The sequence below is a fragment of the Stenotrophomonas sp. Ste96 genome, from assembly GCF_024519495.1.
Taxonomy (GTDB): Bacteria; Pseudomonadota; Gammaproteobacteria; order Xanthomonadales; family Xanthomonadaceae; genus Stenotrophomonas; species Stenotrophomonas bentonitica_A.
This window is the reverse complement of the sequence record NZ_JALJRX010000008.1, coordinates 55649-138833: the sequence shown is the minus strand read 5'-3', so window position 1 is coordinate 138833 and position 83185 is coordinate 55649. Positions and strand designations below refer to the sequence as shown.

76 protein-coding genes, 1 tRNA gene, 1 pseudogene and 2 riboswitches (1 of these 80 only partly in view) are annotated in these 83185 nt (G+C 67.1%); of the genes and pseudogenes, 47 read left to right on the top strand and 31 right to left on the bottom strand.

Annotated features, from left to right (window positions below; all coding sequences use genetic code 11):
- The coding region (locus tag OC373_RS17100) for a TCP-1/cpn60 chaperonin family protein (RefSeq protein ID WP_315985474.1) at positions 1–676 on the top strand (676 nt) is incomplete at its 5' end.
- 96 nt (positions 677–772) lie between these two features.
- On the opposite strand, the gene OC373_RS17095 is transcribed toward OC373_RS17100, so the two are convergent.
- The gene (locus tag OC373_RS17095; RefSeq protein ID WP_261998161.1) at positions 773–1279 is read right to left on the bottom strand and encodes a LysR substrate-binding domain-containing protein; all 507 of its coding nucleotides are present in this window, start codon (positions 1277–1279) and stop codon (positions 773–775) included.
- Here OC373_RS17095 and OC373_RS17090 point away from each other — a divergent pair.
- Complete coding sequence (locus OC373_RS17090) at positions 1248–1727, top strand: hypothetical protein (protein WP_261998160.1); 480 nt, start codon at positions 1248–1250, stop codon at positions 1725–1727. The genes OC373_RS17095 and OC373_RS17090 overlap by 32 nt on opposite strands.
- A gap of 24 nt (positions 1728–1751) precedes the next feature.
- Here OC373_RS17090 and OC373_RS17085 read toward each other — a convergent pair whose 3' ends face one another.
- Positions 1752–2054: a hypothetical protein gene (locus OC373_RS17085; protein WP_261998159.1), complete on the bottom strand. Its 303-nt coding sequence runs from the start codon at positions 2052–2054 to the stop codon at positions 1752–1754.
- 114 nt (positions 2055–2168) lie between these two features.
- Here OC373_RS17085 and OC373_RS17080 point away from each other — a divergent pair.
- The 5 genes and pseudogenes from OC373_RS17080 to aroG form a co-directional block, all read left to right on the top strand.
- Positions 2169–2539: pseudogene (locus tag OC373_RS17080) on the top strand (hypothetical protein); the annotation flags it as partial.
- Positions 2509–3003: a MarR family transcriptional regulator gene (locus OC373_RS17075; RefSeq protein WP_261998158.1), complete on the top strand. Its 495-nt coding sequence runs from the start codon at positions 2509–2511 to the stop codon at positions 3001–3003. The pseudogene OC373_RS17080 and the gene OC373_RS17075, both read left to right, overlap by 31 nt.
- Positions 3000–3740, top strand: a complete 741-nt coding sequence (locus OC373_RS17070) for a DNA alkylation repair protein (RefSeq protein ID WP_261998157.1) — start codon at positions 3000–3002, stop codon at positions 3738–3740. The genes OC373_RS17075 and OC373_RS17070 overlap by 4 nt, the downstream gene beginning before the upstream one ends.
- Before the next feature lie 14 nt (positions 3741–3754).
- Entirely contained in the window at positions 3755–4102 is a 348-nt protein-coding gene (locus OC373_RS17065) for a DUF6616 family protein (RefSeq protein WP_019183559.1), read from the top strand.
- 270 nt (positions 4103–4372) lie between these two features.
- Positions 4373–5446: a 3-deoxy-7-phosphoheptulonate synthase AroG gene (aroG, locus tag OC373_RS17060; RefSeq protein ID WP_261998156.1), complete on the top strand. Its 1074-nt coding sequence runs from the start codon at positions 4373–4375 to the stop codon at positions 5444–5446.
- Positions 5447–5575: 129 nt separating this feature from the next.
- Here aroG and OC373_RS17055 read toward each other — a convergent pair whose 3' ends face one another.
- The 4 genes from OC373_RS17055 to OC373_RS17040 form a co-directional block, all read right to left on the bottom strand.
- Positions 5576–8641, bottom strand: coding sequence for an efflux RND transporter permease subunit (locus tag OC373_RS17055; RefSeq protein WP_261998155.1), 3066 nt, complete (start codon positions 8639–8641; stop codon positions 5576–5578).
- A complete protein-coding gene (locus OC373_RS17050; RefSeq protein ID WP_261998154.1) occupies positions 8638–11745 on the bottom strand; it encodes an MdtB/MuxB family multidrug efflux RND transporter permease subunit in 3108 nt (1035 codons plus the stop codon). The genes OC373_RS17055 and OC373_RS17050 overlap by 4 nt, the downstream gene beginning before the upstream one ends.
- On the bottom strand, positions 11742–12908 hold the full coding sequence (locus OC373_RS17045) for an MdtA/MuxA family multidrug efflux RND transporter periplasmic adaptor subunit (protein ID WP_261998153.1): 1167 nt from the start codon (positions 12906–12908) through the stop codon (positions 11742–11744). Before OC373_RS17045 ends, OC373_RS17050 begins: the two co-directional genes overlap by 4 nt.
- 203 nt (positions 12909–13111) lie before the next feature.
- Positions 13112–13729 carry a trimeric intracellular cation channel family protein gene (locus OC373_RS17040; RefSeq protein ID WP_019183564.1) on the bottom strand — a complete coding sequence of 206 codons (618 nt, stop codon included), beginning with the start codon at positions 13727–13729 and terminating at the stop codon, positions 13112–13114.
- A 93-nt stretch (positions 13730–13822) separates the two neighbouring features.
- Positions 13823–13914, bottom strand: a riboswitch (glycine riboswitch).
- 20 nt (positions 13915–13934) lie between these two features.
- Positions 13935–14017: riboswitch (glycine riboswitch) on the bottom strand.
- Positions 14018–14061: 44 nt separating this feature from the next.
- Here OC373_RS17040 and OC373_RS17035 point away from each other — a divergent pair.
- Complete coding sequence (locus OC373_RS17035; RefSeq protein WP_070426048.1) at positions 14062–14331, top strand: GIY-YIG nuclease family protein; 270 nt, start codon at positions 14062–14064, stop codon at positions 14329–14331.
- An 86-nt stretch (positions 14332–14417) separates the two neighbouring features.
- Entirely contained in the window at positions 14418–14762 is a 345-nt protein-coding gene (locus OC373_RS17030) for a ribonuclease E inhibitor RraB (protein WP_088433651.1), read from the top strand.
- 58 nt (positions 14763–14820) lie between these two features.
- On the opposite strand, the gene OC373_RS17025 is transcribed toward OC373_RS17030, so the two are convergent.
- Positions 14821–16113 carry an NAD(P)/FAD-dependent oxidoreductase gene (locus OC373_RS17025; protein WP_261998152.1) on the bottom strand — a complete coding sequence of 431 codons (1293 nt, stop codon included), beginning with the start codon at positions 16111–16113 and terminating at the stop codon, positions 14821–14823.
- Positions 16114–16275: 162 nt separating this feature from the next.
- Here OC373_RS17025 and OC373_RS17020 point away from each other — a divergent pair, with 162 nt between their 5' ends.
- A complete protein-coding gene (locus tag OC373_RS17020; protein ID WP_019183568.1) occupies positions 16276–17037 on the top strand; it encodes an NYN domain-containing protein in 762 nt (253 codons plus the stop codon).
- Between the two features lie 74 nt (positions 17038–17111).
- Entirely contained in the window at positions 17112–17732 is a 621-nt protein-coding gene (locus OC373_RS17015) for a glutathione S-transferase (protein WP_019183569.1), read from the top strand.
- 14 nt (positions 17733–17746) lie between these two features.
- Here OC373_RS17015 and OC373_RS17010 read toward each other — a convergent pair whose 3' ends face one another.
- Positions 17747–19927, bottom strand: a complete 2181-nt coding sequence (locus OC373_RS17010) for a primosomal protein N' (RefSeq protein WP_261998163.1) — start codon at positions 19925–19927, stop codon at positions 17747–17749.
- Positions 19928–20364: 437 nt separating this feature from the next.
- Between OC373_RS17010 and OC373_RS17005 the strand changes: the two genes are divergently transcribed.
- The 4 genes from OC373_RS17005 (at position 20365) to sppA (ending at position 25393) form a co-directional block, all read left to right on the top strand.
- A complete protein-coding gene (locus tag OC373_RS17005; RefSeq protein ID WP_261998151.1) occupies positions 20365–21369 on the top strand; it encodes a hypothetical protein in 1005 nt (334 codons plus the stop codon).
- A complete protein-coding gene (locus tag OC373_RS17000) occupies positions 21362–21925 on the top strand; it encodes a DUF3106 domain-containing protein (RefSeq protein WP_070426045.1) in 564 nt (187 codons plus the stop codon). The genes OC373_RS17005 and OC373_RS17000 overlap by 8 nt, the downstream gene beginning before the upstream one ends.
- A 120-nt stretch (positions 21926–22045) precedes the next feature.
- The gene (locus OC373_RS16995) at positions 22046–23410 is read left to right on the top strand and encodes an MATE family efflux transporter (protein ID WP_019183573.1); all 1365 of its coding nucleotides are present in this window, start codon (positions 22046–22048) and stop codon (positions 23408–23410) included.
- Positions 23411–23485: 75 nt separating this feature from the next.
- Positions 23486–25393, top strand: a complete 1908-nt coding sequence (sppA, locus tag OC373_RS16990) for a signal peptide peptidase SppA (RefSeq protein WP_261998150.1) — start codon at positions 23486–23488, stop codon at positions 25391–25393.
- A gap of 73 nt (positions 25394–25466) precedes the next feature.
- On the opposite strand, the gene OC373_RS16985 is transcribed toward sppA, so the two are convergent.
- Positions 25467–25703: a hypothetical protein gene (locus OC373_RS16985; protein WP_019183575.1), complete on the bottom strand. Its 237-nt coding sequence runs from the start codon at positions 25701–25703 to the stop codon at positions 25467–25469.
- Positions 25704–25857: 154 nt separating this feature from the next.
- On the opposite strand from OC373_RS16985, the gene OC373_RS16980 reads away from it, so the two are divergent.
- Complete coding sequence (locus tag OC373_RS16980) at positions 25858–26634, top strand: SDR family oxidoreductase (protein ID WP_019183576.1); 777 nt, start codon at positions 25858–25860, stop codon at positions 26632–26634.
- A 111-nt stretch (positions 26635–26745) separates the two neighbouring features.
- Here OC373_RS16980 and OC373_RS16975 read toward each other — a convergent pair whose 3' ends face one another.
- The 9 genes from OC373_RS16975 to OC373_RS16935 form a co-directional block, all read right to left on the bottom strand.
- Entirely contained in the window at positions 26746–27399 is a 654-nt protein-coding gene (locus tag OC373_RS16975) for a DUF4124 domain-containing protein (RefSeq protein WP_261998149.1), read from the bottom strand.
- A 25-nt stretch (positions 27400–27424) separates the two neighbouring features.
- A complete protein-coding gene (locus OC373_RS16970; protein WP_261998148.1) occupies positions 27425–28228 on the bottom strand; it encodes a DUF4124 domain-containing protein in 804 nt (267 codons plus the stop codon).
- Between the two features lie 43 nt (positions 28229–28271).
- Entirely contained in the window at positions 28272–28832 is a 561-nt protein-coding gene (locus tag OC373_RS16965; protein ID WP_261998147.1) for a Sua5/YciO/YrdC/YwlC family protein, read from the bottom strand.
- Positions 28833–28934: 102 nt separating this feature from the next.
- Positions 28935–31433, bottom strand: coding sequence for a DNA topoisomerase I (locus OC373_RS16960; protein WP_046272835.1), 2499 nt, complete (start codon positions 31431–31433; stop codon positions 28935–28937).
- 194 nt (positions 31434–31627) lie between these two features.
- Positions 31628–32536, bottom strand: coding sequence for an RDD family protein (locus OC373_RS16955; protein WP_261998146.1), 909 nt, complete (start codon positions 32534–32536; stop codon positions 31628–31630).
- A 45-nt stretch (positions 32537–32581) separates the two neighbouring features.
- The gene (locus tag OC373_RS16950; protein ID WP_261998145.1) at positions 32582–33343 is read right to left on the bottom strand and encodes a pilin; all 762 of its coding nucleotides are present in this window, start codon (positions 33341–33343) and stop codon (positions 32582–32584) included.
- A gap of 38 nt (positions 33344–33381) precedes the next feature.
- Positions 33382–33855 carry a DUF494 family protein gene (locus OC373_RS16945; RefSeq protein WP_019183583.1) on the bottom strand — a complete coding sequence of 158 codons (474 nt, stop codon included), beginning with the start codon at positions 33853–33855 and terminating at the stop codon, positions 33382–33384.
- Positions 33856–33897: 42 nt separating this feature from the next.
- Positions 33898–35037: a DNA-processing protein DprA gene (dprA, locus tag OC373_RS16940; protein WP_261998144.1), complete on the bottom strand. Its 1140-nt coding sequence runs from the start codon at positions 35035–35037 to the stop codon at positions 33898–33900.
- A 74-nt stretch (positions 35038–35111) separates the two neighbouring features.
- Positions 35112–36242 (bottom strand): LysM peptidoglycan-binding domain-containing protein, encoded by a 1131-nt coding sequence (locus OC373_RS16935; RefSeq protein WP_261998143.1) that lies wholly within the window; start codon positions 36240–36242, stop codon positions 35112–35114.
- 126 nt (positions 36243–36368) lie between these two features.
- On the opposite strand from OC373_RS16935, the gene def reads away from it, so the two are divergent.
- From def to OC373_RS16910, 5 genes are all read left to right on the top strand, one after another.
- A complete protein-coding gene (gene def, locus OC373_RS16930) occupies positions 36369–36881 on the top strand; it encodes a peptide deformylase (protein ID WP_019183586.1) in 513 nt (170 codons plus the stop codon).
- A 99-nt stretch (positions 36882–36980) separates the two neighbouring features.
- The gene (gene fmt, locus OC373_RS16925; RefSeq protein WP_019183587.1) at positions 36981–37904 is read left to right on the top strand and encodes a methionyl-tRNA formyltransferase; all 924 of its coding nucleotides are present in this window, start codon (positions 36981–36983) and stop codon (positions 37902–37904) included.
- A gap of 1 nt (position 37905) precedes the next feature.
- A complete protein-coding gene (rsmB, locus tag OC373_RS16920) occupies positions 37906–39249 on the top strand; it encodes a 16S rRNA (cytosine(967)-C(5))-methyltransferase RsmB (protein WP_070426037.1) in 1344 nt (447 codons plus the stop codon).
- A gap of 26 nt (positions 39250–39275) precedes the next feature.
- Positions 39276–40997 (top strand): glycosyltransferase family 39 protein, encoded by a 1722-nt coding sequence (locus tag OC373_RS16915; protein WP_261998142.1) that lies wholly within the window; start codon positions 39276–39278, stop codon positions 40995–40997.
- Between the two features lie 111 nt (positions 40998–41108).
- Positions 41109–42434, top strand: coding sequence for an O-antigen ligase (locus OC373_RS16910; RefSeq protein ID WP_261998141.1), 1326 nt, complete (start codon positions 41109–41111; stop codon positions 42432–42434).
- On the opposite strand, the gene OC373_RS16905 is transcribed toward OC373_RS16910, so the two are convergent.
- On the bottom strand, positions 42419–43237 hold the full coding sequence (locus tag OC373_RS16905; RefSeq protein ID WP_261998140.1) for a glycosyltransferase family 2 protein: 819 nt from the start codon (positions 43235–43237) through the stop codon (positions 42419–42421). The genes OC373_RS16910 and OC373_RS16905 overlap by 16 nt on opposite strands.
- Here OC373_RS16905 and OC373_RS16900 point away from each other — a divergent pair.
- Positions 43236–44294, top strand: a complete 1059-nt coding sequence (locus OC373_RS16900; protein WP_019183592.1) for a CDP-glycerol glycerophosphotransferase family protein — start codon at positions 43236–43238, stop codon at positions 44292–44294. The two genes, OC373_RS16905 and OC373_RS16900, sit on opposite strands and share 2 nt — an antisense overlap.
- 120 nt (positions 44295–44414) lie before the next feature.
- On the opposite strand, the gene OC373_RS16895 is transcribed toward OC373_RS16900, so the two are convergent.
- The 4 genes from OC373_RS16895 to OC373_RS16880 all read right to left on the bottom strand — a co-directional run bounded on the left by OC373_RS16895 (position 44415) and on the right by OC373_RS16880 (position 48658).
- Positions 44415–45932 carry a PH domain-containing protein gene (locus OC373_RS16895; protein WP_261998139.1) on the bottom strand — a complete coding sequence of 506 codons (1518 nt, stop codon included), beginning with the start codon at positions 45930–45932 and terminating at the stop codon, positions 44415–44417.
- Positions 45929–46453 carry a PH domain-containing protein gene (locus OC373_RS16890; RefSeq protein ID WP_070426032.1) on the bottom strand — a complete coding sequence of 175 codons (525 nt, stop codon included), beginning with the start codon at positions 46451–46453 and terminating at the stop codon, positions 45929–45931. Before OC373_RS16890 ends, OC373_RS16895 begins: the two co-directional genes overlap by 4 nt.
- Before the next feature lie 85 nt (positions 46454–46538).
- A complete protein-coding gene (gene ribA / locus OC373_RS16885; RefSeq protein ID WP_261998138.1) occupies positions 46539–47672 on the bottom strand; it encodes a GTP cyclohydrolase II RibA in 1134 nt (377 codons plus the stop codon).
- A gap of 68 nt (positions 47673–47740) precedes the next feature.
- Positions 47741–48658, bottom strand: coding sequence for a lauroyl acyltransferase (locus OC373_RS16880; protein WP_261998137.1), 918 nt, complete (start codon positions 48656–48658; stop codon positions 47741–47743).
- 85 nt (positions 48659–48743) lie between these two features.
- Here OC373_RS16880 and dtd point away from each other — a divergent pair, with 85 nt between their 5' ends.
- The 3 genes from dtd to OC373_RS16865 all read left to right on the top strand — a co-directional run bounded on the left by dtd (position 48744) and on the right by OC373_RS16865 (position 51697).
- On the top strand, positions 48744–49184 hold the full coding sequence (gene dtd / locus OC373_RS16875; RefSeq protein WP_070426029.1) for a D-aminoacyl-tRNA deacylase: 441 nt from the start codon (positions 48744–48746) through the stop codon (positions 49182–49184).
- 90 nt (positions 49185–49274) lie between these two features.
- A complete protein-coding gene (gene rpoD / locus OC373_RS16870; RefSeq protein WP_019183598.1) occupies positions 49275–51122 on the top strand; it encodes an RNA polymerase sigma factor RpoD in 1848 nt (615 codons plus the stop codon).
- Between the two features lie 499 nt (positions 51123–51621).
- Positions 51622–51697: transfer RNA gene (locus OC373_RS16865), tRNA-Ile, on the top strand.
- Positions 51698–52064: 367 nt separating this feature from the next.
- On the opposite strand, the gene OC373_RS16860 is transcribed toward OC373_RS16865, so the two are convergent.
- Complete coding sequence (locus tag OC373_RS16860) at positions 52065–52808, bottom strand: SDR family oxidoreductase (RefSeq protein WP_261998136.1); 744 nt, start codon at positions 52806–52808, stop codon at positions 52065–52067.
- A 98-nt stretch (positions 52809–52906) separates the two neighbouring features.
- Here OC373_RS16860 and OC373_RS16855 point away from each other — a divergent pair, with 98 nt between their 5' ends.
- Positions 52907–53827 carry an AraC family transcriptional regulator gene (locus OC373_RS16855; protein ID WP_070426026.1) on the top strand — a complete coding sequence of 307 codons (921 nt, stop codon included), beginning with the start codon at positions 52907–52909 and terminating at the stop codon, positions 53825–53827.
- Positions 53828–53946: 119 nt separating this feature from the next.
- On the opposite strand, the gene OC373_RS16850 is transcribed toward OC373_RS16855, so the two are convergent.
- Entirely contained in the window at positions 53947–54750 is an 804-nt protein-coding gene (locus OC373_RS16850) for an SDR family NAD(P)-dependent oxidoreductase (protein ID WP_261998135.1), read from the bottom strand.
- A 43-nt stretch (positions 54751–54793) separates the two neighbouring features.
- Positions 54794–55855, bottom strand: a complete 1062-nt coding sequence (locus OC373_RS16845; RefSeq protein ID WP_070426024.1) for an alkene reductase — start codon at positions 55853–55855, stop codon at positions 54794–54796.
- 116 nt (positions 55856–55971) lie between these two features.
- Here OC373_RS16845 and OC373_RS16840 point away from each other — a divergent pair, with 116 nt between their 5' ends.
- Positions 55972–56871 carry a LysR family transcriptional regulator gene (locus OC373_RS16840; RefSeq protein WP_070426023.1) on the top strand — a complete coding sequence of 300 codons (900 nt, stop codon included), beginning with the start codon at positions 55972–55974 and terminating at the stop codon, positions 56869–56871.
- A 12-nt stretch (positions 56872–56883) separates the two neighbouring features.
- Here the strand turns inward: OC373_RS16840 and OC373_RS16835 are convergent, their stop codons facing one another.
- The gene (locus tag OC373_RS16835) at positions 56884–57810 is read right to left on the bottom strand and encodes a LysR substrate-binding domain-containing protein (protein WP_261998134.1); all 927 of its coding nucleotides are present in this window, start codon (positions 57808–57810) and stop codon (positions 56884–56886) included.
- Between the two features lie 122 nt (positions 57811–57932).
- On the opposite strand from OC373_RS16835, the gene OC373_RS16830 reads away from it, so the two are divergent.
- From OC373_RS16830 to OC373_RS16800, 7 genes are all read left to right on the top strand, one after another.
- Positions 57933–58790 carry a pirin family protein gene (locus tag OC373_RS16830; protein ID WP_261998133.1) on the top strand — a complete coding sequence of 286 codons (858 nt, stop codon included), beginning with the start codon at positions 57933–57935 and terminating at the stop codon, positions 58788–58790.
- Positions 58787–59860 carry an HlyD family secretion protein gene (locus OC373_RS16825; RefSeq protein ID WP_261998132.1) on the top strand — a complete coding sequence of 358 codons (1074 nt, stop codon included), beginning with the start codon at positions 58787–58789 and terminating at the stop codon, positions 59858–59860. The genes OC373_RS16830 and OC373_RS16825 overlap by 4 nt, the downstream gene beginning before the upstream one ends.
- On the top strand, positions 59850–60908 hold the full coding sequence (locus tag OC373_RS16820; RefSeq protein ID WP_261998131.1) for a DUF2955 domain-containing protein: 1059 nt from the start codon (positions 59850–59852) through the stop codon (positions 60906–60908). The genes OC373_RS16825 and OC373_RS16820 overlap by 11 nt, the downstream gene beginning before the upstream one ends.
- A 141-nt stretch (positions 60909–61049) precedes the next feature.
- Positions 61050–61802 (top strand): pirin family protein, encoded by a 753-nt coding sequence (locus OC373_RS16815; protein ID WP_261998130.1) that lies wholly within the window; start codon positions 61050–61052, stop codon positions 61800–61802.
- A gap of 20 nt (positions 61803–61822) precedes the next feature.
- On the top strand, positions 61823–62428 hold the full coding sequence (locus OC373_RS16810) for an isochorismatase family protein (RefSeq protein ID WP_261998129.1): 606 nt from the start codon (positions 61823–61825) through the stop codon (positions 62426–62428).
- A gap of 87 nt (positions 62429–62515) precedes the next feature.
- Positions 62516–63634, top strand: a complete 1119-nt coding sequence (locus OC373_RS16805; RefSeq protein WP_261998128.1) for an FAD-dependent monooxygenase — start codon at positions 62516–62518, stop codon at positions 63632–63634.
- Positions 63635–63757: 123 nt separating this feature from the next.
- A complete protein-coding gene (locus tag OC373_RS16800; RefSeq protein ID WP_261998127.1) occupies positions 63758–63997 on the top strand; it encodes a hypothetical protein in 240 nt (79 codons plus the stop codon).
- Between the two features lie 492 nt (positions 63998–64489).
- Here the strand turns inward: OC373_RS16800 and OC373_RS16795 are convergent, their stop codons facing one another.
- On the bottom strand, positions 64490–65269 hold the full coding sequence (locus OC373_RS16795) for a hypothetical protein (RefSeq protein WP_261998126.1): 780 nt from the start codon (positions 65267–65269) through the stop codon (positions 64490–64492).
- 390 nt (positions 65270–65659) lie between these two features.
- Between OC373_RS16795 and OC373_RS16790 the strand changes: the two genes are divergently transcribed.
- Positions 65660–65842, top strand: a complete 183-nt coding sequence (locus OC373_RS16790; RefSeq protein ID WP_026069841.1) for a hypothetical protein — start codon at positions 65660–65662, stop codon at positions 65840–65842.
- Between the two features lie 11 nt (positions 65843–65853).
- Positions 65854–66204, top strand: a complete 351-nt coding sequence (locus OC373_RS16785; protein WP_261998125.1) for an outer membrane protein assembly factor BamE — start codon at positions 65854–65856, stop codon at positions 66202–66204.
- A gap of 28 nt (positions 66205–66232) precedes the next feature.
- On the opposite strand, the gene OC373_RS16780 is transcribed toward OC373_RS16785, so the two are convergent.
- Positions 66233–66757 (bottom strand): hypothetical protein, encoded by a 525-nt coding sequence (locus tag OC373_RS16780; protein ID WP_156785703.1) that lies wholly within the window; start codon positions 66755–66757, stop codon positions 66233–66235.
- A 226-nt stretch (positions 66758–66983) separates the two neighbouring features.
- On the opposite strand from OC373_RS16780, the gene OC373_RS16775 reads away from it, so the two are divergent.
- Both OC373_RS16775 and OC373_RS16770 read left to right on the top strand, forming a co-directional pair.
- Positions 66984–68039: a DUF5694 domain-containing protein gene (locus OC373_RS16775; protein WP_261998124.1), complete on the top strand. Its 1056-nt coding sequence runs from the start codon at positions 66984–66986 to the stop codon at positions 68037–68039.
- A 120-nt stretch (positions 68040–68159) separates the two neighbouring features.
- The gene (locus OC373_RS16770; protein WP_261998123.1) at positions 68160–69254 is read left to right on the top strand and encodes a DUF5694 domain-containing protein; all 1095 of its coding nucleotides are present in this window, start codon (positions 68160–68162) and stop codon (positions 69252–69254) included.
- Here the strand turns inward: OC373_RS16770 and OC373_RS16765 are convergent.
- Complete coding sequence (locus OC373_RS16765) at positions 69251–70651, bottom strand: PLP-dependent aminotransferase family protein (protein WP_070426012.1); 1401 nt, start codon at positions 70649–70651, stop codon at positions 69251–69253. The two genes, OC373_RS16770 and OC373_RS16765, sit on opposite strands and share 4 nt — an antisense overlap.
- A gap of 114 nt (positions 70652–70765) precedes the next feature.
- Here OC373_RS16765 and OC373_RS16760 point away from each other — a divergent pair, with 114 nt between their 5' ends.
- The 4 genes from OC373_RS16760 (at position 70766) to arcD (ending at position 77718) form a co-directional block, all read left to right on the top strand.
- Positions 70766–71629: a DMT family transporter gene (locus tag OC373_RS16760; RefSeq protein ID WP_261998122.1), complete on the top strand. Its 864-nt coding sequence runs from the start codon at positions 70766–70768 to the stop codon at positions 71627–71629.
- A 243-nt stretch (positions 71630–71872) separates the two neighbouring features.
- The gene (locus OC373_RS16755) at positions 71873–73339 is read left to right on the top strand and encodes a SulP family inorganic anion transporter (RefSeq protein ID WP_070426010.1); all 1467 of its coding nucleotides are present in this window, start codon (positions 71873–71875) and stop codon (positions 73337–73339) included.
- A gap of 245 nt (positions 73340–73584) precedes the next feature.
- On the top strand, positions 73585–76185 hold the full coding sequence (locus OC373_RS18885; protein ID WP_315985472.1) for a methyl-accepting chemotaxis protein: 2601 nt from the start codon (positions 73585–73587) through the stop codon (positions 76183–76185).
- 108 nt (positions 76186–76293) lie between these two features.
- Positions 76294–77718, top strand: coding sequence for an arginine-ornithine antiporter (gene arcD / locus OC373_RS16740; protein WP_261998121.1), 1425 nt, complete (start codon positions 76294–76296; stop codon positions 77716–77718).
- A 60-nt stretch (positions 77719–77778) separates the two neighbouring features.
- Here the strand turns inward: arcD and OC373_RS16735 are convergent, their stop codons facing one another.
- Positions 77779–78168 carry a DUF2628 domain-containing protein gene (locus OC373_RS16735; RefSeq protein WP_019183610.1) on the bottom strand — a complete coding sequence of 130 codons (390 nt, stop codon included), beginning with the start codon at positions 78166–78168 and terminating at the stop codon, positions 77779–77781.
- Between the two features lie 194 nt (positions 78169–78362).
- On the opposite strand from OC373_RS16735, the gene OC373_RS16730 reads away from it, so the two are divergent.
- From OC373_RS16730 to OC373_RS16710, 5 genes are all read left to right on the top strand, one after another.
- Positions 78363–78542 carry a hypothetical protein gene (locus OC373_RS16730; RefSeq protein ID WP_019183611.1) on the top strand — a complete coding sequence of 60 codons (180 nt, stop codon included), beginning with the start codon at positions 78363–78365 and terminating at the stop codon, positions 78540–78542.
- A 496-nt stretch (positions 78543–79038) separates the two neighbouring features.
- Positions 79039–80946, top strand: coding sequence for a glucans biosynthesis glucosyltransferase MdoH (mdoH, locus tag OC373_RS16725; RefSeq protein WP_019183612.1), 1908 nt, complete (start codon positions 79039–79041; stop codon positions 80944–80946).
- Positions 80947–81021: 75 nt separating this feature from the next.
- The gene (locus tag OC373_RS16720) at positions 81022–81687 is read left to right on the top strand and encodes a carboxylesterase (protein ID WP_172838074.1); all 666 of its coding nucleotides are present in this window, start codon (positions 81022–81024) and stop codon (positions 81685–81687) included.
- Between the two features lie 4 nt (positions 81688–81691).
- Complete coding sequence (locus OC373_RS16715; RefSeq protein WP_070426004.1) at positions 81692–82738, top strand: histidine kinase; 1047 nt, start codon at positions 81692–81694, stop codon at positions 82736–82738.
- 10 nt (positions 82739–82748) lie between these two features.
- Positions 82749–83185, top strand: partial view of a LytTR family DNA-binding domain-containing protein gene (locus OC373_RS16710; protein WP_019183615.1) — the 5' portion only. It continues 292 nt past the right edge of the window; the window shows 437 of its 729 coding nt (coding positions 1–437); its start codon is at positions 82749–82751; the stop codon falls past the right edge of the window.

Sequence of the window (83185 nt, the reverse complement as noted above, 5' to 3'; positions counted from 1 at the left end):
CTCCAAGGAAAACACCACGATCATCGATGGCGCCGGCGAGAAGGCCAACATCGAAGCGCGTGTCACCCAGATCAAGACCCAGATCGAAGACACCTCGTCGGATTACGATCGCGAGAAGCTGCAGGAACGCGTAGCCAAGCTGGCCGGCGGCGTTGCCGTGATCAAGGTCGGTGCCTCGACCGAAATCGAAATGAAGGAAAAGAAGGATCGCGTCGACGACGCCCTGCACGCGACCCGTGCAGCCGTTGAAGAAGGCGTGGTCCCGGGCGGCGGCGTTGCCCTGGTCCGTGCGGTCACCGCGCTGAGCGGCCTGAAGGGTGCCAACGAAGACCAGAACCACGGCATCCAGATCGCCCTGCGCGCGATGGAAGCCCCGCTGCGCGAAATCGTGGCCAACGCTGGCGAAGAGCCGTCCGTGATCGTCAACAAGGTCAAGGAAGGCACCGGCAGCTTCGGCTACAACGCCGCCACCGGCGAGTTCGGCGACATGCTGGAATTCGGCATCCTGGACCCGACCAAGGTGACCCGTTCGGCGCTGCAGAACGCGGCCTCGATCGCTGGCCTGATGATCACCACCGAAGCCATGGTTGCCGAAGCCCCGAAGAAGGATGACGGCGCTGGCGCAGCCGGCGGCGGCATGGGCGGTATGGGTGGCATGGGCGGCATGGACTTCTGATGTAGAGGCCGGCCATCGGTCGGCACCTGCCATCCGCCACCGCAGTACGAAAAACCCCGCCGGAAGGCGGGGTTTTTTTGTGCGCGTAGTACCGACTCACAGCGCGCTGGTGGGGGCCTCGACCTCGTCCTGCAACCAACCCAGGAAGGCTGCGATGGCCGGTGTCTCCTCGGCGCCGGGCGGGGTGACGGCGTAGTACGCAAACCGCTTCGGCCAGGGCTGATCCAGCACCACCGCCAGCCGACCGCTGGCCACTTCGGCGTCCACATACAGATCGCGCACCAGCGCGATGCCCTGGCCCGCTTCCGCCGCGCGGATCAGCAGCACGTCATCATCGAAGGCCGGGCCACGCTCGATGCGCGGATCGGCGGGCAGGCCAAGCGCGCGGAACCATAGCGACCAGTCACTGCGATCGGAATCCTGCAGCAGCGGGTACTGCAGGCAGTCCGCGGGGGAGTGGATCGGCGGCCCCTCGGCGAGCAGCGTCGGGCAGGCCACCGGCAACAGCACCGGTGCCGCCAGCGGGCGCGAGACCAGCCCGGGATACTCGCCGAGACCGTGGCGGATCGCGATGTCGATGCGATCGCGGCGCAGATCCGCCAAGGCCGCCGGGGCGATTCCGCTGCTGGTGACCGGCACCTCGCAGCAGACACTGGACTGGGTCGGGCAGCATGCCGATGGCTGGCTGACCTATCCCGAGGCAACCCATCACGCCGCCGGGCCGCAGCGCCTGGCCGGCAAGATCCAGGCCTGGCGCCGCCTCATTCCCGACGGGGGCTTCCGCCCGCATGTCACCAACGAATGGCTGGATCTGGTCGAGGACCCGAACCATCCACGCACCCCGCTCAATGGCGGCTACACGTTGAGGACCGGTCGCCACGGATTGATCGATCTGCTCGGCGAGTGGCAGCGCGCCGGCGTGAACCATGCTGCGCTGGGCATCCAGTTCTCGCAGCGCCCCGCAGCCGAGGTGCTGCAGGAGCTGGCCGAGTACGTGCTGCCGTTGTTTCCCTCGCATGACGGGCCATTGCCGGCACAGGTGCGCTGGTAAAAGGGGGCGAACGGAATCCCTTCGCTATGACTGGGCGTGTCCTTCGACGCGGATGGCGGCCTCGGCGCCGCGTGCACGCCGGTCAAGCCACAGCTGGGTGGGGAAATACGTCAGCAACGCGCCGATCAGCATGCCCTGCGAAAAGGCCATCGGAAACTGGCTGGCCACCGCGGCGCCCACGGCCATGCCGACCAGGCTTGCTCCTGCGGCCTTACGCTGACGCTTCAGTTGTGCGGCGCTGGCAAGACGCCGTGCCCGCACGGCCTCGCGCTTGGGATCGGGTTGCAGCATGGCATCCGCCATGGCTTCAGCTTGAGAACGGTCCATCGGCGTGTCCTTGCGTCGGTGGTGATGGCTTCATGCTGCCGCGGGACGGCTCCCGCGTAAACCCCCACTCGCGCGCGGCTCAGTGCGTTGCAGGACGCTGCAGGCAATGCGCAGCAGGCGCAGGATATGACGCGCATGCTGGCAGCGGTCGCGCACGATCTGCGCACGCCAGTGCCCCGGCTGGGCCTGGCGCCGAGTTCGCACCGCTCACGCACGCGGTGCGGATGGTGGCCGACATTGAACCCTTGAACGCGATGATCGAACAGATTGGGCTGGCGGTGGCGCAGGGCGCGGTTCGGCAGCAAGGAGGTCAGCTCTGGCTGCTGCACAGGCCGGGCGGCGGGCTGATCGTACGGATGCAGGTGCCCGCAGTAGCGGCAACGCAGGCGGGAGCCTTTCTCTCAGAGCGCAACGACGATATAGTTAGCCGCCGTATTATGTCGAAGCCGCCTGCATGCTGGAAACCAAACACCAGGCCTTCCTGACCGAACTGGAGCGCCGTGGCCAGCCCGATTCGGGCGAACTGGCGTTGTGCTTCCAGGTGCTGTCGCTGGCCAGCGCGATCGACCAGGACTGTGCCAGCCGGCTGGCGCCGCTGGGCCTGAGTGAAGGGCGCTTCGTGCTGCTGTTCCTGCTGCGCGGTGCGGAAACGGCACTCTCGCCTCACCAGTTGGCCGAGCGCGCCGGGGTGACCCGCGCCACCATCACCGGCCTGCTCGATGGGCTGGAGCGCGAGCACCTGGTCAGCCGCCACAGTGATCCGGATGACAAGCGCCGCATCCACGTGCGCTTGACCAGGGCGGGTCAGGCGCTGGCCGCGCGCTTGTTCGACCAGCAGACCGCGTGGATCGCCTCGCTGTTCGCCGATATCAGCCCGCGGGAACGGCGCACGCTCGGCACGCTGCTGCAGCGCGTGTGGTCGCGCACTGATGCGGGCCGCGCGGCATGAAACAGCCCATCACCCGCGAACGCCGCGGGCAGCTCGATCGCGGTGAAACCGAAGCCACGCATCTGGCCGAAGTGCTGGCCGTCGACTTCGCCAAGCTGATGGCCCATGTCGCCCCCGGCTTGCCCGCCGCTGCGATCACCCCGATGCGCAATGCCGCCAAGCGCGGCATCACGCTGCGCATGCAGGGCGCCGCGACGCTGTTGCGCGTGCATGGCCACGGCGATCATGCACGGTGGTCGCGGCACGCCAGCGACACCGTGCGTGGCTGGGCCTGCTATCTGATCGGCAGCGACCCGGCCTTGTCGCTCGAGCACAGGCTCGATGCGCTGCGCACGCTGGCCGACGATGCGCATTTCGGCGTCCGCGAGTGGGCATGGCTGGCTGTGCGTCCGCATGTTGTCGCCGAACCCCTGCGTGTACTCGCGCACCTGCACGGCTGGACCACCGACGTCTCACCCAACGTGCGTCGCTTCGCCTGCGAAGCGCTGCGCCCGCGGGGCGTGTGGGCTGCGCACATCACCTTGTTCAAGCAGGCGCCGCAACACGCGCTGCCGCTGCTGCAGGCGCTGTGCTGCGATGCCTCGCGCTATGTGCAGGATTCAGTCGGCAACTGGCTGAACGATGCGGGCAAAAGCCAGCCTGACTGGGTCCGCGCGCTGTGCAGCGAATGGCAGCAGCACCACGCCGATGATCCGGCCAACACCTATATCCGCAAGCGCGCACTGCGCTCGCTCTGACCTCAAGGAATGCCATGTCGCACATGTTGATCGAGCTCTACACCGCCACCCCCGCCTGGACCGCGCTGGACCCGGTGTCGCGCGGGGCGTTCTTCGCCCGCATCGGCGCCGGCATGCAGCACGTGGATCCGGCCCGCATCACGCCGGTGGCGATGGGCCGCATCGAACAGGACGTTCCGCACACCACGGCCGAGCAGTTCTATGCGGTGTGGCAGTGCGCCGAACGGCTCGATGCCGATGCCTTGCTGGCCGCGATCGGCGCTACCGGGTGGCACGAGTACTTCACCACGACGCACGCGGTGGGGGCAGCAGGCACGCTGCAGCAGCACCTGGCCGAGCTGGCGGCGTTGCCGCGGGGGTGAGCGCACCGCTCGCGGGGAGGGGCCTGAACCGATGCCGCAGTTGCGAATGAAACAGTTGGCACCTCCAAATCCCTGTGTTATCAATACTCCCCAATGAACGCACGCCCCGCCAATTCCTACTTTTGGTATTACTTTCCGAAGCCACCGGCGGAGGAAGGCATGCGCTCACCCTGAAGAAACCTTCAGACGCATTCCCGAAAGCCGCCAGCGCACCTGGCGGCTTTTTTGTTGCCGCCGCGCTGGGGACCCCCACTTCCAAGGAGTTACCCCATGCCCCCCCATACCGACGACCTGCGCATCCGCAAGATCGAACCGTTGACCCCGCCGGCACAGCTGCTGGCGATGCTGCCCTGCGACGACGAAGCCTCCGATACGGTCAGCGCCTCGCGCGCGGCCCTGCACGAGATCCTGCATGGCCGCGACGATCGCCTCGCGGTAGTGATCGGCCCGTGTTCGATCCATGACCCGGTGGCCGCCATCGAGTACGCCCAGCGCCTCAAGCCGCTGCGCGATGCCTACGCCGATGAGCTGGAAATCGTCATGCGCGTGTACTTCGAGAAGCCGCGCACCACGGTGGGCTGGAAGGGCCTGATCAACGATCCGGACCTGGATGGCAGCTTCAACATCAACAAGGGGCTGCGCGTGGCGCGCGGCCTGCTGCGCGACATCAACAAGCTGGGCCTGCCGGCCGGCGTTGAATTCCTCGATGTGATCTCGCCGCAGTACATCGCCGACCTGGTCGCCTGGGGTGCGATCGGCGCACGCACCACCGAAAGCCAGGTGCACCGCGAACTGGCCTCGGGGCTGTCCTGCCCGGTCGGGTTCAAGAACGGTACCGACGGCAACATCAAGATCGCCGCCGATGCGATCGGCGCGGCCTCCAACCCGCATCACTTCCTGTCGGTGACCAAGGAAGGCGGCACCGCCATCGTGGCCACCGCCGGCAATCCGGACTGTCACGTGATCCTGCGCGGCGGCAAGACGCCGAACTACGATGCCGACCACGTTGAAGCGACCAGCCAGACGCTGGCCAAGTCGCACCTGGCCGCACGCATCATGATCGATGCCAGCCACGCCAACAGCAGCAAGAATCCGGAGAACCAGCCCAAGGTCATCGCCGACATCAACGCGCAGCTGGCAAACGGCGAAGAGCGCATCGTCGGCGTCATGGTCGAGAGTCATCTGGTGGCCGGCCGGCAGGACCTGGTGGACGACCAGCCGCTGACCTACGGCCAGAGCATCACCGATGGCTGCATCGGCTGGGACAGCTCGCTGGCGGTGCTGGAGAGCCTCGCCGAGGCAGTGCGGGCACGGCGGGCGGCGCGCATCAGCGAGGCGGCATAAGCGTGCGTTGATCCGGGGTAGAGCCACCCCACGGGTGGCTGCGTACAGCGCCGCGGCGCTTCATGCAGTTCATGCAGAAGCAGCCACGCATGGCGTGGCTCTACCCCTGGGGTGTCGCGCGTTCGATGATCACGCGGCGCGCCTCAGCTTCGCCAACGCCAGATAGATCGCCGGCGTGGTGTACAGCGTCAGCCACTGGCTGACCAGCAACCCGCCCACGATCGCGATGCCCAGCGGCTGGCGCATCTCCCAGCCTTCGCCGGTGGCCAGCATCAGCGGCAACGTGCCCAACAGCGCGGCCACGCTGGTCATCAGGATCGGCCGGAACCGCAGCCGTGCGGCTTCGCAGATGGCCTCATACGACGACAGCCCGCGCTCGCGTTCGGCCGACAGCGCAAAGTCGATGATCAGGATGGTGTTCTTCATCACCACGCCCACCAGCAGGAACAGCCCGAGCAGCGAGATCAGGTTCAGCTCGTTGCCGAAGGCCATCAGCGCCAGCAACGCGCCCACGCCGGCCGAGGGCAGGGTGGAGAGGATCGCCAGCGGCTGCACGAAACTTTCGTACAGCACGCCCAGCACCAGATACACCGCCAGCATCGCGCCGAGGATCAGCCACAGCTGGCGCTCGCGCAGTTTCTCGAAGCCGCCGGCCTCGCCGCTGAGCCGCGCCTGCACATGGGTGGGCAGCATGATCCTGGCCATGGCCTGGTCCACCGCTTTTACCGCCTGGTCCAGGGTGACGCCGGGCGCCAGCGCGAATTCGATCCAGACCGAGGCGAACTGCTGGCTGTGATAGATCCGGTCCGGCGCCATGCCGTACTCCCACCGCGCGATGGACGACAACGGCAGGCGCTGGCCGTCCTTGCCGATCACATGGATCTGCTCCAGCGTGGAAGGATCCTGGGTGTAGCGTGGGTCCAGCTCCATCACCACGCGGTATTGGTTGAGGGTGTCGTACAGCGTGGCGACCTGGCGTTGGCTGAAGGCGTTGTTGAGCACCGAAGCGATCATGCGCATGTCCACGCCCAGGCGGGCGGCGGCATCGCGGTCGATGTCGAGCACCACCTGGCGCATGCCTTCATCGCCCTTGGACTCCACATCGACCAGCTCGGGCAGGGCGCGCAGCGCATCGGCCACCTTGGGCGTCCACTGCCGCAGCGGTTCCAGCTCGCCGGAGAGCAGCTGGAACTCGTACTGGCCGCTGTCGCCGCTGCCTTCCAGCTTGATGTCCTGGTCCACCCACAGGAACATGCCGCCGCCCGGAATCTTCGGCATGTTGGCGCGCAGGCGGTCGATCACCTGCTGGCTGGAGACCTTGCGCTCGGCCAGCGGCTTCATCTTGATCATGATGAAGGCGTTGTTGACCCCGCTGCGGCCGCCGATGTACCCGATGATGTCGCTGATCGCCGGGTCGGCCAGCAGCAGCTGGCGGTAGGCCTCGATCTTGGGCTGCATCACCTGGAACGAGAGGCCATCGTCGCCGCGCGCGAAGCCACGCAGCTGCGCGGTGTCCTGCTTGGGCACGATGCCCTTGGGCACCTGCTGGAACAGCCACACGTTCAGTGCGATCACACCGGCGAACAGCAGCAGCGGCAGCGCGAGCCAGCGCAGCATTGTCTGCAGGCTGCCCATATAGGCGCCGCGCAGACGCTCGAACAACGCGGTGCCGGCGCGCTGCAGTCCATTGCCGGGGCCGGGCCGTGCCTGCCCGAGCAGGCGCGCGCACAGCATCGGGGTCAGGCTCAGCGAGACCAGCAGCGAGACGCCCATCGCCGCCACCAGGGTCAGCGAGAACTCGCGGAACAGTTTCTCGACGAAGTCATCCAGGAACAGGATCGAGATGAACACCACCGCCAGCGCGATGTTCATCGACAGCAGCGTGGCGCCGACTTCCCCCGCGCCCCGCAGCGCGGCGGTCATCGGTGAGGCGCCTTCTTCCCGGTGGCGCGCGATGTTCTCCAGCACCACGATGGCATCGTCGACCACCAGCACCGCGGCCACGATCAGCGCCATCAGCGAGAGCGTGTTGAGCGAGAACCCGAGCAGGGCGATGATCGCCAGCGCGCCCAGCAGCGAGACCGGGATGGCGACGGTCGGCACCAGCGCCGCGCGCCAGTGGCCGAGGAAGGCCAGCACCACCAGCACCACCAGGGCGATCGCCAGCAGCAACGTCAGCTCGGCCTCGCGCAGGGTGGCGCGGATCACCGGCGAACGGTCCATCACCACCTGCATGTCGATGTTGGCCGGCAGCAGCGCCTGCAGCGTGTCCATCTGTGCCTGGATGGCGTCGACGGTCTCGATGATGTTGGCATCCGGCTGGCGGCTGACGATCAGCAGCACCGCCGGGCGCTCGTTGTGGAAGCCGCTGGCGTAGCGGTCTTCAACCCCTTCGCTGATCCCGGCCACGTCCTCCAGGTACACCGGGCGGCCGTCGCGCATCGCCACGATCAGGCGGCGGTACTCGGCGGCGGTGCGCAGCTGCAGCGTCGCTTCCAGCTGCCATTGCTGGGCCTGGCTGGCGACGGTGCCCAGTGGCTTGAGCGCGTTGGCGTTGCGGATCGCCGCGGCGATGTCGTCCAGCGCGATGCGATGATGGTTGAGTGCATTGGGATCCAGCGAGACGCGCACCGCCGGCAGCGAACTGCCGCCCACCTGCACCTCGCCGACGCCGGGAATCTGCGCCAGCTTCTGCGCGATCACCGTGGAGGCCACGTCGTAGATCTGCCCCGGCGAGAGGCTGTCCGAACTCAGCGCGAGCGCCATGATCGGTGCCTGCGAGGGATTCACCTTGCGGTACTGCGGCATGCCCGGCATGCCACTGGGCAGCTGCGCGCGCGCGGCATTGATCGCGGCCTGCACGTCGCGCGCGGCATCGTCCACGTCGCGGCCGAGCGCGAACTTCAGCTCGACCTGGGTCGAGCCCTGGGTGCTGGCCGAGTCGATCCCGGTCAGCCCGGGGAGGGTGCCCAGGGCACGCTCCAGCGGCGTGGCGACGTTGGCGGCCATCGATTCCGGGCTCGCGCCGGGCAGGCTGGCGCTGACGTTGATGGCCGGGTAGTCGACCTGCGGCAACGGCGCGACCGGCAGCAGGCGCAGCCCGAGCAGGCCGGCCAGCACCACCGCCACCGCGAGCAGCACGGTGGCGACCGGATGCTGCACGAACCAACCGATCGCCCGCGACAGCGGACTCACGCCAGCGCCCCGTCAGCCTCGTCGGTCACCGGCGCGGGGCGCTGCCGGAAGCGGTCGAAGAACAGGTAGATCACCGGCGTGGTGAACAGGGTCAGCACCTGGCTGACGATCAGCCCGCCCACCATCACCAGGCCCAGCGGCTGGCGCAGCTCGGCGCCCGAGCCACTGGCGAACATCAGCGGAATCGCGCCGAACAGCGCGGCCAGCGTGGTCATCAGGATCGGGCGGAAGCGCAGGAGCGCGGCCTGGTGGATCGCCTGGCGTGGCGCCATGCCATGCTCGCGCTCGGCCTCCAGCGCGAAGTCGATCATCATGATCGCGTTCTTCTTGACCAGCCCGATCAGCAGCACGATGCCGATCACCGCGATCAGGTCCAGGCTGCGCCCGCTGACCAGCAACGCCAGCAGTGCACCCACCGTGGCCGAGGGCAGGGTGGAAAGGATGGTGATCGGGTGGATGAAACTCTCATAGAGCACGCCCAGCACCAGGTACATCACCACCACCGCGGCCAGCACCAGCCACAAGGTGCTCGACAGCGACGCGCGGAACGCATCGGCCGCGCCCTGCAGGCGCAGTTCGACGCTGGCCGGCAGCCCGATCGCGGCGCGTGCACCTTCGATCGCCTCCACCGCTTCGCCCAGCGACGCATCCGGGGCGAGATTGAAGGAGAACGTCACCGCCGGGAACTGGCCGACATGGTTGATCAGCAGCTGCGCCGGGCGCTGTTCGATCCGCGCGATGCCGCCCAGCGGCACCTGCCGCCCGTCCGGCCCGGTGACGTGCAGGCGCGTGATCGCATCCGGGCCGAAGGCCACGTCCGGGCGCGCTTCCAGCACCACGCGGTACTGGTTGGCCTGGGTGAAGATGGTCGAGATCTGCCGCTGCCCGAAGGCGTCGTAGAGCGCGTCGGCGATGGCCTCCACGCTGATCCCCAGCCGCGCGGCGGCGACCCGGTCGATCACCACATGCGCCTGCAGGCCCTGGTTCTGCAGATCACTGGCGACGTCGGCCAGTGCCGGCGACTGCTGCAGGTGCGCGAGCAGGCGCGGTGTCCATGTTTCCAGCTGCGCGAGGTCCGGGCTGGTCAGGGTGAACTGGTACTGGGTCCGGCTGATCCGGTCTTCGATGCCCAGTTCCTGCACCGGCTGCAGGTACAGCTTGATGCCCGGCACGTGCGCCACGCGCTGCTGCAGCCGCGCGATGATCGCCTGTGCATCGGCAGCGCGCTGTGCATGCGGCTTCAGCTCGATCAGCAGGCGGCCGCTGTTGAGCGTGGCGTTGTTGCCGTCCACGCCGATGAACGAAGACAGGCTGGCCACGTCCTCATCCTCCAGCAACGCCGCGGACAACGCCTGCTGGCGCTGCGCCATCGCCTGGAAGGAAATCGACTGCGGCGCCTCGCTGATGCCCTGGATCAGCCCGGCATCCTGCACCGGGAAGAAGCCCTTGGGCACCCACACGTACAGCACGGCCGTCAGCACCAGCGTGGCGACGGTGGCGGCCAGCATCAGCGGCTGGCGCTGCAGCACCCAGTGCAGCTGACGATCGTAGAGCGCCACGACGCGGTCGAACGGGTCGCCCTGCTGCGACGATTCCTGCCCATCGGCATCGCGACGGGTCGCGTGGCCGGCCTTGAGCAGGCGCGCGCACATCATCGGCGTCAGCGTCAGCGAGACCAGCAGCGAAATGCCGATCGCCACCGCGAGCGTGATCGCGAACTCATGGAACAACTTGCCGACCACGTCGGCCATGAACAGCAGCGGGATCAGTACCGCGATCAGCGACAGCGTCAGCGAGATCAGGGTGAAACCGATCTGCCTGGCGCCTTTCAGCGCCGCCTGCATCGGCGTCGCGCCGCGCTCCAGGTGACGGGCGATGTTCTCCAGCATGACGATCGCATCGTCCACCACGAAGCCGGTGGCGATGGTCAGCGCCATCAGGGTGAGGTTGTTGAGCGAGAAGCCGGCCAGCAGCATTACCCCGAAGGTGCCCACCAGCGACAGCGGTACCGCGATGCTGGGAATGATCGTGGCCGGGATGTTGCGCAGGAACACGAAGGTGACCATCACCACCAGCGCGATCGCGATCAGCAGCTCGTGCTGCACGCCACGGATCGAGGCGCGGATCGATTCGGTGCGGTCGCTCAGCACCGCCACGTCCACGCCCTTGGGCAGCGACGCCTGCAGCTGCGGCAGCAGCGCCCGCACCTGCTCGACCACGGCGATCACGTTCGCACCCGGCTGGCGCTGGATGTTGATCAGCACGGCCGGGGTGGTGACCGACCACGCGGCCAGCTGGCGGTTCTCGGCGCCATCCTCGATGGTGGCCACGTCGCCCAGGCGCAGCGGCGCGCCGTCTTTCCAGGCCAGGATCAGCGCGCGGTACTCGGCCACCGAGCGCATCTGGTCGTTGGCATCGAGCATGATCGCGCGGGTCGGGCCGTCGAAGCTGCCCTTGGGCATGTTGACGTTGGCCGTGCCGATCGCGGTGCGGATGCTGGCCATGCTCAGGCCGTTGGCGGCCAGCGCCGAAGGATTGACCTGGATGCGCACCGCCGGGCGCTGCCCACCGGCCAGGCTGACCAGGCCGACGCCGGGCAGCTGCGACAGGCGCTGGGCCATGCGCGTATCGACCAGATCGTGCACCTGCGGCAGCGACAGCCCCTGCGAGGTCACCGCCAGGGTCAGGATCGGGGTATCGGCCGGGTTGACCTTGCGGTACACCGGCGGCACCGGCAGGTCAGCGGGCAGGAAGCTGTCGGCGGCGTTGATCGCGGCCTGCACTTCCTGCTCGGCCACCCCGAGCGCGACCTCCAGCGAGAACTGCAGCGTGATGACCGAAGCGCCGCCCGAACTGGTCGAGGACATCTGCTTCAGGCCGGGGATCTGCCCCAGCTGCCGTTCCAGCGGTGCAGTGACCGCGCTGGTGGTGACATCCGGGCTGGCACCGGGATACAGCGTGGTGATCTGGATGATCGGGTAATCGACCTGCGGCAGTGCCGCGACCGGCAGCAGGCGGTAGGCCATCACGCCGGACAGCAGCAGCGCCACCATCAGCAGCGTGGTCGCGACCGGGCGCTCGATGAAGGGGCGCGAGAGGTTCATGCGCCGGTCCGCGTCGGGTCCTGCTCCACCACCTCGACCTTGGCGCCTTCGCGCAGGCCGTCGATGCCTTCCACCACCACGCGCTCGCCGGCCTTGAGCCCTTCGCGCACCGAAACCCGTTCGCCATCGGCCGGGCCGAGCACCACGTTGCGCAGGTGCGAGGTGGCATCGGCCGCGATCACGTAGACGTAGCTGCCTTTGCTGCCGAACTGCACGGCGGCATTGGGGATCACCACCGAATCGCTGCTGCTGACCTGCAGGCGCACATTGACGAACTGGTTGGGGAACAACGACTCATCGGCGTTGGCGAACTGCGCGCGCAGCTTGAGCGTGCCGGTGGCGGTATCGATGCGGTTGTCCAGGCTGGAGAGCACGCCGTCGCCCAGCGCGGTGCGCTCCTCGCGGTCCCAGGCTTCCACGGTGAGCTGCGGATTGGCACGGGCGGCGGCGACCACCGCCGGCAGGTCCGGCTCGGGCACGGTGAACAGCACGCTGATCGGCGTGGTCTGGGTGATCGTGGCCAGCGGTTCGGTATCGCCACTGCGCACCAGGTTGCCGACATCCACATTGCGCAGGCCCATGCGTCCGGCCACCGGCGCGGTAATGCGGGTGTACTGCAGCTGCAGGCGCGCTTCATCCACGGCCGCCTGGTCGGTCTGGCGACGGCCCTGCAGCTGGCGCACCTTGCTCTGCTGATCACTCAGGTCCTGCGCGGAGACGAAGTGCTTGGTCTGCAGTTCGGTGAAGCGCCTGAGCTGGCTCTCGGCGTTGTCCAGCTCGGCCAGGTTCTGCTGCTGGGTGCCCAGCGCACGCGACAGCTGTACCTGGAACGGGCGCGGGTCGATCTCGGCCAGCAGCTCGCCGGCCTTGACGTGCTGGCCTTCGGAGAACGCCAGCCGCAGCAGTTCGCCATCCACGCGGCTGCGCAGGCTCACCGTATGCAGCGGGGTCACCGTGCCGAGCGCCTTCAGGCGCACCACCAGGTCTTCCTGCGTCGCAGTGGCCACGCGCACCGGGGTCGGCTGCGGGCCACCGGCGGGGCTGGCGGCAGGCGCGGGCGAAAGCAGCTTCCATGCGGCGATCGCGACCAGCCCGACGGCGGCAGCGATCAACAGCGGTTTGGCGAAACGACGGCGAGACGAGGCGGGCGTTGAAGCGGACATACGCATCCTGCGCACCCTCCACCGGAGCAGTGCGTCCATGGGGACCGGCCGAGTGCGGCAGGTCAACGGGGGAGAGGGTGTCTGGCGGGGCAGCGGGTGGAACACCGCCGCGTGGCTGGATGCCGTTCGATTGGAACGGGAGCGCCATGATACAGGGCCAGGCCGCTCAAGCTCCCGTGACCTTGGTCATGCCTGCGCGTGCGTCAATGCACCTCGTCGCGGTACACGAACTTCGGCATTTCCCATTTGAAGTGGATCGCCAGCAGGCGGAACAGGAAGCCGCCGCCCAGGCACCACAGCGTGGCCGCGTTGAGCGACACGCCGAGTTCCAGCAGGGTCAGGTAGGCCGCGCCGGTGAGCAGGGTGATCACGGCATACAGTTCTTTCTGGAAGATCAGCGGCACCTCGTTGCACAGCACGTCGCGCAGCACGCCGCCGAACGCACCGGTCAGCATGCCGGCGATCAGGATGATCGGCACGGTATGCCCGCCCTCGCGTGCGACCGCGCAGCCGATCAGGGTGAACGCGATCAGGCCCAGGCCATCGAGCACCAGGAAGGTACGCCGGAAGTGGTGCATCCAGCGCGCCACCCAGGTCGCGATCAGCGCCGCGCAGATGGTGAAGCCCAGGTATTCCGGGTGCTTCACCCAGCCCAGCGGGTAATGCCCGAGCACGATGTCGCGCAGTGAGCCGCCGCCGAGCGCGGTGACGCAGGCGATGATGACCACGCCGAACAGGTCCATGCGGCGGCGGCCGGCCGACAGCGCGCCGGTCATGGCTTCGGCCGAGATGGCGATGAGGTAGATCAGGGAGAGCAGCATGGGGGTGGCTCCGGAAAACACGTCAGGCGGGGACGGAAACGCACACGCATCACGCCAGCGCCGCTGCACTGTCATGAGGTGGGATTCCGTTGCCGCTCCCGCTGTCCTTTTGCCTGAGAGTTCGGTGGCCAAGGCCACGTGCCCCTTCGGCGGGTCATTGAAGACCTCTCTCCAGATCGGCGTGTCGGATGCATGGTTGGTGGCGTATCGAGCCACCGGCCTGAGCGATTATGGGAGCCTGCGCCTTCGGCGGGCGCCAGCGCGGCGCCTCTCTCCTGCATCCGGGGCGGATTCTAGCAGCCGCCGGGCCCGCGCCGGGGGATAATCCCGGTATGCCCGCTGAACCCGCCCTGTGGTACCTGTACCTGCTTGAATGCCGCAATGGCAGCTATTACGCCGGCATCAGCAACGACGTGGAGGCGCGCTTCCAGGCCCACCTCGCCGGCAAAGGGGCCAAATACACCCGGGCCCACCCACCGGTGAGGGTGCTGGCGATGCGCGCCTACCCGGACCGGGCCGCGGCGTCGAAGGCCGAGTGGCAGCTCAAGCGGCAACCGCGCGAGCGAAAGCTGGCGTGGTTGGCGCTGCCCGATCCCATGTAGCCCCGCGTGCTGGTTGTTCGGGTCTTCGTTGGCGGCATACCATCGACCCTCGTTCGTTGATCCGCTTGCCCAAGCCCTGGAGTGCCATGTCCCGCGATCTGTCGTTGTACCCGGAAGATGAGAATGGCGATGTGCTCTGGAACATGTTGCAGGATGGCGATGACCTGTCGATTCCGCGCGAGGTGGATTTCGCGCTGATCTTCCCAACCCAGGACGTGGCCATCGCCTTCGCCGTGCACCTGCTCAAGAACGAGCAGAAGGTGTCCTTGGCTGCCTACGAGGGCAACGACGAATACCCGTGGCAGGTGGTGGTGCATCCGCTGATGCTGCCGACCCACCAGAACATCTCGGGCTTCGAAGGCCTGCTGGCCAGCGAGGCGGTGTCCTACAGCGGCCAGGTTGATGGCTGGGGATGTCTGTCGCAGGGCTGAGTGGCCCATCCGTGTGGCAGCCCGGCATGGCTGGCTGCCACCGTGGCCGCTCGACCGCTCAGGGCGTCGGCGGTCGCTTCGGCCGGCGATCATCCTGCGCATCGCCGAAGATGATCCGCGCGCTGCGCTGGTAGCTCCAGTACGCCACTGCCCAGTTCAGTAGCACCACCACGCGGTTGCGGAAGCCGATCAGGAAGAACACGTGCGCGGCCAGCCAGAACCACCACGCCAGCACGCCGGAGAGCTGCAGGCGGCCGAGGTGGACGATCGCGGCCATGCGGCCGATGGTGGCCAGATTGCCGAAGTCCTGGTACTTGAACGGGCCTGGCGCAGGCTTGCCAGCCAGGCGCGCCTGGATCGTGGTCGCCACGTGCTTGCCCATCTGCTTGGCTGCCGGGGCAACGCCGGGTACCGGCTTGCCATCGGCCTGGGTCAATGCGGCCAGATCCCCGGCCACGAAGATCTCCGGGTGGCCGTCCAGGGTGAGATCGGGCTGCACCGGCACGCGGCCGGCGCGATCCAGGGGCACCTCCAGCGTGCGCGCCAGCGGTGAGGCGGCGACACCGGCGGCCCAGACCACGGTGCGCGCTTCGACGAAGCGCTCGCCGAGCTGGAAGCCCTCGGCGTTGATGTCGCTCACCGGCGTACCGGTGAGCACTTCCACGCCCAGTTTCTCCAGCTGGCGGCGCGCCTTGAGCGAGAGCACCTCGGGGAAGGTGGACAACACGCGCGGGCCGGCCTCGACCAAGCGCACCCTGGCCGAGGCGGGATCGATATGGCGGAACTCATTGCGCAGCGTATGCCGGGCGATCTCGGCCAGCGTGCCGGCCAGTTCCACCCCGGTGGGGCCGCCGCCGACGACGGCGAAACTGAGCCAGGCGGCCTTGCGCGCGGGATCGGGTTCGGCCTCGGCGCGCTCGAAGGCGAGCAGCAGCTTGCGGCGCAGGGCGATGGCATCGTCCAGCGTTTTCAGGCCCGGCGCATCGGCGGCCCATTCGTCGTGACCGAAGTAGGCGTGGGTGGCGCCGGTGCACAGCATCAGCGTGTCGTAGGCGATCTGCGTGCCATCGGCCAGCGTCGCAGTGCGTGCGGCCTTGTCGATGCCAGTGACTTCACCCAGGCGCACTTCAACGTTGCGCTGATGGCCCAGGATGTGGCGCAGCGGGGCGGCGATATCGGGTGCCGAGAGGCCGGCGGTGGCCACCTGGTAAAGCAGCGGCTGGAACAGATGGTGGTTGCGACGGTCCACCAGGGTGATGCGCACGTGCGCCGAGGCAAGGGCACGGGTGGCCCAGAGGCCGGCAAAACCACCACCGATGATGAGCAGGTGGGGCGTGGGATCGCGGGTCATGCTTCACTCCTTGGCGGGCGCCGGAGGGGGGCGGCGCAGGTCGTCTCGTGATGCGGCCCATGGTCGCACGTGAAGCGCGATGTTCACGTCGATGGCCGATACTGGGTTCAGGGGCCATCGCGCTTGCCCGATGGCCGATCCGATCCCGCCCTGGAGACCGAGATGTCCGAACCGGAAAAGCGCATCGCCCTGCTGATCGATGCCGACAACGCACCCGCCTCCAAGATCGATGCGGTGCTGGCCGAAGTCGCCCGCTACGGCGTGGCCAATGTCCGCCGTGCCTACGGCAACTGGAAGAGCCCGCGCTTGAAAGGGTGGGAATCGGTGCTGCACGAATACGCGATCCGCCCGATCCAGCAGTTCGCCTACAGCCGTGGCAAAAATGCCTCGGACATGGCGATGGTGATCGATGCGATGGACATGCTGTACGCGCGCAATCTGGACGGCTTTGCGATCGTCTCCAGCGATGCCGACTTCACGCCGCTGGTGATGCGCCTGCTGACCGATGGGGTCAAGGTGTACGGCTTCGGTGAGAAGAAAACGCCCGAGCCGTTCGTCAACGCGTGCTCGAAGTTCACCTACATCGAAGCGCTGGGCCAGCCGCATGCGGCCGATCAGGAGGTGGAACAGGACAACGAAGAAACGCGCCCGCGAAAGAGCGGGCCCGAACTGCGCAACGACACCCGCTTGGTGCAGATGCTGCGCCGCGCAGTTACGTCGGCCGAAGCGGAGGATGGCTGGTCGCACCTGGGGCCGGTCGGTAGCCAGATCGGCAACCAGGCCTCGTTCGATTCGCGCAATTACGGGTACAGCAAACTCAGCGATCTGCTGGCCGCGACCGGCTTGTTCGAGATGAAGAAGGACGGCAAATCGACCTATGTGCGCGCGCTGCCCAAGAAGAGCGCGGCGAAGGCGGCGAAGTAAGCCCCCGCCGATCGGCGTATCGTATCCGCACCGCGCGACCCGTGCCGCGCATCGCCCGATATGAGAATCCGATCATGCTGAAAATCTGGGGCCGTCGCAATTCCAGCAACGTGCGCAAAGTGCTGTGGTGTGCCGAGGAGATCGGCGCGCCGTACGAGTCGATCGAGGTCGGCGGTGCCTTCGGTGGCACGCAGTCGCCGGAATACCGTGCGATGAACCCGAACGGGCTGGTGCCGGTGATCGAGGACCAGGGCCTGCCGCTGTGGGAATCCAACACGATCGTGCGCTATCTCTCGGCGCGCTACGCGCTGGGCACGCTGTACCCGGAAGACGTGGTGGCGCGCGCGCAGTCGGAGAAGTGGATGGACTGGACCACCTCGACCTTCGCCGGCGTGTTCCGCGATCTGTTCTGGGGCACGCTGCGGACCGCGCCGGCGGATCGGGACGAGGCGCGCATTGCTGCCGCACTGGTGCGTTCCGGCGAGCTGCTGGCGATGGCCGATGAAGCCCTGTCGCGGCAGCCGTATCTGTCCGGTGAGCAGTTCGCGATGGGGGATATTCCGCTGGGCGCCTTCATCTATGCCTGGTTCGAGATGCCGATCCAGCGCCCGGACCTGCCGCATCTGGCGGCCTGGTACGAACGGCTGAAACAGCGGCCGGCATATCAGCGTGGGGTCATGACCGCGCTCACCTGAGCGACCGTGCCGCGCTAATACAGATCCATCGGATCCACATCCAGCGACCAGCGTACCCGGCGTGCCTGCGGCAAGCCGGCAATCTGCGGCGTCACCTGGTCCAGCACACCATGCAACGGGCGCCGCGCCGGTGAGGACAGCAGCAACTGGGTGCGCTGGTAGCCCGCGCGGCGCGGCATCGGCGCGGGCATCGGGCCATAGCGTTCCACCGCCGCATCGTCGGGAATCAACGCGCGCACGGCACTGAGCATCGCGTTGGCATGCTCCACCTGCTGCGCTTCGGCACGCAGCAGTGCCAGATGCGCGAAGGGCGGAAAACCGGCCGCCTCGCGCTGCTGCAGTTCCGCATGGGCAAAGGCGTGATACCCGCCGTTGACCAGTGTCTCCAGCAGCGGATGCCCCGGGTGGTGGGTCTGCAGCCAGACTTCCCCCGCATCCACCGCGCGCCCGGCGCGGCCGGCGACCTGGATCAGCTGCTGTGCGAGTTTTTCACTGGCGCGGAAATCCGCCGAGAACAGGCCTTCGTCGATGCCGACCACGACCACCAGGGTCAGCTTCGGCAGGTCGTGCCCCTTGGCCAGGATCTGCGTGCCGACCAGGATGCCCGCGCGATCGCCGAGCGAGGCCAACTGGGTCTCCAGCGCGTCGCGCTTGCCGGTGGTGCCGCGGTCGATGCGGATCACCGGAAAATCCGGGAAGGCCTCGACCAGATGTTCTTCCAGCCGCTCCGTCCCGATGCCCTGCGGCTGCAGCGCCAGGCTGCCGCAGTCCGGGCAGGCCAGCGGCGCGGACTGGCGTGCGCCACAGTGATGGCACTGCAGGCGGCGGCCGCCGGCGTGCACGGTCATCGGCGCATCGCAGCGCTGGCACGGGGCGGTCCAACCGCAGTCATGGCAGAGCAGCACGGGTGCATAGCCGCGGCGGTTCTTGAACACCAGCACCTGGTGCCCGGCCTGCAGATGCTGGGTGATGCCGGCCAGTACCTCCGGCGATAGCCCATCGCGCAGCGGCCGTTTGCGCACGTCGAGCACGCGCACCACGGGGGGCCGCGCCGCGCCCGCGCGCTGCTTCAGGCGCAGGTGGGTGTAGCGGCCGGCCTGCGCGTTGTGCAGCGATTCCAGCGACGGCGTGGCACTGCCGAGCACCACCGCCACGTCCAGTGCCTTGGCGCGCACCAGCGCGAAATCCCGCGCGTGGTAGCGGATGCCGTCCTGTTGCTTGTAGCTGCCGTCGTGCTCTTCGTCGATCACGATCAGACCCGCATTCGGCAGCGGGGTGAATACCGCCGAGCGCGTGCCGACGATGACCTGCGCTTCACCCCGCGCGGCAGCCGCCCACACGCGGGCACGCTCGTTGTCGTTCAGGCCCGAGTGCAGCACATGCACCGGAATGCCCAGGCGGTTGCGGAAGCGCGACAGCGTCTGTGGGGTCAGCCCGATCTCCGGCACCAGCACCAGCGCCTGCTTGCCACGCGCAAGGCACGCCACGATCGCCTGCAGGTAGACCTCGGTCTTGCCACTGCCGGTCACGCCATCGAGGAGGTAGGCGGCAAAGCCGTCGGCGGCGGTGATCGCGGCGATCGCGTCGGCCTGTTCGGCGTTGGGCGCGGGGCCGCCTGCGGGCGAGGCCACGGCCGGCGAATGGGCCAGCGCGATCCGTTCAACCAGCCCGCGCTTGGCCAGCGAGCGGGCGGCGCTGCGCCAGTCGTCCATCAACGTATCCAGGCGGTCTTCGTTCACCACCCCCTCGGCCAGGCACTCGGCCAGTCGCTGCGGGCGGGTGCCGTTGCGCAACTTCGGCTGCGGGTCGTGCCCGGCGTTGGTGAGCTGCCAGCCCCACTGATGGGTGTCCGGCACTGCTTCACCGCGCCGCAGCGGGCCGGGCAGGCCCGTACTGATCACCTCGCCCAGCGGCGCATGGGTGTAGCGCGCCAGCCACTGCAGCGAGCGCCACAGCTCGCCGGTCAGCAGCGGCGTGGTGTCGATCCACTCGATCGCCGCGCGCAGGCTGCCGGGATCCTCCACCTGACCGATCCCGGCCACCACCCCCACCAGCTCGCGGGAGCCGAACGGCACCCGTACCCGTTGCCCGGTCATTCCGGGGTCCGGGACCGGCCCAGGCGGCGGGGCGTAGTCGAACAGTTGCGGCAGCGGCACCGGCAGGGCGACGCGCAGGGTCGAAGACGAGGAGGTCATCGGGCCAGTGTAGCGGGGCAGGTGGACGCGGATCACGCCCATTCACCGTCTCAACCAGGTGCGCGCCGAATCATAAATCCCACCTAAATATCCGAGTTGATTGGAGATTCAGGCTTATCCACATCTTCTGTGGATAAGTCTGTGTGCCATTGCGTATGTGACCGCCTTGCGTCAGGAACTTCCGATGTTCTGCTCAGGTTGGTCAAAAAATAGCCAAGAAACAATAATCAATAAAAACAACAAGATAGCTGTGAAACAAAGTTGAAACAGACTTGACGTGGGCCTCACCTGCGGTTCTACCCCGGTTTTTCGTGGTGCTGTGCACAACCTTTTCCACCGGAACGCTTTGCAGACCGTGGCCGCTCACAGGAAATGAACATCCGCGCGCCGCAGCAGTGACGCAATCGCTATCATTTCCCCACAATGATGGAGTTGCTATGACGGCTGCGCCCGCCCCTGTTTCCTCTACCGCAGCCGGCGCGCTGTCGGCATTTCTTCGTGGCGTTGAACGCCGGGCCCTGGTCGTGGCCGAGCTGCAGTGCGGCGACCCGACCGTGGCCGAGCAGGCCCTGGTCGCGGTCATGCGCGCCTTTGCCGGGATCGCCAGCGACCTGCCCATGGCCCAGTGGCCGGAGCGGTTCTGGTCGCTGCTGGTGCACCGCGCACCGTTGCGGGACCCGGCCGCAGGCCAGTGGCCGGCGCCGCTGGCGCATCTGGCCGGGCTGGCCCCGCCGGCACGGCTGGCGTTCGTGCTGCGGATCGGCGGCGGGCTGGATGAAGCCGCTGCCGCACAGGTCCTGGATCTGCCGATGGCCGACTACCAGCACGCCCTGGCCGATGCCTGCCCGCGCGATGCCCATGGCAATCCCGATGCCGCTGGCTGGCGCGCCCTGGCCGAGCAGGTCCAGTTGCGCATCCGGGATCTGCCCGCCAGCCGTCTGCAGCGGCTGCAGCAACCGGTGGCCGCCCCGGCCAGCCAGCCATCGGACGCAGCGTCCTGGCGCACCCCGGCCAAGTCCGATGCCCCCGCCCAGCGCCGCCCGGTCAGGCGCCAACGCGGCCGCCGTTTCCCATGGAAGGGCGTGCTGATCGTGGCCGTGACCGTCGGCGTGCTGCTGGGCGGTGCCGCCTGGTGGAAACACGCCCGCCAGGCCGGCGACCCCGTGATGGATACCCCCGAAGGCGCGGTCGCCGATGCGGGCCCGGTGAAGGTCGAAGCGCTCCCGGCTGACGATCTGCCGAGCATGGCCCCGGCTGCCTCGCCGTACGCCGCCAGTGATGCGGCGATGCTGGCCGACCCGGACCTGCCGACCGCCCGTGATGCCGATCTGTACGCCTGGTTCGCCGCCGGTGGCCCGGTCCCGGTCGACGAATCGCAGGCCCAGCCGAGCCGCCCCGAACCCGCCACCGCCGGCCTGGAGACGGCTGCCGCCGATGAGTAAGCCTGCCTTCCTGCTGATCGCCCTCGGGCTCTCCAGTGCGGCCATCGCCGCCCCCAACCGGGTTGAAGTGCCGCTGGCGGTGCCCGCGCCTGCCAGTGCCACCGCCCCGGCGATCCCGGCCACGCCTGCGGCGCTGGACCCGGCCCAGCTGCGTGAACTGCGCAGCCGCTATGCCGCCTGGCAGGCCATGAGCGAGGGCGAGCGTGCCCGCGTGCGTGCCGCCGCGGCGCGCGTGGCGGCGCTGCCTCCGGCCCAGCAGCAGGCGCTGCGCCAGCGCTTCGCCGAGCAGGACCAGCGCTTCCGCGACGGCTGGCTGCTTGGCCCGCAGCTCGGCCACGAGTTCACCAAACTGCAGGGCCTGTTCGGCTATCTGCCGGCCGAGCAGCGTCCCACCGCGTTGGCCGTGCTGCGCCAGCTCACGCCTTCCCAGCTGACCCAGCTCACGCTGGTGGCCCAGCGCACCCCGCCGCAGGACCGCGACCGCGTGCGCGCCGAGTTCCTGGGGGTTGCCCCCACCGCACGCGACACCTGGCTGCGCGAGCACGTGGGGCACTGACGGGTTCGTCTCCGTTTACCTGAAAGCGCGGCTTTTCCCCCGCCGCGCGCGTAAGATGGCGGGCCGCAACCCGGTGCCTGTGCCCTCCGCGCGCGACCGTAGTTGCCGTCTGTGACTCCCATGTCTACCGCTTCCTCCACGCCGCGCCTCTCCCGGGAAGTGCGCGCCACCGGTCTGCTCGCGCTGCCGCTGGTTCTGGGCCACGTCTCCACCGGCCTGATTTCCTTCGTCGACAACGTGATCGCCGGTCACCACGGCACCCACACGCTCGCCGCCGTCACCATCGGTACGGCGCTGCTGTGGCTGCCGATGCTGATCCCGATCGGCACGCTGATTTCGCTGACCGCCTCGGTGTCGCAGCTGCATGGCGCCGGCCGCGAGCGCGAGATCGGCCCGCTGTTCCGCCAGGCCCTGTGGCTGGCGCTCGGCCTGGGCCTGATCATGTTCACCTTCCTCACGGTGGTGCCGCCGCTGCTCCCCGCGTTCGGCATCGCGCCGGACATCGTGCCGGGCGCGACCGCGTTCCTGCACGCGGTGCGCTGGGGCGGGCCGGCGCTGACCCTGTACTTCTGCATGCGCTACCTCAGCGAAGGCATGCACTGGACGCTGCCGACGATGCTGCTCGGCTTCGGCGGCCTGCTGGTGCTCGCGCCGCTGGGCTATGTGCTGTGTTACGGCAAGCTCGGCTTCCCCGAGCTGGGCGCCGAAGGCCTGGGCATGGCCTCGGCGATCATGATGTGGCTGCAGGCGCTGTGCTTTGCCGGTTATCTGTGGAAGACCAAGCGTTTCGCCCACCTGCAGCTGTTTTCGCATCTCGAAGCGCCGCGCTGGTCGGCGATCTGGGACCTGCTGCGGACCGGCCTGCCGATCGGCATCACCGTGCTGATGGAAGGTGGGTTGTTCATCGTCACCGCGCTGCTGATCGGTCGCCTCGGCGCCACCGAAGCCGCCTCGCACCAGATCGCCATCAACGTCGCGCAGCTGTGCTTCATGATCCCGATGGGCGTGGCCGAGGCCACCACGGTACGGGTCGGCCATGCGGTCGGCAGCGGCAACGGGCTGGGCGTGCGCCGCGCGGCGATCGCCGGGCTGGTGATCATCCTCGGCACGCAGACGCTCTCGGCGCTGGTGCTGCTGTTTGGCCATGACGCCATCGTCGGCGTCTACACGGCCGACATGGGCGTAGCCGCACTGGCCTCGACGCTGTTGCTGTACGCGGCGGCGTTCCAGTTCCCGGATGGCATCCAGGTGCTCTCGGCCGGCGCATTGCGCGGGCTGAAGGACACCCGCGTGCCGATGTTCATCGCCATGTTCTCGTACTGGGGCCTGGGCATGCCGCTTGGCGCCGGGCTGGGTCTCGGCCTGGGCATGGGCCCGCAGGGCATGTGGCTGGGCCTCATCCTGGGCCTGACCGCGGCCGCGATCCTGATGGGCTGGCGCCTGCGCGTGAGCAGCGCCCGCGCCGGTCTCCCTTCGACACCCTGACTTGTGTCCGATGCCGGCGCGCCCGGCACCGGCTATTCTGGCACCACGGCAAGAAGCCACTCTGGAGTTACCCCCATGAACCAACCCGCGCGTCGCAATCCCGTCGCCAGCTTCTTCATCGGGCTGTGGGATGTGATGAACTTTACCCGCCGGCTGATCCTCAACCTGGTGTTCTTCGGCCTGCTGTTCCTGATCCTGATCCTGTTCATCGTCGCGATGGGCAAGAGCGCGACCTCCAAGGCCTCGCTGCAGGACCGCACGACCCTGGTGATCGCACCGGAAGGCCGGCTGGTCGAGCAGTTCAGCGCCGATCCGGTCAGCCGCGCGCTGGGCAAGGCAGTGGGTGACAAGGGCGCCGATGAGATCCAGCTGCGCGATCTGATCCGCGCGCTGGAGGCGGCAAAGACCGACAAGAAGATCGAGCGCGTGGTGCTGGAGCTGGACAAGCTGCAGCCGAGCGGCTTCGCTTCCATGCGCGAAGTGACCGTCGCGCTGCAGGAGCTGCGCGCCGCCGGCAAGCAGGTGGTGGCCTTCAGCGAGAACATGAGCCAGTCGCAGTACCTGCTCGCTTCGCAGGCCGATGAGGTCTACCTGGACCCGATGGGCGGCGTGGTGCTCGAGGGCCTGGGCCGCTACCGCCAGTACTTCCGCACCGGCCTGCAGGACAAGCTGGGCGTGGACGTGCACCTGTTCAAGGTGGGCGAGTACAAGTCGGCCGCCGAGCCGTATGTGCTCGATGCCGCCTCGCCGCAGGCCAAGGAAGCCGATCTGTTCTGGATGAACGATGTGTGGCAGCGCTACCTGGCCGACATCGCCAAGGCACGCAAGCTCGATCCGGCACAGCTGGCCGCCGGCATCGACACCATGCCCGAAGGGATCGCTGCCGCCGGTGGCGACCTGGCCAAGTTCGCCCTGCAGCAGAAGCTGGTGGACGGCCTGAAGACGCGCGAGGAAGTGGACACCCTGCTGACCGAGCGTGGCATCGCCGACGATGACGCCGACGGTGGCTACCGCAACGTCAATCTCGACGCCTACCTGAGCGTGCTGGATGGCCGTCGCTCGCCGGTGGATTCGCGTCCGCAGGTGGCGGTGATCGTGGCGTCCGGTGAAATCTCCGGTGGCGATCTGCCGGCCGGCCGCATCGGTGGCGAGTCGACCTCGGCGCTGCTGCGCGAAGCGCGCGACGACAAGGACGTGAAGGCCGTGGTGCTGCGCGTGAGCTCGCCGGGTGGTGAAGTGTTCGCCTCCGAACAGATCCGCCGCGAAGTGGTCGCGCTGAAGGAAGCCGGCAAGCCGGTGGTGGTCTCGATGGGCGACCTGGCTGCCTCGGGCGGCTACTGGATCAGCATGAACGCTGATCGCATCTACGCCGATCCCTCCACGATCACCGGTTCCATCGGCATCTTCGGCATGATCCCGAACGTGGCGCGCTCGCTGGACAAGATCGGCGTGCATACCGACGGCGTGGGCACCACCCGTTTCGCCGGTGCGTTCGACATCACCCGCCCGATGGATCCGGCCGTGGGCCAGGTGATCCAGTCGGTGATCAACAAGGGCTACGCCGATTTCACCGGCAAGGTCGCCGCCGCGCGCAACAAGCCGGTGGAAGCGGTCGATGAAGTCGCCCGCGGCCGGGTGTGGAGCGGTGCGCAGGCCAAGGAACGCGGCCTGGTGGATGACTTCGGTGGCTTGAAGGCCGCGGTGGCCGATGCCGCCAGCCGTGCCAAGCTCGGCGACGCCGGCAAGTTCCGCGTGCGTTACATCGAGAAGGCGGCCACGCCGTTCGCGCAGTTCCTCAGCGGCTTCGCCAGCAGCCATGCCGGTGCCTGGATGCTGGGCGAATCGGGCATGGCCCGGCTGATGCTGGCCCGTTCGATGCCGGAGCTGGACACCCAGCTGCGCTTTGTCGAAGAGGCCGCGCGTGACCCGCGCAACAACGCCGCGCCGGTCAAGACGCTGGTGTACTGCTTCTGCGGGCTGTAAGCGGCTTCAGCGGTGCTGTGTGACACCCGAACGCCCGGCCTGTGCCGGGCGTTCTGCCATCCGGCCGATGGGGTCAGGGGCTGGGCGGTGGCGCATCGCCGGTAGCGCGGTCCACCTCGGCGGCTTGAGCGTCGGCGGTCTTCTGCAACGTATCACCCACGCCCTTGGCGCGGTCGATCGGATCGTGGATCGCATCGCGCAGTGCGGTCGCCTGCGGTTCCGGCGGCGTGTCCGGTGCCGGGGGCACCGGCCGGTTGCAGGCGCTCAGCGCGAGCATCGCGAGCAGCGGCAGGGCAGTACGGATCGTCATGGCAACCTCCCTCGGTGAGCCGGTGGCAGAGGACCAGTGTCCCACCGCCTCGCGCCCCGCGCGTGATGGCGCCCGGCGTGCCGGCCATCGCGCGTTATCCTATCCGCGCAGCACGACCGGTGCCGCATTCCATGGATTACCGCAGGAGAAGCACGTGAGCGCGCAACGTTGGCGACTGGATGGACAGACCGCATTGATCACCGGCGCCAGCGCCGGCATCGGCTTGGCGATCGCGCGCGAACTGCTGGGCTTCGGTGCGGACCTGCTGATCGTGGGCCGTGATGCCGATGCGCTGGAGATGGCGCGCGACGAGCTCGCCGATGCCTTCCCGGACCGTGAGATCCACGGCCTGGCCGCCGACGTCTCCGATGATGAAGATCGCCGCGAGATCCTGGACTGGGTGGAAGACCACAGCGATGGGCTGCACATCCTGGTCAACAATGCCGGCGGCAACATCAGCAAGCCGGCCACCGAATACACCGAGGACGAATGGCGCGGGATCTTCGAGACCAACCTGTTCTCGGCCTTCGAGCTGTCGCGCTACGCGCACCCGCTGCTGGCGCGGCATGCGGCTTCGGCCATCGTCAACGTCGGCAGCGTCTCCGGCCTGACCCACGTACGCAGCGGCGCGGTGTATGGAATGACCAAGGCCGCCATGCACCAGATGACCCGCAACCTGGCCGTGGAGTGGGCCGAGGATGGCATCCGCGTCAACGCGGTGGCGCCGTGGTACATCCGCACCCGGCGGACCTCAGGGCCGTTGTCGGATCCGGATTACTACGAGCAGGTGATCGACCGCACCCCGATGCGGCGCATCGGCGAGCCGGAAGAAGTCGCTGCCGCCGTCGGCTTCCTGTGCCTGCCGGCCTCCAGCTACGTCACTGGTGAGTGCATCGCGGTGGATGGCGGGTTCCTGCGCTACGGGTTCTGAGCCGCCAGCGGCCGGCACTACCGATCACACAGTGCGTGGCAGCTCACGGGGTGCGCGGCAGCACGCGGTCATGGCGCACGGTCAATCCCGTCACGACGCGGGCAAGCCGGGTCACGGGACCGGGCAATCGCTGTCGGCCAGCACCGCTTCCAGGCGCGCGCGTTCGGCGGTTGCAGCGGCCTGATTCTCCGGCGCAGCAAAGCGCTCGCGGCCGCGCGCGTCGCGGAAGCGCTGCTGCCAGCTGCTGCAGCGCTGCGCCTCGGCCACCGGCTCGCAGGCATCGCGGACCACTTCGCAGCTGGCCGCATTGCCTGGTGCCTGGCTGCCACCCAGCCCGGTCAGGGCCAGCGATTCGCACCGTGACGGGGCCGGTTCGCGCTCATGCAGGTAACGAACACCTTCTGCGGAGACGCATTGGTAAATGTCCGGCAGCGGCGGCTTGGGCGGCCCTGCAGCGTCGTGCTCGGCCACCGGCGGTTCCGGGCGCGGGGCTGCACTGTCGAGCAGGCCGCTTTCCTCATCGCCCGCCTGCGGCAGCGGTGGCATGGTGTGCGCGGTGGTGGGCACGGACGGCGCTGCCTCGGCCACGGCGGCGCCACGCACCGGCGCGCTGATCCGCTGGATGCGCTGTTCGCTGCCGGCGGGACAGGCCACGCTCTGGATGGTGAGGTTGCCGCCTGCATCGGTGCAGCGGAAGAACACCGCCTCGTCTGCCGCAGCGGGCAAGGACACGAACAGCAGGGGCAGCAGGAACCGTCGTTTCATCGCATCAGTGTAGAGCGCAGCGCGCTCAGTGGCCGCCGCAGTCCTGGTCCAGGCGTGCATCGATCCCGCGCTGCTCGCGGGTCAGCGCGTCGCGCTCGCTCTGCAGCGCACTGTTGTAGCGGCGGATCAGGTCCCAGCGCCGGTCTTTCAACCGCGAGCAGACCTCCTGCGCGGGCAGGGCATGACATTCATCGCGCACCAGCACGTTGCCGGCCGGTACCACCACGCTGTTCCCCACGCCCGGGTACGGATAGCCACCGCCTTCCCACTGCGAGCTGCCACCGCCGATGTTGATGCTGCCGCCGACCCGTGAGCCGCCGCCACTGACGGAGAGCGAGCCTGCACTGCTGCGCACCGGGCCGCTGCCCATCGGCATGATCGGTGGCAACGGCCGTGAGGGTGGATGGCTGCCCGAGGGCGGCCGCGGGCCAGGCGGATACGGCAGATAGGCCTCGGTCCAGATCGGCACCCAGCGCGGATTGCCTTCATTGCTGTCGCTGACGTAGCTGTCGCCCTCGCTGGTGGTGCATTCGTACATCGGCTGCGGCGGCTGCACGTGCACGTAACGCACCTCGCGGTCCGGCGCGCGCGGTGCAGGCGTCGGCTCGGGCGCGCGGTTGCTGCGAACGACCTGCGGGGCCGGGTCGCGTGGGCGCTGCAGGTCGCGGACCTGCTGTCGGCCCTCGCGGCACGGCGCGTCCTGCAGCGAGACGGCGCCGTTGCTGCCGACGCAGCGATAGATGCGTACGTTGTCGTTCTGCGCCGCAGCGGGCAGCACAGGGCCCACCAGTGCGAGCAGGGCCAACCACAGGGCAGGGCGCAGGGTCATGCAGCCAGTGTGCGGGTTTGCCTGCCTGCGCGCAAAAGGCGGCTCAGCTGCGCAACACCTGGCCGCTGAGCGCATCGCGGATCGGCGTGGGCTGTGCCAGGCCACCGGTCTGGCCATCGATCAGGCCATCGAGCAGGGCCAGCAGGCGCGGGTCCAGCTCGGCACGCGTGCGTGCCGGCGGCTCGCCGGCAAGGTTGGCACTGGTGGAGACCAGTGGCCCGCCCCAGGCACGGCAGAGCGCGGCGACCAGCGGGTGGGCGCTGATCCGTACGGCGATGCCGCTGTGTTCGCCGGTGATCCAGCGCGGCGCGCGAACGCCGGCGGGCAGGATCCAGGTATTGGCACCGGGCCAGCTGGCCAGCACTGCGCTTTGGCGGTCCAAGGGCAGGACCTCCATCCGCACCCACCCTTCCAGCTGGGCCGGATCGGCGGCGACGAGGATCATGCCTTTTTCGACCGGCCGCTGCTTGAGCTGCAGCAGCTTCATCACGGCCGCCTCGTGCGCGGGGTCGCAGCCCAGGCCCCAGACCGCTTCGGTGGGATAGGCGATCACCCCGCCAGCGCGCAGCACGGGCAGGGCAGTGTCCACAGTGAGTTCGTTCATGGCAGGCGGGCCGGATGCATGGCCCGCATTATCCTCCCGCCGTGGCGGGAGGGGTCAACCCGGCCGCAGGCAGGTTCACGTGACGTGACCTGCCCAAGGGGGTCAGGAGGCCTTTTTGACGGCCTTCTTCACCGCTTTCTTGGCCACCTTCTTGGTCGCCTTCTTCGCCGTGGCTTTCTTGGCGACCTTCTTCACCGCCTTCTTGGTGGCGGTCTTCTTGGTCGCTTCACCGGCAGCGGCTTTCTTGGCCGGTGCCTTCTTGGCCACGACCTTCTTGGCGGCCTTCTTGCCGAAGCCCTTGCGCACCGGCTTGCCGGTTTCTTCCATCAGCTTCTGCACCTCGGCCAGGGTCAGCGACGCCGGCTCCCGATCCTTCGGGATCTTGCCGTTCATCTTGCCGTCGCTGATGTACGGGCCGAAGCGACCGTTCAGCACCTGGATCTCGCTGCCCTCGAATTCCTTGATGATCCGGTTGCGCGCGATCTCTTCCTTCTCTTCGATCAGGAACACGGCGCGGGCCAGGTCGATCGTGTACGGGTCGTCTTCCTTCTTCAGCGAGGCATAGGTGCTGCCGCGCTTGGCAAACGGACCGAAGCGACCGATGCCGACGCTGACGTCCTCATCCTTGTCCTGGCCGAGCGCACGCGGCATCAGGAACAGCTCCAGCGCGTCTTCCAGGGAGATGGTGTGCATCGACTGGCCGGGGCGCAGCGAGGCGAACTTGGGCTTGTCCTCGGCATCTTCGGCGGTGCTGCCGATCGCCGCGTAGGGCCCGAAGCGGCCCAGGCGCACGCTGACCGGCTTGCCGGTCTTGGGGTCGGTGCCGAGCTCGCGCGCGCCACTGGCCTCGGCGCGGTCGACCGATTCGTTCTTCTCGCCGACCAGCTTGTGGAACGGTTCCCAGAAGCGCGCCATCAGCGGGATCCAGTCTTCCTCGCCACGCGACACCGCATCGAGCTCATCTTCGAGCTTGGCGGTGAAGTCGTAATCCACGTACTGGGTGAAATGGCTGGACAGGAACTTGGAGACCGCGCGGCCCACGTCGGACGGGCGGAAGCTGCGGCCTTCCATCTCCACGTACTTGCGGAACAGCAGGGTCTGGATGATCGAGGCGTAGGTCGACGGACGGCCGATGCCATATTCTTCGAGCGCCTTGACCAGCGCCGCTTCGGTGAAGCGCGGCGGCGGCTGGGTGAAGTGCTGTTCGGCCAGGATGCGCTCGAGTGGCACGCGGTCGCCGGGCTTCATCGCCGGCAGCTTGCGGCCTTCATCGTCGTCCTCGGCACTCTTGTTGTCCTTGCCTTCTTCGTACACGGCCAGGAAGCCGGGCACGACCACGGTGGTGCCGCTGGCGCGGAACACGTGCTCGCTGCCGGCCGACAGGTCCACGCTGACGGTATTGAGCGTGGCCGGAATCATCTGGCAGGCGACGGCGCGTTTCCAGATCAGCTCGTACAGCTTGCGCTCGTCGTCGGTGAGGAAGCGTGCCACCTGGGCAGGGGTACGCAGCGCCGAGGTCGGACGCACGGCTTCGTGCGCTTCCTGGGCGTTCTTGGATTTGGTCTGGTAGGTGTTGGGCTGGTCCGGCAGCGAGGCGATGCCGAAGTCGCGCGCGATCACGTCGCGGATCTCGGCCAGCGCGTCCTGGGAGAGGTTCACCGAGTCGGTACGCATGTACGAGATCAGGCCGACCGTGCCTTCTTCCTCACCGATCGCCACGCCTTCATACAGCTTCTGCGCGACCTGCATGGTCTTGCGCGTGGTGAAGCCGAGCTTGCGCGACGCTTCCTGCTGCAGGGTGGAGGTGGTGAACGGCGGGGCCGGGCGGCGCTTGCGCTCCTTGCTGACCACGTCGGTGACGTGCAGGGCGCCCTGGGCGGCCTGCTGGATGCGCATGCGCGCGGCCTCGGCGGTGTCGCCGTCGGTCACGGTGAACTGTTCGAACTTCTGGCCGTCCAGCTTGATCAGGCGCGCATTGAAGTGCTGGGAGGGATGCGCGCACAGCGCGTCGATGCTCCAGTACTCGCGGGCGATGAAGGCTTCGATCTCTTCTTCGCGCTCGACGATCATGCGCAGTGCCGGGCTCTGCACACGGCCGGCGGACAGGCCGCGCTGCACCTTGCGCCACAGCACCGGGGACAGGTTGAAACCGACCAGATAGTCCAGCGCGCGGCGTGCCTGCTGCGCATCGACCAGGTCGCCGGCGATCTCGCGCGGGTGGCCCATCGCTTCCTTGATGGCGCGCGGGGTGATCTCGGTGAAGACCACGCGCTGCATCGGCTTGTCCTTGACCAGGCCGCGCTCGCGCAGGATTTCAGCGATGTGCCAGCTGATCGCTTCCCCCTCGCGATCCGGATCGGTCGCCAGGAAGATGTCATCGGCGCCCTTGGCGGCCTTGACGATGGCATCGACGTGCTTTTCGTTCTTCTCGATGAGGTCGTAGCGCATCGCGAAGTTGTTGTCGGGGTCGACCGCACCTTCCTTGGGCACCAGGTCGCGCACATGCCCATACGAGGCCAGGACGGTGAAGTCCTTGCCGAGGTATTTGTTGATCGTCTTGGCCTTGGCGGGCGATTCGACGATGAGCAGGTGCTTGGGCATGGCGTCAGGATTCTATGGGCAGGGCCCCGGGGAGGGCCGCTAGGGTGGAGCAAATGGCCGCATTAGTGAAGCGGCGCGGGCGATATACATAAACCGAACGCCCGGGGGTGGGCCGGGCGTTCAGCTTTCTGCCTATTAGTGGAATCACGCCGGGCCGGCTCATGTCAAGCGGCCCGGTGTGAGGATTGCCCGGATCAGGACATCGATGCGATCACGCCGATCATGGCGATCATCACGCCGAACAGGGCCACCATGGCCAGCGCGGCGAGCACCAGGATCACGATGGTGACCGTGCCCAGGCCGCGCTGCTGCAGCTCGGGATGCTCGGTGAAGGCCCACTTGTCGACCACCAGGGTGTCGCACATCATGTCGTGCAGGGCCTGCTTGCGCTCGGTGAAGGCCGCCATGATGAAACCGATCATCAGGATCAGGCTGCTGACGATGGTCGCCAGGTAGCGGCAGAACGCGCGCAGGAAGCTGATCCGCTCGCCGTTGCCGCGCACGACCTTGATGCCGACGGCCATCTTGCCCAGCGTGGCGCCGCCGCGCGAGGCGTGGAAGCCGGCGTAGTAGCCGATGCTGATGACCATGCTGAGCAGCATCACCACCAGGGTCAGCGCGACCTGCACGCTTTCGTTGCCCGAGCCGGCACCCGTCAGGTTGATGATCATGCTCAGCGGCAGGGTGACCACGGTGAGCAGGATGTAATCAATGAAGTAGGCGGCGTAGCGTTTCCAGAACCCGGCATAGACCACGTCCTGGCCGTTGACCACCGCGGCGTTGGCGTAGCCGGTGGCCGCGGCCGGCGCGGTGTACGGCGAGTACGTGCCGCCGCCGGTGCCGGGCAGCGGGGCGGTGCCGTTGTCGATGGCGGTGTAATCCCCGCGCAGGTCGATGCCGCTGCCGAGGTTGCTGGCCGCAGAGGCCAGGTTCTGCAGCTGCAGCTCTTCGACGGCCTCGGCCAGGGGCGCCCACTGCGCGAACCCTCCCCGCCACACCAGCGTGGCCAGGGTGATGTCACCGCGCTGGAAGCGCTGGCGCATGTCGTCTGCGCTCAACGGACCCTGTCGGTCCTGGCCATCGGCGAAATACCACTCAGTCATTGCTTCAATCCCCTGTTGGGTGCATCCATGGACGTGTGTCCGTTATCAGCCGCGGCATTCCTGCGGCAGGTACTTGTCATCGGGCTCGCCGCTGCATTCCCAATGATCGGCGCCGTTGTAGTCCAACCACAGCAGCTTCCCATCCAGCGCGGCGTTGCCGGGCACGGTGAGCTGGGCTTCCACGCCGCAGTGGCCGTTGTTGAAACGGCCGATCCGCACGGTGCTGATCGCACCGTCGGCATAGCCTTCGGCCGGCTGGAAACCTTCGTCGTCGTTCACCGGGCAGCGGCCGTGCTCGCTGTGGAACCCGGCGACCGCGACCTTGATCGGGGCCAGCGTCGCCAGTGCGTCGCTGGCCTTGGATCGCGCGACGTACTCCTGGTAGACAGGCAGGGCGATCGCGGCAAGCACTGCACCGACGATCAGCACCAGCACCACGATCACGGCCGCGACAATGCCCACGATCGCGCATCCGCTCAGTCCCTTGCGGGGCGGCGGAACTGTGATGGGGGTCGGGGTGGCGGGGTGCACGGGTGCGCCGGGCGCGCTGGGGGCGACCGCCGCGGCCGGCAGTGACGGCGGCACTGCCGGGCCGGGTGCGGGCGCTGCCAGCGTTTCGGCCGCCGGCGCGAGGTCCAGCCCGATCTCGGCGGCCACGGTTTCCAGCGGCTGCCACTGGGCCATGCCGTCGCGCCAGACCAGCGTATCGCGCCCGATGCGGCTGGAACGGTAGAGCGCGATCAGCTCGTCAGCAGGCAGCGGACCGCGCTGCTGACTGTTTCCTTCTGCAAAGAACCACTGGTCCACCGGCCCGCTCCTGAATGCGCAAGGCGCTCAGTGTAAGGTCAGTGAAGCGGTTCCGGCTCGTCCACGAACATCTGGGTTTCCATCCAGGCGTAGGCAGCCTCTGCCCCGGGCTGGTTGAACAGCACCATCAGCACGACCCACTTGAGGTCGTCCAGGTCCAGTTCGTCCTGGTCCAGCGCCATCGCACGGTCCAATACCAGCTCGCGCTGGCTGGCGTCGAGAATCCCGTGCTGCTCCAGGAACATCAGGAAACCGCGGCTTTCCACGTCCAGCTTGTCCAGCTCGGGGCCATGGAAGATCCGCACCGGGCCGTTGACACGGCCCAGCACGACGGCCGGGCGCTGCTCGGCGAGCGCGTCCAGCCAATCGAAGGCTTTGTTGATCTCGGTGGGGCTGAAGCCGGCCTGGATCAGGCCGTTCTGGAGGGAGTCGCGGTCGCGGATGAGGTCCGCGTCTTCGCTGAAATAGTGTTCGAACAGGTACAGCAGGACATCCAGAATGCTCTCTTTCATTGCCCCTCGGCCTGCGTCAACGACGCTGTGGAGGTGAAGAAACTAGGGTTTTCGACAGTAGCGACCATGGGCGGCCATTACCTTTCCATCCAGTTCCATGACCAGCAGCATGGCCGACAGCTGGGCCGCCGTCAATCCGCTGCGCTGGATCAGTGAATCCATACCCGTTGGGTCGTGATCCAGGGCTTTCCACAAGCACTGGTAGTCCGGGTCGGTGTAGGAAGGGGCGCGCTCGGGCGCCGGTCGTGCCTGTTCAGTGGGGGCGTCCAATCGGGTTCGCAAGGCCCCGGCCAGGGTCTGGGCCAGGGCGGTCAGGCCGGCGGTCACCTCCGCCGGCTCCTCGACCAGCGCCGCACCCTGCCGGATCAGCCGGTGGCAGCCGCGGGCCCGTGGGTTGCGGATCGAGCCGGGCAGGGCGAACACCTCGCGGCCCGCCTCGGCGGCGCAGCGGGCCGTGATCAGGGCCCCCGAGCGCTGGGCGGCCTCGATGACCAGGGTGCCCAGGCTGAGGCCGGCGATGATGCGGTTGCGTGCGGGGAAATGCGCCTGGCTCGCCGGCATCCCGGGCGCGTATTCGCTGACCACCGCGCCGGTGGCGGCAATCCGTTCATGCAGGGCGGCATGCCGGGGCGGGTAGGTCTGGTCCAGACCGGTGGCCACCACGGCCACGGTCATGCCCGCGGCGACCTGCAGGGCGCCCTCGTGGGCCTGGGCATCGACCCCGGTCGCCAGGCCGCTGATGATCGACCAGCCATCGCCGGCCAGCGCGGTGGCGAAGGCGCGCGCGTGCTCGCGGCCGCCGGGGGAGGGCGAGCGGCTGCCGACCACCGCCACCGCCGGATGCCACAGGCGCGTCGGGTCTCCGTCCACGAACAACGCCACGGGCGGTTCCTCGATCTGGGCCAGCAGCGCCGGGTAATCGGGATCGGTGAGGGCCAGCAGGTGGTGGCGTTCGTCTGCCAGCCAGGCCAGGCCGTGGGCCAGGTAGCCTTCGTCCGGCAAGGCCAGGCGGGCGCGTTGCGCGGGGCTGCATCCGGCGGCGCGCCAGGCGCCCGGACCGGCGCGCAGCGCCGCGGCCGCATCCCGGAACTGGCGCAGCAGGCGCAGGCGGGGCGGCAGGGCGCCTCCGGCGAGGACGACGGTGAGCAGGGCGGTGGAGGAGGCAGGGCAGCAGATGGGCATCCGCTTACCCTGAGGCGCAAACGACGACGGCGCCCTAGGGCGCCGTCGGAGGGCAGGGTAGGATTCCGCCGCGCTTACTGCTTATCGGGATGCAGTGCCGAATAGCCGACGTGGACCGGCTTCACGCCTTCCATCACCAGCGCGTAGCTGACGTTCTCGAAGGTGCGGAACACCATCGCGTGGGCGGCGTACTCGTCCGGCAGGGTGACCCGGCCGGCACCGCTGGTCAGCGAATCGTCCATCCGCGACGAGTTCGGGTAGTCCATCCGGTGGGCGACGTGACGGCCCTGGCGCCACAGCGAGAACACGGTGCCGTTGTCGACCCCGTTGGCGCTGCCGGCGGAGATCGCGATCACATCGCGCGGACCGCCCGAGGTGAAGGTGTCGGCCACCGCCAGGACGCGCACATCCAGATCAGCGGTCTGCGGGGCGGGCACGTGCGGCACGAACTGCAGATCGTACGGGCGGGCTTCGACCGGCACCAGGCGATCACCGGCGCGCACTTCGCGGCCGTCGACCTGGCCCTGCAGCACCAGCGAGGTCACCTCGACATCGCCGCTCTGCACGCGGCTCACCGTGCCGACGTTGATCTGGGCCAGTTCGTAGCCCAGCGTCTGGTGGCGCTTGCTGGGCACGATGAAGGCTTTCCAGACATTGCCGCTGCCGGGCGTGGTGTCGCCGCGGGCGTTGAGGTCTTCGGTCGGCTTGGGCAGGGCGTACTGCACGGTCGGGCGGACCACCGCGTAGCGCTGGCCGACCTGGGCGTTCTCCAGGCCCCGCACATAGGCGGTCTGCCCGGTGGTGGCACGCAGGCGGTTGTCTTCCAGGTTGACCACATACGGGAGCGACTTGACCTCGTCGACCACGCTCAGCTGCTTCAGGAACGGCTCGACCTGCTCCAGTGGAACGCCGTTGATCGGGGCCTCCTGGCGCGGGCCGGGCTGGGCCACGACGCGGTCCAGATAGGCCAGGCTGAGCACGTCACCCGGGTAGATCAGGTGTGGATTGCTGACCTGCGGGTTGGCCTGCCAGATCTCCGGCCACAGCCAGGGCTTCTGCAGGAAGCGCGCCGAGATATCCCACAGCGTGTCCCCTTTGCGCACGACATAGGTATCCGGGTGCCCGCCATTCATTTCCACGGCGGTAGCATAGGTAGCAACGGTCAGCATCGCCACGGCGACGACCGTACGAGTTCGTTCAAACATAGATGTGGTGCCTGATTCCCCAACAGGTTCGCGCACTATAGTCCAGAAACCGGGGCGCGGGGCAAGCGTTGGCGATAGAATCGCCCTGTACGCCGCTTCGACCGGCGCCCCCTACCGGTATTTGCCATGGCCCTCCTGCCCATTCTCGAATTTCCCGATCCGCGCCTGCGTACCAAGGCTGCGTTGATCGATGCCGCCGACGTGACCACGCCAGCGTTCCAGACCCTGATCGACGACATGTTCCAGACCATGTACGACGCCCCGGGCATCGGCCTGGCCGCCAGCCAGGTGGACGTGCACAAGCGCTTCATGGTGATCGATGTCAGTGAGGAGAAGGACACCCCGATGGTGTTCATCAATCCTGAAATCGTCGCCAACGAAGGCGGCCAGGTCTACCAGGAAGGCTGCCTGTCGGTGCCGGGCATCTTTGCCGATGTCACCCGCGCCAACCAGATCACCGTGCGTTACCTGGACCGCCATGGCGTGGCCCAGGAACTGACCACCGACGGCGTGCTTGCCGTGTGCGTGCAGCACGAGATGGACCACCTGGACGGCAAGCTGTTCATTGATTACCTCTCCCCGCTCAAGCGCGAGATGGTGCGCAAGAAGCTGGCCAAGCAGCGCAAGCACGTTGCCTGAGGTGAGGGCAGAGACCGCCGCGCGGGCTGACCGCGCGACGGGTCCTGTTGCGCGGCGCCGGACACCGGCGCCGTTTTACTTTCTGTTAGTGGGGTCGCCATGAAGATTGTCTTTGCCGGTACGCCGGAGTTCGCCGTGTCCTCGCTGCGTGCCGCCGCCCGCCACCATGAAGTGGTCGCGGTGTACACGCAGCCCGATCGCCCGGCCGGCCGTGGCCGTGGCCTGGCACCGTCGCCGGTCAAGCTCGAAGCGATCGCGCGCGGCATCCCGGTGTTCCAGCCGGAAAGCCTGAAGACCCCCGAAGCGCAGCAGCAGCTGCGCGATCTGGCGCCGGACCTGATGGTCGTGGTGGCCTACGGGCTGATCCTGCCCAAGGCGGTGCTGACCATCCCGACCCACGGGTGCTGGAACGTGCACGCCTCGCTGCTGCCGCGCTGGCGCGGTGCCGCGCCGATCCAGCGTGCGATCCAGGCGGGCGACGCCGAGACCGGCGTGTGCCTGATGCAGATGGAGGCGGGACTGGATACCGGCCCGGTGCTGCTCAAGCAGCACATCGCGATCGGTGCCAACGATACCGGCGGCCAGTTGCACGACCGCCTGGCCGAGCTGGGCGCGCAGGTGCTCTCCGACGGCCTGGGCCTGCTGCGCGCGGGCATCAAGCCGATCGCCCAGCCGCAGCCCGAGGCGGGCGTGACCTACGCGCACAAGCTGGACAAGGCCGAGGCCCGTCTGGACTGGGCGCAGGATGCCCACGCGCTGGCCCGTACCGTACGCGCGTTCAACCCGTGGCCGATCGCCGAGGCGATGCTGGCCGGCGAGCGTGTGCGCATCCATGGTGCGATCGCGCTGGATGACAACCAGGGCAAGGCCCCGGGTACGTTGCTGGCGGCCTCGCGCGAGGGCATCGACATCGCCTGCGGCCAGGGTGCGCTGCGCCTGCGCGTGCTGCAGCGTGAGGGCGGCAAGGCGATCACCGCCGCCGATTACCTCAACGCCCGCCGCGACCTCGGCGTGGGTGCCTGAGATGACCAACGCGCGTTCCGGCAAGCCTGCAGGCCCCTACACCGCCCACACCGCCCCCGGCGTCCCCACGCGCGTGCTGGCCGCGCGCGTCCTGGCCCAGGTGATCGGCCGTGGCCGCTCGCTGAAGGCCGAACTGGCCACCGCCCTGCCGACCCTGGACGACAGCCGCGACCGCGCGCTGCTCGAGGCGCTGTGCTTTGCCGTGCTGCGCCGCCGTGCCGCCTACGATGCCGCGCTGGCGCAGTGGATGCCGCGCCCGCTGAGCGTGCGCGAGGACGAACTGCGTGCGCTGCTGCTGGTCGGCTTCGCCCAGCTCGACGCGCTGGAGCTGCCCGCCCACGCCGCGCTCTCGGCCACGGTGGACGCCGCCCGCGCGATGGGCCGTGACCGTCAGGCCGGCATGGTCAATGCGCTGCTGCGCCGTGCCCAGCGCGAAGGCATTCCGCCGTTGCCGCCGCGCGATGCCTTCCCGCTGTGGATGGCCGAAAAGATCGAACAGGATTGGCCGGATGAGGCCGAGGCGGTGTTCAGCGCCAGCCTGCAGGCCGCGCCGTTGTGGCTGCGGGTCAACCGCCAGCACGGCAGCCGCGAGGCGATGCTGCAGCAGATGGAAGCCGCCGGCATCGCTGCCGAAGCCTCCAGCATCGGTGCCGATGCGATCCGCCTGCCGGTGCCGGTCGCAGTCACTGCGCTGCCCGGCTTCGCCGAGGGCGCGCTGTCGGTGCAGGATCTGTCTGCCCAGCAGGTGGCCGATGCGCTGGCGCCGCGCCTTGGCGCGCGCGTACTGGATGCCTGCGCCGCACCGGGCGGCAAGTCCGCGCACCTGCTCGAGCGCGATCCGACCCTGCACCTGCTGGCGTTGGACATCGATCCGCGCCGGCTCAAGCGCATCAGCGAAACGTTCGCACGCACCGGCGTGGGCCAGAACGCGAAGGTGCTGGCCGGTGACGCGACCGATCCGGCCAGCTGGTGGGATGGGCAGTTGTTCGACACCATCCTGCTCGACGCCCCGTGTTCGGCCACCGGCATCATCCGCCGGCAGCCGGACGTGCTGGTGCACCGCCGGCCGACCGACATCGACGCCCTGATCGCGCTGCAGGCACGCCTGCTGGATGCGTGCTGGACGATGCTCGCTCCCGGCGGAACCCTGCTGTATGCGACATGCTCGATCCTGCGCGATGAAAATCAGTTCCAGGTCGAAGCGTTCCTGCAGCGCACGCGTGGCGCGGGCTTCCTGCCGCTGGGTGAGGCGTATGGCCACGATTCCTGGGCCGGGCGCCAGCGCCTGCCGGGTGAGGACGGTGCTGACGGCTTCTTCTATGCGCGTCTGCTAAAGAAGGGTTGAACCGAACCCGGCTAGAATCCCGCCCCATGCTTAACCACCGCGCATCCCGAGAGTTCTGGCTGCTTGCCCTGATGGCCCTGCTCGTTCTGGGGGCTGGCCTGGGCATGCGTGATCCCTGGCCGTCCGATGAACCCCGCTTCGCGCTGGTCGCCAAGCAGATGGTGGACAGCGGCGACTGGCTGTTCCCGCACCGGGGCACCGAGCTGTATTCGGACAAGCCCCCGATGCTGATGTGGTCGCAGGCTGCGCTGTATTCGCTGATCGGTGATTGGCGCGTGGCGTTCCTGCTGCCCTCGCTGCTGGCCGCGCTGGGTACCCTGGCCTGTGTCTACGACCTTGGCCGCCGGCTGTGGACGAGGCGGGTCGGGCTGTATGCCGCCTGGGCGCTGCTGTTCGCGCTGCACTTCACCTTCCAGTCCAAGAAGGCCCAGATCGACCCGCTGGTGGTGTTCTTCATCACCTTGGCCAACTACGGCCTGCTGCGCCATCTGCTCAGTGGCCCCGCATGGCGCTGGTGGTGGCTGGGCTGGTTCGCCGCCGGGCTCGGGGTGATCACCAAGGGCGTGGGCGTGATCGCACTGCTGATGATCCTTCCGGCGGCGGTGGCCTCCGTACTCGGCTGGCCGCGGGTCAAGCTGCACTGCCGCGACTGGCGTTTCTGGCTCGGCCCGCTGGCGTTCGTGCTGGCCATCGCGCTGTGGCTGGTGCCGATGGTGGTGACCGCGCTGGGCAGCGGCTCGGCCGAGTACCGGGCCTACCTGGACGACATCCTGTTCCGGCAGACCGCCAAGCGCTATGCCCAGTCCTGGGATCATCACCAGCCGTGGTGGTACTTCCTGGGCACGATGCCCTCGATGTGGATCCCCGCCTTCCTGGCGATTCCGTGGGCGATCCCGGCCTGGCGCCGGCGCCTGCAGCGGCGCGATGCGCGCTACCTGCTGCCGCTGGTGTGGTGGCTGTTGATCGTGCTGTTCTTCTCGATCCCCAACGGCAAGCGCGACGTCTACATCCTGCCGGCGCTGCCGATGTTCTGCCTGGCGCTGGCACCGCTGCTGCCGGGGCTGCTGCGCAAGCGCGCGTTCCAGTGGCTGCTGGGCGGCTTCGTGGCCCTGCTGGCGGCCGGCCTGCTCGGCATCGGCACGTCCATGCTGGTCGGGCAGCCGGGCTTCGAACGCAAACTGATTCTCGACCGTGGCATCGATACCGCGGTGACCTCCGGCCTGGGCTGGGTCGCGGTCGCACTCGGCTGCTGGGCCGTGCTCACCCTGTGCATCGCCGGCGTGCGCCGCTTCCACCTGGCCGTGGTGGCGACGCTGACCATGGCCTGGGTCGCATTCGGGCTGATCGGCTACCCGCTGTTCAACGACTCCAGTTCCGCCCGCGGCCTGATGCAGCAGGTCGGCCAGCGCATCGGTCCAGACGCCGAACTGGGCCTGGTCGCCTGGAAAGAGCAGAATCTGCTGATGGCCGACCGGGACGCCGCCACCTTCGGTTTCAACCGACGCTGGGACCGGCAGCTGGGCGATGGCGTCGCCTGGCAGGCGGCACGTCCGCAGCAGCGTTGGTTGCTGGTGCAGGAAGACGCACTGCTGGCCTGTGTGGACCGCACCAGCGCCGAGCTGGCCGGGGTCGCCAACCGCCGGCGTTGGTGGTTGGTAAGGCCCGGTGACATCCATGGCCCCTGCGTGGCCAGCGCCGAAGAGCAGGAGCGCGAACGCGCGCTGCACCGGATCGATGGCGATGAGTGAGGTCTGCACTGCTGGCGGCCTGCCCGGGCGGGAACCGCAGGACCGTGGGCGCCGGTCGCGTCCAGTGCAATCACGGGCCTGCGTGCCTGCGTGTGGCGATCGAGGTTGGCAATGACGTTTTCCCGTGGATCCGAGCCGGCCACGCCTGTTTCCCTGCCGCCGCTGCAGGGGCGTGCCGGCGTGGCGCACTGGATCGCCACCGTGGGCCTGTTCTGCATGCCCGCCCTGGTGCTGACCCTGCCGCAGAATCTGCTGCCCTACGGCATCCTTCTGCTGCTGAGCACGCTGCTGGCGCCGGACTACCTGTGGCGCGCACGTGGCCTGGCCGGGCGGCCGGTGAAAGTGCTGGCCTGGCTGGTGGTGGCCGCGATCGCCTTCGCGCTGCTCTCGATCTATCTGTTCGAGCAGGGGCTGCGCGATATCGACAACCGGTCGCGGTTCGTCGTGATCCCGTGGATCGCCTTGTGGGTGTGTGCCTTGCGGCCGGATATCCGCTGGCTGTGGGCAGGCGCCCTGGCCGGCCTGCTCGGCACGATGGTGCTGTCGATCCTGCAGGTGGCCGGGGGCGCGCCGCGTGCCGACCTGAGCACCAATGCGATCGTGCTGGCCGACATCGTGCTGGTGCTGATGGTGCTGCTGGTCTTCTGCCGGCCACACCAGCGCTGGACCTGGGTGATCGTGGGCATGGTCGCCGGCTGCGTGACCATCGTGCTCAGCGGCAGCCGCGGGGTCTGGCTGGCGCTGCTGGCGCTGCTGGTGGTGATGGCGATGAGCCTGCGCTGGCGCACCGGGCGTGCGCGCCTGGGCGTGCTGCTGGCACTGGTGGCGATCGCCGGCACCCTGACCCTGACCATCCCGAGCCTGCGCGAGCAGGTCCGCCTGACCGAGCTCAAGCACGACGTGGTGCGGATGGAGCGCGGTGACAGCGACTCCTCCGCCGGTGCGCGCGTGGAGCGGCTGCAGGTGGCCTATGAAACCTTCCTCGACCATCCCCTGACGGGGGTGGGCATCGGCCATTTCGACAGCGCCATGCAGCGCCTGCCGGTGTGCCGGGATGATCCGAGTGAGCAGCGCTGCCACCTGGGCCATGCGCACAACGATCTGGCCGAATGGGCCGCGACCCAGGGCGCCCCGGGCCTGCTGTTGCTGCTGGCGATCTATGGCGTGCCGCTGTGGGTGTTCACCGGCCTGCACCGGCGCAGCGGCGAGCAGACCTTCCGTGGCCCGGCCGCCGCCGGGATCATGGTGGTGGTGACCTATGTGCTGTGCGGGATCACCCAGTCGATGTTCGCGCACCAGATCACGGCCAGCTTCTACGTCACCATCGTCGGCCTGCTGGCCGGGTTGTCGATCGTCCAGGGCCATACCCGGCGCCTGGCGTTGGCGCGGGCCCAGGCCCAGGCTCAGGCTCAGGCTCAGGCTCAGGCGTCGGGCTGATTCCGCGGCGGGTCGGTGACCGGCTGCCCGTTCTGCAGCATCCACAGCATGATGGTCTTCTGGCGCACGTAGTTGGCGCGCACATAGGCGTAGACCAGCCCGTGCCAGCCGTCGCGGAAGCCGCCGCGCAGCAGCAGCCCGCGCCAGAACCGCCACGCCGGCGCCAGGATCAGCTTGGGCAGCGTGGCGCGCTTGCCCCGCGCGAACTCGTGCTCGGCCATCATCCGCGCGTAGCGCTGGGTCTTGAGCAGTTGCTGCTCCAGCGAGCGGTAGGGGTAATGGATCAGATCACCCCGCAGGGTGCCCACCGCGCCATCCACGCTGGCCGCCTCATGGATCTCGCGCTTGCCGCGCCAGCCGCCATGGCGGCGGTCGAACAGGCGCAGGACCCGGTCCGGGTAGGCATTGCCGTGCTTGAGGAACTTGCCGAAATACGCGGACAACCGCGCGAAACGGTAGCCGTGGTGGCCGGTGAAGCCGGTGGCCTGCGCGGTCAGGATCGCCTCGCGCAGGACGTCGCTGATGCGCTCGTCGGCATCCAGGCACAGCACCCAGTCGTGGGTGGCCTGCTCGACGCAGAACGCTTTCTGGCTGCGGAACCCATCGAACCGGCGCTGCAGCACCCGCGCCCCGGCCGCCGTCGCGATCGCCACCGTGGCGTCGGTCGATTGCGAGTCCACCACGACGATCTCGTCGCAGAAGGCCAATGAGGCCAGGCAGTCGCCGATGCGGTCGGCTTCATTGAACGCGATAATGCAGGCCGAAATGCGAGGCCGTTCAGTGGGAGCGGTCGAGGAGGACATGATGGCCGAGTACCTGCTGTTTGCGACGGAGCGTTATGCGCTGCCCATTCTCGCCCCTCTGGCGCAGGCGTTGCACGCATCCGGTCAATCGGTGTCGGCCTGGTTCGCCGATGGCGCCGCCGGCGCATCGCTGCCCGGCGTGCCCAACGTCGGCCTGAAAGAGGCGCTGGCGCTGCGCCCACGTGCGGTGTTCAGTGCCGCCAACTGGGTGCCGCCGTTCATCGCCGGGGCCAAGGTGCAGGTGTTCCACGGTTTCAACGTGCAGAAGCGCGACAGCGCCCGTGGCCACTTCCGGGTGCGGGGACTGTTCGATCTGTACTGCACCCAGGGCCCGGCCACGACCGCCCCGTTCCGCGAGCTGGCCGCGCGCGAGGGCCACTTCGCCGTGGCCGAGACCGGCTGGCCCAAGCTGGACCCGCTGTTCCGCGATGACGGCGGCCTGAGCGCGGGATTGCGCGTGCCAGCCCAGGGCCGCCCGGTGATCCTGTTCGGTTCGACCTTCACCGAGCGCTTGAGCGCGGCGCCACACCTGTACGACCAGATCGCGGCCGACATCGCCCGCGGCGATCACTACTGGCTGCTGACCCTGCACCCCAAGTGCGCGCCGGAGCTGTTCGATCGCTACCGCGCGCTGGCTGGCCCGCATGCGCGCTTCATCGAGCCCGAACAGGTGATGGCCGCGCAGCGCGCCGCCGATGTGCTGGTCTCGGACACCTCCTCGATCGTGTCCGAGTTCATCGTGCAGCACAAACCCGTGGTCACCTTCCGCAACCGGGTGCCGCAGCCGCACATGATCGATTTCGACGACGCCACGCAGCTGCCCGCGATGCTGGCCCAGGCGTTGGATCCGGCGCCGGCGTTGATGGCCGAGATCCGGCGCTACGCCGATGCCATCCACCCGTTCCGCGATGGCTATTCCTCCGAGCGGGTGATCGCCGCGACCGAGGATTTCCTGTCCGGCGAACTCGGCACGCTCAAGCGCAAACCGTTCGGCGCGTGGACGCGCGGCCTGCAGATCCGCAAGGATCTCGGGTACTGGGGGCCGGCCAAGCGCTGAAGCATCCGTGGCGATGCCGGCCGGGTTAGGGCGAGCCGGCGAGCAGCGGACAGCACCGGGATGCACCCCCTGCGTGGACGGTGTTCATCCGGTCGGTCCACGCCGTGCGTGGAGGCTCGGCTACCAGCGCAGGCGGCGCTTGGCCAACGCCCGGCCCAGCTGCTCATACACCGCGCGTGCTTCGGCCTCCGGCAGGTACTGCAGCACCAACGGCGTGCCCATGCCCGCGCCGGCGGTATCCAGCCACACGCTGGCCGTGCCCAGCCGGCGGTCCAGCGGCGAGCGGGTCAGGCGCAGCGCCTGCAGCTTGTCCAGCTCTGCAAAGCGCCACCAGCGCTGCCACCAGCCGCCACGCACGGCCACGTAGTCGTCATCCAGGTGATAGCCGATGCGGTCCATCTGCCGGTGCGCGCGGAATGCCGACCACGGCAACCACAGCAGCAACAGCGCGCCCCACGGACCGCCGTACCAGATCGCGCCCGCGCTCAGCAGCGGAACCACGCACAGCGCGCCCAGGCACAGCCGCCACCAGCCGCGCCTCTGAACCGGCTGCCAGCGCGCCGGCGGCCACTGCAGGTGCGGCAGCAGATGCTGGACCAGCCCATCGCACACGGCCGGCGTCGCCAGCGGCGCGAGTTCGCGCAGGTCACGCCGCTCGCCTTCGCCGGGGTTGCCGGCCGCGATATCGATGCGCAGTTGCCGGCGCTGGAACCAGCGCTGGAGGGCCGTCTCGCGCAGCGTCCAGGCCTGGATCCGGCGCCGCGCCACGCTGGTGCGCATGCGCGTCAACAGTCCGCTGGCCACGGTCAGCCGACGCTCGTGCTCACTGAGCCGGAAACCGTAATAGCGCAGCAGCGCGAGCACCACCGAGAGCACCCGCAGCAGCACCCAGAAACCGGCCACGGCCAGCACTGCGGCAATCGCCCAGAGCCACATGCCAGGGTGCAGGTGGCTGGCATAGCCGAAGGCCTGGCGCCCGCCTGCTTCGATCACATCGGACACGCTGCCACGCGGGAACAATTGCAGCATCGCACCCAGCACCGCCACCACCACGACCCAGCCGCGGTTGGACAACAGCCCGATGCGGATGACCTCGCCGGGGCCCAGCGCCAGCAGCACGTCCTCGGCAGGCTCGGCAAGCGCCGCCTCGCCCTCGGCCGCAGCCGGCGCTGCCTGGCCACGCTGGCGGACCAGCCGCTCCAGTGCGAGCGCCTGGTCCAGCTTGAGCACCCGCATTTCTGCCTCGGGTCGGTTGCCGCCGGCCGATTCCAGCTTCAGCTCGGCCACCCCGAACAGGCGGTGCAACGGGTTCTGGTGGACCACCACGTTGTGGATGCGGGCGAAGGGAATCTCGCGGCGATTGCGCGCGAACACGCCGCTGCGCACCGTGATTGCCGTCGCCCCGATCCGGTAGCGGTAAGTGAGGTACTGCAGCACCGAGTACGCCACCAGCACCACCACGGCGATCACCGGGCCGATCGACAGCCAGAACTCATCGCGGTCGCCGCGCTGGCCGAACACCACCAACGCGATCAACGGCACCAGGCCTTGGCGCAGCTGCATCAGCAGCACGAACAGCCACGACCAGGGATGCAGCCGCTGCTCCGGCGCGGCATCAAGCGGCGGCGGAATACTCACAGGGCGTCGTCGTCCTGGTCCAGCTGGTGCGCCAGGGTATCGCGCAGGCGCTCGGCATCGGCGCTGTCCAGGCCACTGAGGGTGACCGCGCTGAAGCGGCTGCCGGCGGTATGCACGACCAGCGTGCTCAACCCGGCGCTGCGTTCGATCGGGCCACGGCGCAGATCCAGGTGCTGCACGCGCGAGGTCGGTACGCGGGTTTCGTTCTGCCAGAGCAGGTCACGGCGCAGCCCGAGCCCCTGGGCATCAAGCCGCCAATAGGTGCGGCGCTGGCGGCGGAAGGCGAGCGCGGCACCGATCAGTGCGCCCAGCAGCACCATGCCGGCCGCGCCCCACCAGCGCCCCGGCAGATCGAACACCACCCACAGCGCACCGAACGCACCGCCGATCAGCAGCGCGCCGGCGATCGCGCCACCGAAGGCGGCCAGCGAGGCCGAACGCAGCGGCAGCGGTTGCCAGTCCGGCGCGGCGGGCGACGGCGGCAGGGGCGGCGGCACGGGAGTGTCGAGGAGATCGGACAAGGCAGGGCGCTCGGCTGGAAACGGGCCGGGCGCATGCGTGCAGGTGCAACCGCCCGTGGCGCAGACGGTAGCAGGTTGCCGTGGGCTATTGCGCGGCCTGGATCAGTGCATCCACATCGAGCAGGTGGCCGGCGCGTTCGGCCTTGGTGCGCAGGTACTGTTCGTTCTCGGCGGTGATGTCGCCGGTGACCGGCACGCAATCGACCACGTCGATGCCGGCATTGCGCAGGCGCTGGGCCTTGGTCGGGTTGTTGCTGAGCAGTTGCACGCGGGTCACGCCCAGGCCCTGCAGCATCGCCACGGCACTGCCGTACCGGCGCTCGTCGGCACCAAAACCAAGCTGCGCATCGGCGTCGATCGTATCGAGCCCATCATGCTGGTAACCGTAGGCGCGCATCTTCGCGGCGATGCCGGTGCCACGACCTTCCTGGTCCAGGTACAACAGTACGCCGCCACCAAGCTCCTTGAGCTTGCGCAGACCACGCCGCAGCTGGTCGCCACAGTCGCACTTGAGTGAGCCGAACAGGTCACCGGTCAGGCAGGAGGAGTGCACGCGCACCGGCACCACGGCGGACAGGTCCGGCGTGCCGACGATGATCGCGACCTGGTCGCGCTGGGCCACGCCACCGCGGAACACCGCAAATTCGGTCATGCCGACCTCGCGCAACGGGACCGGCGAGCGGGCCACCAGCTCATAGGCGTGCGCGGCCTGCTCGGCGCCCTGGCTCAGGTCGCACAGCGAGACCTGGGCGCAGCCGTCGAAGCGGCGGTCATCGGAGTTCAACAGCACCCCGACCATCGCCGGCAGCAGCAGGCCGAGGCGGGCAATCTCCACCGCGCCATCGTCCAGCGCTTCGCCGCCGGTCCAGCCGGGCGGCATCGCGCCGGGATCGCGCAGGTAGCTGAGCGAGGGCAGGGCATCGAAGTCGATGCCGGCCAGCGGCACGCGCGCGCCACGTTCGGCACTGACGCCGAGCACGCGTGCGCGGGTCGCGGTGAGGAACAGATAGTGGCGATCCCCGGCGGCCGTAGCGAAGGCGGTGAAGCTGGTGCGGGTGCTGCTGTCCAGCGCGATGAAGGCCAGGCGCTGGCCGTGGCCATCGTCGATCACCACCGGGCGACCGGCGCGCAGTTCGGCCACCGCGCGCTCGCAGCGGATCGCGGCCGGATCGCCGAACAGGGAAGAAGCAGAAGACATGGCAGGGGCCGTGGGGGACATCGTGGTTTCCACAGTGGGGACGGAAAGCGCCGATTCAATCGCGCCAAGGGCGCGACGCTGCGTCGCAGTCAGTGCGGATGGTCCTCGGTGGCGTAGGGATCGTCCTCGCCGCTCTGCGGTGGACGCAGCGTATAGCGCTTGTAGGTCCACTGATACTGCGCCGGATCGCGCCGGGCGATGCGTTCGATCCCGGCATTGAGGGCGCTGGCGGCGGTACGCGGGTCCGGATCGGCCACGGCCGGCGGGGCGGCCTCGATGTGCAGCGCGAAGTCCATGTCCGGGCCGATCCGCTCGCACCAGCCGTACAGCACGGTCGCGCCGGTGCGCTCGGCCAGCCGGTTGACCAGGGTCATGGTCAGCGCCTCCACCCCGAAGAACGGCGCGAACACCCCGTCACCGGCCTTGGGCTGCTGGTCGGGCAGGATGCCGGTGGCGCCGCCGTCCTTGAGCACCTTGAACAGCTGGCGCACGGCCGGGCCCTCGGCCCGGACCTGCTGGACGTTGTCGCCGCCTCGGACCAGCTGCAGGAAAGCATCGCCTACCGCTTCATCCGGGGCCTTGTAGACGATCGCGATCGGGCCGCGCGAGGCCAGCCACTGGTTGAGCAGCTCCCAGTTGCCGTAGTGCGGGGCGGCCACGATCACGCCCTTGCCGGCAGCCAGGGCGGCGTCGTACAGCGCCTCGCCGTGGCGCTCGGTGAGCCGGGCCAGGTTGCGCTCGCGCGGCTGGGTCCACAGGCGCAGGGTTTCGATCGCCTGCAGCGCGGTGGAGCGCAGCACGTTCCGGTGCAGCACCGCGCGCTCGGTATCGCTCAGTTCGGGGTAGGCCAGCTCAAGGTTGCGGCGGGTGACGCGGCTCTCACGGGCGTTGAGACGGATCCACAGCCAGGCCAGCAGCGTCGCGACGGCGCGCAGCCAGGACCAGGGCAGGCGAGTGAACAGGGCAGCGGCGCGGTACGCCAGGCGGGCAGTGGTGTGCGGTTTCATCGCTGCGAAGTCTAGCCGCTGGCGGCCAGCCTGTCGGCGCGCGGGCGCGTTAAGGTAGGCCGCCTTCAGTTGCGGAGCCCTGCCGATGCTTGTCCTGATCCAGCGCGTGAGCCAAGCCAGCGTCCATGTCGAGCAGGCCGTCGTGGGCCAGATCGGGCCCGGCCTGCTGGCCCTGGTGGGCATGGAGCCGGGCGACACCGAGGCCCAGATCACCCGGATGGCCGATCGCCTGCTTGGTTACCGTGTCTTCGGCGATGAGACCGGAAAAATGAACCGGTCCCTGCGCGACACCGGCGGCGGATTGCTGCTGGTCAGCCAATTCACCCTGGCGGCCGATACATCCAGCGGGATGCGGCCGGGCTTCAGTACCGCCGCGCCGCCGGCGGAGGCTGAACGCGGATTCAATCGACTGGTCGATATCTGCAGACAAAAACATGCCCCGGGGGTGGAAACCGGCCAGTTTGGTGCCCATATGGTTGTCAGCCTGGTCAACGATGGTCCCGTGACCTTCCTGCTCAGACCCTAGCCCCCGGGACCACCGCCCGGGAACGCGGGGCGCCGGGCTGGTATAATGCTAGGTTCTATTCCCTCTCCCAGCCGGTGGCGCGAGCACTACATGGCCAACGAACGTCCTGCCCAGCAAAACGACATCAAGCTTCTGATCAGCAAGGGCCTGGAACAGGGCTACCTGACCTACGCCGAAGTCAATGACCATCTGCCCGACGACATCGTCGACCCGGAGCAGATCGAAGATATCATCGGCATGATCAACGGCATGGGCATTGATGTCCATGAAGTTGCTCCCGATGCAGAAACCCTGTTGCTCAACGATGGCAACACCGGCAACCGCGAAGTCGATGACACCGCGGCCGAAGAAGCCGCCGCCGCGCTGAGCGCGCTCGACACCGAAGGTGGCCGCACCACCGACCCGGTGCGCATGTACATGCGCGAAATGGGTACCGTCGAGCTGCTGACCCGCGAAGGCGAAATCGCCATCGCCAAGCGCATCGAAGAAGGCCTTGGCCAGGTCCAGGCCGCACTCGGTACCTTCCCGGTATCGGTGGAATCGCTGCTGGCCGACTACGACGCGCACAAGGAAGGCAAGAAGCGCCTGGCCGAAGTGATCGTCGGCTTCAACGACCTGGTCGAAGAAGTCCCGGCCCCGGCCGTGGCCGAAGACACCAGCGATGAGGCTGACGAAGACGCCGATGAAGACGACGACGGCGACGACGTCGAGGAAGAGGCCGGCCCGACCGGTCCGGATCCGGAAGAAGTCGCACGCCGCATGCAGGCCCTGAGCGATGCGTACACCGCGTTCAAGAAGGCCGCGGCCAAGGGCGACCGCAAGCCGCTGGCCAAGCTGCGCGACGACATGGCCGCCGTGTTCGTGACCCTGAAGCTGCCTTTGCCGCTGACCGATGTGCTGGTCAAGCAGCTGCGCGACGTCATGGCCTCGATCAAGTCCCACGAACGCCGCGTGCTGAACCTGGCGACCGTGACCGCGCGCATGCCGCGCAAGGACTTCATCCGCTCGTGGGAAGGCAACCAGACCAACCTGGAGTGGGTGGAAGACGCACTGAAGCGCAAGCAGAAGTGGTCCTCGGCCCTGCGTGACGTGAAGGACCAGATCATTGCCGAACAGCAGGCGACGATCGACATCGAGAAGACCACCTGGCTGGAACTGGACGAGCTGAAGGAAATCAGCCGCGCCATGGCCTACGGTGAAGCGCGTGCACGCAAGGCCAAGAAGGAAATGGTCGAGGCCAACCTGCGCCTGGTCATCTCGATCGCCAAGAAGTACACCAACCGCGGCCTGCAGTTCCTCGACCTCATCCAGGAAGGCAACATCGGCCTGATGAAGGCCGTGGACAAGTTCGAATACCGCCGTGGTTACAAGTTCTCCACGTATGCGACCTGGTGGATCCGCCAGGCCATCACCCGTTCGATCGCCGATCAGGCGCGCACCATCCGTATCCCGGTGCACATGATCGAAACGATCAACAAGTTGAACCGCATTTCCCGTCAGATGCTCCAGCAGTATGGCCGCGAGGCCACGCCGGAGGAGCTGGCCAAGGAAATGGACATGCCGGAAGACAAGATCCGCAAGGTGATGAAGATCGCCAAGGAGCCGATCTCGATGGAAACCCCGATCGGCGACGACGAGGATTCCCATCTGGGCGACTTCATCGAGGACACCAACGTGGAGTCCCCGATCGAGAACACCACCAACATCAACTTGTCTGAAACCGTGCGCGACGTGCTGGCCGGCCTCACCCCGAGGGAAGCCAAGGTGCTGCGCATGCGCTTCGGCATCGACATGAACACCGACCACACCCTCGAGGAAGTCGGCAAGCAGTTCGACGTCACCCGCGAGCGCATCCGCCAGATCGAAGCCAAGGCGCTGCGCAAGCTGCGTCACCCGAGCCGCTCCGAGCAGCTGCGCAGCTTCCTGGATATCGATTGATCAATTCCAGCGCACCGCGTTGAAACCCGACAGACCCCGCGCAAGCGGGGTTTGTTTTTTTGGGGCGGGTGGCGGCGCATGCGCCCGGACGCCACCCTTGAAGAACTGGGCTCGGTCGTGGCACTCACGGGCGAGACCTTCCACGTGTCGACCACCGCCGCACGCCCCAATCTGACTCGTTCGCCCGACGAGACCCGTCGACGGCCACTTCCCGGGGCTGCCGTGGTATCTGGACGACCTGCGCCCACAGGGCTTCCTCGGGCGCACGTTCGCGCATCGTCGCGGGCGTGACCTGGGCATCCCCGACGACCTCAATCGCTGGCAATTGGGTGACACCCTGCAGGCGCTGGTACGTGCAGGCGGCACCGGGATCGGTGACCTCCTGCTCGGCGGCGATGCCGTGCAGATGGCGGGTCCAGGAGATGGGCCCGCGTTTCGGTTGATGTGAGGGGTGCAGTGGAAAGCGCCTACTGGCCTCCACTACACTGTGCGGCCGCAAGGGCCTATAGCTCAACGGTTAGAGCAGAGGACTCATAATCCTTTGGTTCCAGGTTCGAATCCTGGTGGGCCCACCATTGAATCAGGCACCTGGCAGCAACCGCGTGTGGGCGAAAGCATAAGTTGGCCGTTTTGGCCAACTTGTACTAGAGCGTAATGCACAAGTTGGCCGATTTGAGGCCTCTGTAGATTCGCCGGCCTAGGCACTTCAATGGCTTATGTGCCGCAAGTGGCAATTTTGCCGGATGCGGCCAACTTATGCTGAAGTGCCCATGCACCGTCTACGTGAGGGTTAGGCTAGAAGACTACGACGACAGATCTAACAGTGGTGCATCCAATGACGGCTGTGCGCACTGCGGGAAAGTGTCGCTGCCGTAAGCGATCCGAGAGCCGACATCCAATACCGCCGCCGCTTTCCAGACCGAACCAGTTGTGCCACCGCGTTCACCGCGGCCCCGCCAATGCGACGGCATCGGCCCCAGCCGGAAAATGAAACTGGTCGGCAGCGTCGTGCACGGCCCGCCACACCGCTTCGGCCACATCCTGGGATTGCGTCGTCGCCTGCGGACGGGCGAAGGCTTCGAAGATCGGACGAGCGAAGTCCGCATAGGTGTCGGGGATGAGGCCATTCATGCGCTCGGCCCCATTCTCGGCGAACCGCGTCGTCGGGCCGTAGCCGGGTTCGACCAGCTTGACCCGGATGCCGAACGCGCCCAGTTCATGCGCCAGCGAACCCGTGAAGCCTTCGACTGCAGTTTTGCTGCCCGTATAGGCGGCAGCGAGCGGCATGCTGGCCAGGGTGGCGCTCGAGGTGACATTCACGATCGTGCCGGTCCGGCGCTCGCGCATCTGCGGAATCACGGCCTGCACCATCGCCATCGTGCCGAACGTGTTGGTCTCGAACACCTCGCGCACCGATTGCATCGACGTAGCCTCGAAGGCACCGACGACACCGATGCCCGCGTTGTTGACGAGAACATCAATCGGGCCCGCCTCGGCGACGGCCCGCGCGATGCTGCCGGCATCGGTGACATCCAGCGCGACCACCCTGATGCGGTCGGACGCGGGCAGGAGGGAGGGATCAGGGCGGCGCATCGTTGCGACGACCTTCCATCCTTGCCCGTGGAAGTAACGGGCGGTTTCCAGTCCGTAGCCGGAGGAACAACCCGTGATCAGGACAGTCTTCATTGCAGGAACTCCGTGGTGGTTGGGTGTGACCACGATAGGCCCAAGGCAAAGGACTATCGATGCTGTAAAGTCCAAGAAACATTGGCCATAGTCCTGCCATGACCGACCCCCTCGCCGAACTGATCACCCTGCTTCGACCCGCCAAGGTCATGGGCAAGAGCATTTCCGGCGCCGGGCGATGGGGCGTCCGCTACGCGCCATTCGGCCACCCCGGCTTCTGCGTGGTGACCGACGGTGCGTGCCATCTGCAGGTCGATGGCGCGTCCCCGCTGCGCCTGGAAGCGGGCGACTTCGTGTTCCTGCCCGCGACACCGGGATTTGTTCTGTCCGGGTTCGAGCCTGTCGAGCCGCAGGACATCGACCCCGCCACCGTCATGGGTCAAGGTCATGAAATGCGTCATGGCACTCTTGAGGGAGAGCCAGACGTGCGCATGCTGGGCGGCTATTTCGTCTTCGATTCGCCGGACACGGCGTTGCTGGTAACACTGCTGCCACCGGTCATTCACGTCCGGGGCGAAGACCGTTTCGGTGTGCTCGTGCGCCTTGTGCGCGAGGAAGCCATGCAATCGCGAGCGGGGCGCGACCTCATCCTGACCCGGCTGGTCGAGGTCCTGCTTATCGAAGCCTTGCGCGCGGCACCGGGCGACGCTGCGCCGGCAGGCCTGCTGCGCGGTCTGGCGGACGAGCGCCTGGCCCTGTCGATCCGTGAGATCCACCGCGATCCTTCGCGCGCCTGGACGGTGGAGCAATTGGCCAAGGTCGCGGCGCTGTCTAGGTCGGCCTACTTCCAGCGCTTTACTCGCGCGGTCGGCATGCCGCCGATGGAGTACCTGCTCGCCTGGCGCATGGCGATCGCGAAGGACATTCTCGATCGTCAGGACCTGATGATCGAGAAGGTAGCCGAGCGCGTGGGCTATTCGTCGGCGAGTACGTTCAGTACGGCCTTCACTCGCTACGTGGGTCGCCCGCCGAGTGGCTACGCCCGGGAGAGACGGCAAGTACGCTCCCGTGCGCCCTGAGGTGCGCTTCGGATCGGAAGCGATACCAGCACCCCGCCTGCGGCTCGTCGCGGTGGAACTCCTCTGGTCACCCTTCTGGTCACGCCTGAGTCCAAGAAGGTCAAGCCCGCCCCATCAGGCTACAGAGGCCTTGCCCGCCAGGCGGGCCGGTCTCGCCAGCCTGCCGTTGCACCACCATCCACGCTGAAGTTCTGCCCGGTTACCCAGCTGGACTCATCCGATGCCAGATACAGAGCCATGTAAGCCACGTCTTCGCCGGTGCCGGCACGCTGGATCAACGCATGTCGCAACTGCCAAGCCTTTGCTTCAGCATCAACGGCCTTGTCTGTGGCCGGCGTGCTGATGAAGCCGGGCGCGATTGAGTTCGCACGCACTCCATAGGGCGCACCCTCTGCGGCCAACGCACGGGTCATCGAGACGATGCCCCCTTTTGCGGTGGCATGCGCTACCTGCGCCAGTGGTTGGATCCCCAGCAGGGCAGAGTATGAGGCGATGTTGATCAGCGATCCGCCATTCTTGATCAACAACGGCCACGCCGCATTGGTGGTGTGAAACACGAGATCCAGCTCGACGTTCATGACGTGACGCCACAGCTTCAAATCCATCTTATCGAAGGGTGCGAACCCAAAGCCGGCGGCGTTGTTGTAAAGCACATCCAGACCACCCATCTTCTCTGCGCCCTCACGAACCCACTTGGCAGCATCATCGGGATCGGTGAGGTCGACAGTACTGGCGAAGGCGGAGTAACCCGCGCTGCGCAGTTCCTCCGCTGTCGCTTCGGCTGCACCGGGTCGGAAGTCGCAGCCGATCACTGTTGCGCCCTGCTGCGCGAACAGGCGCTGTGCCACTGCCCCCTGTCCGCCACCGGTTCCGGTGATGAGGATGCGCTTGCCGTCAAGACGGCCTGGCTTGATGCTGCTCATGGTGAACCTCTCGTGTGTCAGTGGATCGGGACGAAGGTGCCGCTCAGGCGGTTTCAAGCGTGGGATAGTCCACGAGCCCTTCCGCGCCGCCCGAATAGAAGGTCGACTTGTCCGGCGTGTTGAGCGGGGCGCCGGAGCGAAGGCGCTCAGGCAGGTCCGGGTTTGCAATGAAGCTGCTGCCAAACACAGTGGCGTCGGCGCGGCCTTCAGCAAGCGCACTCTCGGCGCTGGCCTTGTCCAGGCCGCTGCCGAGCAGGTAAGCACCGTCGAATCGCGGCCGCAGCAGTGCGTGGTAGTCGGTTTCGCTTCCAAACAACGCAACGTGCAGATAGGCCAGCTTGAGCGGCTTCAGTTGATCGACAAGGTAGGTGTAAGTTTCGACCGGGTTGGCGTCACTGACATCGTTGAAATTCATCTCCGGGGAGATCTTCAGCCCCACACGGTCCGCACCCGCCTCTTCGGACATGGCCTGCAGAACCTCGATCACGAACCGTGCGCGATCAGCCAGAGTCCCACCATACTCATCCGTGCGATGGTTGGTGGTGGAGGACAGGAACTGTTCCGGCAGATAACCGCTGGCTCCGTGCAACTCGACACCATCGAAGCCTGCTTCGATCGCCCGGCGGGTGGCCAGGCGATAGCTCTCGACGACCTGCTGCACCTCTGCAGTCGTCAATTCATGCGGGACAACGAAGTCCTTCTGGCCTTCCTGGGTCCAGGTCTGTCCACTGGCCTTGATGGCCGACGGCGCAACCGGCTGCGCGCCTTCCGGCAGAAGCAGGGGGTGCGACACGCGACCGGTGTGCATGATCTGCATGAAGATGCGCCCACCGCGTTCATGCACTGCGGACGTCACACGCTTCCAGGATGCGATCTGCGCTTCGGTCTCGATGCCCGGGGTGCGGACATAGCCCTTGCCGACCGCAGACGGGAACACGCCCTCGCTGATGATGAGGCCGGCCGTGGCGCGTTGCCCGTAGTAGGTAGCGACCATTTCTTCCGGGACGCCGGCATCATCGGCACGGGAGCGTGTCATGGGGGCCATGACGATGCGATTGGCAAAGGTGTAGCGACCCACCTGGACTTCGGTAAACAAGGCGCTCATGTGCAATTCCTGGCCGGTCAGCGGCCTGCATCTGGGGGAGGCCTCCATCGTCCAGAACTTCGCGTACGGGATAAAGCTGGTAATCTGGAAAATATTGCTCCATAGGTGACGCAATCATGGAACTGTTGAACGACATGGCGCTGTTCGTCGAGGTCGTGAAAGTGATGAGCTTCCGCCGCGCGGCGGAAATCACCGGCATCCCCAACTCCACTATTTCCAGACGCATCAGCGGCTTGGAGAAGGCGATCGGACTGCGCTTGATGCACAGGACCACGCGCAAGCTGGAACTGACCGAGGCCGGCCACCTTTATTACGAGCGGTGCAAGCACATCGTCGAAGAGGCGCGACTGGCGCACGAGCAGTTGGGGAACATGCTGGCCCAGCCGGCGGGCGTCCTGCGCGTATCGATGCCGGTTGACTTCGCAGCGATGTACCTGGCCGAACACATTGCGGACTTCGCGCGGACGTACCCGGGGATCAGCTTTGAGTTTGACCTGACGCCCCGACGCGTTGACCTGTTCACCGAGGCCTTCGATGTGGCAATCCGTATCGGTGAGTCGGAGAGCTCGAGCCTGATTGCGCGGGCGATCGCCAGCTTTTCGGCAGAGCTGTATGCCTCACCTGAGTACCTTGAGAGCGCCGGCGAGCCGAAGCAACCGGAGGACCTGGTCGCGCATCAGTGTTTCCACATGCAGCGTGACGGAGAGTGGACGCTCCAGAATGGCAAGGAAAAGCGGAAGATTCCCGTCGGAGGCCGCTTCATCGTCAACAGTATCGGCATGATGCGGCGCTTGGGAGGGCTTGGGATGGGCATCATCCTCATGCCTCCAAAGGCCGTGGAAGAGGATGTCGCGGCGGGCAGGTTGCAGCGGGTTCTGAGGGACTGGAAGGGAGTCCCCCTCACGGCTTATGCAATGACTGAGACGCGACTGCTGCCAGCCAAGACACAACGATTCATCGAGTTCCTCCGCGACAGGCTGGCGACCTCCACCGCGCTGCCGCTGGGCGTGCCCTGAGGCCCGACTCGACTAGACTTGGACACTGCGCTGCTGGATGCTCGCCGGAAGATGCAGCACCAGATAGTCGATCAGGCTACGCACGGAGGGCAGCATCCCGCGGGGCGGTGGGTATAGCAGATGGATCACGTGGGTTGTCGCCGACCAGTCGGGCAACACTACCTCCAGCATTCCCGACTGCACCGCACCTGACACGATGGGCTCGGGCAGCAGAGCCACACCCAATCCATGGATGGCACCTTCCAGCTGCAGCCGCAGGTCGTCGGAGGACAGCCGCGGGCCGTGCTCGACGGTCACGGCTTCATCATTGCTGGACGTAAGCACCCACCTCGCCTGTCCTTCGAAGGCGTCGCCCAGGCGACTGATCGTGCTCAGTCGGGCCAGATCTTCCGGCCTGCGTGGCCGGCCCGCCTGCTCGAGTAGTGCTGGGCTGGCCACCAGCACCCGGCGCGCGCGCCCCAGCTCCCGTGCCACCAGACCCGCTGTATCGTCCATGCGCACATGCGCCCGCACCGCGAGATCGAAGCGCTCCTTCAGAAGGTCGGCTTCGGGGTCACGGGTATCCAGCTCGAGCTTGACCTTGGGATGTGAGACCAGATAGCCGGGCAGGATCGGGGCGAGATAGCTCTGTGCCATCACCTGCGGGCAGCTCAGGCGCACGGTTCCTGACGGTTCGCGCTTGAGGTCGGCCACACTTTCAAAGGCACTCTGTGCGCCCTCCACCAGGCGGCTTGCCTGGGCGTAAAAACGTTCCCCTGCTTCAGTCAGGGCAATACGTCGCGTGGTTCGCTGCAACAGGCGGACACCCAGAGCGTCTTCCAACGCAGCCACTCGGCGGCTCAATCGGGTCTTCTCGATCCCGGATACCCTCGCGGCAGCTGAGAATCCGCCGTGGCGAACAACGGCAGCAAAGTACGCCAGGTCGTTAAGGTCATCCATATCGTCATCATTGGTGCATATGAGCACCAGTCTTTGGTGATTTGGCGATCTTATCGTACGAATGGTGCAAATGTAGCCTGATTACCTTCGGCGCAGCTGCGCCTTGGTTATTGGAACTACTGATGAGAATGGTCATGTCCGGCGTGGCGAACGCCGTTCAAGCGGAGCACGGGGCGCACTTCACTGCCCGCCGACTGGTCCTGGAAGATCTACAGGGGCTGGCCGCGCCAGTGATGGGACTGGATCACTATCGGATGCGCGGTCCGACCTTTGCCCCGCACCCGCACGCTGGGTTCTCCGCCGTTTCCTATGTACTGGAGAACTCGGCGGGCAGCCTTCGCAACCGAGACTCACTCAACCACGATGTGGTCATCGCCCCCGGTTCCATCGTATGGACCCAAGCAGGCACAGGCATCGTGCACGATGAATTCCCAGCTGGTGTAGGCCGGGAAGTGCACGGCGTCCAGATCTTCATCAACCAGTCGCGGCGTACCAAGTCACTGCCCCCACGTGTGATGCACTTGGCAACGGGCGAGGTCCCGGTTGTCATGGACAGAGAACTGAACCGTACACGCGTGCTGAGCGGGCGGCTGTCCGGTGCGAGCAGCCCATTGAACCCTGCCGAGCCCTTCGATCTGTTCGATGTCCAGCTCATGGGGACATGGGCGTACCCCGTGCCGGCGACCCGCAATGTACTCGTGTACGTGTTATCCGGGGAAGTTGATGTCCGTGTCGGGGACGAGGTGCGACGAGCCAGTGCCTTCCAGGCAACCGCTGCACGCTTCACCAAACCTGGCCAACTGCAGATAGTGGGCTCGGACGCCGCGCACGTTCTCGTACTTGCAGGTACCGATCCGGGCGAACCGGTGGTGATGCACGGCCCCTTCATCATGAACGACTCGAAGCAGCTTGCTGCTGCCTTCGATCGCTACACACGCGGAGAGATGGGCCGATTGATGTCATTGGAGGGCACCGTATGAACGCACCTGTGTCCCCGGAGCAGCGCTTCCGCCGATGGGTCTACAGCTCGTTGACCGTAGGTCTGTTGCTGTTCCTGTACTTCATCATCGCAGACCTGCACATGCCCGTGAGCCCGGAGGCGCGCCTAGGGCGGAGAGTGGTTCAAGTCGCTCCAGAGGTCAGTGGACGAGTGGTATCCATCCATGTCCAGAACAATCAAAGGGTGGCGCGCGGAGACGTGCTGTTCACCATTGACCCGACGGATTACGCGCAGGCGGTGGCCGATGCCAAACTGCAGCTGGAGGCAAGCGAACGCGACAACCGGGCGATCGACGCCAGCATCGCGGGAGCCAAGGCGCAGCTTCTGGCAGCGCGTACCCAGGCCATGGAGTCCTCGCGCCAGGCGGCGCGCTACAAAGCGCTTGCCGGCAGCCAGTACGTTTCGCAGCAGTCCGCCGACGAACTGGCTGCGGCCAGTGCCGTGGCTGCTGCCCAGGTCCAGATCGCCGAACGCGAGCTGCAGCGTCTGGCGGTTGAGCGCGGCGCGCTGAGCGGCGACAACCTGAGTGCACGCCAGGCACTGGTCCGTCTGGAAACAGCGCATACCAGCCTGGGGCGCACATCCATCCGCGCTGCCAGTGAAGGCATCGTCAGCAACATGCAGTTGGAGCAAGGCGCGTATGCGGCGGCCGGCGTGGCCCGGCTGGCGCTGGTCACCCCCGCGCCCACGCTTTATGGGGACTTCCGCGAGAAGTCCCTGCGCAATGTGGTGAACGGGGACCGTGCAGCCGTGGTGTTCGACGCGCGTCCGGGGGAGGTTTTCCGCGCCGAGGTGATCGGCATCGATGCGGGTGTCCGTAACGGCCAACAGGCCGCCGATGGACAGCTGGCTGTCACCGAACAGACGGATCGCTGGGTACGTCAGGCCGAGCGTGCGCGGGTGAACCTGCGGCTGCTCGACGCCCCTGACGCGTCGCTCATCACGGGGGCGCGCGCCACCATCCAACTGTATCCGCATGACAGCGGCGTGCTCGATGTCATTGCAGATGCCCAGATCCGGTTGATCAGCTGGTTCCACTATGTCTACTGATGCCACGCCCCCCCCCCTGCGGCACACACTGACCGAGAACGATTGGGCCCAGGTCAAACGGTTGGTTTTCGGGGGCGTGCTGGCGTTTACCGTGTCAAAGGGATTCGGGTGGAACTATGGGCTCTTCTACGCCATTTACCCGTTGCTGCTGATGGGGCTCGTTCCGCTGTTCAGTGCCCACATCGCACGACAATTCCTGTACAGCGCGGTCGTCAACGTCACCGCCACTACCGTCATCGCAGGGGTCTTCGCCCGCTATCCGGCAGTCATGAGCTTGTTGGTGCTGCTCTTTTCAGTCGTCTGCTTCTGGCTGATGGCAACGGGGCAGGCCTTCCTGTTTGGTGCGATGTCGCTTGCATCCACCCATACGCTGGTACATCTGGCGAGCTATCCCGACACCGATGTACTGAACCTCTACGGGAATCATGTATGGGCTACCGTCATGGCGGTAGCAGTGGCGGCGATCGCCTATGCGCTGTTCCCTGACCGATCGCCCCGCCAGCCACCGCCGCGAATGCAGAAAACCACCAGCACGGTCCGCCACCAGATCCTTCTGGGCAGCATCGGGGCAACTCTATCCTTCGTAGTCTTTCAGGTCGCTGACCTGCGGGACTCGTTGTCAGCGCAGGTCGCCACGCTGCTGATTCTGTTTCCGATGACCTGGAGCGGGTCGAAGATGGCCAGCCTGCAGCGCATGACCGGGACGGTCGTCGGTTCCGTTCTTGCCCTGCTTATCCAGCTCCTGCTTTACACGCACTACGATCGCCTTCTGCTGGTCATTCCCTTCTATGCGTTCGGACTGCTGCTGTTCGCCGCGGAGCACGCGCGCGAGGCATCCGGGCCCGCGCGGGGCTTCGGAGCACTGACGGGGCTGGCCGCCCTGTTCGGACTTGCCACCCCATCCACGGACCTTTTTACCAATTCCCTCTACCGGATCAGCTCGGTGACGCTGTCGGTGGGGGCCACGTTGTTTTTCCTGTACGCCACGCACCTTGTGCTTAATCGCTTTGCAGCCACGCGGCTGGAAGCCCCCCGCCAGTCAAACTGATACCTCACAGGCAGTGGCCAACGCGTCCGGCTGCGCACTTTCCAATTAAACCACTGGTGCAGCAATCTTATCCGTTTAGCCATCTTTATCCCGTCCATGCGGAGGAGCAGAATTCTCCCATCGCAACGACGGAGCACCTTGATGGCTCACCCCACTACCCCTGAGTTTTCCCTTGTGCCGCTCAACCGCGGCGGCAACGGGGGCCACTTTCTCGCCGATGGCCTGCGCGGCCAGGCCGTTTCACTTTCCCCCTTCCTCGGCGTTGATCACTACTGGATGAGTGGCCCGACTTTCCCGCCCCACTCGCACTCGGCCATGTCGGCCGTCTCCTATCTGCTGCAGGATTCGGAGACGGGTATGTCCAACCGTGATTCGATCGGCACCGAGAATCTCATTCGTCCAGGCGGACTGCACTGGACGACTGCGGGGCGCGGGGTGGTGCACGAAGAAGTTCCTGCGGAACCTGGCAAGTCGGTACACGGCCTGCAGATCTTCGTCGCGCTTCCCGAATCAGATCGCAACATCGCCCCGTTCCCTCTGACCATTGAAGCAGACGCGGTTCCCGTCATTCACCAACCAGGCGTGCGGATTCGCATACCGGTGGGGCGCTACGCCGGCCAGCAGTCACCGTTGGTACCTCCGACCGATGTAACGATTCTGGACATCACGCTGGAACCCGATGCGCACATCGAGATCCCTCTGCCGGCGGATGAAGGCTTGTTTGCAATGCCCATCCGCGGCGCGGTGGAGATCCAAGGCGAAAGGTTTGCCTCGGATGACCGCAGCGTCCCTGTCTTTGGCGAGCGCCCTTCACCGCGCACGCTTGTACTGTCCGCCCGCGAGGGCGCTGCCCATGTCGTGTTGTTCAGCGGCCGTCCCTTCCCACTGCACTAACCCCGACCAGGAGAATCACCATGAAACAGCAACGCTTCACTGCCGAAAACACCGCCCTGCTGCTGATCGACCACCAGGTTGGCACCATGCAGTTGATCAAGAACATCGATACCGCCTTGGCGGCCAAGCAGTCCATCGCCTTGGCCAAGATGGCCAAGATCCTCAACCTGCCCACCGTCATCACCTCGAGCCAGGAAGAGAACGCGCAGGGTCCGATCCTGCCGGAGATCGCTGAGATCCTCCCAGAGGCCTATGCCGCTCGCGTCAAGCGTCCGGGCGTGGTCAACGCTTGGGCATATCCGGAGTTCCGCGATGCAGTGCTCGCGACTGGCCGCAAGAACCTGATCATGGCCGGTGTCACCACCGACGTATGCCTGATCTTCCCGTCCATTGATGCCGCCCTGGAGGGGTTTGCCGTGCAGGCGGTAATGGATGCGTCGGGCTCGCCGAGCGATCTCTCTGAAGAGCTTTCCCGCCAGCGTATGCACGACGCCGGCGTGGTGCTGACCACTACCAACACCCTGATGGCTGAAATTGCCGAGGACTGGTCTACCCCCAATGGCCAGCAGCTGATCGGCCTGCTGTTCAGCGACGTGTTCCCGGCCATGGGTGCCGGCATCGCCTGAGTCATCGAAAAAGGCATCGATCGGGACGCAATGCGCCCCGATCGAGTGTCCGTGTGCTTACCATGGTCTGGGACACGTGTGGCCGACATGCAAAACGAACAGTCTGAAATCCTGATCGTCGGAGGTTCCCTCGCAGGCCTGACATTTGCACTGGCGTGCGCAAGGCGCGGTATGCCGGTGCGCATCATCGAGCGCTCCCTCGGTCATCTGCGTGGTGGCGACAGCCTCACTGTAGACCTGAACATCCTCAAGGCAGTGGTTGGCTTCGATCCGCGCAGCGCCCCCGCACTGCAGGTTGTCCCGGCCTATCGCGACCTCACTACATGGAGTGCCCTGTATGGCTGGCTGCGCGATCGCGCAGCAGATACGCCGGGAATTATCATTGAGCAAGGCAGGAGTGTTGCTCTTGTCGCTGATGACCACGAGCAGCCAACGGTCACGCTTGACGATGGGAACATCCGCACGGGCCGGGCGGTGATTGGTGCAGATGGCTACCGGAGCATGATCCGCCGTGTAATCTCCCCCGAGGCACCATTCGCGCAGTATGCGGGCTACCTCGTCTGGCGCGGCCTGGTGGACGAGCGGTTGCTCTCGCGGCCTGTGGCATGGCCTTCAGATGGCGGGCTCTGGATAGACTTCATTGGCGGCTATCGGCTGGTGGCCGCCACACTGCCTGGACAGGACGGTTCGCTCGAGCCAGGAAAGAGGCAGATCACCTTTGCGTGGTTCGATTCACACCAAGAGGCGTTGCTACGTGACACAGGCTGCCTGACGGAAGATGGCAGCATCGTCGGAACACTGGCGCGAGGGATGATCGACCCCGCCGTGCGCGAGGCGTTGCTGGCGAAGGTCCACTCAGTCTGGCCGCCAACGTGGGCGGAAGCAGTCAAGAAGGGAATCACCGTCAACAATGTACTGAGCGGAGCCCCCATCGCCGAATACCGGCCCGAGCGGTTGGCCCGTGGCCGACTTGCCGTCATTGGCGATGCAGCGCATGTGGTCTCACCGATGACCGGCCGTGGATACCTGACAGGTGTTGAAGACGCCGAGATCCTGGGGCAGTCGCTTGCGGATACCCAGCACTTTCGAGATGTGCCCGCGGCGCTGGCAAACTATGAGTCAGCCAGACTCCCGTATGTGAGGGGCTTGGTGGCACACTCCATCAGGATCAGCGGCGATTTCCGACAGTACGCCGCACGAGCGTAAGTCGGACATCAGGGACGCGATCACATCATCGGAACTCTTCAACCCCCAGCCACTGCCGAGGCCGGTCGCGGTGGCTCTGTAGAACCGAATTTCGATCCATCCGCACCTACGTCGATGGACTGTATGCCGGTCTTCAGCGCACCGGAGGAGCTGCGCGTGTACGAAAACGCGTTCCATCCGCTGGGTAGCGTCGCCGCTGAGATCTTCCGCTCAGGCGCGGAATGGCTGGAACGCGTGTTGGCAGGTGAGTTGAGCGAAGCCGGTCGCGATGTACGTCACTACGTGCAGCGGAACGGCACTGTCAGCGATGGAAATGTCGACCCATGCTGGTGGCTGGGTCAGGGTCCTCCGGCCATTGCCTAGCTCCGCAAGTCAGAAAGCAATGCTGAACAGAGTAGAGTATGGCGTGGACGTTATCTGCAGATCCGCTAGTTGTACGCCGGTGCATAGCCGATCTAGAACTGGACGGTCAGAAAGGCCGGAGGCAGACGTTGCCTTTGTGCTTGAGCCAGAGAAGATGAATGCGCACAATCTCTACGTCGCGATGACTCGGGGGAGCAATAAGCTAATCGTCTGCTCTAGTTCAGCGCGACTGAGCTTCTAGCGTTCTTGCGTAGGCATCTCGAGGTCTCATCAGTCATAGCGGTTATCCATCCCCATTGCGGCCAACTTATGCTGTAAACGTAGGTCGGCTTGAGGCCACTGGAAGCTTGCCGCCCTGGGCGATTCAGCTAATTATGGGCCGTTGATTGTAGTTTTGTAGGCTGCGGCCAACTTGTGCTGTAAGCATGTGGTCAACTTATGCTTGCGCCCACACGCGCTGCCGATGCGCAGGCGCGACAGCCTCTTCCATGGTCACGGCGATGCACTTCTTTTGCTGAGAAGGTGATTTGCGAGTTCCTTGCCGCGGCGCAGTTGGGCGCCGTCCAGGCCAGCTGCGGCATTGTTCAAGAACGAGGCGCCATACCGACTTGAACCTGTGCGGAAGAATGCTTCGGCGTATGCATAGGCCATGACCGGGTCTTTCGAGGCCAATATGCCGTTCTTGTAGATGTCGCTCAAACGCACGTACGCGTTTGATTCGCCGGCCGCTCCAGCGGACTCGAGGAATCTGACGGTGTTCTGTTTGTAGTCGCGGATCAGATCCGGATCCAGCGAGTTACGTTCGTCTTCAAAGATCCTCGAAGCGTATAACGCGTAATCGAGCTGGGCGCGGATGTTTCCATGCTCGGCGGCATGGGTGATCGCGGTGAACACCTCTTCGGGACTCAGCGGCTCAAGCCAAAAATCCCGGCACAGCTCGTCGGTCGTACTCCTGATGTGACCCGCGGTGGCGGAGGCCTCGCGATCAATCTGACAACGCAGATCTGTTTCAACCAGTTCGTATGCCGACGTGGCACTGGCATCGGCAGGATGCTCGCCGCCTGCCTTCGCCGAAGGTCTGGTCGGCTGGTTCATCAGGCCGGGCGTTCTGGATGCTTCCTGATCTGATCGCGCAGCCGGGTCAGAAGCTTGCGCTGCTCCGCCAGCAGAGATTGGCAAGGGCGTGGGGTTTTGCCGGGTAAGCGATAGTCCAGCGGTTGCTGACAACGCGACAGCCATGACAGACGCCGCTACAACCGTCGTGCGTTTCATCGTGTATCCGGTCCCCTGAAAACCCAGCATCGGCTGAGCGTAGATGTATGCGGCATCTGCTGCTCTCAGCATGCTACAGCCAGGATCGGATGCCAACGACCATGAGCCCGTTGGCGGCGCGGCATTGAAGGTTTCACCGGAAACTTCTGTGGCGAGGTCCCGCACCGCATATGAAATCGCATGGAATAGGAATATACAAAAATAGAAACACGGCACATTTCGTTTTTGTTAAGTGCGTGTCAACTATCGTTCCGCCCCGGTTTGCGGCGCCAGTAATGGCTTTGCCGATTTCGCGATGAGGTTTTTCGCATCGCTTCATGTGCGCTTGCCGGTAGTGCGGCGCAGTTTTCCATCGGCCACGTGCCGATTGGCTTTCAGAGAGGTTGAATCATGAAGTTTCTCATCATCCCGGCAGCCCTTGCCGCGTCATTGCTTGTGTCCGGTTGTACGACCAGCAGCTGGATCCAGGCCGCCGGTGGCGTGATGCAGGCAAAGGACGACTACGACAAGCAGGCGCGCCACCAGCGCATCCGCGACGCCAATGCGGCGGCCGCACGTGCGCGCCGACAGTGAGTGCCGTCCCCATGACCAAGGCGATCCTGCTGGCGTGTGGTGTGGCCGCAGCGCTGTCTGGATGCATGCCCAGCGTCCTGCAATATGATCGCGGCAATCCGGTCGTGATGAGTTCGCTGCAGCAGGGCGCGACGCGCGAGTCGGTCCTGAGCGCCGCGGGCCGGCCGCTGGATGCGATGGTGCTGCCCGGCATCAACGGCGTCTGCTACAACTACCTTCTGCGCAACCGCGGCAATACATCGCCCTACTATGTGGCCTTCAACGCGCAGGGGCGCGTCGTCAACGCAGGCTATATCGCCTGCGAGAAGGCTCTAGCGGCGGGGGACCTGGACACCAGTGAGCCGATCAAGCAGCGCTATTGATTGATCGACAACGCGGTGCGCACGCGTGTCATCGCAGCAACGATGGCGCCTGGTCGATCCGCCAGGCGCCATTCAACGCAAGCACCACCGCGAACGTTCCGCACAGCAACACGTCGGCCTCATTGTTCTCGCGCAGCGAGTGGTCGGCGCCGGGCAGCATGAGCACTTCGACCTCCCCGATGAACGCATGCCGCTCGTGATGCCGGGCACGTACCATTTCCCGGTATGGCCCGCGAAGTGTGCGCACCACCGGCCGGTTGCCTGCGGCCTGCGCCGCTTTTTCAAGATCGATCACGTTGCCGCGCGGCATGCGCCAGACGATCCGCTCGGGTTGGCCGAACCACTCCAGTGCCTTCACCTCGCGGGTATGAAGGGCGCGCTTGGGTGGCGTGCGGCTCAATGCCAGCGCTGCGCGTCGGCTGCGCAACGCAATCCACAGCATGCTGCCCACGATGAACAGCCCGGCGGCCATCAGGTATACGAACACCAGCCCGAACCATGGCGAGCTGTTGGGAATACCGAACAGCATGGCAAAGAAGATGAGCAGCATCACCCCTTTGATCCACTCGACCTTGGTGTTCCTTGTCGCCATGCCGCATCCCTTGAGACACCCGCAACACGCGGGGAGCCGACCATTCTGGACCGCCAGGGGGTGCTCGTCAGCTGTTGGGGGACTTCTTTCGCAGGCTCGGCGCCTTTGGTCCCCGTGTCATTCGGCAGGTGTCGCTGGCCCCGCGGCTTGCTAAAACAGCCGGCAACCAAATCTCAGGTCATGGATGATGAACCGACGCTACTCACGGTTGTGCGGCTGCCTGGCAACGCTGCTCCCTGCGGTCACCTGTGCGGCTGTGGACCTTGCCGCGCTGGACAAGGACATGGCCGGCCCACGCATGGAGATTCTCGTTCTCGGCAGCGTGCACCTGAGCGAGTACAGGGATTTCGACCGCACATCGCTTGATCCCGTATTGGACAGGCTTGCCGCGTTCAAACCGGCGTTCATTACGATCGAAGCGCTCAGTGGCGAGCAGTGCGATCTGGCGATGCGTCACCCATCGGTCTACGGCAAGGATTTCTGTGCGAGCACGGAGAAGGCGAAGACGGCCACCGGCCTCGATGTGCCTTCCGCAATCGCTGAGATCAACACGCAATTGAAGGTGTGGCCAGCGGCGCCCACACCTGCGCAGCGTCGCAGGCTGGCCGCCGTGTTCCTGGCCGCCGGTGAGCGGGCATCGGCGTACGTGCAGTGGTTGCAGCTGCCCCAGGCCGAACAGCACGCCGGCGACGGATTGGATGGGACCCTGGTCGAGATGCTGGAGCAGTTCGGTACGCGCAACAACGAGGACTATCAGATTGCCGCCCGCCTGGCGGCGCGGCTGGGGCACCAGCGCGTGTACCCGGTCGATGACTACACCGGCGGGAGGCACCAGATTCCCGATCGCGAGGCCTTTGGAAAGGCGGTACAGGATGCATGGAGCAAAGACCGGTCCCAACTGCAGCCGGTCATTGACGAGCAGAAGCGCCTCGTCACCGCCAAGGACATGCTCTCGCTGTACCGCCTCACCAATGCGCCGCGGACGCAGGCGGTGATGGCCGAGTCCAACGTGCGCCCGGCCCTGGCCGCGGTGTCCGTGCAGCACTATCCGCAGATGTGGGTGCAAGGGTGGGAGATCCGCAATCTGCGCATGGTCGCCAACGTACTGGATGTGGTTCGCCTCCACCCCGGCTCCCGCGTGCTCTCCGTCGTCGGTGCCTCGCACAAGCCCTGGTTCGATGGTTGGCTGGCCCAGATGTCCGGCGTGGATATCGTGGATGCAGAGGACGTGCTCAAGGAATAGAGCGCGCACTTCGTCGGTGCCACGATGGAGGCTGCCGTGGGCCCCCGTGCCATCCGGCACGTGGCCCGACCTGCATCGGCCTGATAGAAAGGCGGCCACGGACCCCTCTTGAGGTGATGCATGAAGCAACGCGTGTTGTCGGCCTGGGTGATGGCCCTGATCCCGGTCTGCGCCCAGGCGCAGATCGACCTGGCGAGCCTGGACAAGGACATGGTCGGCCCACGCACGGAGATGCTCGTGCTGGGCAGCGTGCACCTCAGCGAGCACGAGGCCTTCGATCCCAAGGCACTGGACCCGTTGCTGGACAGGCTGGCCGCCTTCAAGCCCGGCTACATCACCATCGAAGCCATCAGCGGCGAACAGTGCGACCTGGCCAAGCGCCACTCCGCGATCTACGGGGATGACTACTGCGCCAGCACGGAGACGGCGAAGACGGCGACCGGACTGGACGTGCCCGCTGCGATCGTGCAGGTCAACAAGACGCTGGCATCCTGGCCGGCATCACCCACGCCCGCGCAGCGTCGCCAACTGTCCGCCCTGTTCCTTGCAGCAGGGGAACGGGCATCCGCGTACGTGCAGTGGCTGCAGCTGCCCTTGGCCGAGCGACGGGCGGGCGATGGCCTGGATGGCACCCTGGTCGAGCTGCTCAGGCAGATCGAAGCGCGCAGGAATGAGAGCTACCAGATCGCCGCGGTGCTGGCCGCGCGGCTCGGCCTGCCGCGCGTATACGCGGTGGACGACCACACCGGTGACAATCACCAGATCGCGGACCGCAAGGCATTCAGCGCAGCGCTCCAGCAGGCGTGGAGTGGGTATGGCCCCACGTTCGATGCCATGACGGAGCGCGAGGCGGCCTTCATCGCGTCCAACGATCTGCTCTCGCTGTATCGCAGCGTCAACGATCCTGCCGCGCTGCAGGTGCTCGCCGAGTCCAACGTGCGCCCAACGCTGGCGGCCGTGTCACCGCAGCACTACCCGCAGATCTGGGTGCAGGGCTGGGAGATCCGCAACCTGCGCATGGTCGCCAACATTCTCGAGGTCGTGCGTGACCACCCCGGTTCCCGCGTCCTGTCCATCGTCGGCGCGTCTCACAAGCCGTGGTTCGATGGGTGGCTGGGGCAGGTCTCGGGGGTGGATATCGTGGATACGCAGACAGTGCTCGGCGGGGAGGGCGCGACGACGACGCAGCCTGACGCGCAGCACCCGACCCCCTAGGCGGCGTCTGCGTGTGAGGACGTCATTGCCTTCGCGAGCACCTCGAACACCCGCGCATCCTGCGCCTGTGCAGCGTTGAAACGCAGGAAGCCGGCGGCGCGCAATGACGGGCTGAAGGCATTGCCCGGTGCCAGCATCACGCCTTCAGCGAGGCAGCGGCGCGCGATCGCGGCGGCATCCAGGCCTTCGGGCAGGCGGCACCACAGCAGCATGCCGGCCTGCGGCACCGTCCATGGTGTGATGCCAAGGGGCGCCAGTCGCGCCAGGGTGAGTTCACGCGCCGCGGTCAGCCGCACCCGCACGTGCTCCAGATGGCGCCGATAGCCACTGTCGGTCAGTGCGGCGTGCAGGATGTCGGCGGCCAGGCGCCCGCCACCGAAGCTGGTCGCGATCTTCAGGTCGGCGAGGCCGTCGATCCAGTCGCGGCGCGCGGCGATATAGCCGCAGCGCACCGATGCGGACAGCGTCTTGGAAAAGCTGCCGACCTGGATAACCCGCGACAGGCCATCGAACGCGGCCAGCCGCGGCGCGGGCGTGTGCTCGAAATCGGCGAACAGGTCGTCTTCGACGATGATCAGGTCGCTGCTGTCGGCGAGGGAGAGCAGCCGGTGTGCGGTGGCCGGCGAGAGCGTGGCGCCGGTCGGGTTGTGGATGCCGGAGTTGGTGATGTACAGGCGGGGTGCATGGGCCTGCAGCGCCGCGGCGAAAGCCTCCACGTCCGGGCCGTTCGGCGTGTAGGGCACGCCCACCACCTGCACGCGGTGCGCCTTGAGCAGCGCCAGGAAATTGAAGTAGCACGGGTCGTCGATGAGCACGGTGTCGCCGGGCTCGAGCAGGAAGCGGCAGATCAGGTCGACCGCATGCGAGCCCGATTCGGTGAGCATGATCTGTTCGGGTGCCGCCTCGACCGCGTGTCCGGCCAAGCGGCGGGACAGCAGTTGGCGCAGCGGCGGCAGGCCCAGTGGCGAGGCGTAATCGGCCAGCGCGGTGCTGCTCGCGCGGGCGGCGCTGCGCAGGCCGCGGCGGATCCCCTCGACATACATCCAGTCGCTGGGCAGCCAGCCGCTGCCGGGCTTGAGCACGCCGGCCTCGGGGTCCAGCGATTGCCGTGCCAGCCATAACGGATCGACCTGGCGATCGCGCGGTGGCCCCATCTCGGCCAGTGCCAAGGGCGCAACCGGGCCGGCCGCGTAGAAGCCGGAGCCGGGCCGCGACTGGATCAGCCCCTCGGCCGCCAGCCGTTCATAGGCTTCGACCACGGTGGATACGGACACTTGCAGTGTCTTGGCCTGTGCGCGTACCGAGGGCAGCCGTGCGCCGGGCAGCCAGCTGCGGTCATTGAGGCGGGCACGCACGCTGGCCATGACGGCCTCGATGCGGGTGGTGGGGAAGGTCATTGGAGCATCCGTACGGGTCGTTCGGCCATAACAGTTACGGCAAAGTGTATTGGACTGTACATGGAGTAGCGCCGCGCCGCCGTGGTCCACTGGCCGCCCCTCAAGGATGTCGGCATGGACAACGCAACCCGTGGCTGGATCAACGGTTTCATCGGTGTGGTGATCTTCGCCGGCTCGCTGCCGGCCACGCGGATCGCGGTACTGCAGCTGGACCCCCTCTTTCTGACCGCCGCCCGCGCCAGCATCGCGGCGGTGCTCGGCGGCATGCTGCTGCTCGCCCTGCGTCAGCCGCGGCCCACGCGCGCATCGTTGGCGCCCTTGCTGGTGGTCGCCCTTGGCGTCGTCGTCGGGTTCCCGTTGCTCACGGCCTTGGCCTTGCAGCACGTGTCTTCGGCTCACTCGATCGTGTTTCTCGGGTTGTTGCCGTTGAGCACCGCGCTGTTTGGTGTGCTGCGCGGCGGTGAGCGGATGCGTCGGGGGTTCTGGTTGTTCTCGGTGCTCGGCAGTGCGGTGGTGGTGGGCTACGCGCTGTCGACGGGAGTTGCCGCCTCCCTGCAGGGCGACCTGTTGATGCTGGCGGCGGTGCTGGTCTGTGGGCTGGGTTATGCCGAAGGTGCGCGACTGTCGCGCACGCTGGGGGGCTGGCAGGTCATCAGCTGGGCCCTGGTGCTGTCCTTGCCGTTGATGCTGCCGCTGGTGGCCCTGCGCTGGCCCTCGTCCCTGGCGGCCGTGGACGCGCCGGCGTGGTTCGGCCTGGCCTACGTGGCGGTCTTCAGCATGCTGGTCGGTTTCATGTTCTGGTACCGCGGGCTGGCCCAGGGAGGGATCGCCGCGGTTGGCCAGCTGCAGTTGCTGCAGCCGTTTTTCGGACTGGTGCTGGCGGCGCTGCTGCTGCATGAAACCGTGAGCTGGGCGATGCTCGTCGTGACGATGTGCGCGGTGACCTGCGTGGCCGGTGCGCGCCGCTTCGCGCGCTGACCCGGATCGGTCGCCGGTGCCGCTGATCCACGGAGCTGGCGTGGCAGGCGTCGCCCCGCCGGTTTGAGGCCACCCGGCGACTGCGTTATCCTGCGCGCCGCTTTCGCTGCCTCGGCAGGACCCTTGTGATGACGCCACCCTGATACCGCGTTGACGACGCGCCGGCCCTTGCGCTGGCTCAGGGAGTGCTTTGTCTTCATCACACAACGCGCCGTGCGGATCGCCGGTGCGTGGAGTCTGTCCATGTCTGTTTCCTATCCGCTGCGCCAGCAATGGTTCGGCAATATCCGCGGTGATCTGCTGTCCGGCGCGGTGGTCGCCCTCGCGCTGATTCCCGAGGCGATCGCCTTCTCCATCATTGCCGGGGTCGACCCCAAGGTCGGCCTGTACGCCTCGTTCTGTATCGCGGTGGTCACCGCCATCGCGGGCGGGCGGCCGGGCATGATCTCCGCGGCCACCGGCGCGATGGCGCTGGTGATGGTCGATCTGGTGCGCGATCACGGCCTGCAGTACCTGCTGGCCGCGACGATTCTGGCTGGGCTGCTGCAGATCGTCGCGGGCGCGCTGAAACTCGGCGCCTTGATGCGCTTCGTGTCGCGCTCGGTGATCACCGGCTTCGTCAACGCGCTGGCGATCCTGATCTTCCTGGCACAGCTGCCCGAACTGATCGGGATGCCCTGGAAGGTGTATGCCGTGTGCGCGGCAGGCCTGGCGATCATCTACCTGCTGCCGCTGCTGACCCGGGCAGTGCCCTCGCCGCTGGTGGCGATCGTGGTGCTCACCGCGCTGTCGATCTGGCTCGGCCTGGACATCCGCACCGTGGGCGACATGGGCGCGCTGCCGGACAGCCTGCCGACCTTCCTGCTGCCGGACGTGCCGCTCACCTGGGAAACGCTGCGCATCCTGCTGCCCGTCTCGGCCACGCTGGCGGTGGTGGGCCTGCTGGAATCGATGATGACCGCGCAGATCGTGGAAGACATGACCGACACGCCCAGCCAGCGCAACCGCGAGTGTGCCGGCCAGGGCCTGGCCAACATCACGGCCGGGCTGTTCGGCGGCATGGGCGGCTGCGCCATGATCGGCCAGTCGGTGATCAACGTCTCATCCGGGGGCCGCGGGCGGTTGTCCTGCCTGGTGGCCGGCGTGCTGTTGCTGCTGCTGGTGGTCTACGGCGCGGAGTGGGTCCGGCAGATTCCGATGGCCGCGCTGGTCGCGGTGATGATCATGGTCAGCATCGGGACGTTCCATTGGCGCTCGTTCGCCGAGTTCCGGCTGCATCCCAAGAGCTCCTCGCTGGTGATGCTGGGCACGGTGATCGTGACGGTCGCCACGCATGACCTGGCCAAGGGCGTGCTCACCGGGGTGCTGCTGTCGGCGCTGTTCTTCGCCCGCAAGGTCGGCCGGATGCTGGAGATCGCCGATGCCGAAGCCGCCGACGGCAGCCGTGTCTACACGGTCAGCGGGCAGGTGTTCTTCGCCTCGGCCGGGCAGTTCGCGGCGGCCTTCGATCTGCTGCATGTGCCCGAGCGCGTGGTCATCGATCTGAGCAACGCGCACTTCTGGGACCTCAGTGCGGTCGGTGCACTGGAGCGGGTGGCCGGCAAGCTGCGCGCGCGTGGCGCCAGCGTGGAGGTGATCGGACTCAATGCCGCCAGCCAGACGCTGGTGGAGCGGCTGGGGCGTGGCGAGCGCGGCGCGGGCGTTCACTGAACACGGTCAGGAATCGGCGCTAAACATCGGGCCGATCACGCCGTTATCCAGCTGAGTCCCTTCTCTGGGCCGGCGCCGTCAGGGTGCCGGCAGGTGGTATCTCCACAGAGCAGGGCGGTGGCATCGATCCCCGCTGGCCGCGCCGTGACTGCACCGCGCGCGTGCCGGCCCGCAATGGACTGCGTGTTTCCGTGGCGGCGCACGCGTGCGTCCGCCGGTATGCCCTTTTTCCGGAACCGCCCCCCATGCCCGTGTCCCGCCCCACCGCGTCCAAGCGCCCTGGCAGCATCGCCAACCGACTGATGCTGGGTACGGCGTTGATCGCCATGCTCTGCTTCGGTGTCACCGCCGCCATCAGCTATCGCGAAGCCAGCGCGTCGCTGGTCGATGCCTCACGCCACACCATGCAGAGCGAGGCCCAGGCCGAAGCGCTGCGGGTGAGTGGTGATCTTTCCAGTGCCTTCGCCACCAGCCAGGCGCTGGCGCAGAACCTGCTGGTGCAGCGCGCCGCGGGTACGCTGTCGCGGGCGACGGTCGCCGCCGTGATCCACCAGCAGGTGCAGGTACACCCGGAGTGGGTCGGGTTCGGCACGCTGTGGGAGCCGGAAGCCTTCGATGGCAAGGACACCGAGTTCGTCGGTGCCGAGGCACACGATGATACCGGCCGCTTCATGAGCTACTGGGCCTGGCACGACGGTACGCCGATGCAGGATGCGCTGAAGGGCTACGACGTGCCCGGCGACGGCGACTGGTATCTCAAGCCAAAGCAGTTGAAGCGGCAGACGGTGGCCGAGCCTTATACGTACGAGATCGGTGGCCAGAAGGTGCTGATGACCACGCTGTCCACCCCGGTGATCGATGACGGCACCTTCCTCGGCGTGGTGACGGTGGATTTCGCGCTGGCCGCACTGCAGAAGCACCTGGCCGCGTTGCGCCCGATGGGTGAAGGTCACGTTGAACTGATCTCGCCCGGCGGCATCGTGCTGGCCGCGGAGGACCCGAACGAGATCGGCAAGCGTCGCGAGGATGCGGTGACCACGCAGGTGTTGGCCGCGGTGAAGGCGGACAAGACCTTCGATGCCTTCGAACCGGATGCGGCCGGCAACGTAAAGACCTATGTGCCGCTGCGCATCGGTGGCAGCCAGGAGCATTTCGCGCTCGGTGTGAGCGTGCCGCACGCGCTGATCACCGCGCAGGCACGTGCGCTGCTGTGGATCATTCTCGCCGTTGGCCTGGGCGCGGCGCTGGTGCTCAGCGGCAGCGTGTACGTGCTGCTGCGCCGCCAGGCGATCCGTCCGCTGGCCGATGCGGTCCGCCTGTCCGCCGAGGTGGCCGAAGGCCGTCTGGACACGCCGCTGCCGCCCGCGCGCAACGACGAAGTCGGGCGCCTGCTCGAATCGATGCAGCGAATGCGCAGCCAGTTGCGCGCCGTGATGGCGGCGCAGGGGGAGATGGCCCAGCGCCACGAGGCCGGTGAGTTGAGCTACCGCATGGACGCGCAGGCCTTCCCCGGCGAGTACGGCAAGATGGTGGAAGACACCAATCAGCTGGTTGGCGCCAACATCGCGGTCACGCGCCGTCTGGTCGAGGTGATGCAGCGCTACGCGGTCGGTGACCTGAGCCAGGACATGGACCGCCTGCCCGGCGAGCAGGCCGCCTTTACCGCGGCGATGGATACCACCAAGGCCAACCTGCGCGCCATCAATACCCAGATCGGGGACCTGGCCGGCGCGGCGGCGGTGGGCGATTTCAGCCAGCGTGGCGACGTGGTGCGCTTCGACCACGACTTCCGCGCCATGGTCGAAAACCTCAACACGATGATGCAGGTCAGTGATGACAATCTGCAGCAGATTTCCGCGCTGCTGCGCGCCATCGCAGCGGGTGATCTCACGGCACGCATGCGCGGTGAGTTCCATGGCGTGTTCGCCCGGATGCGTGACGACGCCGATACCACGGTCGCGCAGCTGACCGATATCGTCGGCCGCATCCAGCAGGCCACCGGCAGCATCAACCTGGCCGCCGGTGAGATCGCCGCGGGCAACAGCGATCTGTCGCGCCGCACCGAGCAGCAGGCCGCCAGCCTGGAAGAGACCGCCGCCTCGATGGAGGAGCTCACCTCCACGGTCCGGCAGAACGCGGACCATGCGGTGCAGGCCAACCAGCTCGCCGCCGGTGCTGCCGAGGTGGCCTCGCAGGGCGGCGTGGTCGTCGGCCAGGTGGTGACCACCATGGCCGGCATCGAGGCCTCGTCCAAGCGCATCGCCGAGATCATCTCGGTGATCGACGGCATTGCCTTCCAGACCAACATCCTGGCCTTGAACGCCGCCGTCGAAGCAGCCCGGGCCGGCGAGCAGGGCCGTGGTTTCGCGGTGGTGGCCACGGAAGTGCGCGCGCTGGCCCAGCGCTCGGCGGGCGCCGCCAAGGAGATCAAGACGTTGATCGACGACTCGGTGACCCAGGTCAGTGCGGGCTCGGCACTGGTGCAGACCGCCGGCCGCACGATGGAGGAGATCGTCACCGGCGTGCGTCGGGTCAACGACATCATGGCCGAGATCTCGGCCGCCTCGAAAGAGCAGTCTGCCGGCATCGAGCAGGTCAACCAGACCATCACCCAGATGGACGAGACCACTCAGCAGAATGCCGCGCTGGTGGAGGAAGCCACGGCGGCGGCGCGTGCGATGGAGGAGCAGGCCCAGCAGCTGGGTACTGCGGTGGCGATCTTCCGCCTGCAGTCCAGTGCTGGCGCGGCCAGCACATCGGCACGCCGGGCCGCGCCCGCGCGCAGCGCCGCGCGGATGCCGGCAGCGGCCGTGGCCGGAGACGGGGACGACTGGCAGACCTTCTGATCCTGCCCGGCGTGCCACTTCCAATGGCGCGCCGGGTCGCGTGATTCACCGGATGCTCACCGCGCTGCATTGGTAATCGGCGCTATTCTTTGCAGGCATGGTGAGCACATGACCTCCCGTTCCGACCGGCTTGGCCTGGCCGCGCTGACTGCCCTGGTGGTCGGGTCGATGATCGGTGCCGGCATCTTCTCGCTGCCGCAGAACATCGCGCGCAGCGCCGGCCCGGGCGTGGCATTGATCGGTTGGATGATCAGCGGGCTGGGCATGTTGATGCTGGCCTTCGTGTTCCAGAACCTGGCCAACCGCAAGCCCGAGCTGGATACCGGCATCTACGCGTACGCGCGGGCCGGGTTCGGCGATTACATCGGCTTCTCGGCAGCCTGGGGCTACTGGGTCTGTTCGCTGCTGGGCAACGTCAGCTATTTCGTGCTGATCTTCAGTGGCCTGGGCTATTTCGTGCCGGCCTTCGGTGAGGGCAATACCTGGCAGGCGGTGGCGTGTGCGTCCGTGCTGCTGTGGTCGATGCACGCAATGATCCTGCGCGGCATCCGCCAGGCCGCGCTGGTCAATGCCGTCGTCACCGTGGCCAAGATCGTGCCGATCGTGGTGTTCCTCATCATCGCCGCGGTCGGTTTCAAGGCCGACATCTTCACCGGCGACTTCTGGGGCACGGCAGAACTTGGCAGCGTGGGCGAACAGCTGCGCGGCATGATGCTGATCACGGTGTGGGTATTCATCGGCATCGAGGGCGCCAGCATCTACTCGCGGCGCGCGGCCAGGCGCTCGGATGTCGGGCGCGCGACCATCATCGGGTTCCTGTGCGTGCTTGCGCTGCTGATGCTGGTCAATCTGCTCTCGATGGGCGTGCTGCGCCAGGACGCGCTGGCCCATGCACGCAACCCCTCGATGGCCTTCGTGCTGGAGGCCATCGTCGGGCCCTGGGGCGCCACCTTGATCATCATCGGCATGATCGTCTCGGTGCTGGGGGCGTTGCTGGCGTGGGTACTGCTGTGCGCCGAAGTGCTGTACGCGGCGGCGGGGGACGGCACGATGCCGGCCTTCCTCGGGCGTGAGAACGCGCGCCAGGTGCCGGCCAATGCGCTGTGGCTCACCAACGGGCTGATCCAGCTGTTTCTGATCATCACCCTGTTCAGTGCCGGCACCTATACCAGCCTGGTGCTGCTGGGCGCGTCGATGAGCCTGGTGCCGTATCTGTTCTCGGCCGGTTACGGCGCCCTGCTCGCACTGCGCGGGGACACCTATGCCGGGCAGCGCGGGCTGCGGGCCCGCGATCTGCTGGTGGCCGGGCTGGCAACGCTGTACGCGCTGTGGCTGGTCTATGCCGGCGGGCTGTCCCAGGTGCTGCTGTCGGTACTGCTGTATGCGCCGGGCATCGCCATGTTCACCGCCGCCAAGCACCAGCATGGGCAGCGGATGTTCACCCGGGCCGAGCAGGTCATCGTGGCGGGCGTGATCGTCGTGGCCGGCTGGGCGGCGTGGGGTCTGTACCAGGGCCATCTGCACCTGGCGTGAGAGTGCCCCACAAAAAAGCCCGGTCAATGACCGGGCTCTTCATCCACGCCTGCGCGCTGCTTACCAGCGCATGCCGGCGAAGGGGTTCCAGCTGGTGTCGCCCTTCACTTTTTCCAGGTAGTACGAATAGTTGGTGGTCAGCGCGATCAACACCGACCAGGCCACGCCAATCGCACGGCCGACCACGTCCGGCAGGAACGCCACGACGACCATCAGCACCAGGGTGATGCCCAGGATGGTCAGCGCCTTGCGCCACATGCCCACGATCAGCAGGTAGATCCAGCTGAAGAACAGGGCGTAGAAGTTGAAGTTGACCTTGATCTTCTGGCCGAACGGCAGCGTCTTGTACGCCGCCTTGAAGGTCGGCGTGTTGGGGGCGCCGTGCTGTTCGAAGAAGTTGAAGCGGAACTGCCACTTGGGGCTGTAGGGGGAAGCAGTGTTGGAATCCATATCCGAATCGTTTGTTGAAAACGATTACATGATACCGACAAGCTATTGATTGGCGCCAATTTTTCGACGCTTGCGGGCACTCTTGGAAGGGACTGCGGGCACCGTCACACATTCGTCCCGGTTTTCCGATAGGGTGCGCAATCCGCGCGGCCGGAAGCCCCGCGGGTCATGAGAAGTCAACGAGATGCCAGACCATGTCCATTGATGTGATGTCCCCCGAGCGCCCTGTGGCAGGACCGCAGATCACGCCGTGCCCGGTCGCCACCCAGGCGCAACACCTGCTTGCCCAGCTGCAGTTCTCGCAGGTGAGCGCGCGTGCGCTGTCGCGCCCGCCGGTCGACACCGACCTGGCCATCGCCGCCACCGTCGCCTGAGCCCAACGCGCCACCGCACGCCGGTGCGGCCGGTCGTCCAAACGCACGCCCGCTCCCCCGCCCACGGGATGGAAAAACCGCGCAACACCGGCCCATCCGGTCCCGCACCGGGGCCGCTGGACCGGTGTCCATCGCCGTGCGGGGCCTGGACTGGCCGGGCGCAAGATGAATGGGCAGAGGCCCATGGCACAGGGCCTGCGCGGCGGTGCCTGTGCGGGGCGCTCCACTTGTCTCGATCCAAAAGCTGAATGCGGAGAAATGCCCGGTCAGCCCTTCGCGCGCACCTTACATTTCGCGCCATAGACTGAGCCGCATTTTTCGTCTCAAGTCGGTTTGGAGAGTTCGTGGGTTCCGGTAGTCACAGACATACGCTGCGTGCCGGTCTCCGGCCCGCACCGACAGGACGCATGCGTGCCAGCGCGCACGCCGGGCTCAGGACGCCCCCTTCCGCACTTGGCACCCCCGGCCTGGCACGCCCTGCACAGGGACACCGCGCATGAGTACCCAGACCCTCAACGCCCCGCTGGATGCCGGCCGGGCGACGTTGCCGGCCGAGTCGCCGTTGCCGATGCCCGAGCAGTCGCTGCGCGAAGGCCGGCTGCAGGTGCCACGCCAGCGCACCTCGCCGCGGATGATCGGGCTGCGCCGTTTCTACATCCTGGGCGGCACCGCGGCGATGACCGCCGCAGCGAGCCGGATGATGTGGAAGGTGCTGGCCGTCAACGGCATCAGCGTGCTCGAGGCCTGCCTGCTGGTGCTGTTCGTGGGGCTGTTCGCGTGGATCGCGCTGTCGTTCGCCGGCGCCGTGGCGGGCTTCCTGACCGCCGTGTTCGATCGGGGCTACAAGCTGGGCATCGACCCGGACGCACCGCTGCCGACCGTGCACACGCGCACCGCGCTGCTGATGCCCACCTACAACGAAGATCCGCGCCGGCTGCTGGCCGGCCTGCAGGCGATCTACGAGTCAGTGGCCGAGACCGGGCAGCTGGCGAACTTCGATTTCTACGTGCTCAGCGACACCCGACGCGATGACATCGGGCAGGCCGAAGAAGCGGCCTACCGCGCCCTGTGCGATGCCGTCGGCGGCCATGACCGCATCTTCTACCGTCGCCGCGGCGACAACAGCGGGCGCAAGGCCGGCAACATCGCCGATTGGGTCCGCCGCTTCGGCGGCGCCTACCCGCAGATGCTGATCCTGGACGCCGACAGCCTGATGACCGGCGACACCATCGTGCGCCTGGTCGCAGGGATGGAGCACAACCCGGATGTCGGGCTGATCCAGACCCTGCCGGCGGTGGTCGGCGGGCGCACCCTGTTTGCCCGCATGCAGCAGTTCGGCGGGCGCGTGTACGGCCCGGTGATCGGCCGCGGCGTGGCGTGGTGGCATGGCGCGGAGAGCAACTACTGGGGCCACAACGCGATCATCCGCACCCAGGCCTTCGCCGAGCAGGCCGGCCTGCCGTCGCTGCCGGGCAAGGAGCCGTTTGGCGGGCATGTGCTCAGCCACGATTTCGTCGAAGCCGCGCTGATGCGCCGGGGCGGCTGGGCCACCCACATGGTGCCGTACCTCAAAGGCAGCTATGAGGAAGGCCCGCCGACCCTCACCGACCTGCTGGTCCGTGACCGCCGCTGGTGCCAGGGCAACCTGCAGCACGCCAAGGTGGTCGGCTCCAAGGGGCTGCACTGGGTCAGCCGCATGCACATGCTGGTCGGCATCGGTCACTACTTCACCGCGCCGATGTGGGCCATGCTGATGTTGATCGGCATCGCGATCCCGCTGTTCCAGGGCGGCATCGACCTCAATGAAGTGCTGCATCTCTCGCCGGGCGTTTACTGGCGCCACCAGGACGAGACGCAGGTGATCCGCATGTTCGCGATCACCATGGTGGTGCTGCTCTCGCCCAAGGTACTGGGCTATCTGGCCATGCTGCTGGAGCCGGTGGAACGCCGCGGCTGCGGTGGCACGATCCGCGCCTTCATTTCGATGCTGCTGGAGACCATCCTTGCCGCGCTGATGGCGCCGGTGGTGATGTACGTGCAGTCGCGCGGCGTGGCCGAAGTGCTGGCCGGCAAGGACTCGGGCTGGGATGCGCAGCAGCGTGACGATGGCGGAGTGTCCTGGCTGGCACTGGCACGTGGCTATGGCGGGCTAAGCGTGTTCGGTCTGTTCATGGGGGCACTGGCCTATGCGGTCTCGCCCTCGCTGGCGGCGTGGATGGCGCCGGTGGTGATCGGCATGGTGCTGGCGATTCCGGTGGTGGGCTTCACCTCCTCGCGCACCGCCGGCGTGTGGATGCACCGGCTGGGCCTGATGGAAATCCCGGAAGAATCGGCACCGCCCAAGGTGCTGGTGCGCGCGGCCGAGCTGCGCCGTGCGGCTGCCGAGGCGCATCCGGCCGGCTGAGCCCTGCGTTGCCGCGATCAGCGCCCCATTGCAGCGGGGCGCGGTCATAATGCGGCTTGAACGTACTGGAGCCGCCTGATGCTGGATACCGTGGAAAACGAAACCGGCGCCGACCCGCAGTGGTCGGTGCTGTGGCTGCATGGCCTGGGTGCCGATGGCCATGACTTCGCCCCGATCGTGCCCGAGCTGGTGCGCCCGCACTGGCCGGCGATCCGCTTCGTGTTCCCGCATGCGCCGGTGCAGCCGATCACGATCAACAACGGCGTGCCGATGCGCGCGTGGTACGACATCGTCAGCATGGATTTCCGCTCGCGCGCCGACAGCGCCGGCGTGGATGCCTCGATCGTGGAACTGGAACTGCTGATCGAGCGCGAGATCGCCCGCGGCATTCCGGCCGAGCGCATCCTGCTGGCCGGCTTCTCCCAGGGCGGGGCGGTGATCCTCAGCGCACTGCTGCGCCGCACCCGTCCGCTGGCCGGGCTGATCGCGCTGTCGACCTATCTGCCCGACCCGGCCAAGGCTGCGGCTGCGCGCGTGGCCGGTGCGATCAGCGTGCCGGTGTTCATGGCCCATGGCACGCAGGATCCGGTGATTCCGGTGGCGATCGCCGAGCACACCGCACAGACGCTGGGCGCGCTCGGCCTGCCGGTGGAGTGGCACACCTATACGATGGCCCACCAGGTCTGTGCCGACGAGCTCGACGCACTGGGCAACTGGCTCGAGGCGCGCTTGGCCGCCTGACGCCATGAACGACCCGCGCCAGCAGTCCTGGTTGCCCGAGCTGTGCCGCCTGCCGCGACTGGCGGCGATGCTCGGGTTGGCCGAGCTGGTGGTCGTGGTGGTGGCGCTGGCACCCGATGGCAGCCGCCACTGGACGCTGCCGGACTTCCTGTCCGCCAGCGGCTTCGCGTTGTGGCTGGCGCTGGCAGTGACGGTCAGCCTGTGCAGCGTGCGCGCCATGCTCTCGCGCCTGCCCGAGGTGCCGGGCATGGTGCTGGTGGTGATGATGACCGGCCTGATCGCCGGCGCGTGCGCGGCGATCGTGCATGCGTTGTACGGGGTGATCGGCGGCGGCAGCTTCGCCCAGACCGTCGGCTTCTGGCGGTTCACGCTGGGCAGCGCGGCGATGACCGCATTGATCAGCGCACTGGCGCTGCGCTACTTCTACGTCAGTGATCGTGGCAGCGCGCAGATGCTGGCCAATGCACGGGCCCAGGCCGATGCGCTGCAGGCGCGGATCCGGCCGCATTTCCTCTTCAACAGCATGAACCTGATCGCCAGCCTGCTGCGCCGCGATCCGGACGTGGCCGAGCGCGCGGTCCTGGACTTGTCCGACCTGTTCCGTGCCGCGCTGGGTGCCGGCGATGGCGACTCCACCCTGCAGGCCGAGTGCGAACTGGCCGAGCAGTATCTGTCGATCGAATCGCTGCGCCTGGGCGAACGCCTGAAGGTGATCTGGCTGCGCGACGAGCCGTTGCCATGGTCGTTGCCGATGCCGCGGCTGGTGCTGCAACCGCTGGTCGAGAACGCGGTGCTGCACGGCATCTCACGGGTGCCTGCCGGCGGCACGATCGTGCTGGCGCTGTCCAGCGACGGCACCCAGCTGCGCATCCGGGTGCGCAACCCGGCGCCGGATCCGGCCACCCGCGGGCTGCCGCTGCTGCAGGGCGCAGGCCACGCACAACGCAACATCGCCCACCGCCTGGCCTGGCGCTTCGGCCCGGCCGCGCGGATGACGGGGGCGTGGGCCGACGGCTACTATGCTTGCGAAATCACGGTCCCGGTCCAGTGAGGAAACTGTCTTGAAGGTGGTGATCGCCGACGACGAACCGCTGGCCCGCGAGCGCCTGCGCTCCCTGCTTGCCGACCAGGCCGGCATCGAGGTGGTGGCCGAGGCCGAGAACGGCGAACAGGCGCTGCATGCCTGCGCCGAACTGCAACCGGACCTGGTCCTGCTCGATATCGCCATGCCCGGCCTGGACGGGCTGGAGGCCGCACGCCATCTGGCGACCTTCGAACCCCGCCCGGCCGTGGTGTTCTGCACCGCGTACGACGCGCATGCGCTGTCCGCGTTCGAAGCGGCGGCCATCGATTACCTGATGAAGCCGGTGCGCCCCGAGCGCCTGGCTGCCGCCCTTGAACGGGCGCGGACCTTCCTGGCCGGCCGCAGCGGCCCGGCGACCGCCGCCAGCCAGCAGGCGCGCACGCTGCTGTGCGCGCGCCTGCGCGGCAGCCTGCG

Bases quoted from the DNA above. Each gene is read 5' to 3' on its own strand.
- OC373_RS17090 (WP_261998160.1), top strand. From the start codon at position 1,248: ATGTCGATGCGATCGCGGCGCAGATCCGCCAAGGCCGCCGGGGCGATT.
- OC373_RS17085 (WP_261998159.1), bottom strand. From the start codon at position 2,054: ATGGACCGTTCTCAAGCTGAAGCCATGGCGGATGCCATGCTGCAACCC.
- OC373_RS17075 (WP_261998158.1), top strand. From the start codon at position 2,509: ATGCTGGAAACCAAACACCAGGCCTTCCTGACCGAACTGGAGCGCCGT.
- OC373_RS17070 (WP_261998157.1), top strand. From the start codon at position 3,000: ATGAAACAGCCCATCACCCGCGAACGCCGCGGGCAGCTCGATCGCGGT.
- OC373_RS17065 (WP_019183559.1), top strand. From the start codon at position 3,755: ATGTCGCACATGTTGATCGAGCTCTACACCGCCACCCCCGCCTGGACC.
- aroG (WP_261998156.1), top strand. From the start codon at position 4,373: ATGCCCCCCCATACCGACGACCTGCGCATCCGCAAGATCGAACCGTTG.
- OC373_RS17050 (WP_261998154.1), bottom strand. From the start codon at position 11,745: ATGAACCTCTCGCGCCCCTTCATCGAGCGCCCGGTCGCGACCACGCTG.
- OC373_RS17045 (WP_261998153.1), bottom strand. From the start codon at position 12,908: ATGTCCGCTTCAACGCCCGCCTCGTCTCGCCGTCGTTTCGCCAAACCG.
- OC373_RS17040 (WP_019183564.1), bottom strand. From the start codon at position 13,729: ATGCTGCTCTCCCTGATCTACCTCATCGCCATCTCGGCCGAAGCCATG.
- OC373_RS17035 (WP_070426048.1), top strand. From the start codon at position 14,062: ATGCCCGCTGAACCCGCCCTGTGGTACCTGTACCTGCTTGAATGCCGC.
- OC373_RS17030 (WP_088433651.1), top strand. From the start codon at position 14,418: ATGTCCCGCGATCTGTCGTTGTACCCGGAAGATGAGAATGGCGATGTG.
- OC373_RS17025 (WP_261998152.1), bottom strand. From the start codon at position 16,113: ATGACCCGCGATCCCACGCCCCACCTGCTCATCATCGGTGGTGGTTTT.
- OC373_RS17020 (WP_019183568.1), top strand. From the start codon at position 16,276: ATGTCCGAACCGGAAAAGCGCATCGCCCTGCTGATCGATGCCGACAAC.
- OC373_RS17015 (WP_019183569.1), top strand. From the start codon at position 17,112: ATGCTGAAAATCTGGGGCCGTCGCAATTCCAGCAACGTGCGCAAAGTG.
- OC373_RS17010 (WP_261998163.1), bottom strand. From the start codon at position 19,927: ATGACCTCCTCGTCTTCGACCCTGCGCGTCGCCCTGCCGGTGCCGCTG.
- OC373_RS17005 (WP_261998151.1), top strand. From the start codon at position 20,365: ATGACGGCTGCGCCCGCCCCTGTTTCCTCTACCGCAGCCGGCGCGCTG.
- OC373_RS17000 (WP_070426045.1), top strand. From the start codon at position 21,362: ATGAGTAAGCCTGCCTTCCTGCTGATCGCCCTCGGGCTCTCCAGTGCG.
- OC373_RS16995 (WP_019183573.1), top strand. From the start codon at position 22,046: ATGTCTACCGCTTCCTCCACGCCGCGCCTCTCCCGGGAAGTGCGCGCC.
- sppA (WP_261998150.1), top strand. From the start codon at position 23,486: ATGAACCAACCCGCGCGTCGCAATCCCGTCGCCAGCTTCTTCATCGGG.
- OC373_RS16985 (WP_019183575.1), bottom strand. From the start codon at position 25,703: ATGACGATCCGTACTGCCCTGCCGCTGCTCGCGATGCTCGCGCTGAGC.
- OC373_RS16975 (WP_261998149.1), bottom strand. From the start codon at position 27,399: ATGAAACGACGGTTCCTGCTGCCCCTGCTGTTCGTGTCCTTGCCCGCT.
- OC373_RS16970 (WP_261998148.1), bottom strand. From the start codon at position 28,228: ATGACCCTGCGCCCTGCCCTGTGGTTGGCCCTGCTCGCACTGGTGGGC.
- OC373_RS16965 (WP_261998147.1), bottom strand. From the start codon at position 28,832: ATGAACGAACTCACTGTGGACACTGCCCTGCCCGTGCTGCGCGCTGGC.
- OC373_RS16960 (WP_046272835.1), bottom strand. From the start codon at position 31,433: ATGCCCAAGCACCTGCTCATCGTCGAATCGCCCGCCAAGGCCAAGACG.
- OC373_RS16955 (WP_261998146.1), bottom strand. From the start codon at position 32,536: ATGACTGAGTGGTATTTCGCCGATGGCCAGGACCGACAGGGTCCGTTG.
- OC373_RS16945 (WP_019183583.1), bottom strand. From the start codon at position 33,855: ATGAAAGAGAGCATTCTGGATGTCCTGCTGTACCTGTTCGAACACTAT.
- dprA (WP_261998144.1), bottom strand. From the start codon at position 35,037: ATGCCCATCTGCTGCCCTGCCTCCTCCACCGCCCTGCTCACCGTCGTC.
- OC373_RS16935 (WP_261998143.1), bottom strand. From the start codon at position 36,242: ATGTTTGAACGAACTCGTACGGTCGTCGCCGTGGCGATGCTGACCGTT.
- def (WP_019183586.1), top strand. From the start codon at position 36,369: ATGGCCCTCCTGCCCATTCTCGAATTTCCCGATCCGCGCCTGCGTACC.
- fmt (WP_019183587.1), top strand. From the start codon at position 36,981: ATGAAGATTGTCTTTGCCGGTACGCCGGAGTTCGCCGTGTCCTCGCTG.
- rsmB (WP_070426037.1), top strand. From the start codon at position 37,906: ATGACCAACGCGCGTTCCGGCAAGCCTGCAGGCCCCTACACCGCCCAC.
- OC373_RS16915 (WP_261998142.1), top strand. From the start codon at position 39,276: ATGCTTAACCACCGCGCATCCCGAGAGTTCTGGCTGCTTGCCCTGATG.
- OC373_RS16910 (WP_261998141.1), top strand. From the start codon at position 41,109: ATGACGTTTTCCCGTGGATCCGAGCCGGCCACGCCTGTTTCCCTGCCG.
- OC373_RS16900 (WP_019183592.1), top strand. From the start codon at position 43,236: ATGATGGCCGAGTACCTGCTGTTTGCGACGGAGCGTTATGCGCTGCCC.
- OC373_RS16905 (WP_261998140.1), bottom strand. From the start codon at position 43,237: ATGTCCTCCTCGACCGCTCCCACTGAACGGCCTCGCATTTCGGCCTGC.
- ribA (WP_261998138.1), bottom strand. From the start codon at position 47,672: ATGTCCCCCACGGCCCCTGCCATGTCTTCTGCTTCTTCCCTGTTCGGC.
- OC373_RS16880 (WP_261998137.1), bottom strand. From the start codon at position 48,658: ATGAAACCGCACACCACTGCCCGCCTGGCGTACCGCGCCGCTGCCCTG.
- dtd (WP_070426029.1), top strand. From the start codon at position 48,744: ATGCTTGTCCTGATCCAGCGCGTGAGCCAAGCCAGCGTCCATGTCGAG.
- rpoD (WP_019183598.1), top strand. From the start codon at position 49,275: ATGGCCAACGAACGTCCTGCCCAGCAAAACGACATCAAGCTTCTGATC.
- OC373_RS16860 (WP_261998136.1), bottom strand. From the start codon at position 52,808: ATGAAGACTGTCCTGATCACGGGTTGTTCCTCCGGCTACGGACTGGAA.
- OC373_RS16855 (WP_070426026.1), top strand. From the start codon at position 52,907: ATGACCGACCCCCTCGCCGAACTGATCACCCTGCTTCGACCCGCCAAG.
- OC373_RS16850 (WP_261998135.1), bottom strand. From the start codon at position 54,750: ATGAGCAGCATCAAGCCAGGCCGTCTTGACGGCAAGCGCATCCTCATC.
- OC373_RS16845 (WP_070426024.1), bottom strand. From the start codon at position 55,855: ATGAGCGCCTTGTTTACCGAAGTCCAGGTGGGTCGCTACACCTTTGCC.
- OC373_RS16840 (WP_070426023.1), top strand. From the start codon at position 55,972: ATGGAACTGTTGAACGACATGGCGCTGTTCGTCGAGGTCGTGAAAGTG.
- OC373_RS16835 (WP_261998134.1), bottom strand. From the start codon at position 57,810: ATGGATGACCTTAACGACCTGGCGTACTTTGCTGCCGTTGTTCGCCAC.
- OC373_RS16830 (WP_261998133.1), top strand. From the start codon at position 57,933: ATGAGAATGGTCATGTCCGGCGTGGCGAACGCCGTTCAAGCGGAGCAC.
- OC373_RS16825 (WP_261998132.1), top strand. From the start codon at position 58,787: ATGAACGCACCTGTGTCCCCGGAGCAGCGCTTCCGCCGATGGGTCTAC.
- OC373_RS16820 (WP_261998131.1), top strand. From the start codon at position 59,850: ATGTCTACTGATGCCACGCCCCCCCCCCTGCGGCACACACTGACCGAG.
- OC373_RS16815 (WP_261998130.1), top strand. From the start codon at position 61,050: ATGGCTCACCCCACTACCCCTGAGTTTTCCCTTGTGCCGCTCAACCGC.
- OC373_RS16810 (WP_261998129.1), top strand. From the start codon at position 61,823: ATGAAACAGCAACGCTTCACTGCCGAAAACACCGCCCTGCTGCTGATC.
- OC373_RS16805 (WP_261998128.1), top strand. From the start codon at position 62,516: ATGCAAAACGAACAGTCTGAAATCCTGATCGTCGGAGGTTCCCTCGCA.
- OC373_RS16800 (WP_261998127.1), top strand. From the start codon at position 63,758: ATGCCGGTCTTCAGCGCACCGGAGGAGCTGCGCGTGTACGAAAACGCG.
- OC373_RS16795 (WP_261998126.1), bottom strand. From the start codon at position 65,269: ATGAAACGCACGACGGTTGTAGCGGCGTCTGTCATGGCTGTCGCGTTG.
- OC373_RS16790 (WP_026069841.1), top strand. From the start codon at position 65,660: ATGAAGTTTCTCATCATCCCGGCAGCCCTTGCCGCGTCATTGCTTGTG.
- OC373_RS16785 (WP_261998125.1), top strand. From the start codon at position 65,854: ATGACCAAGGCGATCCTGCTGGCGTGTGGTGTGGCCGCAGCGCTGTCT.
- OC373_RS16775 (WP_261998124.1), top strand. From the start codon at position 66,984: ATGAACCGACGCTACTCACGGTTGTGCGGCTGCCTGGCAACGCTGCTC.
- OC373_RS16770 (WP_261998123.1), top strand. From the start codon at position 68,160: ATGAAGCAACGCGTGTTGTCGGCCTGGGTGATGGCCCTGATCCCGGTC.
- OC373_RS16765 (WP_070426012.1), bottom strand. From the start codon at position 70,651: ATGACCTTCCCCACCACCCGCATCGAGGCCGTCATGGCCAGCGTGCGT.
- OC373_RS16760 (WP_261998122.1), top strand. From the start codon at position 70,766: ATGGACAACGCAACCCGTGGCTGGATCAACGGTTTCATCGGTGTGGTG.
- OC373_RS16755 (WP_070426010.1), top strand. From the start codon at position 71,873: ATGTCTGTTTCCTATCCGCTGCGCCAGCAATGGTTCGGCAATATCCGC.
- OC373_RS18885 (WP_315985472.1), top strand. From the start codon at position 73,585: ATGCCCGTGTCCCGCCCCACCGCGTCCAAGCGCCCTGGCAGCATCGCC.
- arcD (WP_261998121.1), top strand. From the start codon at position 76,294: ATGACCTCCCGTTCCGACCGGCTTGGCCTGGCCGCGCTGACTGCCCTG.
- OC373_RS16735 (WP_019183610.1), bottom strand. From the start codon at position 78,168: ATGGATTCCAACACTGCTTCCCCCTACAGCCCCAAGTGGCAGTTCCGC.
- OC373_RS16730 (WP_019183611.1), top strand. From the start codon at position 78,363: ATGTCCATTGATGTGATGTCCCCCGAGCGCCCTGTGGCAGGACCGCAG.
- mdoH (WP_019183612.1), top strand. From the start codon at position 79,039: ATGAGTACCCAGACCCTCAACGCCCCGCTGGATGCCGGCCGGGCGACG.
- OC373_RS16715 (WP_070426004.1), top strand. From the start codon at position 81,692: ATGAACGACCCGCGCCAGCAGTCCTGGTTGCCCGAGCTGTGCCGCCTG.